The organism is Chitinilyticum aquatile DSM 21506 (genome assembly GCF_000430805.1).
In the GTDB taxonomy this organism is placed as follows: Bacteria; Pseudomonadota; Gammaproteobacteria; order Burkholderiales; family Chitinibacteraceae; genus Chitinilyticum; species Chitinilyticum aquatile.
In genome coordinates this window covers 1-115343 of sequence record NZ_KE387261.1, presented here as the reverse complement: position 1 = coordinate 115343, position 115343 = coordinate 1, and the positions used below count along the sequence as shown (strand labels likewise).

Annotated in this window: 100 protein-coding genes and 1 rRNA gene (1 of these 101 running past the window's edge); 49 read left to right on the top strand and 52 right to left on the bottom strand. The window is 60.5% G+C overall.

All coding sequences use genetic code 11. The features are described 5' to 3' along the window. The 4 genes from H559_RS0117560 to H559_RS21085 form a co-directional block, all read right to left on the bottom strand. Window positions 1-760 carry the 5' portion of an ATP-binding protein gene (locus H559_RS0117560; protein WP_028453754.1) on the bottom strand. The gene continues 572 nt to the left of window position 1, outside the view, so only the first 760 of its 1332 coding nucleotides appear in the window; the start codon lies at window positions 758-760; the stop codon falls past the left edge of the window. Beyond that, on the bottom strand, window positions 761-1435 hold the full coding sequence (locus H559_RS0117555; protein WP_028453753.1) for a response regulator transcription factor: 675 nt from the start codon (window positions 1433-1435) through the stop codon (window positions 761-763). Window positions 1436-1443: 8 nt separating this feature from the next. Beyond that, window positions 1444-1680: a PepSY domain-containing protein gene (locus H559_RS0117550; RefSeq protein WP_034642062.1), complete on the bottom strand. Its 237-nt coding sequence runs from the start codon at window positions 1678-1680 to the stop codon at window positions 1444-1446. Window positions 1681-1913: 233 nt separating this feature from the next. Beyond that, window positions 1914-2693: a ferritin-like domain-containing protein gene (locus H559_RS21085; RefSeq protein WP_034642061.1), complete on the bottom strand. Its 780-nt coding sequence runs from the start codon at window positions 2691-2693 to the stop codon at window positions 1914-1916. Window positions 2694-2920: 227 nt separating this feature from the next. Between H559_RS21085 and H559_RS0117540 the strand changes: the two genes are divergently transcribed. Next, window positions 2921-3205, top strand: coding sequence for a helix-turn-helix domain-containing protein (locus H559_RS0117540; RefSeq protein ID WP_028453751.1), 285 nt, complete (start codon window positions 2921-2923; stop codon window positions 3203-3205). Between the two features lie 8 nt (window positions 3206-3213). On the opposite strand, the gene H559_RS0117535 is transcribed toward H559_RS0117540, so the two are convergent. Both H559_RS0117535 and H559_RS0117530 read right to left on the bottom strand, forming a co-directional pair. Beyond that, window positions 3214-4077, bottom strand: a complete 864-nt coding sequence (locus H559_RS0117535) for a radical SAM protein (RefSeq protein ID WP_028453750.1) — start codon at window positions 4075-4077, stop codon at window positions 3214-3216. After that, window positions 4074-4520, bottom strand: coding sequence for a universal stress protein (locus H559_RS0117530; RefSeq protein ID WP_028453749.1), 447 nt, complete (start codon window positions 4518-4520; stop codon window positions 4074-4076). Before H559_RS0117530 ends, H559_RS0117535 begins: the two co-directional genes overlap by 4 nt. A 101-nt stretch (window positions 4521-4621) precedes the next feature. Between H559_RS0117530 and H559_RS0117525 the strand changes: the two genes are divergently transcribed. The 6 genes from H559_RS0117525 (at window position 4622) to mltA (ending at window position 11423) form a co-directional block, all read left to right on the top strand. Further along, window positions 4622-5068: an acyl-CoA thioesterase gene (locus tag H559_RS0117525; RefSeq protein ID WP_028453748.1), complete on the top strand. Its 447-nt coding sequence runs from the start codon at window positions 4622-4624 to the stop codon at window positions 5066-5068. Beyond that, window positions 5065-5475 carry a tellurite resistance TerB family protein gene (locus tag H559_RS0117520; RefSeq protein ID WP_028453747.1) on the top strand — a complete coding sequence of 137 codons (411 nt, stop codon included), beginning with the start codon at window positions 5065-5067 and terminating at the stop codon, window positions 5473-5475. Before H559_RS0117525 ends, H559_RS0117520 begins: the two co-directional genes overlap by 4 nt. Window positions 5476-5578: 103 nt before the next feature. Continuing rightward, the gene (locus H559_RS0117515) at window positions 5579-7372 is read left to right on the top strand and encodes a methyl-accepting chemotaxis protein (RefSeq protein ID WP_028453746.1); all 1794 of its coding nucleotides are present in this window, start codon (window positions 5579-5581) and stop codon (window positions 7370-7372) included. Window positions 7373-7679: 307 nt separating this feature from the next. Beyond that, a complete protein-coding gene (locus tag H559_RS0117510; protein ID WP_028453745.1) occupies window positions 7680-9950 on the top strand; it encodes an NADP-dependent malic enzyme in 2271 nt (756 codons plus the stop codon). A 1-nt stretch (window position 9951) separates the two neighbouring features. Further along, a complete protein-coding gene (locus H559_RS0117505) occupies window positions 9952-10221 on the top strand; it encodes a PhaM family polyhydroxyalkanoate granule multifunctional regulatory protein (protein ID WP_028453744.1) in 270 nt (89 codons plus the stop codon). Then, window positions 10221-11423: a murein transglycosylase A gene (gene mltA / locus H559_RS21080; protein WP_034642058.1), complete on the top strand. Its 1203-nt coding sequence runs from the start codon at window positions 10221-10223 to the stop codon at window positions 11421-11423. Before H559_RS0117505 ends, mltA begins: the two co-directional genes overlap by 1 nt. 60 nt (window positions 11424-11483) lie before the next feature. Here mltA and H559_RS0117495 read toward each other — a convergent pair whose 3' ends face one another. Next, entirely contained in the window at window positions 11484-12770 is a 1287-nt protein-coding gene (locus tag H559_RS0117495; RefSeq protein WP_081413136.1) for an HD-GYP domain-containing protein, read from the bottom strand. 79 nt (window positions 12771-12849) lie between these two features. Next, the gene (locus tag H559_RS0117490; RefSeq protein ID WP_028453742.1) at window positions 12850-14532 is read right to left on the bottom strand and encodes an ABC1 kinase family protein; all 1683 of its coding nucleotides are present in this window, start codon (window positions 14530-14532) and stop codon (window positions 12850-12852) included. Between the two features lie 201 nt (window positions 14533-14733). Between H559_RS0117490 and H559_RS21075 the strand changes: the two genes are divergently transcribed. The 3 genes from H559_RS21075 (at window position 14734) to H559_RS0117475 (ending at window position 18515) form a co-directional block, all read left to right on the top strand. Beyond that, entirely contained in the window at window positions 14734-15660 is a 927-nt protein-coding gene (locus H559_RS21075; RefSeq protein WP_155845480.1) for a C40 family peptidase, read from the top strand. Beyond that, the gene (locus H559_RS21070) at window positions 15657-16697 is read left to right on the top strand and encodes a CapA family protein (protein ID WP_051279768.1); all 1041 of its coding nucleotides are present in this window, start codon (window positions 15657-15659) and stop codon (window positions 16695-16697) included. The genes H559_RS21075 and H559_RS21070 overlap by 4 nt, the downstream gene beginning before the upstream one ends. A 162-nt stretch (window positions 16698-16859) precedes the next feature. Next, on the top strand, window positions 16860-18515 hold the full coding sequence (locus H559_RS0117475) for a phosphoethanolamine transferase (protein WP_034642056.1): 1656 nt from the start codon (window positions 16860-16862) through the stop codon (window positions 18513-18515). Between the two features lie 214 nt (window positions 18516-18729). Here H559_RS0117475 and H559_RS0117470 read toward each other — a convergent pair whose 3' ends face one another. From H559_RS0117470 to H559_RS0117450, 5 genes are all read right to left on the bottom strand, one after another. Next, window positions 18730-19467, bottom strand: coding sequence for a peptidylprolyl isomerase (locus H559_RS0117470; protein ID WP_028453740.1), 738 nt, complete (start codon window positions 19465-19467; stop codon window positions 18730-18732). A gap of 136 nt (window positions 19468-19603) precedes the next feature. After that, window positions 19604-20287, bottom strand: coding sequence for a respiratory nitrate reductase subunit gamma (gene narI, locus H559_RS0117465; protein ID WP_028453739.1), 684 nt, complete (start codon window positions 20285-20287; stop codon window positions 19604-19606). 2 nt (window positions 20288-20289) lie between these two features. Continuing rightward, window positions 20290-20967, bottom strand: coding sequence for a nitrate reductase molybdenum cofactor assembly chaperone (gene narJ, locus H559_RS0117460; RefSeq protein WP_028453738.1), 678 nt, complete (start codon window positions 20965-20967; stop codon window positions 20290-20292). Between the two features lie 12 nt (window positions 20968-20979). After that, window positions 20980-22545, bottom strand: a complete 1566-nt coding sequence (narH, locus tag H559_RS0117455; RefSeq protein WP_028453737.1) for a nitrate reductase subunit beta — start codon at window positions 22543-22545, stop codon at window positions 20980-20982. A gap of 10 nt (window positions 22546-22555) precedes the next feature. Then, the gene (locus tag H559_RS0117450; protein WP_028453736.1) at window positions 22556-26245 is read right to left on the bottom strand and encodes a nitrate reductase subunit alpha; all 3690 of its coding nucleotides are present in this window, start codon (window positions 26243-26245) and stop codon (window positions 22556-22558) included. A gap of 265 nt (window positions 26246-26510) precedes the next feature. On the opposite strand from H559_RS0117450, the gene H559_RS22440 reads away from it, so the two are divergent. After that, on the top strand, window positions 26511-27050 hold the full coding sequence (locus H559_RS22440) for an HNH endonuclease (RefSeq protein ID WP_081413135.1): 540 nt from the start codon (window positions 26511-26513) through the stop codon (window positions 27048-27050). A 121-nt stretch (window positions 27051-27171) separates the two neighbouring features. Here the strand turns inward: H559_RS22440 and H559_RS0117440 are convergent, their stop codons facing one another. Genes H559_RS0117440 through H559_RS0117430 form a run of 3 tightly spaced genes read right to left on the bottom strand, consistent with a single transcriptional unit; the run spans window position 27172 to window position 29442 of the window. Continuing rightward, entirely contained in the window at window positions 27172-28422 is a 1251-nt protein-coding gene (locus tag H559_RS0117440; RefSeq protein WP_028453735.1) for an NnrS family protein, read from the bottom strand. Between the two features lie 4 nt (window positions 28423-28426). Beyond that, on the bottom strand, window positions 28427-29149 hold the full coding sequence (gene ytfE / locus H559_RS0117435; RefSeq protein ID WP_028453734.1) for an iron-sulfur cluster repair protein YtfE: 723 nt from the start codon (window positions 29147-29149) through the stop codon (window positions 28427-28429). 23 nt (window positions 29150-29172) lie between these two features. Further along, a complete protein-coding gene (locus H559_RS0117430; protein ID WP_028453733.1) occupies window positions 29173-29442 on the bottom strand; it encodes a DUF2249 domain-containing protein in 270 nt (89 codons plus the stop codon). Between the two features lie 117 nt (window positions 29443-29559). Here H559_RS0117430 and H559_RS0117425 point away from each other — a divergent pair, with 117 nt between their 5' ends. Continuing rightward, window positions 29560-29940 carry a hemerythrin domain-containing protein gene (locus tag H559_RS0117425; RefSeq protein ID WP_028453732.1) on the top strand — a complete coding sequence of 127 codons (381 nt, stop codon included), beginning with the start codon at window positions 29560-29562 and terminating at the stop codon, window positions 29938-29940. A 103-nt stretch (window positions 29941-30043) separates the two neighbouring features. On the opposite strand, the gene H559_RS0117420 is transcribed toward H559_RS0117425, so the two are convergent. Then, window positions 30044-30496 (bottom strand): RrF2 family transcriptional regulator, encoded by a 453-nt coding sequence (locus H559_RS0117420; protein WP_028453731.1) that lies wholly within the window; start codon window positions 30494-30496, stop codon window positions 30044-30046. Window positions 30497-30997: 501 nt separating this feature from the next. On the opposite strand from H559_RS0117420, the gene H559_RS0117415 reads away from it, so the two are divergent. Next, on the top strand, window positions 30998-31465 hold the full coding sequence (locus tag H559_RS0117415) for a hypothetical protein (protein WP_028453730.1): 468 nt from the start codon (window positions 30998-31000) through the stop codon (window positions 31463-31465). 598 nt (window positions 31466-32063) lie between these two features. On the opposite strand, the gene H559_RS0117405 is transcribed toward H559_RS0117415, so the two are convergent. Continuing rightward, on the bottom strand, window positions 32064-33350 hold the full coding sequence (locus H559_RS0117405; RefSeq protein WP_245579402.1) for an anaerobic sulfatase maturase: 1287 nt from the start codon (window positions 33348-33350) through the stop codon (window positions 32064-32066). Window positions 33351-33473: 123 nt separating this feature from the next. Here H559_RS0117405 and H559_RS0117400 point away from each other — a divergent pair, with 123 nt between their 5' ends. Together H559_RS0117400 and H559_RS0117395 are read left to right on the top strand one after the other, a co-directional pair. Next, window positions 33474-35828, top strand: coding sequence for an arylsulfatase (locus tag H559_RS0117400; protein ID WP_028453727.1), 2355 nt, complete (start codon window positions 33474-33476; stop codon window positions 35826-35828). A gap of 127 nt (window positions 35829-35955) precedes the next feature. Next, the gene (locus H559_RS0117395; RefSeq protein ID WP_211230971.1) at window positions 35956-37116 is read left to right on the top strand and encodes an OmpP1/FadL family transporter; all 1161 of its coding nucleotides are present in this window, start codon (window positions 35956-35958) and stop codon (window positions 37114-37116) included. A 441-nt stretch (window positions 37117-37557) separates the two neighbouring features. Here the strand turns inward: H559_RS0117395 and H559_RS0117390 are convergent, their stop codons facing one another. The 3 genes from H559_RS0117390 to H559_RS0117380 all read right to left on the bottom strand — a co-directional run bounded on the left by H559_RS0117390 (window position 37558) and on the right by H559_RS0117380 (window position 41964). Further along, entirely contained in the window at window positions 37558-38958 is a 1401-nt protein-coding gene (locus H559_RS0117390; protein ID WP_028453725.1) for a NarK family nitrate/nitrite MFS transporter, read from the bottom strand. A gap of 16 nt (window positions 38959-38974) precedes the next feature. After that, window positions 38975-40261 carry an MFS transporter gene (locus H559_RS0117385; RefSeq protein WP_028453724.1) on the bottom strand — a complete coding sequence of 429 codons (1287 nt, stop codon included), beginning with the start codon at window positions 40259-40261 and terminating at the stop codon, window positions 38975-38977. 350 nt (window positions 40262-40611) lie between these two features. Next, the gene (locus tag H559_RS0117380; protein ID WP_028453723.1) at window positions 40612-41964 is read right to left on the bottom strand and encodes a YdgA family protein; all 1353 of its coding nucleotides are present in this window, start codon (window positions 41962-41964) and stop codon (window positions 40612-40614) included. Window positions 41965-42149: 185 nt separating this feature from the next. Between H559_RS0117380 and wecB the strand changes: the two genes are divergently transcribed. From wecB to trpC, 5 genes are all read left to right on the top strand, one after another. Then, window positions 42150-43292, top strand: coding sequence for a non-hydrolyzing UDP-N-acetylglucosamine 2-epimerase (wecB, locus tag H559_RS0117375; RefSeq protein ID WP_028453722.1), 1143 nt, complete (start codon window positions 42150-42152; stop codon window positions 43290-43292). Window positions 43293-43365: 73 nt separating this feature from the next. Continuing rightward, window positions 43366-44370 carry a DUF4434 domain-containing protein gene (locus tag H559_RS0117370; protein WP_028453721.1) on the top strand — a complete coding sequence of 335 codons (1005 nt, stop codon included), beginning with the start codon at window positions 43366-43368 and terminating at the stop codon, window positions 44368-44370. Between the two features lie 245 nt (window positions 44371-44615). After that, a complete protein-coding gene (locus H559_RS0117365) occupies window positions 44616-45059 on the top strand; it encodes a tellurite resistance TerB family protein (protein WP_028453720.1) in 444 nt (147 codons plus the stop codon). 97 nt (window positions 45060-45156) lie between these two features. Beyond that, window positions 45157-45609 carry a hypothetical protein gene (locus H559_RS0117360; protein WP_028453719.1) on the top strand — a complete coding sequence of 151 codons (453 nt, stop codon included), beginning with the start codon at window positions 45157-45159 and terminating at the stop codon, window positions 45607-45609. A gap of 139 nt (window positions 45610-45748) precedes the next feature. Beyond that, window positions 45749-46564: an indole-3-glycerol phosphate synthase TrpC gene (gene trpC, locus H559_RS0117355; RefSeq protein WP_028453718.1), complete on the top strand. Its 816-nt coding sequence runs from the start codon at window positions 45749-45751 to the stop codon at window positions 46562-46564. Window positions 46565-46626: 62 nt separating this feature from the next. Here the strand turns inward: trpC and H559_RS21060 are convergent, their stop codons facing one another. Both H559_RS21060 and H559_RS0117345 read right to left on the bottom strand, forming a co-directional pair. Then, window positions 46627-48345, bottom strand: a complete 1719-nt coding sequence (locus H559_RS21060; protein WP_034642050.1) for an NAD-binding protein — start codon at window positions 48343-48345, stop codon at window positions 46627-46629. A gap of 6 nt (window positions 48346-48351) precedes the next feature. Further along, window positions 48352-48735 (bottom strand): DUF6394 family protein, encoded by a 384-nt coding sequence (locus tag H559_RS0117345; protein ID WP_028453717.1) that lies wholly within the window; start codon window positions 48733-48735, stop codon window positions 48352-48354. 191 nt (window positions 48736-48926) lie between these two features. Here H559_RS0117345 and rarD point away from each other — a divergent pair, with 191 nt between their 5' ends. Both rarD and H559_RS0117335 read left to right on the top strand, forming a co-directional pair. After that, window positions 48927-49808 (top strand): EamA family transporter RarD, encoded by an 882-nt coding sequence (gene rarD, locus H559_RS0117340; RefSeq protein WP_028453716.1) that lies wholly within the window; start codon window positions 48927-48929, stop codon window positions 49806-49808. A gap of 47 nt (window positions 49809-49855) precedes the next feature. Continuing rightward, window positions 49856-50458 carry an arylesterase gene (locus H559_RS0117335; RefSeq protein ID WP_028453715.1) on the top strand — a complete coding sequence of 201 codons (603 nt, stop codon included), beginning with the start codon at window positions 49856-49858 and terminating at the stop codon, window positions 50456-50458. A 19-nt stretch (window positions 50459-50477) separates the two neighbouring features. Here the strand turns inward: H559_RS0117335 and H559_RS0117330 are convergent, their stop codons facing one another. Beyond that, the gene (locus H559_RS0117330; protein WP_444541997.1) at window positions 50478-54062 is read right to left on the bottom strand and encodes a DUF748 domain-containing protein; all 3585 of its coding nucleotides are present in this window, start codon (window positions 54060-54062) and stop codon (window positions 50478-50480) included. Window positions 54063-54275: 213 nt separating this feature from the next. Between H559_RS0117330 and H559_RS22030 the strand changes: the two genes are divergently transcribed. The 5 genes from H559_RS22030 (at window position 54276) to H559_RS22025 (ending at window position 58545) form a co-directional block, all read left to right on the top strand. Next, window positions 54276-55514 carry an STAS domain-containing protein gene (locus H559_RS22030; RefSeq protein WP_051279762.1) on the top strand — a complete coding sequence of 413 codons (1239 nt, stop codon included), beginning with the start codon at window positions 54276-54278 and terminating at the stop codon, window positions 55512-55514. Between the two features lie 69 nt (window positions 55515-55583). Beyond that, a complete protein-coding gene (gene hslV / locus H559_RS0117320; protein ID WP_028453713.1) occupies window positions 55584-56117 on the top strand; it encodes an ATP-dependent protease subunit HslV in 534 nt (177 codons plus the stop codon). A gap of 3 nt (window positions 56118-56120) precedes the next feature. After that, on the top strand, window positions 56121-57080 hold the full coding sequence (locus H559_RS0117315; protein ID WP_028453712.1) for a biotin--[acetyl-CoA-carboxylase] ligase: 960 nt from the start codon (window positions 56121-56123) through the stop codon (window positions 57078-57080). A 2-nt stretch (window positions 57081-57082) separates the two neighbouring features. Then, entirely contained in the window at window positions 57083-57835 is a 753-nt protein-coding gene (locus H559_RS0117310; RefSeq protein WP_028453711.1) for a type III pantothenate kinase, read from the top strand. Continuing rightward, the gene (locus H559_RS22025) at window positions 57832-58545 is read left to right on the top strand and encodes an SPOR domain-containing protein (protein ID WP_051279760.1); all 714 of its coding nucleotides are present in this window, start codon (window positions 57832-57834) and stop codon (window positions 58543-58545) included. Before H559_RS0117310 ends, H559_RS22025 begins: the two co-directional genes overlap by 4 nt. Window positions 58546-58551: 6 nt before the next feature. Here H559_RS22025 and H559_RS0117300 read toward each other — a convergent pair whose 3' ends face one another. From H559_RS0117300 to H559_RS21045, 3 genes are read right to left on the bottom strand one after another with little or no spacing between them, the layout of a single operon-like run. Continuing rightward, complete coding sequence (locus H559_RS0117300; protein ID WP_028453710.1) at window positions 58552-58896, bottom strand: hypothetical protein; 345 nt, start codon at window positions 58894-58896, stop codon at window positions 58552-58554. Then, window positions 58893-60152, bottom strand: a complete 1260-nt coding sequence (locus tag H559_RS0117295; protein WP_034642039.1) for a flagellar assembly protein T N-terminal domain-containing protein — start codon at window positions 60150-60152, stop codon at window positions 58893-58895. Before H559_RS0117295 ends, H559_RS0117300 begins: the two co-directional genes overlap by 4 nt. Next, entirely contained in the window at window positions 60152-60691 is a 540-nt protein-coding gene (locus H559_RS21045; protein ID WP_051279758.1) for an LPP20 family lipoprotein, read from the bottom strand. Before H559_RS21045 ends, H559_RS0117295 begins: the two co-directional genes overlap by 1 nt. Window positions 60692-60814: 123 nt before the next feature. On the opposite strand from H559_RS21045, the gene H559_RS0117285 reads away from it, so the two are divergent. Next, a complete protein-coding gene (locus tag H559_RS0117285) occupies window positions 60815-60967 on the top strand; it encodes a hypothetical protein (protein ID WP_155845478.1) in 153 nt (50 codons plus the stop codon). A 73-nt stretch (window positions 60968-61040) separates the two neighbouring features. Here the strand turns inward: H559_RS0117285 and trmB are convergent, their stop codons facing one another. Continuing rightward, the gene (gene trmB / locus H559_RS0117280; RefSeq protein WP_034642105.1) at window positions 61041-61748 is read right to left on the bottom strand and encodes a tRNA (guanosine(46)-N7)-methyltransferase TrmB; all 708 of its coding nucleotides are present in this window, start codon (window positions 61746-61748) and stop codon (window positions 61041-61043) included. Between the two features lie 411 nt (window positions 61749-62159). Between trmB and H559_RS0117275 the strand changes: the two genes are divergently transcribed. After that, window positions 62160-62810, top strand: coding sequence for a chemotaxis protein CheD (locus H559_RS0117275; protein ID WP_051279757.1), 651 nt, complete (start codon window positions 62160-62162; stop codon window positions 62808-62810). Between the two features lie 81 nt (window positions 62811-62891). Here H559_RS0117275 and H559_RS0117270 read toward each other — a convergent pair whose 3' ends face one another. From H559_RS0117270 to gmk, 5 genes are all read right to left on the bottom strand, one after another. Beyond that, window positions 62892-63686, bottom strand: a complete 795-nt coding sequence (locus H559_RS0117270; protein ID WP_028453705.1) for a thiazole synthase — start codon at window positions 63684-63686, stop codon at window positions 62892-62894. Between the two features lie 77 nt (window positions 63687-63763). Further along, complete coding sequence (thiS, locus tag H559_RS0117265) at window positions 63764-63964, bottom strand: sulfur carrier protein ThiS (protein ID WP_028453704.1); 201 nt, start codon at window positions 63962-63964, stop codon at window positions 63764-63766. 110 nt (window positions 63965-64074) lie between these two features. Continuing rightward, complete coding sequence (locus H559_RS0117260; protein WP_028453703.1) at window positions 64075-66258, bottom strand: RelA/SpoT family protein; 2184 nt, start codon at window positions 66256-66258, stop codon at window positions 64075-64077. Window positions 66259-66266: 8 nt separating this feature from the next. Continuing rightward, the gene (gene rpoZ, locus H559_RS0117255) at window positions 66267-66476 is read right to left on the bottom strand and encodes a DNA-directed RNA polymerase subunit omega (RefSeq protein WP_028453702.1); all 210 of its coding nucleotides are present in this window, start codon (window positions 66474-66476) and stop codon (window positions 66267-66269) included. Window positions 66477-66550: 74 nt separating this feature from the next. After that, on the bottom strand, window positions 66551-67174 hold the full coding sequence (gene gmk, locus H559_RS0117250; protein WP_444541998.1) for a guanylate kinase: 624 nt from the start codon (window positions 67172-67174) through the stop codon (window positions 66551-66553). Window positions 67175-67363: 189 nt separating this feature from the next. Here gmk and H559_RS21040 point away from each other — a divergent pair, with 189 nt between their 5' ends. Further along, complete coding sequence (locus H559_RS21040) at window positions 67364-67978, top strand: putative metalloprotease CJM1_0395 family protein (protein WP_051279755.1); 615 nt, start codon at window positions 67364-67366, stop codon at window positions 67976-67978. 76 nt (window positions 67979-68054) lie between these two features. Here the strand turns inward: H559_RS21040 and msrQ are convergent, their stop codons facing one another. From msrQ to H559_RS0117230, 3 genes are all read right to left on the bottom strand, one after another. After that, the gene (msrQ, locus tag H559_RS0117240; protein WP_028453700.1) at window positions 68055-68633 is read right to left on the bottom strand and encodes a protein-methionine-sulfoxide reductase heme-binding subunit MsrQ; all 579 of its coding nucleotides are present in this window, start codon (window positions 68631-68633) and stop codon (window positions 68055-68057) included. Between the two features lie 9 nt (window positions 68634-68642). Next, complete coding sequence (gene msrP / locus H559_RS0117235) at window positions 68643-69563, bottom strand: protein-methionine-sulfoxide reductase catalytic subunit MsrP (RefSeq protein ID WP_028453699.1); 921 nt, start codon at window positions 69561-69563, stop codon at window positions 68643-68645. Between the two features lie 167 nt (window positions 69564-69730). After that, window positions 69731-70042: a c-type cytochrome gene (locus H559_RS0117230; RefSeq protein WP_028453698.1), complete on the bottom strand. Its 312-nt coding sequence runs from the start codon at window positions 70040-70042 to the stop codon at window positions 69731-69733. A gap of 122 nt (window positions 70043-70164) precedes the next feature. On the opposite strand from H559_RS0117230, the gene cysG reads away from it, so the two are divergent. After that, window positions 70165-71550, top strand: coding sequence for a siroheme synthase CysG (gene cysG / locus H559_RS0117225; RefSeq protein ID WP_028453697.1), 1386 nt, complete (start codon window positions 70165-70167; stop codon window positions 71548-71550). A gap of 70 nt (window positions 71551-71620) precedes the next feature. Here the strand turns inward: cysG and H559_RS21035 are convergent, their stop codons facing one another. From H559_RS21035 to murI, 4 genes are all read right to left on the bottom strand, one after another. Beyond that, on the bottom strand, window positions 71621-74053 hold the full coding sequence (locus H559_RS21035; RefSeq protein ID WP_051279753.1) for a response regulator: 2433 nt from the start codon (window positions 74051-74053) through the stop codon (window positions 71621-71623). Between the two features lie 70 nt (window positions 74054-74123). Continuing rightward, window positions 74124-74858, bottom strand: a complete 735-nt coding sequence (locus H559_RS0117215; RefSeq protein ID WP_245579401.1) for an LrgB family protein — start codon at window positions 74856-74858, stop codon at window positions 74124-74126. Continuing rightward, window positions 74855-75217 carry a CidA/LrgA family protein gene (locus tag H559_RS0117210; protein ID WP_028453695.1) on the bottom strand — a complete coding sequence of 121 codons (363 nt, stop codon included), beginning with the start codon at window positions 75215-75217 and terminating at the stop codon, window positions 74855-74857. The genes H559_RS0117215 and H559_RS0117210 overlap by 4 nt, the downstream gene beginning before the upstream one ends. Window positions 75218-75300: 83 nt before the next feature. Next, the gene (gene murI / locus H559_RS0117205; protein WP_028453694.1) at window positions 75301-76110 is read right to left on the bottom strand and encodes a glutamate racemase; all 810 of its coding nucleotides are present in this window, start codon (window positions 76108-76110) and stop codon (window positions 75301-75303) included. A gap of 151 nt (window positions 76111-76261) precedes the next feature. Between murI and H559_RS0117200 the strand changes: the two genes are divergently transcribed. The 3 genes from H559_RS0117200 to H559_RS23335 all read left to right on the top strand — a co-directional run bounded on the left by H559_RS0117200 (window position 76262) and on the right by H559_RS23335 (window position 80503). Beyond that, a complete protein-coding gene (locus tag H559_RS0117200) occupies window positions 76262-77923 on the top strand; it encodes a SulP family inorganic anion transporter (protein WP_028453693.1) in 1662 nt (553 codons plus the stop codon). Between the two features lie 105 nt (window positions 77924-78028). Beyond that, complete coding sequence (gene rph / locus H559_RS0117195) at window positions 78029-78745, top strand: ribonuclease PH (protein ID WP_028453692.1); 717 nt, start codon at window positions 78029-78031, stop codon at window positions 78743-78745. A gap of 222 nt (window positions 78746-78967) precedes the next feature. Beyond that, window positions 78968-80503: a lytic polysaccharide monooxygenase gene (locus H559_RS23335; protein WP_051279751.1), complete on the top strand. Its 1536-nt coding sequence runs from the start codon at window positions 78968-78970 to the stop codon at window positions 80501-80503. An 84-nt stretch (window positions 80504-80587) separates the two neighbouring features. On the opposite strand, the gene gap is transcribed toward H559_RS23335, so the two are convergent. From gap to edd, 3 genes are all read right to left on the bottom strand, one after another. Further along, window positions 80588-81592: a type I glyceraldehyde-3-phosphate dehydrogenase gene (gene gap / locus H559_RS0117185; RefSeq protein ID WP_028453691.1), complete on the bottom strand. Its 1005-nt coding sequence runs from the start codon at window positions 81590-81592 to the stop codon at window positions 80588-80590. A 215-nt stretch (window positions 81593-81807) separates the two neighbouring features. Beyond that, a complete protein-coding gene (locus tag H559_RS0117180; protein WP_211230970.1) occupies window positions 81808-82440 on the bottom strand; it encodes a bifunctional 4-hydroxy-2-oxoglutarate aldolase/2-dehydro-3-deoxy-phosphogluconate aldolase in 633 nt (210 codons plus the stop codon). A gap of 78 nt (window positions 82441-82518) precedes the next feature. Further along, the gene (gene edd, locus H559_RS0117175; protein WP_028453689.1) at window positions 82519-84342 is read right to left on the bottom strand and encodes a phosphogluconate dehydratase; all 1824 of its coding nucleotides are present in this window, start codon (window positions 84340-84342) and stop codon (window positions 82519-82521) included. 306 nt (window positions 84343-84648) lie between these two features. Here edd and zwf point away from each other — a divergent pair, with 306 nt between their 5' ends. From zwf to lpdA, 7 genes are all read left to right on the top strand, one after another. Then, window positions 84649-86103: a glucose-6-phosphate dehydrogenase gene (zwf, locus tag H559_RS0117170; RefSeq protein WP_028453688.1), complete on the top strand. Its 1455-nt coding sequence runs from the start codon at window positions 84649-84651 to the stop codon at window positions 86101-86103. A 79-nt stretch (window positions 86104-86182) separates the two neighbouring features. Continuing rightward, window positions 86183-86881: a 6-phosphogluconolactonase gene (gene pgl, locus H559_RS0117165; RefSeq protein WP_051279750.1), complete on the top strand. Its 699-nt coding sequence runs from the start codon at window positions 86183-86185 to the stop codon at window positions 86879-86881. Window positions 86882-86972: 91 nt separating this feature from the next. Beyond that, on the top strand, window positions 86973-87818 hold the full coding sequence (gene hexR / locus H559_RS0117160; protein WP_028453686.1) for a transcriptional regulator HexR: 846 nt from the start codon (window positions 86973-86975) through the stop codon (window positions 87816-87818). A 79-nt stretch (window positions 87819-87897) separates the two neighbouring features. Then, entirely contained in the window at window positions 87898-89544 is a 1647-nt protein-coding gene (pgi, locus tag H559_RS0117155) for a glucose-6-phosphate isomerase (RefSeq protein ID WP_028453685.1), read from the top strand. A 123-nt stretch (window positions 89545-89667) separates the two neighbouring features. Then, the gene (gene aceE, locus H559_RS0117150) at window positions 89668-92328 is read left to right on the top strand and encodes a pyruvate dehydrogenase (acetyl-transferring), homodimeric type (protein WP_028453684.1); all 2661 of its coding nucleotides are present in this window, start codon (window positions 89668-89670) and stop codon (window positions 92326-92328) included. 79 nt (window positions 92329-92407) lie between these two features. Next, a complete protein-coding gene (gene aceF / locus H559_RS0117145; protein WP_028453683.1) occupies window positions 92408-94060 on the top strand; it encodes a dihydrolipoyllysine-residue acetyltransferase in 1653 nt (550 codons plus the stop codon). A gap of 78 nt (window positions 94061-94138) precedes the next feature. Next, entirely contained in the window at window positions 94139-95926 is a 1788-nt protein-coding gene (gene lpdA, locus H559_RS0117140) for a dihydrolipoyl dehydrogenase (protein ID WP_028453682.1), read from the top strand. A gap of 114 nt (window positions 95927-96040) precedes the next feature. Here lpdA and motD read toward each other — a convergent pair whose 3' ends face one another. The 5 genes from motD to H559_RS0117115 all read right to left on the bottom strand — a co-directional run bounded on the left by motD (window position 96041) and on the right by H559_RS0117115 (window position 99854). After that, entirely contained in the window at window positions 96041-96814 is a 774-nt protein-coding gene (motD, locus tag H559_RS0117135; RefSeq protein ID WP_028453681.1) for a flagellar motor protein MotD, read from the bottom strand. A 29-nt stretch (window positions 96815-96843) separates the two neighbouring features. Then, window positions 96844-97785: a S49 family peptidase gene (locus H559_RS0117130; protein ID WP_028453680.1), complete on the bottom strand. Its 942-nt coding sequence runs from the start codon at window positions 97783-97785 to the stop codon at window positions 96844-96846. After that, a complete protein-coding gene (locus H559_RS0117125; protein ID WP_028453679.1) occupies window positions 97782-98135 on the bottom strand; it encodes a Rieske (2Fe-2S) protein in 354 nt (117 codons plus the stop codon). Before H559_RS0117125 ends, H559_RS0117130 begins: the two co-directional genes overlap by 4 nt. Beyond that, window positions 98128-98784 (bottom strand): HAD-IA family hydrolase, encoded by a 657-nt coding sequence (locus H559_RS0117120; protein ID WP_028453678.1) that lies wholly within the window; start codon window positions 98782-98784, stop codon window positions 98128-98130. Before H559_RS0117120 ends, H559_RS0117125 begins: the two co-directional genes overlap by 8 nt. Window positions 98785-98879: 95 nt before the next feature. Then, window positions 98880-99854, bottom strand: coding sequence for an RluA family pseudouridine synthase (locus H559_RS0117115; protein WP_028453677.1), 975 nt, complete (start codon window positions 99852-99854; stop codon window positions 98880-98882). Between the two features lie 735 nt (window positions 99855-100589). Here H559_RS0117115 and H559_RS0117110 point away from each other — a divergent pair. The 4 genes from H559_RS0117110 to H559_RS0117095 all read left to right on the top strand — a co-directional run bounded on the left by H559_RS0117110 (window position 100590) and on the right by H559_RS0117095 (window position 106313). Further along, window positions 100590-103649, top strand: a complete 3060-nt coding sequence (locus H559_RS0117110) for an Rne/Rng family ribonuclease (protein WP_028453676.1) — start codon at window positions 100590-100592, stop codon at window positions 103647-103649. 115 nt (window positions 103650-103764) lie between these two features. After that, window positions 103765-104589 (top strand): HDOD domain-containing protein, encoded by an 825-nt coding sequence (locus H559_RS21025; protein ID WP_051279748.1) that lies wholly within the window; start codon window positions 103765-103767, stop codon window positions 104587-104589. Window positions 104590-104696: 107 nt separating this feature from the next. Then, a complete protein-coding gene (locus tag H559_RS0117100) occupies window positions 104697-105440 on the top strand; it encodes a basic amino acid ABC transporter substrate-binding protein (protein WP_028453675.1) in 744 nt (247 codons plus the stop codon). A gap of 72 nt (window positions 105441-105512) precedes the next feature. Beyond that, complete coding sequence (locus H559_RS0117095; protein ID WP_051279746.1) at window positions 105513-106313, top strand: amino acid ABC transporter permease; 801 nt, start codon at window positions 105513-105515, stop codon at window positions 106311-106313. 73 nt (window positions 106314-106386) lie between these two features. Here H559_RS0117095 and H559_RS0117090 read toward each other — a convergent pair whose 3' ends face one another. Further along, on the bottom strand, window positions 106387-106920 hold the full coding sequence (locus H559_RS0117090; protein WP_162143348.1) for a hypothetical protein: 534 nt from the start codon (window positions 106918-106920) through the stop codon (window positions 106387-106389). A gap of 97 nt (window positions 106921-107017) precedes the next feature. On the opposite strand from H559_RS0117090, the gene H559_RS22015 reads away from it, so the two are divergent. The 4 genes from H559_RS22015 (at window position 107018) to H559_RS22010 (ending at window position 113130) form a co-directional block, all read left to right on the top strand. Continuing rightward, window positions 107018-109345, top strand: a complete 2328-nt coding sequence (locus tag H559_RS22015) for a mechanosensitive ion channel domain-containing protein (RefSeq protein ID WP_051279745.1) — start codon at window positions 107018-107020, stop codon at window positions 109343-109345. A 40-nt stretch (window positions 109346-109385) separates the two neighbouring features. Beyond that, the gene (locus H559_RS0117080) at window positions 109386-110291 is read left to right on the top strand and encodes a DMT family transporter (RefSeq protein ID WP_028453672.1); all 906 of its coding nucleotides are present in this window, start codon (window positions 109386-109388) and stop codon (window positions 110289-110291) included. Between the two features lie 180 nt (window positions 110292-110471). After that, window positions 110472-110747: a hypothetical protein gene (locus H559_RS0117075; RefSeq protein ID WP_155845477.1), complete on the top strand. Its 276-nt coding sequence runs from the start codon at window positions 110472-110474 to the stop codon at window positions 110745-110747. Window positions 110748-110826: 79 nt separating this feature from the next. Beyond that, complete coding sequence (locus H559_RS22010; RefSeq protein ID WP_051279743.1) at window positions 110827-113130, top strand: GAF domain-containing sensor histidine kinase; 2304 nt, start codon at window positions 110827-110829, stop codon at window positions 113128-113130. On the opposite strand, the gene H559_RS0117065 is transcribed toward H559_RS22010, so the two are convergent. From H559_RS0117065 to rrf, 3 genes are all read right to left on the bottom strand, one after another. Beyond that, on the bottom strand, window positions 113106-113828 hold the full coding sequence (locus H559_RS0117065; protein ID WP_028453670.1) for a pyridoxine 5'-phosphate synthase: 723 nt from the start codon (window positions 113826-113828) through the stop codon (window positions 113106-113108). The two genes, H559_RS22010 and H559_RS0117065, sit on opposite strands and share 25 nt — an antisense overlap. Beyond that, window positions 113825-114886, bottom strand: a complete 1062-nt coding sequence (gene hisC / locus H559_RS0117060; protein ID WP_028453669.1) for a histidinol-phosphate transaminase — start codon at window positions 114884-114886, stop codon at window positions 113825-113827. The genes H559_RS0117065 and hisC overlap by 4 nt, the downstream gene beginning before the upstream one ends. Before the next feature lie 165 nt (window positions 114887-115051). Next, window positions 115052-115165: ribosomal RNA gene (gene rrf / locus H559_RS0117055) — 5S ribosomal RNA — on the bottom strand. Window positions 115166-115343 lie beyond the last annotated feature (178 nt).

Sequence of the window (115343 nt, the reverse complement as noted above, 5' to 3'; positions counted from 1 at the left end):
TTTTCAGGCTATGGGCCAGATCGCCCAGCGCATCGCGGTAGCGCTGCTGCCGGACACGCTCCTGCTCGACCAGACTGTTCAGCCGGCCGGTCAGCATCGCCAGCTCCGGCGGATAGTCACCCTGTATACCGTTCTGGGCACCGGATTCGATCAGCGCCAGCTCGCCCTCGACCCGCCGCAAGGGCGCCAGCCCCCAGCGCAGCAACAAGCCTTGCGCCAGCAACAGCACAACACCGGCACCACCCAGCCACCACCACAGCAAGCCACGGAAATGACCGAGCTGAACCAGAAATGGCCGCTCATCCTCATGCACGGCAAAGAGCAGTGTCTGTGCCTTGCCACCAATAGCCCATCGCACCTGATAGGCGGCGCTCTGGTAGGGCACGCCTGCGACGGTTGTGCGGGTGAATTGCCATTCGCCGGTAGCAAGCCGGGGCAATACGGGCAGCTGCCGCCCCGAAGACGATGCAGCATGCCACTGCTCGGAACCGGCCGGATTATAGATCGACGCGTACAGGCCCGAATCGGGCAAGGCAAACAGCGGCTCGGCCAGCGTGGCCGGCAATTGCAGGCGGCCGGCGGCATCCAGCTCGGTCGCGGCCATCAACAGGTAGATTTCGCTTTTCAGACGTTCCAGCCGGCTGGCGCGCAGATGTTCAGCGTAACGATCCTGCAGCGCGAAACCGGCCAGGCAGAAAAACACCAGCTGTACGATCAGCGCCCCGGCCAGCAGACGGCGTGCGATTGACCAGTTGCGCATCTAGGCCTCGCGCACGAAGCGGTAGCCGCGTCCGCGCAGTGTTTCGATCACCGGCTGCGAGCCATCCGGGTCAAGCTTGCGGCGCAGCCGCCCGATCAGCACCTCGATGACATTGCTGTCGCGGTCTTCGTCATGCGGGTAGAGGTAATCCGACAATTCCTGCTTGCTGACCACACGCTCGCGCTGCTGGATCAGCATTTCCAGCAGACGGTATTCAAAGGCGGTCAGCTCGCAGATTTCACCGGCAAGGCGCACTTCCTGCCGGGCGAACTCGATAGTGAGATTGCCGAAATGGAGCTCGGTTGATGTGGCCTTCAGTGCACGGCGCAGGAGCGCCATGACGCGCGCGGCGAGCTCGGGGAATTCAAAGGGTTTGGTCAGGTAATCATCGGCGCCGGCTTCCAGGCCGGCCACCTTGTCCTGCCAGCTGCCGCGCGCGGTCAGCACCAGCACCGGCACATCGTGGCCTCCTGCGCGCAGCTGGCGAATCAGGCTGACACCATTGAGTTTGGGCAGGCCAAGATCGACAATCAGCAGGTCAAACGGATACTCGCGCGCCTGGTACAGGCCATCCTCGCCATCGGCAGCGGTATCGACGCGATAACCTGCAGTACCGAGCTGGCGCGCCAGCCCTTCGCGCAGGGCAGGTTCATCTTCAACGAGCAGGATACGCATGCAGCTGTTTAGCGGGCTGCGCCGGTTGCTTCATCAACAAAGACGGCACGCACATCGCCCTTGCTGGTGACAATCTTCACGCGCCAGACGGGTTTGTTGCCTTCCAGTACCTTGTCAACCGACAGCACTCGCCCACCTTCAACTGCCTTGAGCGCAATATTGGCCGCATCATCGCGGCTGACAGCGGCCATGGCAGTCACCGCGATCAGGCTGGTCAGTACCAGCAGCATTTTCAGTGTTTTCATGATTCGTCTCCTTTCCTGTTTCCCCGGCAGTATGCCGCAGCTGCAGCGCCCCGCCTATGGTGCCAGTTACAGCCGCAGTGTAGCTGTTACAAGCTGAATTGCAGCTGAATGGCATAAACCAGGCCACCCACCAATACCCATCAATGTATTGCCATGTGGCCATTATCAGAAAATAGCCACCATCACATACCCGCAATTCTATCAGAACAACATGGTTGCGCCCCTTTGGGACCCTAGCGCGGCGCCTGCAGGGCGGCCAGCTCTGCCTCATCAAAACCGGCGGCACGGCGGGCGTCAAGATTGAACGGGCCGCGCAGGCGCGGCGCGCCATAGCGTTCGGCCAGTGCAGCATAACCGGCAACGGGATCAAGCCCGCGCTCGGCACACAGATGGCGATACCAGTAATTGCCCGTTGCCACATGGCCGATTTCATCGCGCAGGATGATGTCGAGAATGGCGGCGGCAGCCTGGTCGCCAGCCTGTGCAAGCTTCCTGCGCAGCGGGGGGGATGCATCCAGCCCGCGCGCCTCCAGCGTGCGCGGCACCAGCGCAAGCCGGGCCAGCAGATCGTCGCTGGTTTTTTCCGCCATTTCCCACAGCCCATTGTGCGCGACAAAGTCGCCGTAGGAATAACCCAGTGAATTCAGATGCGCATTCAGCAGGCTGAAATGATAGGCCTCTTCCTGCGCGATGCGCAGCCAGTCGCGGTAGAACGACTCGGGCATGCCCGGAAAGCGCCAGACAATATCGAGCGCCAGATCCACTGCATTGAGTTCGATGTGCGTTAACGCATGAATCAGCGCCGCTCTGCCCTCTGGGCTGTGCGTGGCACGTGCGGGCAGATCGGCAGGAGCGACCAGTTGCGGGCGGGCCTCGCGGCCGGGAATGGGCGCGGACGCCTGCAAGATGGCGGTGGTGTCTATCGCTGCAGCCAGATCCAGCGCATTGGTGGCCGCGATCTTGTCGGCAATCCGGTTCAGGCTGATCGCAGCCAGGGCAAGTTGTCTCAGCATTGCAAAATCTCTTTATCAGCCGGGCGGACTGCGGTGGGTGAGCGAGCCCGTTTGCTGCGGCTTGCCCACCGGAAGTTCAAGCCATCCCGGCGTAATTAATTACAGCTGCATGGCGGGAATATTGCCGTGAGTCATCCGGCATATCCCCCTAACATGAGCCCACACAGTTTGACACACCCAATCCGCACGCCACATCCCGGGGGATGCAAGCACCAAGGAGAAGCACCATGAACACGAATCACAACCCGCTCGACCCGCGCTCGATCCGCAAACAGCTCGGCCTGAACCAGCAGGAATTCTGGAGCCGCATCGGCGTCACCCAGAGTGGCGGCTCCCGTTACGAAAGCGGCCGCAACATGCCCAAGCCGGTGCAGGAATTGCTGCGCGTCGTGCATGTCGAAGGCATTGATCTCGCCCGGGTACAACGCCATGACATTCACCTGATCGAGCATCTGCGCAGCAACAAGCCGGATCTATACGAAAGGCTGCTCAGCGAAGCCCAGGCAAAGTAGGTGCGCAGTCAGAGGCTGAGCCTGACCGCCAGCCCCAGGGCTTCGATGCGGCGCGCCAGGCTCGCCATCCAGTCCGCCGGCGCCGCACTCAGACGCGGCGCCTCCTCCTGCAGCGAAGGGCGCGCCAGACCATACAGCAGCACCCCCTGCAGTCGCACACCTGCAGCCAGCTGCCCGGCCACAAAACCGAGATAGGCATCAACTTCGGCCTCCGCAGGCAGCTTGCCGTCCAGCGCGAACATGCAGGTCTGCAACCAAGTCGGGCAAGCCGCACAGGCAGCGGCCAGACGCTTCGCCACACCGGAGCGGCTCATTGCCACCTGGTTCACCTCGCTGAAACCATCGGCCGGCGCACGATCAAGCTTGAACCAGACCTCGCCCCCCGACTGCGCCAGCGCCTGCAAGGCCTGCCGGATTTCCTCGCGGTGCATCAGGCTGCCATTGCTGATCAGTACCAGACGGATTTTTCCAGCCAGCCCGAATTGCGCCAGCACCTCGCCCACGAGCTGCACCACTGCAGGAAACTGGTGGCTGCTGGTCGGCTCGCCATTGCCGGAAAAGGCAATATCGTTAAGCCGGCGCGCATTTTCCGGCACCCGCGTCTGCATGAAATCGCCGTTGACGATGTCATCCAGCATCGCGACCAGCTCGCCGCGCAGCTGCGCCAGATCGAGTTCGGGCGCGGCACCACGCTTCAGATCGGGTACCTGGCAGTAGATGCAACGCCAGTTGCAGGCATTGTTCGGATTCAGGTTGATACCGACCGAAACCCCGCCGGCGCGGCGCGATACCACCGGATAGACGTAAGTAAAACCGGCGCTGTCGCGCCGGTGGTCGGTGACCTGCAGCTGCAAGGGAGGCTTCGCGCTCATTCCTGCTGCCGCACCAGCAAGACCGGCACCGGAGCATGCCTTACCACGCCTTCGGCGACACTGCCCAGCAGCATGTGGGTCAAGCCGCCATAGCCGTGCGTGCCCATCACGATGAGTTCGGCAGGCCAGGCTTTTGCTTCTTCGATCAGTGCGTGCGCCAGATTGCCGCCCCAGATTTCCAGCAGCCGGGTTTCGACATCGATGCCGGCTTCCTTTACCTGCGCGGCCATGTCATCAAGCAGTTTCCTGCCACTTTCCTGCAGGCTCTCCTGCAGGCGGGGCACATCCATGAATTCGTTTGCACTCCAGGCAAACTGGGCCATGTCGATCACATGCACCAGCCGTACTCTGGCATGCTGGTCGGAAGCCAGGCGGAGGGTTTCCTGCAAGGCAATGCGACAGGTCGTACTGAGATCCACCGGCAGCAGAATTCGTTGGTACATGGCGTTTTCCTTGGGTTGATGCCTTACAAGTCTAGCAAACGCCTGCGGTTTGCGGTATCAATAGCGCCGTGTTTTTTACCCGTCCACCTGCTGGAGCCCGCATGGCCAGACTGAAACTGGAACTGCCTGAATTCACTCTTTTCCAGACTTGCGTCGAAGTTCGCGTAACGGATCTCAACTACGGCAATCACCTGGCCAACCAGGCACTGCTCGGCCTCTTGCACGAAGCACGGCTGCGCTGGCTGCGCCAGTTCGGCTTTCGCGATGAGCAGCAGGTCGGTGACTGCGGGCTGATCATGTCGGACGCGGCCGTTGTCTTTCTGCGCGAAGCATTCCTTGGCGAGGTGCTGACCATCGAATTGCGTCGCGGCGAATGCACGCGCACGGGCTTTGATCTTTACTATCTTGTTACGACAGGGCAGGATAGGCAGAGCGTTGCGCAGGCGAAGACATTCATGACGTGCTTCGATTACTCCACGCGACGCGTCAAGGCCATTCCTCCGGAATTGCACCTGGCATTACAGAACAAGACAGTGAGCGCAGCATGAAAAAATACCCTTTCAATAGCCCGGAAGCCATGGCCCGCCTGCTGGTCATGCAGATGATCTGTGACGGCAATTTCGACCCGGAAGAAATCGACCGCATCGAGCACCTGCACGTTTACGAAATGATCGGAATTTCCCGCAAGGGCTTCATCCAGGTGCTGCAGGAATACTGCAACGACCTCTCCGACGAAGCCGACGAAGACGGCCAGATCCACCTGATCGACAAGGAACGCATCGATGATCTGCTCGATACGGTCGACGAGCCCCGCAAGCGCCTGCTCATCGCCGCACTGGCACTGGATATTTCCAAGGCCGACCGCGTCATCAAGGAAGCCGAACTGCTGGTATTCCGTCGCATGCTCGAGCGCTGGCACCTGACCCTGGAAGATTTGCAGACGGCTTTCAACTGAACAATGTCATGACCACCGGGCAGCCCCCTGCAGCACGCAGGGGCTGCTTTTTTTGCAGCACGCGTCAAATATAAGAAAAAACTGAATCACCCTGGAGCCGACCATGACGTGGTTTCTGGAACTGCACGGCAAGCTTGAGCGACTGTTCTTTCCGACACTCGCCCGCAAATACGCCTTCATCGCACTGCTGGCGGCCTTCCCTGCCACGCTGTACCTGCTGCTGCGGTCTGCAGCGGACTCGATCAGGCAGTTGCTTGGCGACTCTCCCGTGGCCAGCCGAGTACTGGCGGAAGTGGATTTTGTCGCGTATTGCGCGCTGGCACTCACGGCCCTTTGTCTGGTTTTCGCGCTGATCCAGGCGTGCTATCTGCATTTCTGGATCACCCGCCCGGTGCGCCGCATTGCGCAGGTGTATCGCGAAGCGGCCAGTGGCGAAGGCGACCTGTCGCGCAATCTGCCGGTGCTGACCTGCGATGAAATCAGCCAGCTGGCCGAAGCCTGCAACCTTTTCATGGCCAAGCAGCGCGAGATCATCGCGGGCGTACAGGCCATGACGGTGGGCATTGCGCTGGATGCCGCACGCTCGACCAAGAACGTGAAAGATTCGGCGGCAGCAACCCACCAGCAGGATGAACTGGCGCAGAAAGTCGTATCTGCCAGCGAAAGCACCACGCAGGGCATCAATGAAGTCACGCAGCGCACCAGCGAAATCTCCGGCACAACCAGCAACAATCTCGCACTGGCCCGGCATTCGTATACCGAGCTGCAGGATGTCACACACCGCATCCATGCGATTTCCGAAAAGATCACCAACTTCAACCAGACCGTCGAAGGGCTGAACCTGCGCTCGGCCAGCATCAAGTCGATCGTCGACCTGATCAAGGAAATATCCGGCCAAACCAATCTGCTGGCGCTCAATGCCGCCATCGAAGCGGCCCGCGCCGGCGAACAGGGGCGTGGTTTTGCCGTTGTTGCCGACGAAGTCCGCAAGTTGGCCGAGAAGGTGCGCGTCGCCACCGACGACATTTCGCACAATATTGACGACATGCTGGAGCAGGTTGCGGAAACCCGGCAGGAAACCGAGCTGATCACGCACGATGCCAGGGTGACCCGCGACGTGGTCGAAAACGCCTCGGGGCAATTCGCCCGGATGATGGCCGACTTCGAGAGCACCAGTGCGGCCCTCAGCGGCATCGCCGGCACACTGGAAACCTTCACCCGCGCCAACCAGCTGGTGCACTCGAATGTAGCGGAAATCCACCAGCTCTCGCTCTCGGTAAACGAACTGATGCATAAGTCCGCCGCCTCGGCCAACGAGCTGTCGCTGGCCGCCGAGCGCGTGCAGGCCATGGTCGGCAAGTACAAGGTTGGCCAGGGCGAGCTGGATGCCACGCTGGGCAAGATGGCGGACTACCGTGACCGCATCCAGCAACGCATTGCCGCCATTTTTGAGCGCGGCATCAATGTGTTCGACCAGAATTACCAGCCTGTGCCGAATACGCACCCTGCCAAATACCAGACCTGCTATGCAGAGGCATTCGTGCGCGAAATCCAGCCGCTGTATGACGAGCTGGCCAAGGCCTGCAGTGGCGGCAAATTCTCGCTGGCGGTTGACAGCAACGGCTACGGCGCGACGCATAACAGCTGGTATTCGAAACCGCTAACCGGCGATGCGGCGACCGATCTGGTCAACAGCCGCGACCGGCGCCTCTTCAACGATCCGGCCGGCCTGCGTGCCGCACGCAATACTGCGGCCTTCCTGCTGCAAACCTATGTGCGCGATACCGGCGAAATCATGACCGAACTCGACATGCCCATCGAGATTGCCGGCCGCCACTGGGGCAATCTGCGGCTGGGCTTCGATGCTTCCGAATTTTTGCGGCACGCCAGCGACTGAGCAGGTCCGGCACACCGGGCTACCGCGACAGCAGGCAGGCACTCATGCATGGTATAGCCTTATAGCCCTTTTGAATCATTGGCTGCAGAATAAAACCCTCGCATGTATAACAACAGAAGCGGCAAGGAAGTAGGCGCCCTGCCATTCCGGACTTGCGCACATGTCTCTTGCGCGCTCATTCCGCATGCCTTGCCGCCTCCACCGGACCCGCGGTGACACAAGGGAGCGAATTGTTTCCCCGGCAGGCTTGTGAAATGCTGCGGCGCAAAATACTCTTAAGGGCATAGCCCAGCCGAACGGATAGACCATGGACGAACAACTTCGCGAAAAAGCCCTCGAATACCACCGTCTGCCCCGCCCGGGCAAAATCCAGGTCATGCCCACCAAGGGGCTGGCCAGCCAGCGCGATCTGGCACTGGCCTACTCGCCCGGTGTGGCCGCCGCCTGCGAAGCCATCGTGGCGGACCCGGCCGAGGCACGCAATCTCACCTCGCGCGGCAATCTCGTTGCCGTCGTCACCAATGGCACCGCGGTGCTGGGTCTGGGCGACATCGGCCCTCTGGCCGGCAAACCGGTGATGGAAGGCAAGGGAGTACTGTTCAAAAAGTTCGCCGGCATTGATGTGTTCGATATCGAACTGGAAGAAAAAGACCCGGACAAGCTGGTCGACATCATCGCCGCCATGGAGCCGACTTTCGGCGGCATCAACCTCGAAGACATCAAGGCACCGGAATGTTTCTACGTCGAGCAGAAACTGCGCGAACGCATGAAAATCCCGGTCTTCCACGATGACCAGCATGGCACGGCCATCATCGTCGGTGCGGCGGTCATCAATGCGCTGCGCCTGATTGGCAAGAATATCGCCGAAGTACAGCTGGTGGCTTCCGGCGCCGGCGCCGCCGCCATTGCCTGCCTCGACCTGCTGGTATCGCTCGGCGTTGATCGCGCCAATGTGCTGGTGTGCGATTCGAAGGGCGTGATCCACAGCGGCCGCGAGAACCTCGATGTCACCAAGCAGCGCTATGCGCGCGACACACCGCATCGTACGCTGGCGGAAGCCATTGCCGGCGCCGACATTTTCCTCGGCCTCTCGGGCAAGGGGCTCGTCGATGCCGCCATGGTGAAATCGATGGCCGAGCGCCCGCTGATCATGGCGCTGGCCAATCCCGACCCGGAAATCACCCCGCCCGAAGCCCGCGCCGCACGCCCCGACGCCATCATCTGTACCGGCCGCTCGGACTTTCCGAACCAGGTCAACAATGTGCTGTGCTTCCCCTACATGTTCCGCGGCGCGCTTGACGTGGGCGCGACGACCATCACCGAGTCGATGAAGCACGCCGCCGTGCATGCGATTGCCGAACTGGCACACGCAGAGCTCTCCGACGTGGTGGCCGATGCCTATTCCGGCGAGCAGCTCACCTTTGGCCCCGACTATCTGATTCCCAAACCCTTTGACCCGCGGCTCATCATCAAGATTGCTCCCGCCGTTGCCAGAGCGGCGATGGACGCCGGCGTGGCAAGCCGCCCGATTGCCAATTTCGCAGCTTATGCCGAAGAAATCACGCAATTCGTCTACAAGACCAACTTCTTCATGCGCCCCGTTTTCCACGCGGCGCGCAGCAACAGGAAACGGGTGGTGTTCTGCGAAGGCGAGGACGAGCGCGTGCTGCATGCTGTGCAGGAAATCGTCGATCTGGGCCTGTGCCATCCCATCCTGATCGGCCGTCCCAGCGTGATGCAGCGCCGCATCGACAAGCTGGGCCTGCGCCTCAGGCTCGATACCGATGTCGAAGTCTGCAACAACGAATCCGACCCGCGTTTTCGCGAATACTGGACGCTCTACCACGGCATCATGGCGCGGCGCGGCGTCAGCGAAGAACTCGCGCGCGCCGAAGTGCGCCGCAAGACGACGCTGATCGGCGCGCTGATGGTGCGGCTGGGCCAAGCCGACGCGATGATCTGCGGCACCTACGGCCAGTACCAGCGCCATCACTGGTATGTGCAGAACGTCATCGGCCTCAAACCCGGCGTCAAAACCTCCGCCGCGATGAACGCACTGGTGCTGCACAGCGGCAATATTTTCATCGCGGATACCTATGTGAATCAGGACCCGAGTGCCGAGGAGCTGGCCGCCATCACGCTGCTGGCCTCGGACACGGTACGCAAGTTCGGCATCCAGCCCAAGGTCGCGCTGCTGTCGCATTCCAGCTTCGGCAGCGTGGACAGCCCGTCGGCACGCAAGATGCAGCAGACACTGGCGCTGCTGCGCCAGCAGGCCCCCGAGCTGGAAGTCGATGGCGAAATGCACGGTGATGCGGCGCTCTCTGCCGCGATCCGCCAGCAGGTTTTCCCGAATTCGACGCTCAAGGGCGAGGCCAACCTGCTGGTAATGCCGAATCTGGACGCCGCGAACATTTCCTTCAACCTGCTGAAAATGACCTGCGGCGACGGCGTCACCATCGGACCGATGCTGCTGGGGCTGGCCGCACCGGCCCACATTCTCACGCCGACAGCCTCGGTACGCCGCATTGTCAACATGGCCGCGCTCGCCGCCGTCGAAGCCGCACAGGAGAAATGACATGAGTGAATTCAATCCGCAGGATCCCTTTGGCCTGCTGAACCAGTTCAGCCAGTTCATGAAGCCCGGCAGCGGGAACCCCTTCATGCCGCCCTTGTCGGAAGAAGAAATCGACCGCAAGATTCTGGAATGCCGCACCATCGAACAGTGGCTCACCATGCAGGTGGGCATGCTGCAGATGACGGTCAAGACACTGGAACTGCAGAAAGCCGGCCTCGCCGCCTTCAAACAGGGGCTGGAGCCGAAAACCGACCCGGACCCTAACCCCTGATGCCCAGCCTTCCCCATCTGAGAACCCTAGCTACGGCCGCTGTTGCGGCCTTTTTCCTTGCAGCCTGCCAGACCCCTCCGCCCGCCGGACAGGTCTCCATACCCGGCAAACCGGCAGCAAGCGCCCAGCCGGCCAGTACCCCGGCCAGCGCACCGACCGTCATCTACCACCCCACTACGGCAAACAGCCTGCCGGGCTGGCAGGATGGCGAGCTGCTGCCCGGCTTCATGGCCTGGCGCAAGGGCTGCGCGCGGCTGGTACAGCGCCAGCCCGTCTGGCAGGACGTGTGCAGCAAGGCGGCGGAACTCGCCCCTTCCGAGCAGAACGTGCGCGATTTCATCGCCCGCCACCTCGACGTCTACCAGCTGGGTGACAGCGACGGCAAGCGCAGCGGCCTGATCACCGGCTATTACGAGCCGGTCTATCCGGGCAGCGCAACGCGCAGCAGCAAGGCCATGGTTCCTGTGTACGGTGTGCCCGATGACCTGATCAGCGTTTCGCTCGACGGCCTGTATCCCGAGCTCAAGGGCAAGCGACTGCGCGGCCAGCTCAAGGGCAGACAGCTCGTTCCCTATCTGGACAGCGCCGGCATCCGCAACAAGGGCGTGAATGCGCCGGTGCTGGCCTGGCTGGAGCATCCGCTCGATCTGCAATTCCTGCAGGTACAGGGCTCGGGGCGGATCAGGCTGACTGGCGGCGGCGAAATCCGCGTCGGCTATGCCGACCAGAACGGCCACCCCTACGCGCCCGTGGGGCGCTGGCTGATCCGCAACGGCATCGTTCCGGCGAGCGAAATGAGCATGCAGCGCATCCGCTCCTGGGCCGAAGCCAACCCGCAACGCGTGGATGAGTTGTTGAACAGCAACCCGAGCTATGTGTTTTTCCGCACGCTGCCCGCCAGCCAGGACGGCCCGCCGGGCGCGCTGGGCGTGCCGCTGACTGCGGGCTACAGCATTGCCGTCGATCCCGCAGCCATTCCGCTGGGCAGCCTGGCTTATCTCGGCACCACCCGGCCCGACACCCGCGCCCCGCTGAACCGCCTGCTGGCCGCGCAGGACACCGGCGGCGCAATCCGCGGTTCTGTTCGTGCCGATTTCTTCTGGGGAACGGGTGACCAGGCCGGCGAACTGGCCGGCATCATGAAACAGGATGGCGAAGTATGGCTGTTCTGGCCCAAGGCCCAGCCACTCCCCAGCCTTTAACAAGATGTATTGCCCTGAAGCCTTTTACACGGAAGGGCTGCAGGGCAATACCCACTGCAATTAGCCTTTTCTGTCAGTCAGCAGGTCGATCAGCGGCTGCAGGAAGGCCTGCTGGTCCGCCGGCATGTCAAACGCACGAATGGCCAGGAAATGCCCAAGGTCATCCAGGCGCCAGCCGATTTCGTCCAGAATGGCAGCAAGCTCGCTCTCCAGCACGCCGGGAGCTACATCGCCCCACAGCAACTGTTCGTTTTCCACCAGATCAAGCCCGGTGCTGGAAAACGCACGCTGGATCTGCTGGAAACGCTGGCTTACGAGTCCAAGCACGCTGCGGCTGTGGCCATCAAGCGGCATTTCTTCGCTGTGATGCAGCTGCTCGACAATTTCGCCAATGCGCAGGAGCAGCGCATGCATCTGCGGCAGCAATTGCTCGCGGGCCGGCGCGCCGCCGGATTCGGTTGTCAGGCGTGACTCGCTGATGACCAGATCGACGAGCGCGGACTCATGCTCGCCGCGCATGAAGCGCAAGCCAACGGCAATCCGGCTCAGGGGCCAGTGCTGCCCGGCGGCCCTTTCCAGCAGGAGATGGCTGACCGACAGAATGCGCGCCGGCAGCGAAATCGCATCGCTCTGCAGACCGCGCGGATAGCCGGCTCCTGTGCCCCGCTCATGGTGTTCTTCAATGGCCCGGACCAGCAAAGAGGAATGAATACCCATTTCACGCACGACCCGCGCACTGACCAGCGGGTGCACCAGCACATGCCGCCATTCTTCAGGCCGCAGGGCACGCCCCGGCGCCAGCAGGGCCGGATCGATGTACAGCTCGCCGATATCGCACAGCAGCGCGGCCATCGCGGTGGTTTCCACCAGCATTTCATCCAGTTGCAGGCGTTGCGCCAGTTCGATCGCCAGTGCGGCTCCAAGCGCGACCATGCCGAGCGGTTGCCGGCAGCCTCGCCCCAGCAGCACCAGCTGCAGGCGGGCGCCCTGCTCCTGCAGCAGCGCTGTCACCCGGTCCAGCTCGGACAGCGCACCGGGGCCGATCATGGCCTGCACAGCAGGAATCGCTCGCGCGGCGTCACTGGCCACCGCGGAAAGTGCCGGCAGGGATGAGTCCGCCACGTCCAGGCAGCGTTCCAGCGGCTTGCGCAGCTTGTGCTGCAGCAGACGGTCACGCAGGCTGGCATCGACCCGGCTGCCCTTGCTGACCAGCTTGACGCCGGTGCTGCAGTAAATGTCCTCGGTCACGGCCACGGGCAGGGATTCGGCCAGGCCGATCACCTGCTGCAGCATGAAAGGATTGGTTACGTTTCCCGCGTGGCTAACCTCAGTTGCTCTGTCATTCATCGACAATCATCCGTAACGCTATCGTCACAGCATAGTCAATGAAAAGCGCGCAGACACAAAAGCAGCCGCAGCCGCCGGACTATTCGCCCTTGCCGGACAGCCAGATCGCCAGCACCAGCCAGACCGCATTGATGAAGGCCAGGATAAAGCCGAGCAGGCCAAGCACATGCATGCCAAAGAGCGTGGGCCCGCCCTTGATGGTCAGCACGATGGACGAACCGATGATCAGCGCAGCAGTCACGATGCCCATGGTCAGCCGGTTGGCGCTGCGGTTGATCTGCGCACCGAACTGGTCCAGCCGCTTCAGGTCCAGGTCAACGCGGAACTGGCCGCGCCGGGCCTGCTTGATGAGCTTGCCGACATCACCCGGCAAGCCGGCAATGATGTGGAAGGCCTCGACCAGCCCGCCCTTGCCTTTTTTCAGCAGGCTCTGCGGGCTGTAGCGCGCCAGCAGCACCTGCTTCACGAAGGGCGTGAGATGCGGCACCATCTGGAAATGCGGGTCAAGCTGGCGCCCGAGCCCTTCCAGCGTCACCAGCGCCTTGAAGAGCAACGTCAGATCCGGCGGCAGGCTCAGGCCGTGCTCGCGCGAAATCTGCGTGACTTCATTGAGCATGGTGCCGAAGCTGATGTCCTTCAGTGGCAGGTTCTCGTAGTTGAACATGAAGTCGGCAATGTCGGTCGAGAGCTTTTCTTCGTCGATGATGGCATCGCCCGACCATTCCAGCAGTACTTCGCGGATACCGTGCTCGTCGCGCTGTGCCAGCGCCGCCAGCAGGTCGACGATCTGGTCGCGGCGCGGATGCGGCAGACGGCCGACCATGCCGAAATCGAGAAAGGCAATGCGGTTGCCGGGCAGGTATTTCACATTGCCCGGATGCGGGTCAGCGTGAAAATAACCATCGAGCAGCACCATTTTCAGCACCGCATCGGCGCCGCGCTCTGCCAGTACCCGCCGGTCCAGCCCGGCCGCCTCGGCCGCCTCCAGATCGTTGCCGGCAAAGCCACCGATATAGCTCTGCACGTTCATCCGCTCGGACGTGTATTCCCAGAAAATGCGCGGAATCTCGATATCCTCGTGGCCGGCAAAATTCTGCGTGAAGCGTTCCATATTGCGCGCTTCCGACGAGAGGTTCAGTTCGCGCCGCAGCGACTTGGCGAATTCATCGACGATTCTGGCCGGCTGATAGCGGCGCACGTCGGCAAATTCGAACTCCATCAGCACAGCGATATGACGCAGTACGCGCAAGTCGGCTTCGATCTTGGCGGTAATGCCGGGGCGGCGTATTTTCAGGATGATTTCCGTGCCATCCTTCAGGCGTGCACGATGCACCTGCGCAATCGACGCCGAACCAATGGGTTGCGGGTCCAGCGCGTCGAAAACCTCGTGCGGGTCGCGTTGCAGGATGTCGGTGAGTTCGGGCAGCAGTTCTTCGAACGGCGTGCTGGGCACATTGCTCTGCAGCCGCTCGAATTCGGTAATCCATTCGGGCGGAAACACATCCGAGCGTGTCGCCAGCACCTGGCCGAACTTGATGAAGGTCGGCCCGAGTTCTTCCAGTGCACGGCGCACGCGCACGGGCGGATCCAGCGCTTCGACTTCGTGGTTGCCGGGCAGGTGCAGCAGATCACCGGCGCGCTCGATTCCCTTGTTGAGCCCGAGGCGTTGAACCAGATTGCCCAGGCCATGTCTGACCAGCACCGCAATGATCTCCCGCACGCGCGGCAGATCGCGCATGACGGTAAAGGTTTCCTTCAGCATGAGGGCAGATCCCGAATTTCAGTAAATTTACGCAGATATTGCGTCACCGATTCTAACAGCAGTGCAGCGCTTTCCCCGGCATGACAACGCGCCGATGACGAATAGCGTGTGCTTCGCGCAGCAGGTGCGTGGCAAATGCGCTGGATTTTACACATCCGGCAGGCTTTACAGCCTGCGGTCACACCCGTACAGTTCCAGCCCATGAAATGGACTCAGACTATTCTGGCAGGCTGCCTGGCGCTGCTTTGCAGCTACAGCCTTGCCGACGACACGACGCCGACCGATCATGCGGGTACCAGCTCCGGCGGCTGGTTCAACGAGCCTGCACAGGCTGCGCCGGCAAGCAGCAAGGCCAGCGAAACCGGGAGCCGCGCCAAGAAACCGACCGCGCGCCCGCAAGGCCAGGCCACTGGCGGCACCGATTATGCGCCCGCGCAGGATCTGCTGCTCTCGGCCATGAGCCTGATCGGCGTGAAATACAAATGGGGCGGCAATACGCCGGAATCCGGCCTGGATTGCAGCGGTTTCGTGCGTTACGTGTTTACCAACTCGATGAACATCACGCTGCCACGCACCGCCTTCGAGATGGCGCAACGCGGGCAAAGCATCGACAAGGAAGACCTGAAGCCCGGCGATCTGGTGTTTTTCAATACGCTGGGCCGCACCTTCTCGCACGTTGGCATCTATCTCGGTGACAACCGCTTCATCCATTCGCCACGCTCCGGGCGCTCGGTCGAAATTGTCGACATGAACCAGCGCTACTGGCAGCAGCGCTGGAACGGCGGTCGCCGCATCACCGATGCCGGTGGCGAAAACGTGAATATCAACGCCCTGCTGGCCTCCGGCAATACGTCCCGCAGCAGCAAGGCTGCGACTGAAACCACGGCGAGCAGCGGCAAACAGTGCCGCAAGGTCACCACCGGCAAGGGCAGCCGCAAGAAAACCACCACCATCTGTACGCGCGACAGCACGCCGGCCGCCAAGCCGCCCAGTACAGCGAAAAAGAGCAGCAAGGCCAGCAAGTCGACCAAGACCAGCAAATCGTCCGGCAAGGCCGCGAGCAGCAAGAAAGCGACAAGCTCCAGCAAGAAGGCCACCAGCAGCAAGACCACCAAGAAGAAACAATGATCACTCAACTCATCGCGGCACTGGCCACCGGGCTGGTGCTGCTGGCGGGCGGCAACGCACGGGCTTCCGAGCCCGCGATTACCATCAATGCGGTAGGCGACATCATGACGGGGTCGATTTACCCGACGCCGCTGCTGCCCGAGCGCTGTACCGACCTGTTTGCCGGCATGCGCGAGCCGCTCGGACGCGCCGACATCACTTTCGGCAACCTCGAAGGTGCCATCACCGACAACACGGCGGACGCCAAGCCGTGCAAGGACAACTGCTACTTTTTCGCGATGCCGTCCGACACGCCGCAATGCCTGAAGGACAGCGGCTTCGACGTGGTGTCGGTTGCCAACAATCATGCCGGCGATTTCGGTGCCGCAGGCCGGCGCGACACCGCGCTGAATCTCACGCGCGGCGGGCTGCCCTTCAGCGGGCAGGATAATTGCGTCCCCGCCATTCTGGAACGCAAGGGGCTGAAAATCGGCGTACTGGCCTTTTCACCCAGCGCCGGCACCTGCCCGATGAACGACCATGCCGGCGCCGAGCGGCTCATCCGCGAACTGGCGGGCAAGGTCGACATCACGGTGATTTCGATGCACGCCGGAGCCGAAGGCATGAAAGCCATGACACTGCCACCGGGACGGGAATTTTTCCTCGGCCAGGATCGCGGCGACGTGCGCGCCTTTGCCCGACTGGCGATCGATGCCGGCGCCGATCTGGTGCTCGGTCACGGCCCGCATGTACCGCGGGCGATGCAGGTCTACAAGGATCGCCTGATCGCCTACAGTCTCGGCAATTTTGCGACCTGGCAGCGCTTCAACCTGCGCGATGCCAATGGCTACGCAATGCTGCTCAATGTCGAGCTGGATCGCACGGGCCGGCTGCTGGGCGGCCAGATCATCAGCGGCTTCCAGACCAAGCAAAGCGGCCCGCAGCCCGACCCCGAGCAGCGCGCGGCACAGCTGGTGCAGCAGCTGAGCGAGCGCGATGTGCCCGGACACGGCCTGCGCTTCGGCCCGGACGGCAAGTTTGCCACCGTAAAACCGTAAGCCACGAACACATCAATAGGTATACGGCCAAGGCCATTTAATTTCAATGACTAAAGCCACATACCCAAACACGTATAAACACAGCAACTTCTCCTCTCCGGCTTAACTCACGGTTAAGTCTCGCCCCGTACGCTGCAGGCTGTCCTGACTTCGAGTCGATTCATGCCTGCCCTTCCCCTGCCCCTGCTGCGCCGCCCACTGCCACACTGGCTTGCCAGCCTGCTGTTTGCCCTTTTCGTGACCCTGGCCTGCAATACGGCATTTTTCAGTGCGTCCTGGCATGTCGTCAGCGGCAGCCTGTCCTTCAAGCTGGCCTTTTTCAGCGCGAGCTTCGTCCTGCTGCTGCTGTTCTACAACCTCCTTGCCACCCTGCTGCTGTGGCCGCGCATCGGCAAACCGGTGCTGATCGGCCTGCTGCTGCTGGCCGCTGTCGTCGCCTATTTCATGAACACTTATGGCGTGATGATCGACCGCAATATGGTGCGCAATGTGTTCCAGACCGACGTACGCGAGGCCGGCGAGCTACTGAGCTTGCGCATGGTGCTGTACATCGTGCTGCTGGGCGTGCTGCCGGGCTGGCTGCTCTGGCAAGCCGAGATCGCGCATCCGCGCCTGGCGCGCGCGCTGCTGCACAAGGCGCTGACGATCGTGCTGACACTGCTGCTGGGCGCGGCACTCATCATCGGCTTTTACCAGAGCTATGCGTCCTTCGTTCGCAACAACAAGGAAATCCGCTACCTGATCAACCCGGCCAACGCGATTTACGCCAGCAGCCGCTATCTGATCGGTGAAAAGGTCAAAAAGGATGTCGTTGCCGCGCCTTACGGCCGTGATGCGCACAAGGGGCCGGCACTGGCCACCGCTACCGGCGCGGGGAAGAAAGCGCTGTTTGTCATCGTCGTCGGTGAAACCGCACGCGCCGAGAGTTTCGGCCTCAATGGCTACCCGCGCGACACCACACCGGAATTGCGCAGGCTCGACGTTGTCAATTTCAGCAATGCCAGCTCCTGCGGCACGGAAACGGCGGTCTCGGTGCCCTGCATGTTCTCCGGCTATACGCGCAGCGATTTCGACGTCAGCCGTGCCGGCGAGCGCGAAAACCTGATCGACATCCTGCACACCGCCGGCATGCGCGTGATCTGGCTCGACAACAATGCCGGCAGCAAGGGCGTAGCCAAACGTGTGGGCGAAGAAAGCCTGCCACCGGGCGATGCCAAACGCGCCAACTGCCGCGCTGACGAATGCTATGACATGGCGCTGCTGGATGGGCTCGCGGAGCGGCTGGCGAAAGACCCGCAGGATACCGTGCTGGTGCTGCACCAGAAGGGCAACCACGGCCCCAGCTACTACCTGCGCGTGCCGCCGGAATTCGAAATCGACAAACCGGTCTGCCGCTCAAACCAGCTGCAGGATTGCCCGCGCGAAGAAATCATCAACGCCTACGACAATGCTATCCGCTATAACGACCACTTCCTCGCCAGCACCATCCGCCTGCTGCAACAGCAACCGGCCTACGACAGTGCGCTGTGGTACATGTCGGATCACGGTGAATCGACCGGGGAAAAAGGCCTGTTTCTTCACGCCACGCCCTACCTGATTGCGCCGAGCCAGCAGACGCACATTCCGATGGTGGCGTGGTTTTCGCAAGGCTTCAGCCAGCGCTTCGGGCTGGACGAAGGTTGCGTGAAGGCCGGCAGCAGCAAACCCGTCTCGCACGACAATCTCTTTCATTCCACGCTGGGCCTGCTCGACATCCGCAGCACTGTCTATGACGCCGGGCTGGATGCCTTCCGGGGCTGCATCAAACGCCCCGGCTAAGCGCCCATGGCCGTGGGACGGGCGGCCCGATCAGCTCATCGCCCGCCAAGCCCGGATGGATTCCCGACTGTTTTGCTCGGGCTCACTGGCGGAAAAACATGCAAAAGCGGCCAGTTTTTGCCACAAAAGGCGCTTCGGCACAGCATGAAGCAAAAAGCCCCCGCAAAGCGGGGGCCTCGGGATGGGCCGGTGTAGCAAACCTGCTGCGGGTAGCCTACTGCAGGAGCGGCGACCCGGCCCCTGCCATGCGGAAACCTTCGATGCGCGCTGCGCCGACCAGTTTCTGCAGATAGTGATTCATCGCCTGCCGCGTGGCGGCTTCACCCAGGTAATCGGCAATCTTCCCCTGCACGACCGCGAAATCCAGCCGGCGGCCAGCCACCTTGCGTTCGCAGCGCACGATGTGCAGGCCGAAGCGCGTTTCCACCAGCCGTGGCGCAATCGTGCCCTCCTCCAGCGCAAAGACCACTTTCTCGAATTCGGGCACCATCTGCCCGCGGCCGAACTGCCCGAGGCTGCCGCCAACTTCGCCGGATGGGCAATTGGAATACTGCCTGGCGTATTGCCCGAAAGCCCCTGGATTAGAAAGGGTATCAGCCAATACCTCCTCGGCCTTGGCTCGCAGCAGTTCCAGCGGCACCGATTCGGTGACCTGAAAAAGAATATGGCTGGCAGCCACCAGCTCGCCCTGCACAAAGGCCTGCGGATGCTGCTCGTACCACTGCCGGCAGGCCGCGTCGTCGGCTGCAGGGATGCAGATGGCGCTATCCAGCAGATCGGCAATGGCGTCTTCACCAGCAAAGCCCTGGCTGGCGGCTTCCTGCTGCAGCACTTCGCGCAGGATCAGCTCCTGCACGGCGGCATCCAGCGGTTTGGCCGCCTGCTGATGATGTGGCAGCTCGGCCTCGATCATTGCGTCGGTGATTTCCACACCGTTTACCAGAATGGCCATGTGGCTCTCCTTTGAATGCAGAAACGCCGAGATGCCGGTCAGGTCGCAGTGGCAATCGGCAAACTGCACGACAGCGACAGGACCGGCGCCCGGGCGTTGTTCAGCACCGGGGCAAACACCCCGGGGCCGGTTTGCGTCAGCGCGGGCGTACCAGCTGCCAGGCGCGAGTGATATAGCCGACGCTGCCGAAGCCGCTCCAGGTATGCACCATGCGGGTGAACGGGAAGATGATGAAGAAAGTGAGACCGAAGAAGATGTGCAGCTTGAATACCAGCGGCGCACCGGCGACAAAGCTGGCCGCATCGCCACGGAAGGTCACGATGCGCTGCGCCCACTCCATGAACCGCATCATCATCTGGCCATCCATATGCCCCATCGACACCGGAATGGTCGCCAGCCCCAGACCCAAGGTCACCAGCAGCCAGGACAGCAGCACCTTGTCGCGCAGCGGCGTCACGGCAGCCAGGCGCTCATTGCTGAGGCGACGATGCAGCAGGATCAGCAAGCCGAGCAGGCCGATGCCGCCCAGAATGCCACCAGCAGCTATTGCCAGAATCTGCTTGGCTTCCGGTGCCACGCCCAGCGCATGCCACACCGACAGGGGCGTCAGCAGCCCACCCAGGTGACCGAGGAACACGCCGATCACGCCGAAGTGGAACAGGCGCGAGCCGGTCACCAATGCACCACGGTGCAGCAACTGGGTGGAATCGGCCTTCCAGGTGTACTGTTCGCGCTCGAAGCGCACCAGCGAGCCGAACAGGAAAATCGCCAGCGCGATGTACGGGTAAATCCCGAACAGGAATTGGTCGAGATAGCTCATCGTTATACTCCTTGCTGCACAGCGGTATTGCTGCGCGGATGGAACTGGATGGTTTGCGTGCTGCTGCCACAAGCACTGCCGGGCTTCGACAATTGCAGCAGCGGCTCGATGCCGTCAAAACCGGCACCGAACTGCTCCATGACTTCGTCCATGTCACGGACTGGCGGTTCGGCCAGCGGCAGCGGCGCAACGTCGGTCAGACTGCGCAGCACATCGAACACACAGGCATACGGGCTACCCGATTCCTGCAGCTTCTCGCCGATGCGGGCAATCACGTGGATCGATTCGCCAAGGAATTCCTCCGCCGTGGCCGCATCGACCTGCCCCAGAAACTCCAGGAACAGCGGCAGGTAATCCGGCAGCTCGTCGGCCGCGATAAAGAAACCGCGATCGGTGTATTCCTGCATCAGGCTCACCATCGCCGGGCCCCGGTCGCGGCTTTCGCCGTACACATGCTCGAACAGGTGCAGGCTGTGACTGCGGCTGCGATCAAAGGTGTTGACGTAGCTTTCCTGCAGGCTGATCAGCGGCTGGCTGGCGAGAAAATCCACCAGCGGCTCCAGCACACCGGCCATGCCGGCCGGTGCGTCTTCGAGCTCCTGGCAGATTTCCGGCAGCGCCTCGATCAATACCTCCTCCGGGTATTGCAGCAGGGCCGACAGAATCTGGAAGTGTTTCATCGATACCCCTCCTTACTCGGTCTCAGCCGCATTTTTGCGGGGATTTTTTCTGGATTTGGGCATGTCGACAAAGATGATCGAGCCTTCCTTCTTCTTGCCGAACAGCGTGCCGCTGGACACCCCGCCCGAGCAGCCGTTGCCAAAGGTGAAGCCACAGCTCGCCTTGTCGTTGAAGCTGTCCTCGACCATCTCCTTGTGGCTGCTAGGTATCACGAAGCGGTCTTCGTAATTCGCAATCGCCATGATCTGGTACATCTCTTCGACCTGCGCCTGGGTCAATCCCACCTGCTTCAATACCTCCAGATTTTCGGTCTTGTCCACGCTCACGCCGCGCATGTAGGCACGCATGGCCAGCATCTTGTCAAGCGCCGCCAGTACCGGCTTTTCGTCGCCGGCAGTCAGCAGGTTGGCCAGGTATTTCACCGGAATGCGCATTTCGGACACGTCCGGCAGGATGCCGTTGCGGCCCAGTACGCCGCGCTCGGCCGCCGCCTGGATCGGCGACAGCGGCGGGATGTACCACACCATCGGCAGCGTGCGGTATTCCGGGTGCAGCGGGAAGGCGATCTTCCATTCCACGGCCATCTTGTACACCGGCGACTTGCGTGCGGATTCCAGCCACGATTCCGGAATGCCCTGCTTGCGGGCTTCCTCGATAACAGAAGGCAGGTTCGGGTCGAGGAAGACCTTGAGCTGCGCGTTGTACAGGTCTTCTTCATTGGCCACACTCGCCGCCGTCTCGATCTGGTCGGCGTCGTACAGCAGCACGCCCAGATAGCGGATACGGCCCACACAGGATTCGGAACACACGGTCGGCTGGCCGCCTTCGATGCGCGGGTAGCAGAAGGTGCACTTCTCGGCCTTGCCCGACTCCCAGTTGTAGTAGATCTTCTTGTACGGGCAGCCGGAGATGCACATCCGCCAGCCGCGGCACTTGTCCTGATCCACCAGCACGATGCCGTCGTCCTCGCGCTTGTAGATCGAGCCCGACGGGCACGAGGCCACACAGGCCGGATTCAGGCAGTGTTCGCACAGACGCGGCAGGTACATCATGAAGGTGTTCTCAAACGTCGAGTACATCTCCTTCTCGACATCCTTGAACAGCTGGTCCTTGCTGCGCTTGCTGAATTCGCCGCCCAGATCGTCTTCCCAGTTCGGGCCCCACTCGATCTTGTCCATCTTCTGGCCGGTAATCACCGAGACCGGACGCGCCGTCGGCGGTGTCTGCATCAGCGGGGCATTCTGCAGGTGCTCGTAGTCGTAGGTGAACGGCTCGTAATAATCGTCGATTTCCGGCAGGTTCGGGTTACCGAAGATGTTGGCCAGAATGCGCAGCTTGCCGCCCTGGCGCGGTTCGAGCTTGCCGGCACTGTTGCGCTGCCAGCCGCCCTTCCATTTTTCCTGGTTTTCCCATTCCTTCGGATAGCCGATGCCCGGCTTGGTTTCGACGTTGTTGAACCAGGCGTATTCGACGCCGTCACGGCTGGTCCAGACGTTCTTGCAGGTGATCGAACAGGTGTGGCAGCCGATGCATTTGTCGAGGTTGAGCACCATCGCCACTTGTGCACGAATTTTCATGGTTTTCTCCTCAGGCCTCGGTCTTGTTCAGCGGCTGATCCAGCCACTCGACGTTCTTCATCTTGCGCACGATGACAAACTCATCACGATTGCTGCCCACCGTGCCGTAGTAGTTGAAGCCGTAAGCCTGCTGCGCGTAACCACCGATCATGTGCGTGGGCTTGGTAACCGCACGGGTGACCGAGTTGTGGATGCCGCCACGCTTCTTGCTGGTTTCGGCGCCCGGCACGTTCACGATCTTTTCCTGGGCGTGATACATCAGCGTCATGCCGTCGGGAACGCGCTGGCTCACCACCGCACGGGCAGTCAGCGTGCCGTTGACGTTGAAGACCTCGATCCAGTCGTTGTCGACAATGCCGGCCTTCTTCGCATCCGCCTCGGAAAGCCACACGTGCGGGCCACCACGGCTGAGCGTCAACATGCGCAGGTTGTCCGAGTAGGTGGAGTGAATGCCCCACTTCTGGTGCGGTGTGATGAAGTTCAGCACCAGCTCCGGGTTGCCGTTGGGCAGCTTGTTCAGCATCGCGTCGGTGGTCTTCAGATCGACGTGCGGCTTGTAGACGGTGAAACCTTCGCCAAAATCGATCATCCAGCGGTGGTCCTGGTAGAACTGCTGGCGGCCGGTGAGCGTGCGCCAGGGAATCAGCTCGTGCACATTGGTATAACCGGCGTTGTAGCTGACCTCTTCGCTTTCCAGACCGGACCAGGTCGGGCTGGAGATGATCTTGCGCGGCTGCGCCTGCACATCCCTGAACCTGATCTTGTCGTGCTCGCGCGGAATTGCCAGATGCTTGTGATCGCGCCCGGTGATCTTCGAGAGCGCATCCCAGGCCTTCACGGCAACGTGGCCGTTGGTTTCCGGAGCCAGCGTCAGGATCATTTCCGCGGCATCGATCGCGCTTTCCAGCCTGGGCTGGCCGTTGGCCGCCTTGCCGTTCAGTCCGGCGAGTTCATGCACCTCGTGCTCGGTTTTCCACGCAATCCCCTTGCCGCCGTTGCCGGCTTTTTCCAGCAGCGGGCCAATCGAGGTGAATTTCTCAAAAATGCGGGTGTAGTCGCGCTCGACCACCACCATATTCGGCGCGGTCTTGCCCGGCAGCAGGTCGCATTCGCCCTTTTTCCAGTCCTTCGGCTCCAGCGGCTGGCCCAGTTCCCCCGGGGTGTCGTGCAGCAATGGCACCAGCACCAGATCCTTCTGCGTCCCCAGTACCGGCCCGCCGATTTCCGTGAGGCGCTTGGCAATCAGCTTGTAGATTTCCCAGTCGCTCTTGGCCTGCCACAGCGGCTGCACGGCTTCAGAGAGCGGGTGGATGAAGGGGTGCATGTCGGACGTGTTCAGGTCGTCCTTTTCGTACCAGGTCGCGGTGGGCAGCACGATGTCGGCGTAGAGACACGTGGTGCTCATGCGGAAATCCAGCACGGTCAAAAGATCGAGCTTGCCTTCCGCTGCCGGGCGCACCTTCACTTCAGTCGGCTTGATGCCGTCGGCTTCATTGTCGAACAGCGCGTTCTGCGTGCCCAGCAGGTACTTGAGGAAATACTCGTGCCCCTTGCCGGAAGAACCCAGAATATTGGAGCGCCACACGAACATATTGCGCGGGAAGTTGCGCGGATTGTCCGGATCATCACAGGACATGTTCAAGGTGCCGGCCTTCAGATTCTCGACGGCGTAGGCCACCGGATCCTTGCCGGCAGCCGCGGCCGCTCGGGTCACTTCCAGCGGGTTGGTTTCCAGCTGCGGGGCGGACGGCAGCCAGCCCATGCGTTCGGACTTGGCATTGAAATCCAGCAGCGCCATGCCCTTGAACTTGGCAGCCTGTGCGGTCGGGCTGAGAATTTCGTTCACGCCCAGCTTTTCATGGCGCCACTGGCTGGTGTGGTTGTAGAAGAAGCTGGTGGAATTCATGTGACGCGGCGGACGGTTCCAGTCGGTCGCAAAGGCCAGCGGCACCCAGCCCTGTTGCGGGCGCAGCTTTTCCTGACCGACGTAATGCGCCCAGCCGCCACCGCTCTGGCCGACACAGCCGCACATCATCAGCAGGTTGATGATGCCGCGGTAGGTCATGTCCATGTGATACCAGTGGTTCAGCGCCGCACCGACGATCACCATGCTCTTGCCGTGCGTCTTGTCGGCGTTGTCGGCAAACTCGCGCGCGACGGTTTCCACGTCGATGCCCTTCACGCCGGTGTGCTTTTCCTGCCACTTCGGGGTGTAGGGGATGTCCTGATCGTAGGACGTCGCAACATTGCCACCTCCGTGGCCATTGTCCACGCCGTAGTTGGCCAGCATCAGGTCATACACGGTCGCCACCAGCACCGATGAACCGTCTTTCAGCGTGATGCGCTTGGCCGGGACGTTCCGGAACAGAACATCATTGTGCTCGCCACCAAAGTACGGGAAGCCGACGCTGACAATCTCGTCGCTCTTGTCTTTGAGCGACAGCAGCGGATCAATCTCGCGACCATCGGCGGCCTTCAGTTCCAGATTCCACTTGCCGACATTCTCGCCCTGCTCGCCCCAGCGCAAGCCCACTGTTCCATTTGGAACAACGATGTCGCCGGTCTTCTCGTCGATCAGCAGCGTTTTCCAGTCGGGATTATTCGCATCGTCGTGACCGGACAGGTGCGAGGCGCGCAGGTAATGGTCGCCAACCAGCCCCTGGCCGTTGTCTTTCAGCATTACCAGCATCGGGAAGTCGGTGTACTGCTTGCCGTACGACTTGAAGTACTCGCTCTTGCCCGTCTTGTGGAATTCGTTGAGCACCACATGGCCCATCGCCATCGCCAGCGCGGCATCGGTACCCTGCTTCGGGGCCAGCCAGATGTCGCCGAACTTGGCCATTTCACCGAAATCGGACGATACGGCTACGGTCTTGGTGCCCTTGTAGCGCACTTCGGTGTAGAAGTGGGCATCGGGGGTGCGCGTCATCGGTACATTCGAGCCCCACACCATCAGGTAGGTCGAGTTGTACCAGTCGGCGGATTCGGGAACGTCGGTCTGCTCGCCCCAGACTTGTGGTGACGCCGGCGGCAAATCGCAATACCAGTCGTAGAACGACATGCACACGCCACCGATCAGGCTGAGGTAGCGACTACCGGCGGCGTAGGACACCATCGACATCGCCGGAATCGGCGAGAAGCCGATAATGCGGTCCGGGCCGTATTCCTTAATCGTGTAGGCATTGGCCGCCGCGATGATCTCGGTGGCGGTATCCCAGTCCGCGCGCACGAAACCGCCCTGGCCACGGATGGATTTGTAGGCCTTGGCGCGTTCCGGATTCTGGCTGATGTATTCCCAGGCGGTAAGCGGATCCATGGTCTGGCGCGCTTCGCGCCACATTTCCACCAGCTTGCCGCGGATCAGCGGATATTTCACGCGCTGGGCGGAATACACATACCAGGAATACGACGCGCCACGCGGACAGCCGCGCGGCTCATGGTTGGGCAGATCCGGGCGGGTGCGCGGGTAGTCGGTCTGCTGCAGTTCCCAGGTAATCAGGCCGTTCTTCACGAACACGCGCCAGCTACAGGACCCGGTACAGTTCACCCCGTGCGTGGAGCGGACCACTTTGTCCTGCTGCCAGCGCGCACGGTAAGCGTTTTCCCACTGGCGATCTTCCGCGACGACAGCACCATGGCCATCGGCAAAGGTATCGACCGTGCGGGAGAGGAATTTCAGACGATCAAGAAAATGACTCATGGAGCCTCCACAAGGGCCGTTCAGGCGTTTTTTGCACACCTGTCAGGCTACGCCTGTGGCCGCCAGCGCTACATTCGCCAAAGGCAGCATGGCTCCCGCGTGGACGGGCTAGAGCGGACTAGTTCTTTTGGGTGAGGGCGGAAGGGAGCGAAGAAGATGCAACCACATCAGAACCAACCGCAGTCACTTGACACATGAAAATCAGCACTTTAGCTTGCCACCATAACAAATCCTCGCCACCTCAGCATTTTTGCTAAGTAAAACAATGGCTCATACAAGCTCAGAAACATACTCAGGACAGCGACAAAAGGAAAAACAAGCCCTTTTCCAGCCATATAAATTCAGAGCCATCCAAGATTTATTCAAGCGTCGATTCTTTGAGCATTTTGGTAATCGTTGCTTCAAGTGCGGGATGTTAGAAAAATCAACTCAGGAATTGGGCTCGCCTCCCAATCTGTGCATAGACCACCATGTACCGATGGCGCGTGGAGGGCATCTAGTGCCAGGAAATCTTGTATCCCTCTGCAGACGATGCAACGAGCTAAAGCTCGATCAGGCACCATCGGAGTTCTACTCAACCGAAGAACTCACACGCCTTCAACCTTTGCTTGAAAAGCAACAAGAGCTGTTCGCCTTTTCGTTCGACTGGGACAAGTGGGAACAAGACAGAGGGGCATATCTCATCGAGCTCGGTATAGAACAAAATACTGTACAAGCCGCACTGTATGACGAAACCTTTATCGGCTACGTTGGAGTCAGCAGTGATCGCTGCGGTATCGCCTTTATAGGGACGCCTTCACGATAACGCAGCCCGTGCAGCTTCGATTTGCGCAGCGTAATCGGAGGCGGGACCCGGATAAAATACTATGTATATCGCCATATGCCATTATTTAAATAGGCTGTAGCGATATATACCACCCCGTATATCACCCCTCCTTCCCGTCCGGCCTGGGTTGCAGGTACATCGGCAGGTGGCGGGCAGACCAGAGCGCGAGCGTCAGGACGATGCCGCCGGCGGCAAGCAGCAGCAATGGCATGCGCAGCACGGGCAGCCATTCGCCCAGGAGGCGCAGCAGCGTCAGGGTCTGCAGCAGACAGAACAGCGTCCACGTCAGCCGGCCGGCGACGAGGGCGCGGCCGGAGTGGCCGAGCGTGACGCGGGTGACGAAGGCCAGCAGCATGGACAGCATGAAACCCAGCGCCAGCGCGTGCAGGCCGGCATGACCAGAGCCGCTGAGGGGCAAAACAATCGGGCCGGTTTCCAGCACCAGCAGCGCCATTCCCAGCCCGGCCCACAGAAAGGCGATGTGCTGCATCGCCAGCAGCGGCACACGGAATGATTTGCGCAACTGCCAGCGCCAGCTGGTGTACAGCAGCAGCGCGGCCAGCGCTGCATCAACAGGGTATGTCGCTACAGCCAATACACTTAAAAGGCCATGGAGCCATACCCCGCCAACCATCATGTACAGCAACCAGTCCGGCCGCCAGGACACATAGGGCTGCAGCACGTTTGCCGAGAAAAACGGCAGCATGCGGTGGCAGACCACCAGAAACACCGGCAGCAGCATGCCCCACAGCAGCAGGGTCTCAGAGTGCGCAAGCCACTGCCACTGCGCAGTGATGGCCACAAAGGCGTACAGCGCCAGCGCCGTTACCCCCAACGCGAAGGCTGCCAGAATCAGCATGGCGTGCTTGCGGTCCGGCGCGTGGCTGGCGCGGATGCGCCCGGCCCAGATCAGGCAGGCCCACAGCCAGGCCAGTGCCTGCAACACACTGGCGCCAGCCCAGAGGATGGGCAAGCGCGTTGCCAGCAGCAGCCCGACGCTACCCAGCGCATAGGGCACGATGGCGGCGAGCCAGGCCGGCGTGGCCGGCGGCGCCACACCCAGCCACTTCGGCCCGGCGGTGTAGATGAAGCCCAGCATGAACAGCGGGAAAAAACCGCCCAGCATCAGCTGCCCGTGCAGGAAACTCGGCGGCAGCTGCGAAACGCTCATGCCAAAAGTGCGCCCTGCCAGCTCCAGCAGCCACCACAGCAAGGCCAGCAGCAGCACGCCGCCGCCGAGAAAGAAGCCGGCGCGATGCGGGGCCAGCGAAAGCAGGCGCAGCGATAATCCGCCCTGTGACAGATCCGGCGGCGGCGCACTAACAGATAGCTTGTCAGGGCGGATGATCATGGCCTTACTCCCCGCTGCACGCGCAGCCACCCGAACCACAGCCGGTATCTGCCGGCGGCGCTTCGAACTGCGGGAACAGCACGTTGTTTTCCAGATGGATGTGGCTGACAAGATCATCCGCCAGCTGCCGCAGGCCCGCATAGAGCGCACGCCAGGTGGTGCACGCGTCGGCGGGTGGTGTCATGTCATGAGTCAGCGCGGCCAGTTTGTCCAGATTCGCGCCGTGTTCGACGTGCTCGCTGCGCATCATGCCGATCGGATGCACGACAAAAGGATTCCCACCCGATTTCAGCATCGGGAACAGCACCTGCTCTTCCTTCTGCATGTGCGCCAGCAGCTCGCCTTCGATCTCCGTCAGCAACGCAGCCAGCCCGGCCGGCGTTTCCGGATGGTCGCGGTGCACGGCTTCGACCCGCTTCGCCATCGCGATCAGCTCGGGCAGCTGGGCACGGTGCACGTCGTGGAAACGAACCAGAATGTGGTCGATCAGCTCGGAAGCGCTGGCGAATTGTGGCGCGGCATCGCTGCGCTGCAGCGTGGCCAGCTCGGCGAGGATGGTCTGCACATCCAGCCCCTTGTCGGCAGCGGCCTGCTTGAGGCTGATCTGGCCGCCACAGCAGTAGTCGAGCTTGAGCCGTCGGAATACGGCGGTCGATCCGGGCAGCGCCACAGCGATCTGGCCGATGGCCTGCTCGGCGTCCAGGGGAACGGTTTGCGGTGTCGTCATGGCTGCGGTCTCCTTCAGTTTCTTCAGGCCGCAGCCAGGATGCGGAAATCAATCACGATCTCGCCCGGCTCGCGCTGCACGTATTCGATGCGCACGCGCGGGCCGAAGAATTGCTCGATCTGCGCCAGTAGCGGCAGCGGGTCATGGTCGTTGCAGAAACGCATGGTTTCGCCGGGCTGCAAGGCGTTGAGCGCACCAAAAATCGCCGCGTGGCGGAAACGGCGGGCGATGCCGCGCGCGTCAAAGGTGTAGGTGCCGTCCTGGATGACGGGAATGGAACAATCGTGAGCCATGGGATTCTCCGCTTGCTAGGGTTTTAAGATGCATTTTGAAAGCACATTATGCACGGCGATTTTAAATATGTAAAATATTTGCATGTTTAAAATCGGGACAAGGACAGGAACCACACCATGAAACGCAGCCCGGCACTGATCCATTTCTCGCGCGAACACCACCCGGCGCTGGTGCTGGCCAAGCGCATCCAGCGTGCACAAGCCGACGAGCTGGCCGGCCTGCTGCCCTCAATCACCTTTCTCGGCGACTTGGAAAAGCACTTTGTTGAAGAAGAAACACAGTTCGCACCGACGCTGGCCGCGCTCCCGCAACTGGCCGAGCGCTTCGATGACGACCACGCCGCACTGCGCGCGCTGATGCACCGGCTTCAGAAGGGCGAACTGGCCGCACTGGCGGAATTCGCCCAGCGGCTGGAAGCGCATGTGCGCTTTGAAGAACGCGAGCTGTTTCCGGCGCTGGAGCTGCTCGCCAGCAGCGCCGGTACGACGGGTGGCTAAGCAGATCAACCTGGAATAAAGAAAGGGTATTACCCTGTAGCCCTTATCCTGAAATGGCTACACAGCAATACCCTTATTGCATGAAACCGGATGTGCGACGGCGTCAGTCCGCCAGCACCAGCGGGATCACCCCCAGCTGCGTGGCGAGTGCGTCGCGATTGCTGGTCAGGTCAGCCAGCGTATAGCGGTCCAGCGCGCCATACATCGCCTCGCGGGCTTCGAACAGCGCGCGCTTGAGCACGCACATTCCGTCGATGCGACAGCCTCCGCCGCCTTCCTCGAAACACTCGACAATCGGCGCGTCATCCTCGCACAGGCGCACCAGCGCACCGATGCGGATATCCGCAGGCGCGCGGGCCAGCTTCATGCCGCCACCACGGCCGCGCAAGGTCTCGATCAGACCGGCCTTGCCCAGAAAATGCACGACCTTCATCAGGTGGTTGTCCGACACCCCGTAGGCCGCCGCAATCTGCGCGCGCGTCGCCAGGCCTTCCGGTTGCACGGCCAGATAGATCAGCGTGCGCAGGCAGTAATCGGTAAAGGCATTCAGGCGCATGACGGTGCTCGTTGCGGGGAGGGATAGAAATATTGTACTTTAAATATAACTTTGCAAGATACATCGTGTTCACGGCCGGCAGAGCGGGCACCTGGCCAGTGAAAACGGAGCGAACCTGTCCCGCACCCTCGCTCCGGCCCTGCCCTGCCCCCGGAAACAGCAAGGTCACGCAGACGACCCGGGCCGGAAGGCTGGCAAGGGCGCGGTTGTGGCAGCGCAGCGCCCAAACAAGAAAAACACAGGTATTGCCATATAACCATTTAATGCAAAGAGCTGTGTGGCAATACCCTTCAATTTTCAGCAGCACGCCCTTCTTTGGATGAAGTCTTGGCGGCCTCGTTTTGCTCGGCATCCCCGCGCAAGCCGGACCCAGGACGGCAGCAACTGACATGGCATTGCCGGATGACGGCCCTGACCGCAGGGAATCCCCCGGCACGCCGGCAGGTCGTCGTAGCCGGATGTACATGTCTGAAGATCAATTGTTAATACATGGGGAAATAGATGGAATGGAATGCCTACGCACTCTGGCGCGGCCTGCATGTGCTGGCCGTGCTGCTGTGGATCGGTGGCGTGGCGTTTGTCACCACCGTGCTGTTGCCCGCGCTGCACAGACAAGGCAGCGACTACGCCACGTTTGATGCGCTGGAGCGGCGCTTTGCCACGCAGGCGCGCATCACGACCCAACTTGCACTCGTCTCCGGGCTGGCGATGCTCTGGCTCAGCGATGGCTGGGCGCGGCTGCTGGATACCTGGTGGCTGTGGGCAATGATCGCTACCTGGGCGGTGTTCACGCTGATGCTCTTCGTGCTGGAACCCATCGTCCTGCACCGCAAACTGCATGAGCGCGCCAGGCACGACCCGGCGGGGGCGATGCGGCTGTTGCAGCGCATGCACTGGCTGCTGCTGGCTCCGGGGCTTATTGCCACGGTCGGCGGAGTCATCGGCGCCCACGGCGGAGCGTGGTTCTAGCCGCCGTCGGTTGCCTGCTTGCCAGAATGTGCACCAGACCAAATACATACCGGGCCATGATCTCAAAACCCTTTACCGACAAGGCTTCCACACTTATACAGTGCAGAATTCCGACCAAAGCCCGCCCTCTCCTGCCTTACCGCGCAGACGCAGCCACTGGCATATGAACCGGTCCTGTGGAGCTTTGTCTTCCCGCTGGGCATGTACGCGGACACCAGCGCCCGCCTGGACCTCGCCGCCGAACTCCCCCGCTCACACCATCGCCCAGTGGATGATCTGGTTGCTGACGCGGTCTGGCTGGCCGGTCTGACCAGCCTTACGCTGGAGGTGGCGGGATTTGTCCGGCGGAGAGGACTGCTCATTGACCAACGCAGAAATAGATATTCAACCATTCTGTGTCAGCTTGCAATTGCAGACACGAACATTTAGTGAGCCGTTACTTGCTGGCGGACTGCTTCTTGTTTTAATTCCGCTGAGTAGCGCTTCTTTAGTTTTTGTACATTGATATCTTCGCATGACAGATTATCTTTCTACATTTAGCATCAGGAATTGATGCTCAACTTCGGCCTGCCAGGAAAATCACTTCATACCGTAATGGTTAGCCCCTAATCTTTGATTTATCCAGCAAAACTTTGCCGTAAAACTTCTTCAATCCGGCGCACAAATAATTCAGACCCGGCTCACCATCTATCGTCTTGATAAAACGATTCTTTGGGCATTCACCCCAGCAAAGGGTCAAATAACGACAGGCACGACAATAAGCCGGCAAGGTCTTATATTTGGCAAAACCAAATTCCTTCTGACGCTCAGAAAAGGCCATATCACCCTCATGGACACCCCTGATATTGCCAAGCTTGTACTCAGGATATACAAAGTGGTCACAACTATACACATCCCCGTTGTACTCAATTGCCAGTCCTTTTCCGCATATCTGTCCACTGACACATTTCTGGGGTCCGGCCCCCGTCAACTGGCTGATCACATTTTCAAACTGGTCAATAAAAACGCGCCCCATATCTCGCTTTAGCCATTCATCCCAGATTCGCGTTAGGAAATACCCCCAGTCTTCTGGGTCAACGGACCAGTCAGTAACAACAGAGTCAATATGCCCCGGCTTTGCCATGGCTGTTCCTGCTACGGGCAAATCATCAGGATTCCAGTAACCTGGCGCAACTTCAGTAAATTTCTTCGGTTCTACTGCGGGTATGAATTGGATAATGTAAGGGCGAATCTCATCACGTAGAAATCGGTACACATCAATGGGTCTGCGGGCATTTAGACGATTGACTACACATAGAGCATTAAACCGGATGCCATGCTTGTGCAAACGCGCAACGGAAGCAATAACACGATCAAAAGTCGGCCTCCCCCCCTTGCTATAGCGATAGGTATCATGCAGTGTCGCGGGGCCATCGATCGACAAACCCACTAAAAATCGGTTTTCTTTCAAAAAGGTACACCACTCGTCATCCAGTAAGACACCATTGGTTTGCAAGTCATTTTCAATGCGCTGGCCCGGCTTACTGTGGCGTGCTTGTAATTCAACTACTCGGCGGAAAAAATCCAGCCCCATCAGCGTAGGCTCACCCCCTTGCCAGGTGAACACGGCTTCCGGCCCGGTTTGGGCTGCGAGATATTGCCGGATGTGCGCTTCCAGTAAAGATTCGCTCATGCGTGGTGCCTGCCCCTGCTGCAGCAAATCTTCCTTGTGCAGGTAAAAACAATACGCACAGTCCAGATTGCACTGGGCACCGGCCGGCTTGATCATCGTATGAAAGGTATAAAAATCATCGCCTTGCAGCTCGGGCAAGCGAAGTTGAGGGTCTTGTTCGATGAGAGTAATCGGGATCATGGCGCGCCATTCAATCGGGAATAGGAGAATCATGCACTCTCTGCGACCGGCTGTCTCTTTACTGACGTTCGACTGCGGTAAATCTGCATTGACAACAGCCTAGTCCTACAATGACTACCAATATCGACACTTCCTACATACTCACTTGGAGCCGACATGATGACGCCCCGCTTTACTTCTACCCTGCTGGCAACTGTACTGACAACCGTGTTCGGCGCCAGTCATGCCGCCACCGGTTCAGCGCTTGACCGCACCGTGCTACCCATTGCCGAACCGGCTCGCCCCACCTACACGGAACTCGATGCCCGCACTGCCAAGGCACCACCACGTTTTGACATTACCGCCCCCAAAGGCGCACCAAACGTCATTGTGATCTTGCTCGATGATGTCGGCTTTGCTACCTCCGGCACCTTTGGCGGTCCTGTCGACATGCCTACGCTGGATAAATTGGCACAGCATGGTCTGAGCTTTAACCGGTTCCATACCACCGCGCTCTCGTCACCCACTCGCATGGCACTGAAAACCGGTCGTAACCATCATACTGCTGAAACTGGCTCAATTATGGAAACCGCCACTTCTTTCCCAGGCAATACTGGCCGTGTGCCAAATAGCGTTGCGCCAGTGGCCGAAATGCTGCGCTTGAACGGCTTTAGCACTGCAGCATTTGGAAAGTGGCACGAAACTGCATCGTGGGAAGGCAGCGTTTCCGGCCCCTTCGATCGTTGGCCAACTCGGCAGGGCTTTGACAAGTTTTATGGCTTTATCGGGGGCGAAACCAATCACTGGGCCCCCACGCTAGTCGATGGCACCAGTCCAGTCGAATTGCCGGCGGATCCGAACTATTACTTCACCACCGACATGACCAATCGCGCTATTACATGGATGAAGCAACAGCAGGCGCTGACACCTGACAAACCTTTCTTTATGTACTATGCACCGGGCGCTGCCCACGCTCCGCACCATGCGCCCAAAGAGTGGATTGATCGCTGGAAAGGCAAATTCGATCAGGGCTGGGATGTCTTGCGTGAAGAAACACTCAAACGCCAGATCGCCAAAGGCATTGTGCCGCCGGGTACAAAGCTGGCACCTAAACCTGCGGCAATCAAGGATTGGGACACACTGAACGACGATGAGAAACGCCTATTTACCCGTCAGGCTGAAGTCTACGCCGGTTTCCTCGAAATGACCGACCATGAAGTCGGACGCTTGGTTGATGCCGTGACAGAGATCGGTGAATTGGACAACACGATGATTGTATATATCGTCGGCGATAATGGTGCGAGTGCCGAGGGCGGCATGAACGGCATGTATAGTGAAATGACCTATTTCAATGGCGTGACAGAAAAAGTCGAGGACATGGTCAAGCTGGTCGACAAATGGGGGGGGCCGGAAACATACCCGCATATGGCGGCAGGCTGGGCTGTGGCGTTTGATACTCCGTACACCTGGACCAAACAAGTGGCTTCGAATTACGGCGGCACCCGCAATGCGATGGTGATGCACTGGCCAAACGGGATCAAGGCCAAGGGTGAAATCCGCTCGCAATTTACTCACGTAACCGACGTCGCCCCGACCATCCTGGAAGCGGCCAAGCTGCCCGAACCCAAAGTTGTCAATGGCGTGAAGCAGATCCCGATGGAAGGCAAGAGCATGATGTACTCCTTCGATAATGACAAAGCCAAAGAGCGCCACACCACCCAGTATTTTGAAATTTTTGGCAATCGCGCCATTTACCACAATGGCTGGTTGGCTGGCACGGTGCACAAAGCCCCCTGGGAAGCCAAACCCCGTGCCACCCTTGCTGCCGATCAGTGGGAACTGTACGACGAACGCTCGGATTTCAGCCTAAGCAACGATCTGGCAAAAAAGAACCCCAAAAAATTGGCCGAGCTTCAGTCACTGTTTATGAAGGAAGCCCAGAAATATCATGTGCTACCGATTGATGATCGCAGCGTGGAGCGGGTGAATCCGAAACTGGCTGGCCGTCCGGATCTGATGGGTGATCGCACTTCGATTACGCTCAGCGAAGGCATGGTCTTCATGACGGAAAACACCTTCCCGAACGTAAAAAATCGCTCGATTACCATTGATGCCGAAATCGTGGTCCCGGATGCCGGAGCTCAAGGTGCCATCATTGTGCAGGGTGGCCGTTTTGGCGGATGGGCCATGTATGCCAATCAGGGTAAGGTCGGCTATTCCTATAATTTCCTTGGCCTGGAGCAAACAGCGATTGAGTCGCCAGAGGCTCTATCGCCAGGTAAACATACCGTACGGCTAGAATTCAACTATGCGGGTGGTGGTTTAGGCAAGGGCGGCAAGGCGATCTTGTTTGTCGATGGTAGCAAGGTTGCCGAAGGTGATATCCCGCGAACCCATCCCATCATTTTCTCAGCAGAAGAAACGGCTGATGTGGGCATTGATTTGGCTACTCCAGTAGTGGAAGCTGTCGGCTCAGAAGCCAAATCACGCTTTAATGGCAAGATTCCGAAAGTTACCCTGCAATTACGTTAAGCAATTGATTGCGTGCATGGTACCCATGCACGCAATTTCCAAAGCGAATGCACTTAAATTGCTCAATTCCCGCCAAATATTCCGTTAACAGACATTTGGAATGTTCCTTACACTACACAAGGGTTTCATGATGCTGAAAGAAGTGATTGTTCTTTCTCTCTCGGTCATAGGTACGAATGCCATGGCTGGAGGACTGTATTTGTATGAAATTGGCACTGAAGATATTGGCTTGGCCGGTGCAGGTCAAGCAGCACGAGCGCAGGATGCAGGAACAATAGCATTTAATCCGGCCGGAATGACGCGGCTGGAGGGGAATCAGGTGTCGCTGGGATTACAAGCCTTGTACGGCGACGTCAACTATCATCTGGATCGTCCAAATGGCAACAACCCAGATAATCCGGTGATTGGCTGGTTTCCAGGAGCCAGCGGTTTTTACAGCCATAGCATTGATGAGCGACTGAAAGTGGGTATCGCGATGTATGGCAATTTTGGCCTGGGACTGAAGTTCGGCGACTGGTCAGGAAGCGCCCTGCTGCGGGAAAGCACACTGATTGGCATGACAATTCAACCGACATTGGCATACAAGTTGAACGACCACTGGTCGTTTGGTGTCGGGATTGGTGCGAATTACGGTATTTTTTCGCAATCTGGCGACCGATTAACGGATGAAATCAAAGATACCGACTGGGCAGTCAACGGGAAGCTCGGGGTGCTTTACGAACCGAGCCAATTAACCCGTTTCGGCCTGGCATATACCAGCAAAACAGAATTCAATTATAACGTCGAACTGAAAACATCACTGGTGACGCGAACCATGTCTGCAAAGATTAACGCGCCGCAGCAAATGATGATAAGTGCTTATCACCAGCTTGATCCGAAGCTGGCTATTCTCGGCAATGTAGGTTGGCAAGACTGGAGCTCCTTTGGAGACAGCACGATCCTTTTAACCGGTGCAGAAGCAGAACTTGCAGGCCATTTGGTGGACACCTGGCATGCCGCACTTGGTCTCCAATATCAATACACCCCTCAGCTGCGCTTGAATACTGGTTTGGCCTTCGACTCGAGTTTCTATCCTTCGCAGAATGATGGAAAACTGGCCCTGCCAGTCGGAGACACATGGCGACTAGGACTAGGTGGGCAATATGCACTGGATAATACATCCACCATTGGAGTTGCCTTCGAATATGGCCGAACCAGCGCATCCCGAGTCAGTAATCCACTCCTAGGGGGAGGCTATGATGTAGCCAATATGTACTTCATGAGCGTCAACTACTCCAGGAAATTCTGATCAAAGCAGAAATCGCCTGAACTCCAAGTCAGGCATATTATTGACACAGCTTCACTGTGAACAAGCATTACATCTTAGTTTTCCAGTTCAGCTCGATTAATTGCACGCTTTTTGCAGGACTCGGGCTTCTTTTTCTGCCAATCAATCCTTCATCGGCTGAAGTGGAATGTGTCCGGTTCTGCAAGACTAGGCTCTTATCCGAGAACACCATACTGCTCGTGCAAGCAGAGGTCGAGTGGCAACGACTGTCTGGTTTGCAGTTCGAAGCAGCCTTCGGTCTACTTGGTCTTATTGTGCTGCTTTAGCCGATTAGCAATCACACCCGCACCAGCACAGCCCCTGCGAGAGGCATGCCCCTGACTGGTCGCCCAGGCCAACGCACAAAAAACCCGCAGTTACCGGCGGGTGTGAGTGAGCGTCATGCGATAAACGGAAGCCGCCTCAGCACGGCAGCGGTGCGTTCTTGCGGGCGTAGAAATACCAGGTGATCAGCACGCAGGTCACGTAGAACGCCAGGAAGCAGTACAGCGCCACTTCCGGGCCGCCGGTATTCTTCATCGACAGGCCGAAGCTCTGCGGGATGAAGAAGCCGCCGTAGGCGCCGATCGCGCTGATAAAGCCAGCGGCAGCGGCCGATTCCTTCACGCCGCGCAGGACGGCGTTCTTTTCTTCCGCCTCCCCCTTGCCCTTCGCTTCACGCTTGCACAGCGTCGAGAAGATGTTCGGAATCATCTTGTAGGTGGAGCCGTTGCCGATGCCCGCTGCCGCGAACAGGCAGAGGAAGCTGATCAGGAAAACCGTCCAGTTGCCACCGGCCAGCTGGCCGGCCGCGTCTTTTGCCGGCAGCGCGGAAAGCACGCCGAGCACACCGGCGGCCATGCCGAAGAACACGCCCAGCGTCACTTTGGCGCCACCGAGCTTGTCGGAAATCATGCCGCCGATCGGGCGGATCAGCGCGCCGATCATCGGGCCGATAAAAGCGATCTTGGCAATCGGGATTTCCGGGAACAGCGTTTTGGTGAGCAGTGCGAACGCGCCGGCAAAACCGATGAAGCTGCCGAAGGTGCCGATATAGAGGTAACACATGATCCAGTTGTCGCGGCGCTTGAAGATCACGGCCTGCTCGGCAAACGAGGCGCGGGCGTCGGCAATGTCGTTCATGCCGAACCAGGCGGCAAGCGTAGCCACGGCAATCAGCGGCACCCACATGAAGCCGGCATTCTGCAGCCACAGGCTTTTTTCCACGCCGTCCTTCAGGTAGGTCTGCGCGTCGCCACCGAAGGCACCGAACAGCGGCAGGGTGATCATCAGCGGGATCAGCAGCTGTGCGAGCGATACGCCCAGATTGCCGAAACCGGCGTTCAGGCCGTTGGCCTTGCCCTTTTCCTTCGACGGGAAGAAGTAGGCGATATTGGCCATCGAGCTGGCAAAGTTGCCGCTACCCAGGCCGCACAAGAGCGCAATCGCCAGCATCACCGGATAGGACGTGGTCGGGTCCTGTACGGCAAAGCCTAGCCACAGCGCCGGAATCAGCAGAAGGCCGGTCGACACGGTCGTCCACTTGCGCCCGCCCACCATCGAGGGCATGAAGGAGTAGAAAATCCGCAGCGTGGCGCCCGAGAGGTGCGGCAAGGCGGTCAGCAGGAACAATTGGTCTTTGGTGAACGTGAAGCCGGCATTGGGCAGGTTCAGTGTGACCATCGACCACAGCACGGAAATCACGAAACCGAGCGTGAGGCAGGGAATCGAAATCCACAGATTGCGCCGGGCAATGCTCTTGCCCTCGTTTTGCCAGAAGGCCGCGTTTTCCGGCTCCCAGCGTTTCAGTACGGCACTCGACATGGTGGTTCTCCTTGGTTTAAAGCTTGCCGCTGGCAGTGGCCAGTTTCTGGGCCGAGGCGTGTCTGATCGCCTCCTCTTCGGCCAGCGGTCTGAAACTGAAATGCATCCACACGAGGCTCACGCAGACGGTGCCGTAGAGCAGCATGAAGCAGCTGGAGCGCACGCCAGTGAAATCGAGCAGTGCACCGAACATAATCGGCAGGATGAAACCACCCAGCCCGCCGGCGAGCCCCACCACGCCGGACACGGCGCCGATATTGCTGGTGAAGTCGTCAGAAATGAACTTGAACACGGAGGCCTTGCCGATTGCCATGGCGATGCCGACGACAAACAGCAGCACGGTAAACGGCACGACCGAAAGACCAATATCGAGCGAGAGCGGCCCCCTGGTCGTCTGGATGATCATCGCGGTTTGCGGATAGGACAGCAGAAACAGCGCCACCCACATCACCCACATCACGCCCCAGGTGACCTTGTAGGCGCCGAAGCGATCCGACAGCCAGCCGCCGAGCGCACGCAGCACCCCGCCGGGCAATGAAAAGCATGCGGCCAGCAGCGCGGCGTGCTGGATGGAAAGGCCGTACTCAGTGACGTAATACTTCACCAGCCACAGCGACAAACCAACGTATCCGCCGAAAACCACCGAGTAGTATTGGCTGTAGCGCCATACCCTCGGGTCTTTCAGCATGGTGAGCTGTCTGGCAAACGACACGCCCGCGCCGCTGTGGTGCGCAGGATCGGTGCTGCTCAGAAACCAGAACAGCACGGCGGTGATCAGCATGCCCACCGCGTACACCTGCGGCACCACTACCCAGCCATAAATGCCAATGAGTACCGGCGCAATGAATTTGTTGACCGCCGCCCCCGAATTGCCGGCGCCGAAAATCCCCATCGCCAGCCCCTGCTGGCGCTTGCCGAACCAGCGCGCGACATACGGCGTGCCCACTGAAAACGAACCACCGGCCAAGCCAACAAACAGGCCCAGCACCAGGAAATGCCAGTAGGCGGTGGCGTAGGAAATCAGCCAGATCGGGATGACGGTGGAGAGCATCAGCAGGAACAGCACGATGCGCCCGCCGTATTTGTCCGTCCACAGCCCTAGCGGCACGCGCACCAGCGAGCCGGTAAGTACCGGCGTGGCAGTCAGCAGGCCAAACTGCGTTTCGTTCAGCCCCAGCGTGGCCTTGATCGGAATGCCGATCACCGCGAACATCATCCAGATGGTGAAGCAGACGGTGAACGCCAGCGTGCTGGCGAACAGCACCGACCATTTGCGGCCCGGTTGCGATGCAGCTGCGGTCATGTCCACCTCCCGAAAAACCTTTTGCGCGATGTGGACAAGCATAGGCGCAGCGGCACGCCGCAGGCATTCATCGGAGGGAGCGGTCAGGTGCTGGCAAGAGGATTAGGCTGACGGCAGATCAGCCTAGGCAAGCCTAGTTCCTTCGGCCTACTGGACGGAGCGTGGCCGACATGCCGTGGCAGGCAGGCGTTCCCACAAAGAACCCGAACTGATGGCAGTCTTATGCCGGGTATACATCCACAGCCATTTATATAAAATGGCCACATGCAAATACAGTGCAATGTATATCAGGGGTGTGGCACAAAAAAGCCCGCATGGCGCGGGCTTTTTTGTTTGTACTGCAGGGATGATTACATGCCCATCAGCTGGCGCGGATCGAAGGGCTGGCCGTTGAGCTGCATGGCGCCGCCCTTCAGCTCGAATTTCGACTTGATCAGCTTGCCGTCGGTCTGGGCAAAGCCCTGTGCAACGACCTGATTCAGCTGTTCCTGGAACATGGCCAGCATCATGTCGGCTTCTTCAGCCGCGCTGGTTTCGCGGATCACGCGCTCGACCAGTGCCTGCGGTACCTGGATGTTCAGGCCGCCATCGAGCTTGGGCAGCAGCGTATCGATGCTGTTCAGGTCCTGATCCGACACGCCCTTGCTGGCCAGATGCATGGCCAGCTGGCTTTCGCCTTCCGCGGTCTTCAGCGCAAACTTCTGCGAGAACTTCGGATCCTTCTTCACGATGGCCAGCAGCGCCTGCTGCACGATCTCCATATCCTTCACCGGATCGGCCTTGCACTGCAGCATCCCGTTGATCGACATGTCGTTGATCTTCTTCACGGCAGCGGCATCGATGCGCTCCAGCGCATAATCGAAGCTCACGTCACCCAGCAGCTTGCCGTTGAGCGTCAGAGCCGCCACGCCGCCTTTCGCGTTGCCGTTGACGAAACCGCCTTCCACCTTGGTGTCGCTACTGAGCTCCAGCTTGCCGGTCTTGAAGTCAAACGACTTGCCGCCGAACTCGCCGCCTTCGCTTCTGGCTTCGATGCCGGCCAGCGTCATCTGGCCCTTGCCGCCATACAGACCTTCAGCCGACTTCACCTGGTTGGCGCTGTACGTCAGCTCGCCCAGCACGAATTTTTCCTTGTTCTCGGGATTGTCGACCGCGAGGCCGCCGAGTTTCAGTGTGGTATCGACAAAGCTCCAGCCCTGATTGGATTTGATGCTGGCATTGATGCCCTTCCAGTCGACCTTGGTGCCGCCTTCGCTATGCACGAAGGCCGGGCTGCTGATGTCGGTCTGGTAATCACCGTTCATCGAAATGCGGGTCACGATGGACAGCGGGTCCTGGCCCTTGAAGACCTTGGCCAGTTCAGCACGGGTGGTTTCATCGTAAACGATTTCGGTCTTGACCGACATCGCGAACGGGTTGTGGCTGATGGTATTGCGCAGCGTGACGGTGCCGGTAGCGCCATCGAGCATGCTGCCTTCCAGGCCGGTTTCACAACCGATGCGGTAGGTCACGTTTTCCACCGAAGTCAGAAAGCCCTTCTGGAAGTCGCGCTTGACGATCTTGATGATCGGATACTTGCCCAGTTCAGCCGCATTGCGCTCGAAAGCGCCGTCAATGCGTTGCCCCGCATAAAAGGTCGCGCCCGCATAGCCACCTGCGCCCAGTACGGCAACAGCGACACCACCCAGCAGAATCTTGTTCATTTCTTTACCTTGTAAACAGCCAGTGAAATTTTGGTAGCAGTTATATACCAGAAAATCTTACTATCCCGTAATGATTTGTATTGCTGCTGTGATGCAGCTAACTAAACCGCCCGGCACAAATGCCGCGCGCCGGTGTGCCGCAGCCTCCTAGAATGGCAGGCATCCACGCACGGAAGGACACTGTAATGAGCAAGGCCCGCAAAACCATACTCTGTGTATTCGGCACCCGCCCCGAGGCGATCAAGATGGCGCCGCTGGTGCTGGCCCTGCAGGCAGCCCCCGATCTGGACTGCAAGGTCTGCGTGACCGCGCAGCACCGCGAAATGCTCGACCAGGTGATGCAGCTCTTCGGCCTGGCGCCCGACTACGACCTCAACCTGATGCAGCCCGGCCAGAACCTGACCGACCTCACCGCACGCGCACTGCAGGGTGTGCGTGACGTGCTGGAAGACTGCAAACCCGATCTGGTGCTGGTGCATGGTGATACCTCGACCACGCTGGCGGCTGGTCTGGCCGCCTTTTACCAGCGCATCCCGGTAGGCCATGTCGAGGCGGGCCTGCGCACCGGCGATCTGAATGCACCGTGGCCGGAAGAACTCAACCGTTCCGTCGTCGGCCTGTTTGCCCGCCTGCATTTCGCCCCCACACCGCAAGCGGCCGACAATCTGCTGCGCGAAGGCCGCGAGCCAGCCAGCCTTTTCGTTACCGGCAACACGGTCCTTGACGCACTGCTCGACGTCAGCCGTCGCATCGACAGCGATGCGGCACTGGCGGGCCATCTCGCCGCGCAGTTTCCCTTCATTGACCCGGCGAAAAAGCTGGTGCTCGTCACCGGCCACCGCCGCGAGAATTTTGGCGGCGGCTTCCTGCAGATCTGCCAGGCACTGGCAACACTAGCTGCGCGGCCGGACACGCAGATCATCTATCCGGTGCACCTGAACCCGAATGTGCAGGGGCCGGTGAAGGCCACGCTGGATGGCATCGCCAATGTGCATCTCATTGCCCCGCAGGATTATCTGCCCTTTGTCTATCTGCTCAAGCGCGCGCATGTGGTACTCACCGACAGCGGCGGCATCCAGGAGGAAGCCCCCACACTCGGCAAGCCGGTGCTGGTGATGCGCGACACCACCGAGCGCCCCGAAGCTGTGGCCGCCGGCACGGCACGTCTGGTCGGCACCGATACGGCACGCATCGTCAGCGAAGTCAGCCGGCTGCTCGACGACGACGCGGCTTACCAGTCCATGGCGCAGGCCGGCAACCCGTATGGCGATGGCGATGCGGCAGCAAAAATCGTCACCATCATCCGCCAGTGGCAACATCCGGCTTAGCCCCGCCACACGACGCGCGTTTTCATGGGTATCTGACCACAGCCATTTCCAGCCAAAGCCTTGGAGCCAGTACATGGAGATGTATATCAGAACACCGCAGCAAGTGCTGGCCAGGGTACTGATCAGGGGCGGGCTGCTGGCTGCAGGCCTGCTGCTCACCGCGCCCCTGCTGGCAGCGCCCTGCCGGCAGGCCGCGCAGCACATCGGCATTTACCAGCCCTGGAATGCGCACAGCAGCCTGAGCAGTGACCAGATCGAAACGGTCGCCGCGAAGCTGGCAAGCGATGGCTATACCAGTGTGCTGCTGCAATGGAGCCGCCACGGCGAAACCCGCTTCTGGCCTGCCGATGGCTCGGGCTGGCTGCCAGCCCTGCTCGAGAACGCCAGGCGCCTGCAGCGGATTCACGGCCTGTATGCCGACCCGGCTTACTTCAGGATGATTGCGCAGGATGACTGCGCACTATCCGGTTATCTGGCCTCGCTGCGCCGGCTGAATCTGGAGGAAGCAGAAAACATGCACCGGCAGCAATCGGGCCAGCTGCTGGCCGGCTGGTATCTGCCGGAAGAAATCGACGACCTGAACTGGCGCACGCCGCAGCGCCAAGCGATGCTGGCCGACCACCTGCAACGCAGCGTGCGGCAATTGCAGCGCCTCACCCCCGGACGGCCGGTATATGCCTCGGCCTTTTTCGGCGGCCACGGCAAACCGCAGGACTTTGCCCGCATGCTGGCGCAACTGCACCGCCAAAGCGGCATCATCTGGCTGATCCAGGATGGCCAGGGCGTTGCCCGCACGCCCCGACCCGACACGCGACTGTATCTCCACGCAATCAGTACCACCCTGCCGGCCAAGTCCTGGCTGGGCGTCGTCGAAGTATTCAACGAACAGCCCGGTGCCACCGGCAGCCGCTTCTGCCCGGCCAGCAGCGCCGAGATCGCGCAGCGCAGGGTACTGTGGTGCCGCGCCACCGGGCAGGAAGCTGCCGTGTATTTTTCGCTGAACCAGCTCAATGCGGAACAGCTCGGCATCCAGAATGCCATCTGCAGAACGGGCGATGGCGAACCCGCAGAGCCGTAATCAACCGAAACCGACACACTAAACAAGAGCAAGGACATTGGTTCGTGTCATATCTGCCAGTACATCTTCCGAATTTCAGACCCTAGGCATGGTTTCCAGACCACGCAGCAGCCAAGCATCAGCATCGAATCACTTGCTTACTCATATATTTCATTTTCACAACATGTAATCACGATCACTTTACCAGCAACGAAAAAATAAGCGATCCTGCGGCCTCCAATCCACATCCTTTCGGAGTACGTAATATGGGTCTGCTCGATAAAGCCTTCGGTCTGGTTACCAAAACCAATGATGAAAGCGTTCAGGGCGCATTCGTCAACCTGTGTATCGCCGCTGCCGGTGCGGATGGCTGCGTATCCAATCAGGAAGGCCGCTCGATCATGACGTACATCGCACGTCTGAAAATGTTCGACGAAATCAATGATGGCAAGCTGGAAAAGCTGTTCGACAAAGCCTTCGCCACCCTGGAAAGCAAGGGTCCGCACGAACTGGTGAAGCTGGGCTCGGCCGGCATCCCGAAAGAACTGCGCCCGACTGCGTTCGCCTGCGTGGCCGACATCGTGCTGGCCGATGGCGAGCTGGAAGATGAAGAAAAGGAAGTGCTGGAGCGCATCGTGACCGCACTGGAGCTCGATCAGTCCACAGCCGTGTCGATCATCGAAGTGATGCTGATCAAGAACAAGATGTAATCCGCCCGGGCTTCATTCGGGAATACATCGGGTATTGCTCTGTAGCCATTTATTAATATTGGCCACATGGCAATACCCCTATCAACGAGAAACAGGCATGAGCATTCCTTCCACCACTCCCATCTATGCCAAACGCTTCGCCCGCATTGTTAGCCTGGTCGGCTGCCTGCTGCTGGGTACGTTCATCCTGTTCTGCGCACGCTTTGCCGAAACCGACAACCGGATCGCGCTACTGGCGGTCTACGGGCTGGGCGCACTGTGCATTCTGTATCCACTCGCCACACTGCTGCCGCAGTTGCTGCAGTCGGGCAAGCCGATGCTGACACTATCGGCCGCCGGCATCACGCTGCGTGATGGTACTTTGCTGCCGTGGGCTGACATTGCCAGCAACCAGATCCTGCCGGTGGAATCCGAGCAGGGGATTACTGTAGGCTATCGCATCGAGGTCCGTGATGCCGCCGGCACGCTGCATGCGTTCGGACTGCCCAACATCACGCCGGAACGCTACACGGCACACTGCCTGCACTACCAGCGCGCCATGCGCACCTGATCTCCACACCGGCAGCGCCCCCCCCCCGCCCGGACGCATGCCAGAACCTGTCCGAGCCGGCAATTTGCCGCTACTGCAGGAAGATCGGCCCGATTTGTGGTAAAAAGCTCCTTTCGCGAAACGCCAACCGAGCCGTGCCATGTCCGACATCCTGAAAAAAATCTGGGCCACCAAGCGCGAGGAAGTCGCTGCTGCCAAGGCCAAAATCCCGCTGGCCGAAATCCGTGCCCAGGCCGAGGCAAACGGTGCCGACCTGCGTGATTTTGTCGGCGCACTGCGCGCCAAGCATGCCGCCGGCCTGCCGGGCATCATCGCCGAAATCAAGAAGGCCAGCCCGTCCAAGGGCGTGATTCGCGCCGATTTCCGACCTTCTGACCATGCTGCCGATTACGCCGCCCATGGTGCGGCGTGTCTGTCGGTGCTGACCGACGCGCCCTACTTCCAGGGCCACGTGGATTATTTGAAGGCCGCCCGCGGCGCCTGCACGCTGCCGGCACTGCGCAAGGACTTCATGGTCGACGAATACCAGATTTTCGAAGCGCGCGCCTGGGGTGCCGACTGCATCCTGCTGATCGCCGCCGAACTCAGCCTCGCGGAAATGCGCGATTTCGAAGCCATCGCCCACAGCCTGGGCATGGCCGTGCTGGTGGAAGTTCACAACGGCGAAGAGCTGGACGCCGCGCTGCAGCTGAAGACACCGCTAACAGGCATCAACAACCGCAACCTGCGCACCTTTGAAGTAACCCTGCAGACGACACTCGATCTGCTCGCGCGCATTCCGCAAGACCGTATCGTCGTCACCGAATCCGGCATTCTGGCGCCGGACGACGTGGCACTGATGCGCGACCACAAGGTACACACCTTCCTCGTTGGTGAAGCCTTCATGAAGCAGCCGCAACCGGGCGCAACCCTGCAGGCTCTGTTCGAGCCGGCTTATCCGGGCATCGCCGACTAAACCCGGAATTGCAAGGTATAGGCCATTGGCCTTTCCAATAAAAGGCTACAGCGACATACCCATCAAGCCGTCCTATCTCGGGCGGCTTTTTTCTGGCCAATTTTCGCCGCGAGCCAGCGGAATACCGCGCCACGCGGGGCATCGATGCCGGTACGCAGGTAATCAATCAGCACCGGGCTTTCCAGAGCCCACTGCATTTCGCGCTTCGCCCGCAGCGAGCCGGCAAAGAGGATGCGCGCGCCCAGCTGCAGCTGCTGGCTGGACTGCGGCAACACGATGTCATGCCCCTGGTACTGGTAGAGCAAAGGCAGGCAGGCCAGCGAACGTTCGCGGTTGGCCGGATCACGGCACAGGTCAGCCAACCGTAGCGGTGGCAGCGGCTGCGCCAGGAAGGCGTGCACAAACCCCTTGTTTTGTGCGGTCAGCTCGATGGCCCAGCGTTCGGGAACATCGCCATCGCAAAGCAGTAGCAATTGCTCCTCCAGCTGGCTGGCCCAGCTTTCGCTATAGGTCTGTACCAGCTCCATAAACTGGGTTAGCAGTGGTGTGGTCATCGCCACCAGTGCCTGCCGGGCGACAATCTGGCTGCGGATGACGGTGAGATCCGGTTTGATGGCCACAAACAGACTGCGGTTCTGCGCCAGATTCTGTCGCGCCACCACCATCAGTTCCGGCTTGATTTCTCGCGCGGTAGCAATGGCCGACAGGTTGTTCACATCGTGGTCATGGCAGGCAATCAGGCCAACCGCCTGCCGCAGACCAGCTGCGCGCAATTCACTTTCAGTCACCCCAAGGCCGTGCACCAAGACACCTTCCGGCAGCTCGGGGTGACCTTCTTCATCGATCACTTTCACCGTCATGCCCTGCTGCAGCAAGGCCTGATAGACCGCATGCCCGAAGCGGCCAAAACCAACGACGATCCAGAGCCCCTGCTGGGGACAAAACAGCGGCGGGATCGGTCGGCCCGGCAGTGCACACAGGGTCTGCCAGAGCCGGTAGTGGCTGGGCGAGCGCAAGGCCATGCGGAATTCGACGCCCACCGTCTCGAACATGTTGATGACATGGTTGGCGCCAAATGACGACATATTGCGCCCGACATGCAGCGAACGTGAGCGGCCAATACTAAGCAGCCTGGGCCGTAGCGCATGGCAGGCCATCATGGCAGCCAGATTGACATTTTCATCACCCGTGACCGCCAGCACCCCACGGCAGCGTGGATGGAGCAAACCAGCCACCTGCAGCAGTTCAGGGTTGGCTGCATTACCGGCAATCGCAGGAACATCAGCGTGGTAGCCTGCCAGCAACACTTCATTGACGCGCTCTTCGCGTGTTTCAACCACCACAAAGCGCTCGCCGCGCTCATCCAGCGCCCGGGCCAGCAGTTGCCCGGTCTGCCCGTAGCCCAAAATAAGGTAGAAAGGTGTCGGCATGCGGCGCACTTTCAGCGTGAGGCGCGCCAGCCGCATTGCATGCTGGAAACTCTTGTCCTGAAAGAGCGCCAGCAGGCTGCCGAGCGTGTACGTCCAGCCGATGACGGAAAGATAAATGCATACCAGCACCCAGGCCCGTTGCGCCATGGAGAATGCATAGGGAATTTCGCCAAAACCGATGGTGGTGGCGGTGTAACTCATGAAATAGAAGGCGTGGAAGAAATCCAGCGCCGGCTGGCCTGCCGGTGCGGCCATCAGCACAAGGCCGAAAATCGACACCGCGTAAATCAGGATGAGCGTGATCAGCGGGACACGCATGCGCCGCAAGGCCAGGAAAAAAATATTGTACATGCGGGCTTACCTGCGCTGGGTAAGCGTCTCGCCAATCAGCAGCACGACCGAGACAATATTGGCCATCATCGCCCCGCCCGCCAGCGACACGATGGTCGCCATCAACTTCGGCGTCATGCCATCCGGGCTGCCAAACGAGGCATAACCCCACACGCAGGCTGCCACCAGCAGCTGCAGGTCAGCCACCAGGCTGGTAGACAGATGCACGGCACCGAGTTGGGTGCGATCGCCAACTTTCAGTACGGTCGCGATCAGATTGACGACGATGGCAGCAAACAGCTCGAAGGAATCATGCTGGTGAATCGCATCGATTTCCCCGACAAAAAAACCGAAGTTCAGCGTGAACGCCAGGATGATAAAAAAACCGAAAATCACTTTTTCCAGATTCATGGAAGATGCCCGCAAGAATGATCCTGGACGAAGTTTAGCTGTTCCTCGGCAGAACCGGCACGGCAGAAGTCATCGCGACCGGAAAAGTAAGCATAACCCGGCAAAAACATGGCTTTCGCAGGATTTTCCCGATGGGCAACATGCCGCAGGAATGGTAAAAGCATTCTCCGTACACCACGCAGGTATCAGCCATGAACAAAGGATATGCCTACGCTGCAGGCGCATACCTGATATGGGGGCTGCTGCCGCTGTACCTCAAGGCCCTGCACGGGCTGGCGGCGATGGAAATCCTGCTGCATCGCATGGTGTGGTCACTGGTTTTCCTTGGCGCGATCCTGCTGTTGCGCCGGCAGTGGCAGTGGCTGGCTTCCTTGCGCCAGCCACGTCTGCTGGCGGGCTTCACCCTGAGTGCTCTGCTGCTGGCACTGAACTGGTTCATTTACATCTGGGCGGTGCAATCCGGTCGGGTCGTCGATGCCAGCCTGGGCTATTTCATCAATCCACTGGTCAATGTGCTACTGGGCGTTCTGGTGCTGAAAGAACGCCTGCGGCGCACGCAGTGGCTGGCGATTTCCATTGCTGCGTGCGGTGTAGTCTGGCTGACTGTCAGCCGTGGCCAATTGCCCTGGATTGCCCTGTTGCTGGCACTGACTTTCGGCACGTATGGCCTGCTGCGCAAGACCGCGCATCTGGGAGCGCTGGAAGGGCTGGCACTGGAAACCGCCTTGCTGTTTCCTCTGGCGGGCACGGCGCTCCTGCTGATGCTGCTGCAGGGACAAAGCGGGTTTCCGGATGCCCCGGCGGGCATCAAGGCCCTGGCCCTGCTGGCCGGCCCGATCACGGCCATTCCCCTGCTGCTGTTTGCCGCCGGTGCCCGCCGCATCTCGCTCACCCAGCTCGGGTTGCTGCAATACATCGGACCGACCGTGCAATTGCTGCTGGGTGTTCTGCTCTGGCACGAACCGTTCGGAGCCGACAAATTGCTCGGGTTTGCACTGATCTGGGCGGCCTTGCTGCTGTTCACTGCGGAAGGGCTGTGGCGGCAACACAATTCGCGCCCGCTTGCCGGCTGACAAGCTGCTAAGCTGACACCATTTGCATCGTTGAACGGAGCCCGATCATGCTGCGGCGACTGCTGGCATTGCTACTCACCCTTTTGCTGCTGGCCTGCGGTGGTGCCAGGCTGCAGCCATTGCCAGCCGGTGCCAGCATTCTGGCGTTTGGCGACAGCCTGACCTATGGCACGGGAGCCAGCGCGGAGGAAGCCTATCCGGCCCGTCTGAGCGCACTGATCGGGCATCCCGTCATCAATGCCGGCATCCCCGGCGAAACCAGCGCACAGGGTCGGGCACGGCTGCAGGCGGTACTGGATGAAGTCAAACCACAACTGGTGCTGCTGTGCCTGGGCGGCAATGATTTCCTGCAGCGCCAGCCTGCCGGCGAAACGACAGCCAATCTGGCTGCGATGCTGGAGCTGCTGGCCCAGCGCCGGATCCAGGTCATGCTGATCGGCGTGCCTCGCCCGGGGCTCGGACTTGATACTGACCCCCTGTATGCGGCGCTAGCCAAACAATACCAAGTGCCACTGAACGATACCTCACTGGAAGACATTCTTTCGCAGCGAGAGCTGAAAAGCGATACCGTGCACCCGAATGCGGCCGGCTATCAGCAGCTCGCCCTTGAGCTGGCGGAACAGCTGCGCGAAACAGGGGCCATCCGCTAGCAGCGCTCTTGGGCGCAGCCTATTGCAAGGTAAACTGGGCCCGGCTCAGCCTGCCATCCTTGGCATCTGCTGCTGTAACATCGATCCGTGATTTCACGACAAACAGCCGGGCATCCTCCACCCCCGCAGCCTGCAGCGCCGCCTTGGTTTTCTGGGCCCGCTGCATGGCGAGCTCGCGCAAATCCTCGTCCCTGATCACGGTATTGGCAAGAATCAGCTTTTCCATTTCAGTCACCGGCTGGGATTTGGTCATGCCAATCAGGTTTTTGGGCTTGCTGAATTTGCCAGCCTTGTACACCTGGGCCAGCAGGCGCGCATAATCATCCGGGCTGATGATCAGTTCTGTGGTCTCCTGCGACTCGGCCTGGTCGCCCAGCTCGGCCACTTTCATGGCCCGGATTTTTTCCTGCAGATGCGCCTGTTTCAAGCCTGCGGCATCGTCTTCCTGCGATGCCCAGCCGGCAATATCCAGCTTGAGTGCCGGCCGGTCCAGCAAGACCCCAGCAAGACGCTGAATGCTTTGCTGAGCATTGGCATCGAGTTTTGACTGCCCGGGCTCGAATTCGACATGCGAGAGCTGCGGCCCGTCACCAAAGGCACTGGCCAGTGCATCAAATGGCGAAGTAATCACTTTCTCCAGCAGATTGCCGATGATCTGCCATACCAGTCCCCCGGCGCTGAACTGGGGATCATCAAGCGACCCTTCCACCGGGATATTCAGTTTGATCTGCCCGCGCCGGTCGGTCAGCAGCGACAAGGCAAACTTCACCGGCAGCTTGGTGGCATCCGGGCTATCGACCTGCTCGCCCAGTGTCAGCTGATCAAGAAACACCTGGTTGCTGGCCTTGAGTTTGCCATTCTCGATGAAATACGACACATCCATCGACAGCTTGCCTTTTTCGATGCCATAGCCGGCGTATTTGGCCGAATACGTCGAGGCAGCGGTGAGGTCATAACCTTTCACTCCCCCCTTGATATCGATAAAGATGTCCTTGGCCAGCGGATTCAGGCTGCCGGAAATGTGTACAGGCGCCACCTTGTCCATGCTTCCATTGAGTTCAAGCGAAGCGCGAATGGCGGGATCTGTCGACAGGCTGGTAATCTGTCCGTTCATGTCGGTCAGGTTTGCGGTGTAGTTCGGCTTGATGAAGAGGTCGCTGTAATTGATATTGCCGCGCTTGAACACCAGGCGTCCGATGCTGACCGGCACCTGGGCAGTGGCTTTCCCTTTCTCGGCGAGCACTACAGGAGCGGCACTTGCCCTGGCCGAAGCGGATGCGGCGTCCGGCTTCACAGGGTCTTGCGCGGCGGTGACCGAAGTCGCCTGCCCGTCACGCACCAGAATATCCTGCAGATTCATTCGCCCGTTGGGAGACAGGATCAGCCTCGAATAGAAGTCATTGATGCCCACTTCCGCCACCTTGACCGCCAGCGGTGCAAACTGCAGGTTTACGCCGCTGAGCTGAAAGCTCTTCCATTTCAGGAAATCATCGCCACTGAGCTTGTCGAGCGCGTAGAAATCGCTGACCAGCACGCTGCCGGTATAGCGCCCGGTGAACCCCGGGCTGCTTGCCACTTGCAATTCCCCCTTGGCACTGACAAAGCCGCTCGCCAGCGAGATATTAAGCCAGCGGGTGAAATACGGCTGTCCGTAAGCCAGGTCAATATTTGCCAGATCAAGCTGGAGCTTGCCGGCAAACGGGGACGGAATCATGTCACCACTGACCTTGTAACTGCCCCGCCGCGTCCCCTTGGCATTAAAACTCACTCGGGCCGGCTTGCCTGATGCCAGATCCAGCCCCTGGACTGCCAGGCTGATGTCCCTGAGAGCCAGTGGCGGCACCTTGACCAGGCGCTGGTCTTCCAGATTGGCAGTCCAACCTTGCAGATTGGCGTCGGCCAGCGCAAGGCGCCATTCCTGACCGCCCGATTGCGACTTGACGGCAGGAAGCAGCCCCAGCAGATTGAGATTGCCTTCCTTGTTGATCTGCAGCGTCATGCTGCCTTTTTCACCGGCCAGCTTGCCGAGTAGTATTTCATGCTTCTGCAGATCAATAGTGCTGTCACTCAGTGCGAGCACCCCGCTATCCAGCAAGGGTTCGCGGCCACCTGCCAGATAAAAGTGGGCCCCCGACAGCGTAGTAACCAGTTCATCAATGCGCACAGGCATACCCTGCCTGAATTCCACACGAGCACCGGCGGCAAGCGTTCCTTCCCTGATGATGGTCGGGCTGAATTGCGCCAGATAGGCATTGAAGGCGGGCAACTGCCCCCCTTCGAGAGCGAGCTTGATGGATCCGTCCTGGCTGCCCGGGCTGATCTCGCCGGCAACGGTCAATTTGTCCAGCACACTCCCTGATGCCTGCAGGGATACTTTGGCCGATTTTCCTGCTGCAGTGGATAACTGCCGCACATCCAGCTGGATATCCCGCAATTCCATCGCTGTAGCCGGTTTAACCGCGAAGTCCTGCCAGATGACCTTGCCCTTGCTCAGTGCCAGCTGGTCAAGCTCGATCAGCGGACTGACATCCTTCCCGGTGCCAGCCGCCTGTGGCTTGCTTGCCGTACTGGCATCAGGAGCACTGCCACCGGAGGCAGGCAAAGCGGCCAGCCAGGCAAACCGGCCGTCAGCATTGCGCTGCAGGGCCAGTTGCCAGTCAGCAAGGTGTACACGATCAAACATGTAGCGCTGCTGGAACGGTTCGATGTCCTTCGCGACCAAATCCAGTTTTGCAAAGTTCAGCAAAGGCTGCTTCTGCCAGTCCAGCCGGAACTGGCTCACTTCTGCCGAACCCCGAACCAGAAAGCGGGGCGGCTCGCTTTCGCGGAAAATGAACTGCACCTTGCCCGACAGCGATCCCGACACCAGCGACAAGCCTTCAGGCAGGGGCACGTATTCCAGGTAACGCGGCAAGGCCAGTGCCGCAAGATCGAGCGCGAGTTCGGTTTCGCGCCCCTCGGCAAAGGGTTTCGACTTGCCCTGCAGGGCGAAGCTGCTGCCATTGAGCTTGCCCGATATCGCAGGCGTCACATACTCGTCAATACGGTATGGCAGCGTCGAAATAAATGGCAAGCTGACGTTAAATGCAGTCAGGGCATGCGAGCAGCCTTCAACCTTATCCTCAAGCCTAATAGCAGCATCAAGCAGCCGGATATTGTTCAGCGAGAATTCCGGCAAGGCGGCATCCCGCTGCACGTTGTCAGATGACTTGCGCTCCAGCAGATCGGAAAAATTGAAACGGCCCGGAGCGGTACGAACAATCCGCAACTGCAGCTGCTCGACCGTCAGTTCGCGCACCACGGGAGCCTGGTACCAAAGACTGCTGAGCTGGACATCGACCAGCACCTTGCCTGCCGCAACGAATGCCCCGCCATCGCGATCAAGAACGCGAACATCGCGCGCCTCGACTTTCAACAGATAAGGATTGATCGAGAGCTCGGCAATACTGACCTTGCGCTGCAACTCCGCGCTCAACCTTTCTTCCAGCCAGGGGCGCAGCAACCAGGGTGCCAGAACCGCCCCCAGCAAACCGACCAGCAGCACGATAGCAAGCAATCCTAGTCCGATATTCCGGCAACGGGGGGTCTGTATTTGCTTTCGCATCGCCTGCAGCATGTTGAACATCATCTTTGAATATCATGTCGTCAGCGTCAATCTAACCCAAGCTTCCCGGCTTGTCATGACACCGCCCACCATCCGGGCAGATCAGCGTAACAAACACGCGCTAGGGTGTAATCCGAGCTGACTTAATGGGGTTCCAGCAGCTACAATAGGAATCTTGGTTGAATACGCCAGACAAGGCGGCAAGGAAGTCGCGTGGTATTTTCTTTTTTCCGCAAGAAAGATCAGGATGATGCCAGAGGACCGGCCAGCAAGATGCGGACAGACGCAGGCGCTGTCACGCCCGCAACTCCTGCCGGTACAACAGGCAAAGCAGCGGAGCAATCCGCCCCCTCCCCTGCGACCAAACCCGACAGCCAGAACGGTTATGATCTTTCAGACCTGACCATTGAAGTGGAAGTGGGCTCGGAAAGTCTGACACCAAGTGAAGAGCAGGCAGTCATGCTGCATGCCAACAACCAGCCCGATGCCGCCATCGCCGTTCTCGAAGCAGAAATTCCGCAGATCAAGGGCAAACGGCGGCTGGAATCCTGGCTGATGCTCTTCGAGCTGTATCAGCAGACGGGCAAGCGCCAGCTGTTTGATGCACTCGCACTGGACTATGTACTCGAATTCGAAACCTCGCCGCCAATCTGGGATGCCAGCAGCAATCAGCCTCCTGCCGCCGCGAGCAAAAATGCCGCGACCAGCAACTACCATGCTTTTGCGGAAAAACTGACGGCCGAGACCATCGGCGGTGAAATCAACCGTTTCATGGCGGCACTGGCCTCTACCCCGGTTCTGCGCGCTGACTTCAGCAAGGTGCAGGACATCGACACACTGGGCGCAGCCGAGCTGCTGGTTGGCTGCCAGCAGGCAAAGAAACGCAAGGTAAGCCTTCAGGTACTCGGCTCGCAGCATATTGCCCAGTTGCTGCAATCCAGGATCGAGGTTGGCCGACGCATGCCGGCCGAGGCGCCGTTCTGGCTGCTGCTGATCGAAATTTACCAGGCACTGGGACTGCAGGAAGAATTCGAAAATCTGGCGGTCGATTACGCCATTACATACGAGGTCTCCCCGCCATCCTGGGACGCCCGCCATGCGCCGCGCACCGCGAGCCAGGTCGCTGCCGATGAGGCCAAGGCCAAGGCTGAACTCGATGCCAGCCAGCCGGCACCTCAGGACGGACTGGCCCTGAGTGGCGACATTTCCGCCAAACAGGGCGATGCGCTGGACACCATCCGGGCGCATGCGCAATCGCACCCGCAAGTCATCATCAATCTGCGTCAGGTAAGGCGCATCGATTTCGAATCAGCAGGCCTGCTGCTCAATCTGTTCATGTCCATCCAGGACAAGCCCGTGCGCATCATCCAGGCCAATGAAATGGTCTATGGTCTGTTGCGCCTGATGGGCATCACTGATCTGGTCAACGTCAGCCGCCGCAAAGGGAATTAAACCCTCCGCCTTGACTTGCCGGCCTACGCCTCCATCTGAAAGCCTGACATTCCTCACGCGGAGCAAGCAATGCAGCAATTCGACGGCACCACGATCGTATCCGTTCGCCGTGGCAACCAGGTGGCGGTTGGCGGCGATGGCCAGGTGACACTCGGCAACGTGGTCATCAAGGGCACTGCACGAAAAGTGCGCAAGCTCTACAACGACAAGGTCATCGTCGGTTTTGCAGGCGGCACGGCCGATGCCTTTACCCTTTTCGAACGCTTTGAAGCCAAGCTGGAAAAACACCAGGGTCAACTCACCCGTGCCGCCGTCGAGCTCGCCAAGGACTGGCGCACCGATCGGGCACTGCGCCGGCTGGAGGCCATGCTGATCGTCGCCGACCCCACAGCCACCCTGGTCATCACCGGCAACGGCGATGTGCTGGAGCCCGAACAGGGCATCGCCGCCATCGGCTCCGGTGGTGCTTTTGCGCAGGCCGCAGCGCGCGCCCTGTTTGAAAACACCGAGCTTCCTCCCGACGTGGTGGTCAAAAAAGCCCTCGAAATTGCGGGCGATATCTGCATCTACACCAATCAGAATCACGTCATCGAAACACTGTGATGCATGGCTGACACCCTCGCAATCCTGCGTTCACTCAATGCAGACCATTACACCTCCGGTGCTGCGCTTGCCGAGCGTTTCGCATGTTCTCGCGCCTCCATATCGGGGGCGCTCGCCCAGAGTGAAACCTATGGTATACGCCTGGAGCGCAAGCATGGTGTTGGCTACAAGCTGATACACCCCATCGAATGGCTCGATGAAGCCCGGATTGCCAGCCAGCTAGCCGCAGATACACAGCTCTGCATCCGCTGCTGCAGCGAAACCGAATCGACCAATCGCCAGCTGCTGGTGCAGGCACAGCACGGACAGGCACTGGCCGCAGAATGGCAAACCGGAGGGCGCGGCCGGCGAGGACGACGCTGGCAAGGGCAAGCCGGGGCCTCGCTCCTGTTTTCACTTGCCTGGCAATTTGATGGCGGCCCTGACCGGCTTGCCGGATTGCCGCTTGCCGTTGGCCTGACCGTGGCAGAGACACTGGCGCAGGCCGGAGTTGCCCGGATTGCACTGAAATGGCCCAACGACCTCCTGCTTCCTGCCAGCGAAGACTGGGGCAAAGCCGGAGGCATCCTGATCGAAATGCAGGGCGACGCACTCGGCCCCTCACTGCTGGTCATCGGCATCGGACTGAACCTTGCCCCCCCAGGGCAGGATACTGGCCAAGTCGCCGCTGGCCTGCAGGAGCATGGCCTGCGCTGCGGGCGGAACGAACTGCTTGGCCAGCTGCTCGCCAATCTCGAAACCATGCTGCGGACCTTTTCCCGCCAGGGCTTCACATCCGCGCTGCAGGCGGGCTGGGAGCGGCGTCACGCCTGGCAAAACCAGCCAGTAACCGCCTATCTGCCTGATGGCAGCACGCAACACGGCATTGCCTGTGGAATCAGCAGCGACGGCAGCTTGCGCTTGCGCACCACCGAGGGCGAGATTTTGCTGGGCAGCGGCGACATCAGCCTGCGCCGAGGCTGACCATGGAACTACTGATTGATCTGGGCAATACCCGAACCAAATGGGCCCTGAACACGGACAAGAATACCTCCGGCGAGTGGCAAGCCTCGGGCTACGCCGCAAGTGCCGAACTGCTTTTTGCCGACTGGCAACATCTCCCCCGCCCTACCCATGTCTGCGGTTGTGCCGTGGGCAGCAATGCCCTGCAGGAAGCCATCCGGTACTGGTGTCTTGAACACTGGCAGTTGACCGTGCACTGGCTGAAACCCTCGACGTCGGCCGCCGGCCTCTACAGTGATTACGATCCGCAGCAACTGGGCAGCGACCGCTGGGCCGCCCTGATCGGAGCACGCCACGCCTGGCCTGATTGCGGGCTGATTGTCGTATCCGCCGGCACCGCGTGCGTGATTGATGCACTCAGCCGCCGCGGACATTTTCTTGGCGGTTACATCCTGCCGGGTTATTACCTGCAGCGCCTTGCGCTGCACCAGCATACCGCACGACTGCCATTGTGCGACGGGCAATACCAGACCTTCCCCCGGCAAACGGCGGACGCCATTGCCAGCGGCTGCCTGACCGCACTGACCGCAAGCGTGGAACATCTGCACGCCGACCTGGCCCGCCATGATGGCGATGAGCCATTGATCATTCTGAGCGGTGGCGATGCCGCACAACTGGCCGACAAACTTAACAAGCCGGTACAGCTGATGGATAATCTCGCGCTACACGGACTGGCCGCATTGCGGACTGCCGGCGAAGGAGTATTTCTGCCATGAAATGGCTGTTTATTGTGCTGCTGGCCGCCAATGCGGCAATTTTCGCATTCGCGCGCCTGCTACCGGCCTCCGTACCGCAGCAGAATCTCGCCCTGCGCGAGGTCAACGCCAGCGCTATCCGTATCGTCAGCCCCGACGAGGCATATACGGAAACGGCACAAGCCAGCACAGTTGCCGCAGAAGACAGCAACGACCGGATTCAGCCTACGCCCGTACCGGAAAAGGCAGCCAGCCAGCCTGTACAGAATGGCCAGCTGTGCAACATTCGCTGGCAGGGACTGACCGGTGACCAGATCGCGGCGGCGCGCAAGAATCTGGAAGACCTTGCCTTGCAGGCCAGCGAAAAAAGCAGTCCGGAAAGCAGCAAGGTCTGGGTTTACATTCCCCCACTCGACACGCTTGAACAGGCCAAAAGCAAGGCCGCGCAGCTCAAGGAACTGGGCGTCGACGATTACTTCATCGTCAACGACGGCCGGCGCTGGCAGAACGCCATTTCGCTAGGCATTTATTCAACCCGGGAAGCCGGTGAACGGGCACTGGAAGAATTTCGTGCCAAGGGTGTGAAATCCGCTGTCGTGCGCGAACGCGACGACACGGTACGCCATGCGGAATTCACCGCGCAGAATGTCACTCCGGAACAACTGACTGCGCTCAAGCGCTTCAACAGCAAATACCGCGGCGCCAGCATCCAGCAGCTGGAATGCAAATAGTACGTCTCAGGGGTAGCTGTAGAACTGCCAGCGTAACTCGGGGTTATTCACGATGTAAAAGTCGTTGCCCGGTTTTTTTGCCACAGCAGGGACTTTGCCGGCAGGCTGCGACTCACCGGTGACCGCAGTGGCAGCGGCGCGTGGAATGCTGCGGGCAGGTGGGAGAATCGCCCCGCGCGGCAGCGCAGTGATTGGCAAAACAGTCACCTGCCCCGGGCCTGTATATGCCGGAGCACGCACAGCCGCCTTTCTGGCTGGCGCATGACTGCTGCCGCTGGCCAGTACCGGCTCCGCCAGCAGCCAGCACGCCCCGGCCAATGCCACCATGTGCAACACCCGCGAGGCCATCATTGTGCAGTCTCCTTCACTTCGATACGCACATAATCACCCGGTGCCACCACGCCTTCCACGGTACCCGTGGAAAACAGCGGCTGAACGGCGGTAACCTTCAGCTTGCCTGTGCGTTTCTCGGGCATGCCTAGCGTACTGCCCTGCGGCGCGGCAACACTCTGCAGCGGCAGGGTATCGGGCTGCAGGCGGTATACCTGCAGCCGGTCGCCCGGCCGGATGCCAACTTCTGCGCCGGCATCAAAATACACCTGCCGGCCTTCCACCCTCACGACCCGCGCTGTCATAGGCAGGCAGGCCACCGCCTCATCCAGCAACTGCCCCACTTTCTGCAATTGCTCCTGCACCATCCGGCCATAATCGGTGGCAAAGAAGCGCGGCGAGCCGAACTCGGTACCTTCCCGCTGCAAGACTTCACCCGAAGCCTGTCCGGCATACATCTGCCGTGCCAGCATGGCCCCGGAAATACCGTCATAGACAAACACCTCCACATCAAAGCGGCGATCGGTCGGCGTGGTCTTGACGCCAAGCTGGGTAAAGCGGGCTCCCGGAACATTCAGAATCTGCTTGCTCTCGCCTTCGCGCACATCACTGCCCAGGCCCAGCTTCAGACGCTGCCCGCTGCTGCCTGCGTCGCGCACGATGCCACCGATGACAAACTGTGTTCCATAACGTTGCGCAAGTTCGTGCACACGCTCGGGCAACTGCTGCGGCTCGATGAAACGGGGGCTGAACTGGAACGCGGCCTGGTATGCCGCCTGCTGCGGCAGATAATGCCCGGTATCGCGCAACTGGCGCGCCAGATAGGCCTGCATGCCTTCGGGCACCCGCAGCAGGTCGGTGGTCTGGCTGGGCTGCTGCACGTAGAAATGCGTCAGCAATACCTTGCGGCGATAGCGGTCAAAACCGCAGGCGCTCGGCAAGGCGGTTCCGCTTGCGCTGGCCATTGCGGGCCTGACATCGAGGATGACATGCCAGAAACCGTCGGACTGCCATTCCTTCAGCAGCTGATAGTCGCCAACTGGCGCCCCCTGTACGGAGGTCTGTTCGCTATAGCCGCCAGTCTGGCTGTCGGATGTGCCGCGCACGGTTGCTCCGGCGGCCAGGCTGGCATTCTGCAAAGCATCGCTGATGGCCGCCGCGCGAGCCGGCTCAATGCCGCCCGATCCGATCGGCGCCATGCCGCTGAACTGCGCCGCGCCGGCGTGCAGGCACAAGGCCAGCAGGCCGGAAAAGCAGGGGATTGCCCATCTATGCATCATTCAGCCAGGTAGTAGTTGTTGCTGCCCGAGCGCGTTACCGGACGCACGGTATTTTCTGCCGCAGGCACCTCGCCGGCAGTGGCGGCATCCTGTACCCGGGCCGGCGCGGCGGCCTGCGTTGCGCCCTGCTGGAAGTCGGGCGAAAGATTCAGTTCCAGCACGGTTTCATAGCCGTTGCCGGGCAAGGGCGTAATGCTCACCAGGCGAGCGCCGCGCAGATAGGCATCGACATACACGCGGAAACTGTCATTGGTCAGCGCGACGGCATTGACTGTGCTGCTGCCGGTAATCTTCAGCCCGGCGACGGTTTCGGCCAGTGCGCGGTAGGCATCAAGTTTGGAGGCGCGGATCGCCATCATGCGGCGCTGGTCCGGCGACAAGCCCTCTGCCGTCGGCGTCGTGCCATACCCCACTGCCGTCACCTTGGCCGGCAGGCTCACTGCCGGCGCGGCGGCCTGCTGCGACGATCCCATGCCGGCACATCCTGCCAGCAGCATTGCCCACGCACCCAGTAGCACTACCTGCCATGCTTTCATGATCCGATTCCTTTTGCACCGATCAACCGGCTTCAAGTCTAGAGCAGCCGGCAGCGACAAGCCAGCAGCGCACCCGGCAAGCACAGACTATGCTGCATGCAGGCCTCACTTCTGGAGAAAACCATGACCCGCAACCAGGTACTGCAAGGCATACTCGATTTACTGGATAAGCTCAGCGATACCGAGCTCGAAGCGCTCTACAACCGCCTGCACGACGAAGATCATATTCTGGCCACCGGGCGTGGCCACTTCGAACACCAGGATATGGTCGACTGAAGCAATACCCAATCGGATATAGGCCTGTACCCCTTAGATCGCAAAGGCCACAGGCTTATACCCGCAACAGCCACTATTTCTTGCGGAAGACCAGATCCCAGACACCGTGCCCCAGCCTGATGCCGCGGTTTTCGAACTTGGTCAGCGGACGATAATCCGGGCGCGGCGCGTAGCCATCCGCCGTATTTTCCAGCTGCGGCGTGGCAGACAGCACGTCGAGCATCTGGATGGCGTAGTCTTCCCAGTCGGTCGCCAGATGGATGTAGCCCCCCGGCTTCAGGCGGCTCAGCAGCAGCTGCACGAATTCCGGCTGGATCAGGCGGCGCTTGTGATGGCGTTTCTTGTGCCACGGGTCGGGGAAGTAAATGTGCACGCCGTCGAGCGCGTCCGGTGCCAGCATGTGCTGCAGCACTTCCACCGCATCGTGCTGGATGATGCGCACATTGCCGATATTGCCTTCACCCACCAGCTTCAGCAGGCTGCCGACGCCGGGCGTGTGCACCTCGACGCCGACGAAATCGGTGTCCGGCCGGCCGGCTGCGATTTCTGCCGTAGCCTGTCCCATGCCGAAACCGATTTCCAGCACGCGCGGGGCATGGCGGCCAAAGGCCGCATCCAGATCAAGCGGCTCGGCAGCATAGGGAATGCAGAAGCGCGGACCGAAATCGTACAGCGCCTTTTCCTGCCCCTTCGACAGGTGCCCCTGCCGCAATACGAAGGATTTGATGCGACGATGCCGCGCATCCGGCTGATAATCGGCCTGTGGCCAGAGGCAGTTGATTTCCTCGGCCTGCTGCGCGGCACTGAAATGCTCCCAGATCAGACCATTGCAATCGCTCTCGCTGCTGATTCTGCTGGCGTCCGGGTCCTCCCAGCCAAGGTGGCGCAGACCCGCGGCCCCCTCGGCCTGGCGGATCGAAACATTCAGTGTTTTGGTGCGCCACAGCGCGTACTCGCCATCCACCACCACAACCGGCTTGGCACCAAGGCGACGGCTGTAATCGGCGATACTGGCTGCCAGATCGCTGACCCCAAGTGCCAGATGCAGTTTTTTTTCACTCATGACTGTTCCGCAAAAGAAAAACGCCGCGCACGGCGGCGAAAGATGGGCGGATTATAGCGGTTTCTGCCCGGTTTCGTAGCGCACGCAAATCGGCAAGGCAAGCAGCAGCGGATCACCTATGCTGCAGGGATGCCAGCCCTCCTCGCCAATCCACTGCCACCGGCAAGCGACGCCTTGCCGTCCAATGCTGTCGCCCCCGTGCATCATGGCCACTCCTACCCGCGCCATCTGGAAAAAATCGCCCTGAACCTGCATCCCGGCCAGATTGGTGTCGAGCGCGAGCGCCCGCTTGCCACCCTGCTTGGCTCCTGCGTGGCAGTTTGCCTGTATGACCAGCAGCTAAGGCTATTTGGCATGAATCACTTCCTGCTGCCGCATGTGCACAAGCGCACCAGTACTCTCGATGCAAACCTGGCCGGCATGGCGGCAATGGATAACCTGATCAACCGCATGCTCAAGCAGGGCGCAGCGTGGGAGCGCCTGCGTGCCAAGGCGTTCGGCGGCGCCAACCTGCTCAATCTGCGCCGCGGCCTGCAAGCGGGCGAGGCCAATATCCGCTTCGCGAGCGACTGGCTGGCATCGGAGCGCATTCCGTTGCTGGCCTGTGACTGGGGGGGAGAATTTGCCCGCAAGATCGTTGCCGACCCCGCCACGGGCGATGTCTACTGCCGGCGCATCACGCCGCTACCCATCCAGGAACACCAGCTCATGCGCGCCGAAGTACTGTATCAGCACCAGCTGCAAAAAGAGCTGGAAGCACGCACGATCGACTTCTTCTGAATCGAACAAAGGGTATTACCTTGTAGCCCAATAAAATAAATGGCTACAAGGCAATACCCTTTGTTTAGAATGACTAAAGCCTTATTTGGCGGCAGCGATCAGACCGGAAACCGGGCTCGATGGATCGGCCGAATACAGCTTCTTCGGCATGCGGCCGGCCAGGAAGGATTCGCGCCCGGCTTCAACCGCCAGCTTCATCGCGCGCGCCATGCGCACCGGATCTTTCGCGTGGGCAATCGCGGTATTCATCAGGATGCCGTCGCAGCCCAGCTCCAGTGCAATCGTCGCATCCGACGCCGTACCAACACCCGCATCAACCAGCACCGGCACAGACAGCTGCTCGATGATCAGGCGCAGGTTCCACGGATTCAGGATACCCATGCCGGAGCCGATCAGCGAAGCCAGCGGCATCACCGCGCAGCAACCGATCTCCTGCAGCTCCCTGGCGATGATCGGGTCATCCGAGGTGTACACCATCACGTCAAAGCCATCCTTGACCAGCACTTCTGCAGCCTTCAGCGTTTCACGCACGTTCGGGAACAGGGTGTGCTGGTCACCCAGCACTTCGAGCTTGACCAGCTTGTGACCATCCAGCAGTTCGCGCGCCAGGCGCAGCGTGCGGATGGCATCCTCGGCGGTATAACACCCTGCGGTGTTGGGCAGGTAGGTGAACTCGGATGGCGGCAGGTAATCGAGCAGGCTGGCTTCGCCGGCATTCTGGCCGATGTTCACGCGGCGGATCGCCACAGTCACGATCTCGGCGCCGGATGCCTTTACCGCCTCGCGGGTCTGCGCGAAATCCTGGTATTTGCCGGTCCCCACGATCAGGCGCGAGTTATAGGTTTTGCCGGCAATCTGGAAAATATCGTCACTCATGGATTAACCCCTTGTTGTTGAACCTGCTGGCGCCCGGTGTACGGGTCGATTGAACGTGGATGAATGCGGGATGGCGCCTAGCCACCGCCAACGGCGACAACCATTTCCAGCACATCGCCATCGGCGAGTGCGGTCTCGGCATGCAGGCTGCGCGGCACGATTTCGCCATTGCGCTCGATCGCAACGCGTTTGCCGGTCAGCGCCAGCACCTCGATCATGCCGGCAACGGTAATGCCGTCGGGAAATTCGCGGCGTTCGCCGTTCAGAGAAAGCTGCATGGATACGCCCCTGTCATGCGTGGATGAGTCGGGAGCGATTCTAGCATGCGCAAAGAAAGCCGCCTTGATGCGACTCAGGGTTTGACACTACTTCCGTGTGGATCGACGACCTAACCCCGTACCCGCTGCAGACGGGAAACACTGGAAAGCCCGCGCAGGCTCTTGAACACCTGCGCCAGATGCACGCGGTTGTGCACCTGCAGGGTGAACTGCACCTGGATGAAGCGCTCGTCCGTATCGGACTGATCGGTCATGGTCACGGCGACGATATTGGCATCGGCATCGGCGATTGCCGCCGCCAGGCTCGCGAGCGTACTGCGATCATTGACCGCCAGCACACGCACCGGCACATCGAAGAGGCGCGCCACATCCGGGTCCCACTCGACATAAACCAGCTTGTCCGAGTCGATGCGCCCGCGTGATACCAGCGGACAATCATGCGCATGAATCAGCAGCCCCTGGTCTTTCTTGACCATGCCGAGGATCGGATCGCCCGGAATCGGGTTGCAGCAATGGGCGAACTGGATGGCCATGCCCTCGGTGCCGCGCACCGTCACCGCCTGCGGCTTGCGTCCGGACACGGACTCCTCCTCCCAGGCGCCGGAAAGTTGCAGCAGCCGCTTGGCAACCACGACCCCCAGGCGCTTGCCCAGCCCCAGCTCGGCCAGGACTTCATCGCGGGCCTTGTCGCCGTGCTCGCGCAGGTAGCGCTCCCATACCTCGTCGCTGATGACTCTGGGCTGGTTGAGTGCTGCCAGCGATTGCTGCAGCAGGCGCTCGCCCAGATGCACGGACTCCTCGAAACGCATTGTCTTGAGGAAATGCCGGATATGGCTGCGCGCCTTGCCGGTGGTGACAAAAGTCAGCCACGAAGGATTCGGATGCGCGTGCGCGGCCATGACAATCTCGACCGAATCGCCATTTTTCAGGCGGGTACGCAGCGGCACCAGCTCGTGGTTTACCTTGGCGGCGATGCAGCGGTTGCCGACATCGGTGTGCACCGCATAGGCGAAATCGACACAGGTTGCACTGCTGGGCAGCGAAAGAATCTTGCCCTTGGGCGTGAATACATACACCTGGTCGGGAAAGAGGTCGACCTTGATGTGTTCCAGAAACTCGACCGCGTCGCCGGAATCGGCCTGCATTTCCAGCAGGGATTGCAGCCACTGGTGCGTTTTTTTCTGGACGTCGGAAAAGCCTTCGTCCCCCGACTTGTACATCCAGTGGCTGGCCACACCGGCATCGGCCACGCGATGCATGTCGTTGGTGCGGATCTGGATTTCGATCGGCGTGCCATACGGGCCGAACAGCGTCGTATGCAGTGACTGGTAGCCATTCTGCTTCGGGATCGCGATGTAATCCTTGAACTTGCCTGGAATCGGCTTGTAGAGCGCATGCAGCGCACCCAGTGCCAGATAGCAGCAGCCGACATCCTTCACCTGCACGCGAAAGCCGTAGATATCCAGTACTTCGGAAAAGCTCAGGTGCTTTTCCTGCATCTTGCAGTAGATGCTGAAGAGGTTCTTCTCGCGCCCGCTCACTGTCGCCTCGAGGCCGGCACTGGCCAGCTTGGCACGGATGCCTTCCAGAATCTTGCTGACCACTTCGCGGCGGTTGCCACGCGCAGCTTTCAGCGCCTTGGACAGCACGTCGTAGCGGTGCGGATGCAGGTATTTGAAGGCCAGATCATCCAGCTCGAGATAAACGGCATTGAGCCCGATGCGGTTGGCAATCGGCGCGTAGATCTCCAGAGTCTCCCGCGCGATGCGCTTCTGCTTGTCGGCACGCATCGCATCCATCGTGCGCATATTGTGCAGGCGGTCAGCAAGCTTGATCAGGATGACGCGCAGATCGTGCGCCATCGCCAGCAGCATCTTGCGGAAATTCTCGGCCTGGGCCTCTTCCTTGCTCTGGAATTCCAGCTTGTCGATTTTCGACATGCCGTCGACCAGCTCGGCCACCGTCTTGCCGAATTTGTCGGTCAGCTCGATCTTTGTGACGCCGCTGTCTTCCATCACGTCGTGCAGCAGCGCGCCGGCCAGCGCCTGCGCATCAAGCTTCCATTGCGTGAGGATGGTGGCGACAGCCAGCGGATGGGAAATGTACGGTTCGCCGGATTTGCGCTGCTGTTCGCGGTGCGCGGCTTCGGCGAAGAGGAAGGCCCGCCGCAGATAGTCGCGGTCTTCACTCTTCAGGTAGGCGGTGTGCTCAGAAAGGAAGCGGTTGGCATTGTCGATGACGTCGGGTGCCTCTTGCAGGGCTGGAACGTCTTCGGGGCTGATCTCCGCTTCCATGGCCACCCTTAGCCGCGGTTGCGGGTCAGGATGTCCGTGCTGACCAGGCCGGCGGCCATTTCACGCAGCGCAAGTACGGTCGGTTTGTCACGGCCATGGTTTTCCACTTGCGGGGAAGAGCCGTTTTCGATCTGGCGGGCGCGGTAGGCTGCAGCGAGTGTCAGGTCGAAACGGTTGGGAAAACGGGACAGACATTCATCAACGGTAATGCGAGCCATGCGGCAATCTCCGGTCAAACTTGTGAAATCGGGGGCGAGAACAGCCCCTGGAACCCTGCATTATACCAAAGCGATCAGCCTTTCAGTGCACTGATCAGCGCCGTATGGCGCTCGGATTGCTGTGCCAGGCCCAGGCGGCCGGCACGCACGACGGCAATGATGTCGCGCACGGCATCGTCGACATGCTCGTTGACGATCACGTAATCAGCTTCATCGACATGGCTGATCTCTTCGCGGGCCACCTTCATGCGGCGGGCAATAACCTCGTCGCTGTCCTTGCCGCGACCGCGCAGGCGCTGCTCCAGCACGTCCAGCGACGGCGGCAGCACGAAAATGCCGATCGCGTCCGGGAACAGGCGGCGCACCTGCTGCGCGCCCTGCCAGTCGATTTCGAGCAGGATGTCGCGACCGCTTTCGATCACACTGTTGATCCAGGTCTGCGACGTGCCGTAATAGTTGCCGTACACCTCGGCGTATTCCAGAAATTCGCAGTTGTTGATCATCCGCTCGAACTCGGCGCGCTCGACAAAATGGTAATCGCGACCATTGACCTCACCCTCGCGCGGCGCGCGGGTCGTAAATGACACGGACAGCTGGATGTGCGGATCGGCCGCCAGCAGCGCCTTGACCAGAGTGGTTTTGCCGGCCCCCGACGGGGCGGTCACGATATAGAGATTGCCTTTTGCCATTGCGGTAATCAGATTCGATTGCAGAATCCGCCAAGATTAGCACAAAGCCGCCGCAGTTATGGCAAGTGCGTGACAGCCCGGCCCAGTCACCCGCCCGCAAGGCAGGGTAAAAGACCTTTCGTCGCCACACCCTTGCCTCCGCGCGATAACAGCAAAAACAAATCATTAAAATCAGAGTGTTAGACAAGGAGTCATGCCATGAGCCCGCTAGTGGGCAGTGCAGTGACTGCCCTCATCGCAGCAATCCCGCCCCTGCCGCGCGCATCTCCGAGCACGGCAAGCCGCAGTGCGGCCAGCAACACCCCGGAAACGGAAACAGAAACCGGGACCGGCACAGAAACAGCCTCATCCTCCACCACCCGCGATCCGACCCGCCCGCGCGGGCTTGACGGCCAGCCGCTCAGCGACGAGCAACTGGCGCAAGTGCGCGAGATGCAGGCAACAGACCGCAAGGTGCGCCAGCACGAACAGGCCCATCTGGCGGCAGCCGGCGGCCTTGCTACCAGCGGCACCAACTACACGATGGAGACCGGGCCGGATGGCATGCGTTACGCCGTCGCCGGCGATGTCCAGATTGATGTTTCACCGGGACGTACACCGGAAGAAACACTGCGCCGCGCCCGAGCCATTCAGGCCGCCGCGCTGGCACCCGCTGATCCATCCAGCGTCGACCGCGCCATTGCCGCGCGGGCGGCCAGTATGGAACAGGAAGCACTGATGGAAATCGCCAGCCGCTCCGCCGAATCAGCTCGCGTGGCACGTGCTTATGCGACAAACGACACATTCAGCGGAAGCTTCGCCACCACCGCGTAAGCAGCCACAAAACCACAGGTATACGCCCACAGCAATTGCAATAAAATGGCTACAGACACATACCCAAAACCCTATTTCAGGATCGTGCGCGACAAAACCAGTAGATGCGCACACCAAGCAGCACAGCCAGCACCGCAGCGTACAACAGGGGCTCGGTCAGATCACGCTTCACCAGCCACAGATAATGCAGCACTGCCAGCACCGCAGCCGGGTAGACCAGCCGGTGCAAGCGCCCCCAGTTGCGGCGCAGCCGGCGTATCCAGCCATCGGTAGACGTCACGGCCAGCGGCAGCAAAAGCAGAAACGCCGCAAAGCCGAGCGTGACAAATGGTCGCTTGAGCACATCACGCAGGATGGCAGCCCAGTCAAAGAACTGGTCCAGCCACAGATAGGTCAGCAGGTGCAGCGCGGCATAGAAAAACGCAAACAGCCCGACCATGCGTCTTACGCGCAGCAGCGCGCCGTAGCCGGTGATGCGCCGCAGGGGGCTGATGGCCAGCGAGAGGCATAGCCCGACCAGCGCCCAGGTGCCGGTGGAGCGGGTGATGAATTCGACCGGATTGACCGGCACCGCCTGCAGCACCAGCCAGACCATGCGCGCCAGCGGCAGCAGGCACAGGACAAACAGCAGCGGTTTTACCCAACGAGGCAACATCGGCTTCTCTCAGTAGAACTTGCGCAGGTCCATGCCCTTGTAGAGCGCGGCCACCTGGTCGGCGTAGCCGTTGAAGGGCAGCGTCTTGCGTTTGAAAAGCTCGCCAATGCGCCGCTCGGTCGCCTGGCTCCAGCGCGGGTGATCGACCGCCGGATTCACATTCGAATAAAAACCGTACTCGGAAGGATTGGCCGTGCTCCAGCTGGTGCTCGGCTGGGTTTCCTGCAAACGGATACGGACGATGGATTTGATGCTCTTGAATCCATACTTCCACGGCACCACCAGCCGGACAGGGGCGCCATTCTGTTTCGGCAGCACCTCGCCATACAGGCCAACCGCCAGAATGGTCAGCGGATGCATGGCCTCATCGATGCGCAGCCCTTCGCGATAGGGCCAGTCGAGCACACGGCTTTTCACACCTGGCATCTGCTGCGGATCGGCCAGCGATTCGAAGGCGACAAATTTGGCTTTGGAGGTCGGCTCGACCAGCTTGAGCAGGCTTGCCAGCGGAAAACCGACCCAGGGAATGACCATCGACCAGCCTTCCACACAGCGCAGGCGATAGATGCGCTCTTCCAGCGGGGCGATTTTCAGCAGTTCTTCCATGCCGAAACGGCGTGGCTTGCCCGCCTCGCCTTCGACCACGATGCTCCACGGGCTGGTTTTCAATGTATGGGCGTTCGCAGCCGGGTCGCTCTTGTCGGTACCAAATTCGTAGAAATTGTTGTACGTGGTGATTTCTTTCAGGCTGTTCTTGTCCTCTGTTGTAGAAAACGGCGAAGACCGTGACAACAGGCTGGCAGCAGCATCGGCACCCAGCAGTGCCAGCGTCATCCCCGCGCCGGCAGCCATGAACTGGCGGCGATTGAGGTAGACCTCGCGCGGAGTGATTGCGCTGGCGGGAATATCAGAGGCAGAACGAATCAGCATGGGGCAACTCCTGAGCAGTATCTGCAAGTTGGTCGGCCGCCGCCGCCTGATCTGACAAGCTGCGGCGGCAATTTGTCCAGTGTAGACAGCTCGCCTTCAGTGCAGTTGCTGCGCAAGCAAAAAAACAGCGCCCATCGGGCGCTGTTTTTTGAACGGGTACAGGCCGCTTACTTCTGCGCCATGACCCATTCGGCCAGCAGCTTGGCCTCGGCATCGCTGACCGCATTGGGCGGCATGGCCATCGAGCCCCACACGCCACTGCCACCCTTCTGGATCTTGGTCGCCAGCTTGGCTACCGCGCCCTTGTCATTCTTGTACTTGGCGGCGACATCCTTGTAGGCCGGGCCGACCACTTTCTTGTCCACGGTGTGGCAGGCCATACAGGCCTTGCTCTTGGCCAGATCGGCCCCGCTGACGGCGTGGGCGCCGGCACTGGCAAGAAGACCGGCAACGGCCAGTACGATCATGATTTTCTGCATTATTTTCTCCTGGGTAAATCAGTATTATCGGTTTTAAATCCGAGGCTCATTGGCCAAAGGCACAGCCCTTGCGGGCAAGTCATGCCAAAATAGCGGCATTTCCCGCTGAGCTCGTATCCTGCATGGACTATTTCCCGCTTTTCCTTGATCTGCAACAAGAAAACTGCCTGATTGTCGGTGGCGGCGAAATCGCGCTGCGCAAGGCACGCCTGCTGCTGGCTGCCGGCGCCCACATCACGGTTCTCAGCCCGACCCTCGACGAGGGGCTGCAGGAGCTCGCCAGCACCGGGCAGATCGTGTGGCAGGAAGGCATGTTCGACCCGGCATGGATCCGCCAACCGCTGCGCCTCGTCATTGCCGCCACTGACGAGCCGGCCATCAATGCCGCGGTATTTGCCAGCTGCGAGGCTGCCGGGATTCTGGTCAACGCGGTGGATGATCCGGCACACAGCCGCTTCATCACGCCAGCCATCATCGACCGCTCGCCGCTCGTGATTGCGCTGTCCACTGGCGGCGGCGTACCGGTACTGGCGCGGCAGCTGCGCGCACAGCTCGAAGCGCTGGTGCCGCATGGCTATGGCGATCTGGCGCGACTGGGCCGCGAACTGCGGGCACTCTCGAAGGAAAAACTGCCCGATCCGGCCGCACGCCGGCATTTCTGGGAGCAGATACTCAGCGGTCCGCTGCCCGATCGCGTGTTTGCCGGTGATACGGCGGCGGTGCGTGCGGAAATCATCGCCGCGCTGAACGTGGCGGACGCAGGTCAGCTCAAGCGCGGCGCGGTCTATCTCGTCGGCAGCGGGCCGGGCAACCCCGACCTGCTGACCTTCCGCGCGCTGCGGCTGATGCAGCAGGCCGATGTGGTGCTGTATGACAATCTCGTCAGCCACGACATCATGGAACTGGTGCGCCGCGACGCCGAGCGCGTCTACGTGGGCAAGAAAGCGAACAATCACGCGCTGCCACAGGAAGACATCAACCGGCTGCTGGTCAAGCTGGCACAGGAAGGCAGGAAAGTGCTGCGACTCAAGGGCGGCGACCCCTTCATCTTCGGTCGCGGCGGCGAAGAAATCGCCGAGCTGGCGGCAGCCGGCATCGACTTTGAAGTGGTGCCGGGAATTACCTCGGCGGCGGGTGCATCCTGCTACGCCGGCATTCCGCTCACCCACCGCGATTATGCGCAGTCGGTCACCTTCGTGACCGGCCACCGCCGCGATGGTGAAGTCGAGCTCGACTGGCCCCGCCTCGTCAATCCTTCGGAAACGGTCGTCGTTTACATGGGTGTTGCCCAGGCACCCAAAATCAGCGCGCAGCTGATTGCGCACGGCCGGGCGGCAGACACTCCGGTCGCCATCGTTGCCAATGCCACGCGCGCAAACCAGCAGGTCGTCATCACCACACTGGCAGGAGTGGCCGAAGCGCTCACCAGCGCCAGCATCAAGCCACCGGCACTGATCATCATCGGGGATGTGGTCAGACTGCATGCGCAGCTGAACTGGCGCCATTAATCCCCATGGGTATACAGCCAAAGCCATTCAGGGAAAATGGCCCCATTGCAATACCCTGCAATGTATAAAATCAGTCCGCCGCCAGGTACTGCGCCAGCACCGCTGCCAGCCGGTCAAACTGCACCGGCTTGCTGATATAGGCATTCATGCCGGCGGCAAGGCAATCCCCCTCGTCGCCCATCATGGCATTGGCCGTCATGGCTATGACGGGAATGTCATGCTGGCGCACGCGACTGTGCGGATCACGGATCCGCCGGGTTGCAGTCAGCCCGTCCATTTCCGGCATCTGGATATCCATCAGCACCAGCTGGTAATCCCTTGTCATCAGCAGCTGCAGCGCTTCGGCACCATTCTCGGCCACCTCGGTGACCAGGCCTAGGCGCGCCAGCATCGCCTGCGCCACCTTGCGGTTGACGGCGTTGTCTTCCACCAGCAGCACGGGCCGGCGGCTGCTCAGGACCGGCTGCGGCGCCGACTGTACCGGCCGTGCAACCTCGCCGTGCAGCAGCCGGGCGAGACTGCTGGCCAGCACACTTTGCCGGACCGGTTTTTCAAGGCTGGCACTCACACCGGCTTCCTGCCATCTTTTCTGCTCCAGCGCCTGCATGCGTGTCTGCATCAGGACTACCTGCGCTCCCGATTGCTGGATGCGCAGCCAGCGCGCCAGCTCGATGCCGTCACCATCGGGCAGGTCACGCGCCACCAGCACGATGCGGAACGGGCGAGCTGCACTTGCCGCACGCACCAATTCGGCCATGGCCTCCTGCAGCGTACTGGCCAGTGCCGGCGCTCCGCCACTGCGCCCGATCTGCAAGGCGAGCAAGGCGCGGCAATAGGGATTACCGTCCACAACCAGCACCGCAGTGCCCCGCGGCAAGCGCCACGCCACCTCAGACGGAACGGCCTCGGGCAGAAGATCAAAAGCCAGTGTGCAGCTGAACCAGGATCCCACGCCTTCGGCGCTGCTGGCAGTCAGCTCCCCTCCCATCAGCGCGACAAGACGGCGAGAAATGGATAGGCCCAGCCCGGTACCACCGAAATGCCGCGCCACCGATGCGTCCCCCTGCCGGAAGGCTTCGAAAATCGAGTCTACCTGGTCGGCGGCAATACCGACGCCGGAATCCCGCACGCTGATTTCCAGCTGCACCTGCCGCTCGGTGCGCGCAAGCTGGCGCACCAGCAGCGTCACTTCGCCGCCATGGGTGAACTTGATGCCGTTGCCCAGAAGGTTCATCAGTACCTGCCGCAGCCGGGTTGGATCGCCCTGCACCCGCAACGGCAGGGCCGGATCGATGTCACACAGCAACTCAAGGCCCTTTTCATGCGCGCGCAATGCCAGGAGGTCGCACACATCCTCCAGCAGCAGCGGCAACTCGAAGGCAATGTGCTCGATGTCGAGCTTGCCGGCCTCGATCTTGGAGTAATCCAGAATGTCGTTCAGAACCACCAGCAGCGCCTCGGCACTGCGGCGCATGGTCTGCGCATACTCGCGCTGCTGTGGCGTAAGCACCGTATCGAGCAGCAGCTGGCTCATGCCGATCACGCCATTCATCGGCGTGCGGATTTCGTGACTCATGTTGGCGAGAAAAATACTCTTCGCCCGACTGGCTGCTTCGGCCGCCTCCTTGGCCTCAGAAAGCGCCAGCAGGCGTTGCCTGTCCCGCTGAACAGACAAGGCCAGCAAGAGCAAGGCCCCCAGCAGCACAGTCGTAATCGTGCCACTGATCAGCAGCAGAACCAGCTGCCGCTGCCCCAGATCAGCGGGTTCAAGCACCGCCAGCGTCAGCTGCCAGCTGCCTCCGGGAACACGGATCTGCTGCACGACTACTGGCTGATCCGGCGGCAGTGGATCGCCCCAGACCGGCTCACCGGCGGGGCCGGCAGCATCCTTGCCGACGATATGGAGTCGCGAGGACAAGCCCTGTGCAACGCCGACCCGGCCCCAGAATTGCTCAAGGTTGATGACCGAACTGATCATTCCCCAGTAATGACCATCGTTGGCAAATACCGGAACACGATAGATCAGTCCCTCGCCCCCCTGCACCAGTCTGACCGGCCCGGCCAGAAAAGGCCGGCGCGATTCGATGACCTGTTTGACGGCCGGCCATTGCTCGGGTCTGTCCTCGTAGGAAAGACCGATGGCCTGCTCATTGCCGGCCAGGGGAAAAACCCAGCGGATGCGGTTATCAGGAGCAATGCCGATATTGCGCAGGTTGCGCGCCTGGCCAAACAGGAGCGACATCATGGCAGGCAACTGACGGTCAAGCTGCCCCGGCTCAGCGGTGCGGATGAAGGCATTCAGGCCGCCACCGACAAAGAGGGTCGAATTCAGCTCAGCTTCAATGGCAACGCGCAACTGGGCCGCCTCGTTGAGCGCGTTTTGTTCCGAGCGCAGCCAAGCCTGCCGGCGCTCCTGGTCCAGCAGGTGGCTCGTCAGCACCCCCGCCCCGGCCAGTAACAGCAAGGCGGGCAAAAGGAGCTCCATCAGATTGCGCCAGTTCATGCATCATCCTGCACGGGATTACGTTTGCACTATAGGAGCAAGCGTGCCGCGATGCTGGCAGCCAGACCGTTCAGGCAGGCCAGAGCGACAGCACCAGCGCCAGTGTCAGCGATGTCAGCACGCCGTTGAGACCCATCGCCAGCCCGGCAAACGCCCCTGCGGTGGGGGATATCTGGATGGCCCGGGCGGTTCCGACCCCGTGTGCGGCAATCCCCAGCGCAAAGCCCTGCGCAATTTCGCCACGCACGCCGGCCAGCGCCAGCAGGGGCACGGCAATCATCGCACCAAGAATTCCGGTCAGGATCACCACATTGGCCGTCAGTGCCGGCAGCCCGCCGGCGTGCTGCGACAAGGCCATGGCAATCGGTGTGGTGACGGATTTAGGAACAAAGGAAATCAGCACATCGGGCGTGAGTCCGAATAGCTTGCCCAGCGCCAGTGCACTCAGCATGCCGGCAAGACCACCGACAATCAGCGCCACCACAAGAGGCAGCAGCAGCGCGCGCACGCGCTGCAGGTTGTCGAACAGCGGCACGGCCAGTGCCACCGTCGCAGTACCCAGTAACCAGTGATAAAGCTGCGCACCATTGAAATACGTCTGGTAAGGCACCTGCCCCAGTCGCAGGATGACAATGATCAGCACGATGCTGACGAGCACCGGGTGCAGCAGCGGGAAGTGCCGGCTCACTGTATAGAGTCGCTCGGCCAGCAGGTAGCAACCGGCGGTGACCGCCAGCCACAGGAAGGGGGCGGTCTGCAGCGCCAGCAGCATGGCCTGCGAATCCAGCGGATTGGGAAGGCTCATTGCCCGTCCTCCCCGCGCCCGGGAAAGCGCTTGAGCATCCAGTGCAATGCCAGGCCGGCCACCAGCAGCGTCACCACGGTCGAGAACACCAGCACCGCGAGCATCGCCCAGCCCTGCTCGCGCAGAACCGGCCCCAGCAGCATCAGCCCGACGCCAGCCGGAACAAAAAGCAGCGCCATGTAGCGCAATAGGCCGAGGGCTACACGCCCGACCCGGTCATCGACTCCCCGCCGGACGGTGCACCACACGGCCAGCAACAGCATGCCCAGTACCGGCCCGGGTACTGGCAGATGCAGCCCGCGGCTGAGCATTTCGCCGACCAGCTGGAACAGCACCAGAAAGGTAAAGCCGTACAGCATTCAAAGGCCCTTCTTCAGGTGAAACGGAACCACAGCGGCCCGCGGCGGCACGCCGGCACTGACAGAACCGGCATACTACGAGCTCAAAGGCTGACGAGATCCAGCCGGTTCAGGCTGCGACCGAGAAAGCGCTCGCCGATGGTCTGGAATTTCACCGGCAGATCGGTCACGTAATACTGGTAATCGGGCAACTCGTGCTGCGGATTGGCGAGCCCGCTTTCCTGCAGCAACTGAGCGGCCTGCTCGGCGATTGACAGGGCTGAGTCGACCAGTTGCAAACGCTGGCCGGTAATGTCGGTCAGTAGTGGTTTGATCAGCGGATAGTGCGTGCAGCCAAGCACCAGCGTATCGATGCTCTCGACAAACACCGGCTTCAGGTATTCCTGCGCGGTCATCCTGGTCACCGGATGGTCGAGCCAGCCTTCTTCAACCAGCGGAACAAACAACGGGCACGCCTGCGAATACACGCGGCTGTCGGGGTTCAGGCGGTGGATGGCACGGGCGTAGGCGTTGGAATTGATCGTGGTCGGGGTACCGATCACGCCGATGCCGCCGGATTGCGAACGCGCCACGGCATTGCGGGCGCCGGCTTCAATGACATCGAGCACCGGCACCGGCGACGCTGCACGCACCTTGTCGGCGGCAACTGCGGCCATGGTATTGCAGGCAATGATCAGCACCTTCACCGGCTGCCGGATCAGGAAATCGGCAATCTGCTGTGTGTAGTGCTCGATCGTCGCGACCGACTTCACGCCATAGGGCACGCGCGCGGTATCGCCAAAATAGATGATATTTTCAAAAGGCAGGCGGTCCATCAATGCGCGCACGACCGTCAGGCCGCCGACACCGGAATCAAATACGCCAATCGGATGCTGGGGAAGCGATGTTTGCATGACATCCTCGTCGAAAACGCGATTCTACCCCTGCCCTCTGCCGCTATGCGAGCCACATGCGATGCAACAAATTACGTTACGCGCAGAGAGTTACCCCGTAAGCCTGCGCGTCCTACACTGCAAGCATACTGATCGCTCATCAGGAGCCCGCATGATAGCGCTACGCGAGGCATACCAGGCTGGCCTCCTCGGCCGGCCAAACTGGCTTCCCAACCTGATTGCTGGCGTAATTGTCGGCGTGGTGGCGCTACCGCTGGCGATGGCATTTGCCATTGCCAGCGGCGCCAAACCGGAGCAGGGCCTTTACACTGCCATCATTGCGGGATTGGCGGTGGCCATCTGTGGCGGCAGCCGCCTGCAGATCGCCGGTCCGACTGGCGCCTTCGTCGTCATTCTGGCCGACATTACGGCACGCTACGGCATTGCGGGTCTGGAAACCGCCACGCTGCTGGCGGGCGGCATGCTGCTGCTGCTGGGCATTGCCCGCATGGGCAACGTCATCCGCTTCATTCCCGCCCCCGTTATTCTGGGTTTCACCAGCGGAATTGGCATGGTGATCTGGGTGGGGCAATGGCCCGAGTTCTTCGGAATTGCCAGCCCGGCCTCACGCCACTTCCACGAGAAGGCATGGGAACTGCTGCACACACTGCCGGATCTGCACCTGCCCACCCTGTTGCTGGCCGGCACAGGCCTGCTGCTGACGATCAAAGGCAACCGTTTGCCCGGCCTCAAGCGAGTCCCCGGGCCGCTGATTGCCCTGCTCGCCGTCACGCTCATCCAGTATTTCGCACAATTCGACGGTGTCCGCACCATCCAGAGCGCGTTTGGCGGCATACCGCAAGCACTGCCGGCCTTCATCGCGCCCGATCTGTCACTGTCCCGGATACTGGAGCTGATCGGCCCGGCCTTTACCATTGCCATGCTTGGTGCCATCGAATCCCTGCTGTCAGCGGTGGTGGCCGACGGTATGGCCGGTACCCGGCATGACGCCAATCAGGAACTGATCGGCCAGGGCGTGGCCAACCTGCTCTGCCCGCTGTTTGGCGGTTTTGCCGCCACCGGGGCGATTGCCCGCACGGCGACCAATGTCCGCAATGGCGGCACCAGCCCGCTCGCCGGCATCGTCCATTCGGTGACGCTGCTGATCATCCTGCTGCTCGGCGCCCCGCTGGCCGGGCACATTCCACTGCCCGTACTGGCCGCCATCCTGTTTGTCGTGGCGTGGAACATGAGCGAGGCGCACCGCTTTGTCTACACGCTGTTTCATGCGCCGCGCGCCGATATTGCCATCCTGCTGATCACCTTTGTCCTGACGGTCTTCACCGATCTGGTGGTTGCCGTGCAGATCGGCGTGATTCTGGCCATCCTGCAATTCATGCGCCGCATGGCCGGTGCCGTCACGGTCAGCGCGCAGAGCGAGCCTGACCTGCAGCATGAACTGGCGGCCATGGGGCGCGACAGCCTGCCTCCTGGCGTCATGGTGTTCAGCATCGAGGGCCCGTTCTTCTTTGCTGCGGTCGAGCAATGCGAACGTGCACTGATTGCGACCCACACCGAGCCACGCCAGCAGATCATCCGGCTGCGCAATGTCCCCTTCATCGATATGACCGGGCTGCAGACACTGGAAAAAATCATCCGGCAACTGCAGGCACGACATATTCCGGTGACCGTCTGCGAAGCCAATCCGGTCGTACTTGGCAAGATGGCCAAGGCCGATCTGCTGGAACTGCTGGGCGAAGACGGCTACCGCACGACACTGCAGGCCGCACTCAGCATTCAATACCCAGTAACCCATGGCAACAAAACCCAATAAATAAAAGACAATTAGGCACATACCCACAATAATTCGCACAAGACCTGCCGCGTGAGCACCAAACGCTATAATGGCGATCATTTCTTCTGAACAGTGAGCCCCTCCATGCGCCCCTCCGGCCGTTCTGCCAACCAGCTGCGCGCTGTCCGCATCACCCGCAATTACACCTGCCACGCCGAAGGCAGCGTACTGGTCGAATTTGGTAATACCAAGGTACTGTGCACCGCCAGCGTGGAAGAAAACGTCCCCGGCTTTCTGAAGGGCAAGGGTCAGGGCTGGGTCACGGCCGAGTACGGCATGTTGCCACGCTCGACCGGCAGCCGCATGAAGCGCGAAGCAGCACAGGGCAAGCAATCCGGCCGCACCCAGGAAATCCAGCGGCTGATCGGCCGCAGCCTGCGCGCAGTCGTTGATCTGGAAAAACTGGGCGAGCGCCAGATCATCATCGACTGTGACGTCATCCAGGCCGACGGTGGCACCCGCACCGCCAGCATCACCGGCGCCTTTGTCGCACTGACCGATGCCATCAACAGCCTGATTGCCAGTGGCAAGCTGGCCAGCTCGCCCGTTCGAGAACATGTTGCTGCAATTTCGGTGGGTGTTTTCGAAGGCGTACCTGTTCTTGATCTGGATTATCCGGAAGACTCGGCCTGCGAGACCGACATGAATGTGGTGATGACCGCCAGCGGTGGCCTCGTCGAAGTGCAGGGCACCGCCGAAGGGATGCCATTCTCGCGCGGCGAACTCAACGCACTGCTGAATCTGGCAGATGCCGGCATCCGCGAGCTGATCGCATTGCAGCAAGCAGCACTGCAGTCCTGACATTGCAACAATGAGCGCGCAGGCCGTTCCAACCCAGCGGTGCGCCCTGTAACTCTTTCATCAGAAAAGAAAAAGAATCATTGAGCCAGCCGCGGCACAATGCTAGATTCGCTCCCGCAGCGTAAGACTGCTCATGCTGGCGCAACAGCGCCCGCATGAATAGTGCCACACCGGCAAAGACCGGACAGGCACCTGACCCTCCCAAACTTCTGGAGCGAAGTGATGAAAACGTATCGCCTTGGCCTTGCCCTGCTGGGCAGCGCCACCGTACTGCTGCACCCCGCAACCGCACTGGCCCACGGCACCATGGCTGACCCGATCAGCCGCGTGCTGCAATGTTTCAACGAAGGGCCGGAAGCCCCCAAATCCGCAGCCTGCCAGGCTGCCGTCGCCCAGTCCGGCCCGCAGATGCTGTATGACTGGTCCGGCGTCAACCAGCTTCCCAACGGCAACCACAAGGCCTTCGTTCCGGACGGGCAACTATGCGGTGGCGGCAAGTCGAACTATGCCGGCCTCAACCTCGCTCGTACCGACTGGCCCACTACCCCCATCGCAGCCAATGCCAATGGCCAGTACGATTTCATTTTCAAGGCACCAGCCCCGCACCAGACCAGTGAATGGGCACTGTACGTCACCCGTGACAGCTGGGATCCAACCCAGCCACTCAAATGGTCCGACCTCGAGCGCTTCTGTACGCTCGGCAACATTCCCGTCAATGCCGACAAGACCTACAAGCTGACCTGCCCGCTGCCGAAGAAAACCGGCAAGCACGTCATCTACGCGACCTGGCAGCGCAGCGACAGCGCGGAAGCATTCTATTCCTGCTCGGATGTGAGCTTTTCCGGTGGCGTATCCACCTTCAAGGATCTGGGGCAGGTACGCGCCTATCAGGATCTGGCAGAGAACAGCAAGATCAGCTTCCGCCTGTTTGATGCCCAGGGACTCGATCTGGAAAAGACCGAACTGATCGTCGGCATAGACAACCAGAGTGGCCAGAATACCGGTCTTGCCAGCAACTGGCCGTATTTCCTCGCCCAGAAAGTCAACGCCTCATCACGCCATGTCAGCATTGGCGTGCTGCAAGGCAACGGCAGCGTTACCGCAATCCAGAATGCGCAGGACAACCACGTCTACAGCCGCAACGGCGCCAGCTACACCTTCCGCATCGACATCGAAGGTGCCAGCAGCCCCACCCCCACTGCGGCGCCGACAGTTACCCCGACAGGCACACCAAGCACTACTCCGACCATCACACCAACAGCGGCTCCCACGACGACACCAACACCAGCCGGCTCCTGCGCTGCGGCTTGGGATGCAGGCAAGGATTACGTCGGCGGCAGCCGGGTAAGCTACAACGGCAAGCAGTGGGAAGCGAGCTGGTGGGTGCGCGGCGAAGAACCAGGCAGCCAGCAATGGGGGGCATGGAAGGAAGTGGGCAAGTGCACAAGCAGCCCGACCATCACACCGGTACCTAGCGCAGCACCCACCATCATACCAAGCGCCACTCCGACGGCAACACCGACAAGCAAGCCCACGGCAACCGTCACGCCGGTCATCACTCCAACCTTGACTCCCACCAGCACGCCCGGCACTGCAACGTGTGCGGTGGCATGGGATGCAAAAACCGCCTACACCAATCCGGGCACAACCGTGTCCTACCAGGGCCGCAACTACCAGAACAAATGGTGGATTCAGGGCGACGTGCCAGCGGTTTCTGGCCAATGGGGTCCATGGAAGGACCTAGGCACCTGCAAATAAGGTTCGCCGCCCCTGCTTGCGGCCGTGCGACCGCAAGCCAGCAAAAAACCCGCCGAAGCGGGTTTTTTGCTGGGTGGAACCTGATTACTTGGACGCCATAACGCGAACCATTTCCAGAACCTTGCTGGAATAGCCCCACTCGTTGTCGTACCAGGCCACCAGCTTCACGAAGGTCTTGTCCAGCGCGATACCGGCATCGGCATCGAAGGTGGAAGTGCAGGCTTCGCCACGGAAATCGGTCGAAACGACCTTCTCGGTGGTGTAACCCAGCACGCCCTTCATGTCGCCCTCGGAAGCGGCCTTCATGGCGGCGCAGATGTCAGCGTAGGAGGCTTCCTTTTCCAGCTCGACAGTCAGGTCGACCACGGATACGTCGGAAGTCGGAACACGGAAGGCCATGCCGGTCAGCTTGCCCTTCACTTCCGGAATCACCACGCCAACGGCCTTGGCGGCGCCAGTGGAGGACGGGATGATGTTTTCCAGAATGCCGCGACCACCGCGCCAGTCCTTGTTCGACGGGCCGTCAACAGTCTTTTGCGTTGCGGTTGCAGCGTGCACGGTGGTCATCAGGCCGCGCTTGATGCCGAAGTTGTCGTTGATGACCTTGGCAATCGGCGCCAGGCAGTTGGTGGTGCAGGAAGCGTTGGAGATAATGGCCTGACCGGCGTAGGTCTTGTCGTTCACGCCGTAGACGAACATCGGGGTGTCATCCTTGGACGGTGCGGACATGATGACCTTCTTGGCGCCGGCAGCGATGTGCTTCTCGCAGGTTTCCTTGGTCAGGAACAGGCCGGTGGACTCAACCACGATGTCGGCACCGATGTCGCCCCACTTCAGTTCAGCCGGATCTTTCACGGCGGTCAGACGGATGGTCTTGCCGTTCACGACCAGATTGCCGTTTTCAACCTTCACGTCACCCTTGAACTTGCCGTGCACGGAGTCGTGCTTGAGCATGTAGGCGAGGTAGTCCGGCTCGAGCAGGTCGTTGATACCAACGATTTCGATGTCATCGGCGAAGTTGTAGACAGCAGCGCGGAAAACCATGCGGCCGATACGGCCAAAACCATTGATACCTACTTTGATAGCCATGGATCATCTCCAGAATTAGAGGATGGAACGATATACGAGACGGTTAAGCATGCAGCAGGCCGGGCAGCCTGCCTTTGTGCCATGACAAAAAACCGCCAGATTCTTGCATGCGGGTCAGGAACAGTCGGCCGGATGGTGCAGCGCGACACGACAAGCCCTGATTCTAGCAGGATGCCGGCACATGCCAAGCGCATGCACCGGCCGGATGCGGAGAATTACGGACGCAGCGCAGCCGCTTCGCTGGCGAGCCTGGTGATAGTTGCCCAGTCGCCAGCCTTGACGGCATCTTTCGGGCACAACCAGGAGCCACCGACACAGCCGACATTCGGCAGAGCCAGCAGCTTCGGCGCCGATTCCAGCGATACGCCACCGGTCGGGCAGAACAGCACTTGCGGCAGCGGGCCGCCCAGCGCCTTCAGCATACCCAGACCACCTGCCTGCTCGGCCGGGAACAGCTTCATGGCGTCAAAGCCTTCTTCCATTGCGGCAATCACTTCGGAAGCGGTATGCACGCCCGGCAGCAGCGGCATGCCGGCTTCACGCGCCGCCGCAGCCAGCTTCGGGGTCAGACCCGGGGTCACGGCAAACTTGGCGCCAGCGGCCTTTGCCTCGACAAACTGTTCGGGGCGAACCACGGTACCGACACCGACAATCGCATCCGGCACGGCATCGGCAATCGCCTTGACCGCAGCCAGCGCAACGGGCGTACGCAGGGTCACTTCCAGTACCTTGATGCCACCGGCCACCAGGGCTTTTGCCAGCGGTACAGCGGTATCCAGGTCTTCAATCACGATGACCGGCATGACCGGGCAGGAACGCATGATCTGTTTGATATCCATAAAGCTCATCTCTTTGGTTGGATTTTCTCGATCAGGCCGCCGCCGGCAGCCTGCCTTCATGTGCTACTTGATTGACGGGTATTGAAATCAGTGTGCCAGCCCGAGCGAAATTGCACCTTCCTCGGCACCGGTAGCCGACAGGCGGAAAGAGGCAAACAACTCACGGCCCATGCCATGTCCATTGCGGGCCAGATCAGCAGTAGCCACCTCGCGAGCATTCCACTCGGCCGCGTCAACCTTGGCGATCAGATCACCGGTTTCGGCGTCAAGACGGATCACATCACCGGTACGAACCTTGCCGAGCGGACCGCCCGACACGACTTCCGGAGTGATATGGATCGCCGCCGGCACCTTGCCGGAAGCGCCAGACATGCGGCCATCCGTGACCAGAGCAACCTTGAAGCCGCGATCCTGCAGCACACCCAGCGCAGGAGTCAGCTTGTGCAACTCCGGCATGCCGTTGGCGCGCGGCCCCTGGAAGCGCAGCACGACGATCACATCCTTTTCCAGTTCGCCACGCTTGAATGCAGCCAGCACGTCATCCTGGTCGTCAAACACGATGGCGGGAGCCTCTACCACGCGGTGCTCCGGAGCAACGGCAGAGACCTTGATCACAGCACGACCGAGGTTGCCAGCCAGCAGCTTGGTACCGCCGTCCGCCGAGAACGGATTGCTTGCCGGACGCAGAACCGCGTCGTCACCACTTTGGGTCGGAGCGGCACGCCACACGGCCTTCCCATTTTCAAGGAATGGTTCATCAGCATAACGACGCAGGCCATGGCCGGCGACAGTCCACACGTCTTCGTGCAGCAGACCGGCATCCAGCAGTTCGCGGATCAGATAGCCCATGCCACCTGCGGCATGGAAATGATTCACGTCGGCCGAACCGTTCGGATACACCTTGGCCAGCAGCGGAATGATCGCGGACAGGTCATTGAAGTCGGACCAGTCAATGATGATGCCGGCAGCACGGGCAATGGCAATCAGATGGATCGTATGGTTGGTCGAACCGCCGGTCGCCAGCAGGCCGATGATGCCGTTGACGACGGCCTTTTCATCGATGACCTTGCCAACCGGAATGAATTCATTGCCCAGAGCAGTAATCGCAGCAGCACGCTTGGCTGCGGCCCGGGTCAGTGCATCACGCAGCTCGGTGCCCGGATTGGTAAATGCCGCACCCGGCAGATGCAGGCCCATGATTTCCATCAGCATCTGGTTGGAGTTGGCCGTGCCGTAGAAAGTACAGGTGCCGGCACCGTGGTAGCTGCCCTCTTCCGAGGCCAGCAGCGCTTCGCGGCCGACCTTGCCCTCGGCAAACAACTGACGGGTTTTGGCTTTTTCCTTGTTGGAAATTCCGGATGTCATCGGACCAGCCGGAACGAAAATCGTCGGCAGATGGCTGAACTGCAACGCACCGATCAGCAGACCCGGAACGATCTTGTCGCACACACCCAGACACAGCGTGGCGTCGAACATATTGTGTGACAGCGCCACAGCCGTCGACATGGCGATCACGTCACGACTGAACAGCGACAATTCCATGCCCGGCTGACCCTGGGTTACGCCATCACACATGGCCGGCACGCCGCCGGCAAACTGGGCCGTGGCGCCGGCTTCGTGCGCGGCAGCCTTGATGATGGCGGGAAAGGTTTCGAAGGGCTGGTGCGCGGACAGCATCTCGTTGTAGGCCGAGACGATGGCGATATTGGGCTGGCGCATTTCGCGCAGCATGATCTTGTCATTTTCCGGCATCGCAGCCCAGGCGTGCGCCTGATTGGTACAGGCCAGACCCTTGCGCACCGGCTCCTTGCTGGCCGCTGCTTCAAGTCGCTCGAGATACCGGGAGCGGGATGGCTTGCTGCGGGCAATAATGCGATCTGTGACTTCGACCAGGCGAGGATGCAGGGGCATGAGGGACTCCGGTTCAGTAGGGTGGACGCCTAAGTTGTGGCATCTCGGTGATTGAGCGTAGTTTTACTACAATCGAATGCCTGCAGCAACCGGAAAACACCGTATATTTAACATTTTGCACTGCAGCAAAACCCTGATTCCACATGGGCTTTCCCCTTCGAAACAGGACCCACCCTGCATGAAGATGGCAGTATTTTTTCGTTTGCGCCGATGTTCGCCAATGTAGTAGGATTACAACGACTTACAGCCTCAATACGGCTAACCCGGACCTGACGCCAAGCCGGTAAAATAAGGAAGGATTTGACGATGACTGCAATAGAAGCTTTCGACATGGTGCTGTTCGGCGGCACCGGTGATCTGGTGATGCGCAAACTGCTGCCCGCGCTCTACCACCAGCACCAGGACGGCAACCTGCCGGCAGACGGACGGATCATCTGTCTTGGCCGCAGCGCCTCCGACACCAAAGCCTATCTGGAGAAAGCGCAAGGCTTGGCCAAAGGCTATCTGGGCAAGGCCTACAACGACAGCGACTGGGATTCCTTCGCTGCCCGCGTCGAATTCCACAAGGTTGATGCCGGCACACCGGAAGACTTCGTTGCCCTGGCCGAGTCGCTGAACAAATACACCAACCGCACCCGTGTCTATTACCTCTCGACCGCCTCCAGCCTGTTTGCCGCCATCTGCAAGAATCTGGCCGATGCTGGACTCAATACTGACAATTCGCGCGTCGTACTCGAAAAACCGCTCGGCTACGACCTCGAATCGGCCAACAAGATCAACGACGACGTCGGCCTGTATTTCAAGGAACACCAGATCTACCGGATCGACCATTATCTGGGCAAGGAACCGGTACTCAACCTGATCGCACTGCGTTTTGCCAACACCCTGCTCGAACCGCTGTGGCGCCGCGAATGGATCCGTGACGTACAGATCACCGTGACCGAGCAGGTTGGTGTTGAAACGCGAGCCGACTTCTACGACAAGGCCGGTGCCCTGCGCGACATGATCCAGAACCACCTGATCCAGCTGATGACCATCGTGGCCATGGAGCCGCCGGCATCAATCGACGCTGACGCCGTCCGTGATGAAAAACTGAAAGTGCTGCGCGCGCTGAAGCCGCTGAGCGCAGAAACCCTGCACACCAACGTCGTGCGCGGCCAGTACCGCGCCGGCGCGGTTGGTGGCAAGCCGGTTCCTGGCTATCTGGAAGAACCGGGGGTGCCTCCGACTTCCCGCACGGAGACCTTCGTGGCACTCAAGGCCGAAATCCAGACCTGGCGCTGGGCCGGCGTACCCTTCTTCCTGCGCACTGGCAAGCGTCTGCAGGATCGCATCGCCGAAATCGTCATCAACTTCCGCGAAGCGCCAACCTCGATCTTCGGCAAGGTCGCCGCAGGTGCCAACAAACTGGTGATCCGCCTGCAACCGGACGAGTACGTCCGCATGTACCTGCTGGCCAAGGAACCGGGCAACCGCCCGCGCCTGCGCCAGGTGCACCTGGATCTCGACTTCAAGGAAACCTTCACCACCCGCTCGCCGGAAGCTTACGAGCGCCTGCTGATGGATGTGATCCGTGGCGACCTGTCGCTGTTCGTGCGCCGTGACGAACAGCGCGCAGCCTGGAAGTGGGTCGAGCCGATTATCGAGAACTGGGAAAACAGTGGCGAACCGCCCAAGCCCTACACTGCCGGGACCTGGGGCCCTGCAGCCTCCTCGGCACTGCTGTCGCGCGATGGCCTGTGCTGGCACGAAGAGGCCTGACATCCGGCCAGACCCGTACGCCACGGCGTACGGGTTTTCCCCTATCTCGTGCTAGACTGCACCCCGGAGGTATTTTTTCATGTCACTGACATGGCATCAATTTTCAGAGAAAGCCGAGCTGGATACGCAGCTGGCCAGCTTCATTGCCGACAAGCTCCGTATCGCGCTGGCGCAGCATGGCCGCGCCAGCCTGGCCGTGTCCGGCGGGCGAACGCCAGCCGGCATGTTCCGCGCACTGCGGGATATCGACCTTGACTGGGCCAGGGTTGATATCACGCTGGTCGACGAGCGCTGGGTTCCGGCGAATCATGCCGACAGCAACGAGCGCCTGACCCGCGAAAACCTGCTGGCAGGCCGCGCAGCCAGTGCCAACTTCTATTCACTGGTGAGCGATGCGGCCAGCCCGCACGAAGGGCTGGCATGTCTTGAGTCACGACTCTCTGTCTTCAAAACCCCCATCGATATACTCATCCTGGGTATGGGCGATGATGGCCACACAGCGTCCCTGTTTCCGCAAGCACCGGAGCTGGAAGCTGCCTGTGCCTCTGAAGCCATGCTGGCGGCAATCACGCCGGTCACGGCACCGCACCAGCGCATCACGCTCACGCTCCCCGCCATTGCTGCCGCGGCCAGCGTCGTGGTTCACATCACTGGCGAGAGCAAGAGAGCATTGCTGGAAACGGCACTGTCGGAAGACAAGCCCGTGAGCGCACAATATCCGATCCGCCGTGTCCTCGACCGTGTCGGCCGCAAGGGGCATGTATTCTGGGCAGCCTGACGCTGAACAATGTTCACCATGCACGAACTCCCCTTTTCATCCGCCATGGCAGCCGCTATGGCGGCGATCTCGTTTCTGTGAGCGAGTAACCATGCTAGAACGCATCAAAAGCATGCTGGACAGCCTGTCCAAGTCCGAACGCAAAGTGGCCGAGTTTGTCATCGCCCAGCCCAATCTGGTTGCCAATGCCCCCATCGCCCAGATCGCCGAACTCTCCGGCGTATCGCAACCCACCGTAATCCGTTTCTGTCGCTCGCTGAACTGTTCAGGCCTGCAGGATTTCAAGCTGCGCCTGACCCGCAGCCTTGTTTCCGGCGTGCCCTATGTACATTCGATGGTCTCGGCCGACGATTCGGCCCATGACTTGGCCAAGAAGCTGTTTGACAACAATATTTCGCACCTGCTGCGCTGCCGCAACGAACTCGACACCGAAGCACTGGAGCGCGCGATCAAGGTACTCTCCAGCACACACAAGATCGAAGTCTGGGGCCAGGGCCAATCGGGCGCGGTAGCCATCGATGCGCAGAACAAGTTTTTCCGCCTTGGCGTACCGACCGTTGCCTATACTGACCCGCACATGCATGGCATGAGCGCCTCCATGCTGAAACCCGGTGATGCGGTTGTCGCCATTTCGAATTCGGGCAGAACGCTGGATCTGATGCGCTCGGTAGAAATTGCCCGCGATGCCGGCGCCGACGTCATCGGCATCACGCACTCCAAGTCGCCGCTCGCCAAGCGCTGCAATATCTGCCTGTATGCCGACACAATGGAAGACCCGGACCTCTACACCCCGATGATCACCCGCATCGTGCATCTGGTGATTATCGACGTACTGGCCGTTGGCGTAGCCCTCAAGCGCGGGCCGGAACTGATCGACCAGCTGGAAAAGATGAAGCGCAACCTCAAGGAAAAACGGGTCCGCGGCCATGACCACTGAACAGAAAAACAAAAAAGGCGGCACACGCCGCAGCACCACCACGACGCAAAAAGATACCGAAAAGAAAGGAAGGCAGTCGATGTCTACGCTCACCGAATCTCCGGCATGGAAAGCGCTGGAAGCCCATTACGAATCAATCAAGCATCAGCACATGCGTGAGCTGTTCAAGCTCGACCCGCACCGCTTCGAAAAATTCTCCTTCGAATCCGGCGGCCTCTTCTTCGATTACTCGAAAAATCGCGTCACCGAAGAAACAATGCAGCTGCTGTTTGATCTTGCCCGCCAGTCCGGCCTCAAGGCACGGATCGACAAGATGTTCTCGGGCGAGAAAATCAACATCACCGAAAAGCGCGCCGTACTGCACACCGCGCTGCGCAACCTCGACAACAACCCCATCATTGTCGATGGCGAAGATGTCATGCCCAAGGTGCGTGCCGTCAAGGAAAAAATCGGCGAATTCTCCGACAAGATCCGCTCGGGCGAGTGGCTGGGCTACACCGGCAAGGCCATTACCGACATCGTGAACATTGGCATCGGCGGCTCCGACCTCGGTCCACTGATGGTCTGTCAGGCGCTCAAGCAGTACGGCCATGCCCGTATCACGATGCACTTCGTATCGACTGTTGATGGTGACCAGGTCGTCTCCACGCTGAAAACGCTGAATCCGGAAACGACGCTGTTCATCGTGGCGTCCAAAACCTTCACCACGCAGGAAACGATCACCAATGCCAAGACTGCGCGCAAGTGGTTTGTCGCGCACTCTGGTGACGAGAAGGCGATTGCCAAGCATTTTGTTGCCGTATCGACCAACGCCAAGGCGGTGGCCGAATTCGGCATCGACACCGAAAACATGTTCGAATTCTGGGACTGGGTCGGTGGCCGCTATTCGCTGTGGTCGGCCATCGGCCTTCCCATCGCCATCTATCTGGGCAAGCACAACTACCAGGATCTGCTGCATGGCGCCTACACCATGGATCAGCACTTCCAGGGCAAACCGCTGGAACAGAACCTGCCGGTGATCATGGGCCTGCTCGGCGTCTGGTACATCAATTTCTTTGGCGCCAAAACTCACCTTGTTTCGCCCTACAACCAGTGTCTGTACCGCTTCCCCGCCTATCTTCAGCAACTCGACATGGAGTCGAACGGCAAGACGGTCGATCTGGATGGCAAGCGCGTTGACTATGCTACCGGCCCGGTCGTCTGGGGCGATACCGGCATCAACGGCCAGCACGCCTACTACCAGCTATTGCATCAAGGCTCGCAACTGGTGCCGATCGATTTCATCGCCACCATCGAGCACCCTGAAATCCCCGAGCCACACAACACCATCCTGATGGCCAATTTCTTCGCACAGACCGAAGCCTTCATGCGTGGCAAGAACGAAGCCGAGGTGCGTGGCGAACTGGACAAGATGGGCATTACCGGCGATGCGCAGGAAGCACTGGTGCCGCACAAGATCTTCGAAGGCAACCGTCCGACCAACACCATCCTGATGCAGCGCCTCACGCCGCGTCGGCTGGGTGCGCTGATCGCGCTGTACGAGCACAAGGTTTTCGTGCAGGGCACGGTCTGGAACATCAACTCCTATGACCAGTGGGGTGTTGAGCTGGGCAAGCAGCTTGCACGCGCCATCGAAGGCGATCTGACGACTCCGGGCCTGACCACCGGCCACGATGCGTCGACCAACGGACTGATTAATTATTACAAGCGGAACGCACCGCGATAAACGCCGGCCTGACCGATCGTCATCCGGCACCCCACTGACCGCCAGGCCAAACACCTGGCGGTTTGCTGCGGCAAACACCCGCAGCAGATACCCCATAACCACTCAAAAGGTAGAGAGCACATCATGGCAGAACAGCTTCATGATCTGGACCCCCAGGAAACACAGGAATGGCTGGAGGCGCTGGACGGCGTCCTGAGCGCAGAAGGCGCCGAACGCGCGCATTTTCTGGTTGAAAAGCTGGTGGATCGTGCCCGGCAGGACGGGGTAAACATTCCCTATACCGCCACCACCGCCTACATCAACACCGTGCCGGCTCACCTGCAGGCCAAGCACCCGGGCAAGCCGGATCTGGAAGAACGCATCCTGTCGTACACCCGCTGGAATGCCGCAGCCATGGTCGCCAAGGCCAACCGTGACCCGGCCGAACCCGGTGGTCACATTTCGTCGTTCGCGTCTGCTGCCACGCTGTATGACGTGGGCTGGAACCACTTCTGGCATGCAGCCAACGAAAACCACGGTGGCGACCTCGTGTACTTCCAGGGCCACAGCGCTCCGGGCATGTACGCGCGCGCCTTCCTTGAAGGCCGCATTTCCGAAGATCAGCTGAACAAGTTCCGTCGCGAAGTCGACGGTGACGGCCTGTCCTCCTACCCGCACCCGTGGCTGATGCCGGATTTCTGGCAATTCCCCACCGTATCGATGGGCCTGGGCCCCTTGATGGCCATCTACCAGGCCCGTTTCATGAAGTATCTCGATGATCGCGGCTTCAAGCAGAAGGGTGATCGCCATGTCTGGTGTTTCTGCGGCGACGGCGAAATGGACGAACCGGAATCGCTGGGCGCGATTTCGCTGGCCGGCCGTGAAAAACTCGACAACCTGATTTTCGTCATCAACTGCAATCTGCAGCGTCTGGACGGCCCGGTACGCGGCAACGGCAAGATCATCCAGGAACTGGAAGGCGACTTCCGCGGTTCGGGCTGGAACGTCATCAAGGTGATCTGGGGCTCGGGCTGGGATGCCCTGCTGGCGCAGGACAAGAAAGGCCTGCTGCAAAAGCGCATGATGGAAGTCGTCGACGGCGAATACCAGACCTACAAGTCGAAAAATGGCGCCTATGTGCGCGAGCACTTCTTCGGCAAATACCCGGAATTGCTCGATCTCGTTGCCGGCATGACCGACAACGACATCTGGAAGCTGACTCGCGGCGGCAACGACCTGTTCAAGGTCTATGCCGGCTACAAGGCTGCCGTCGAACACAAGGGCCAGCCGACACTGCTGCTGGTCAAGACCGTCAAGGGCTTCGGCGTCGGCGCTGCGGGTGAATCGCAGAATACCGCGCACAACACCAAGAAGTTGGGCGACGACGACCTGCTGCATCTGCGTGACCGCTTCAACGTACCGCTGACTGACGAAGAAGCCAAGGCGTGCAAGTTCTACCGCCCAAGCGAAGACAGCCAGGAATACAAGTACATGATGGAACGCCGCGCGGCGCTGGGCGGCTTCATTCCGTCGCGCAAGCCGGTCAACGAACCGCTGGAAGTGCCGGGCCTGGACGCCTTCAAGGCCATGCTGGAAAGCTCCGGCGAGCGCGAAATGTCCACCACCATGGCCTTCGTGCGCATCCTGAACACCCTGGTGAAGGACAAGCAGATCGGCAAGCGCGTCGTTCCGATCGTGCCGGATGAATCCCGCACCTTCGGTATGGAAGGCATGTTCCGCCAGCTGGGGATCTGGTCGCACGTCGGCCAGCTGTACGAACCGCAAGATGCCGACCAGCTGATGTTCTACAAGGAATCCAAGACCGGCCAGATCCTGCAGGAAGGCATCAACGAAGCGGGCGCAATGAGCGACTGGATCGCCGCGGCCACGTCGTATGCCAACCACGGCCACACGATGATTCCGTTCTACATCTACTACTCGATGTTCGGCTTCCAGCGCATCGGCGATCTGGCCTGGGCAGCGGGTGATCTGCGCGCGCGCGGTTTCCTGATCGGCGGCACCGCCGGTCGCACCACGCTGAACGGCGAAGGTCTGCAGCACCAGGACGGCCACGGCCACCTGTTTGCCGAATTCATCCCGTCGTGCGTTTCCTATGATCCGACCTTCGCCTACGAGCTGGCCGTGATCGTTCAGGACGGCATGCGCCGTATGTACCAGAACCAGGAGAACATCTACTACTACCTGTCGGTGATGAACGAAAACTACACCCACCCGGCCATGCCGGAAGGTGCAGAGGCCGGCATCCTGAAGGGGATGTACCTGTTCAGGGAAGGCGACAAGAAGGCCAAGCTGAAGGTGCAGCTGATGGGCTCCGGCACCATCTTCCGCGAAGTGATCGCCGCGGCCGATCTGCTGAAGGCCGATTTCGGCGTCGACGCCGACATCTGGTCGTGCACCAGCTTCAACGAACTGCGCCGCGATGGCCAGGCTGCCGTTCGTGCCAACCTGCTTAACCCGACCGGCGAGCAGCAAGTGCCCTACGTCACCCAGCTGCTGAAGGACCGCAGCGGTCCCTTCATTGCTTCGACCGACTACAAGCGCACCTTCGCCGACCAGATCCGCGAATACGTGCCGGGCAAGTATGTGGTACTGGGCTGCGACGGTTTCGGCCGTTCCGATTCGCGCGGGGCGCTGCGCCGCTTCTTCGAAGTTGATCGCTACTACGTCACGGTTGCCGCACTGAAGGCGCTGGCTGACGAGGGCAAGATCGGCGCGGACAAGGTTGCCGAAGCGATCAGCAAGTACGGCATCAATGCCGCCAAGCCGGCCCCGTGGACGGTATAAGCCCGGACGCCTTTAACTAAAAAGCCTCTGGAAACATACCCAAGGGGGAGGCCATCCCCTCCCCCCACAAGGATCTGACATGAGCAACATCATTGAACTGAAAGTACCGGATATCGGCGGGCACGAAAACGTGGACGTCATCGAGGTGATGGTCAACGTCGGCGACACCATCGAAGTCGAACAATCGCTGATCACGCTGGAAACCGACAAGGCCACCATGGAAGTCCCGGCCAGCCACGCCGGCGTGGTGAAGGAAGTCCGCATCAAGGTGGGTGACAAGGTGTCTGAGGGCAGCGTCGTCGTGGTCATCGAGGCCTCCGCCAGCGCCGCGGCACCTGCGCCGGCTGCTGCTGCACCGGCAGCCGCTCCGGCCCCTGCCGCCGCCCCTGTTGCACAGCCTGTCGCCGCACCGGCAGTCGCTCCGGCCGCTGCAGGCAGCATCGAAGTGAAAGTGCCGGATATCGGCAACTTCGACGCGGTGGAAGTCATCGAGGTCAACGTCAAGGTTGGCGACACCATCGCCATTGACGACAGTCTGATCACGCTGGAATCCGACAAGGCCAGCATGGAAGTGCCGTCCACCGCCGCCGGCGTCGTGGAAAGCATCGCCGTCAAGGTTGGCGACAAGGTCTCCGAGGGCTCGCTGATTCTGGTCGTCAAGGGCAGCGCCGCCGCCAGTGCGGCTGCGCAATCCGCCGCAGCTCCTGCCGCCGCCCCGGCTCCGGCAGCCGCACCTGCTGCAGCCGCAGCGCCCGTCGCAGCAGCAGTCAGCGCACCAGCCAAAATTGACGAAGCCGCCTTCCTGAAAGCCCACGCCTCGCCGTCGGTGCGCCGCTTCGCACGTGAACTCGGCGTTGATCTGGCCCGCATCAGCGGCAAGGGTCCGAAGGGCCGCATCATGCACGAAGACGTGCAAGCCTACGTGAAGGGCGTGATGACCGGCACGGCCGCCGCTCCGGTCGTCGCGGCTGCGGCAGCCGTTGGCGTATCGGCCGGCGGTCTCGATCTGCTGCCGTGGCCGAAGGTCGATTTCGCCAAGTTCGGCGAAATCGAAGTCAAGCCGCTGAGCCGCATCAAGAAGATCTCCGGCGCGAACCTGCACCGCAACTGGGTGATGATCCCGCATGTCACGTTCAACGACGAATGCGACATCACCGAGCTGGAAGACTTCCGCAAGACCATCGGCCGCGAATGGGAAAAGTCCGGCCTGAAGCTGTCGCCGCTGGCCTTCATCATCAAGGCCGCCGCCGAAGCACTGAAATCCTTCCCGGAATTCAACGCCTCGCTGGATGGCGACAACCTGGTGCTGAAGAAGTACTACCACATCGGCTTTGCCGCTGATACGCCAAACGGCCTGGTGGTTCCGGTGATCAAGGATGTCGACCAGAAGGGTCTGAAGCAGATCTCCAAGGAGCTGACCGAGCTGTCCGGCCTGGCGCGCGAAGGCAAGCTGAAGCCGACCGACATGCAGGGCGCCACCTTCACCATCTCCTCGCTGGGTGGCATCGGTGGTACCAGCTTCACCCCGATCGTGAATGCGCCGGAAGTGGCCATCCTCGGCGTATGCAAGAGCCAGATCAAGCCGGTCTGGAACGGCAAGGATTTCGAGCCGCGCCTGATGTGCCCGCTGTCGCTGTCGTTTGATCACCGCGTGATCGACGGCGCTGCCGCCGGCCGCTTCACGGTGTATCTGGGCAAGCTGCTGTCCGACGTTCGCCGTCTGGTTCTGTGAGGATGACACTGCAGGGTATCGGCCCATAGCCCTTACCCTGCAATGGTTCTCACGACATACCCTTCACAGGATGCAAACATGAGCAATCTGATTGAACTGAAAGTGCCGGACATCGGCGGCCACGACAATGTGGACATCATCGAAGTTTTCGTGAAAGTCGGTGACTCCGTCGCCGTGGAAGACAGCCTGATCACGCTGGAAACCGACAAGGCCAGCATGGAAGTACCGGCCACTCACGCTGGCGTCATCAAGGAAATGCTGGTCAAGGTGGGCGACAAAATCTCTGAGGGCGGCGTCATCGCCCGCGTAGAAGTTGCTGCCAGCGCCGCTGCGGCACAGCCCGCCGCGGCAGCGCCCGCGCCAGCAGCGGCAGCCGCTCCGGCTGCGGCTCCGGTCGCTGCACCGGTAGCAGGCAGCTACGCCGGCCCGGTTGATATCGAATGCGATATGATGGTGCTGGGCGCCGGTCCCGGCGGTTATTCCGCCGCCTTCCGTGCAGCCGATCTGGGCATGAAGACCGTCCTGGTCGAGCGCTATGGCTCGCTGGGTGGCGTCTGCCTGAACGTCGGCTGCATTCCGTCCAAGGCACTGCTGCACAATGCGGCGGTGATTGACGAAGTGGCTCACCTGGAAAAGAACGGCATCAAGTTCGGCAAGCCGGAAATCGACATCGACGCACTGCGCGGCTACAAGGAAAAGGTCATCAACAAGCTCACCGGCGGCCTGGCCGGCATGGCCAAGATGCGCAAGGTCGAGCACGTGCGCGGCCTGGGCCGTTTCCTCGACGCCTATCACATTGAAGTGTCGCTGACCGGTGGCAAGGGGCAGGAAGTAACCGGCGAGAAGAAAGTCATCCGCTTCAAGCAGGCGATCATCGCCGCGGGTTCCGAGGCGGTGAAGCTGCCGTTCATCCCGAACGACCCGCGCGTGATCGATTCGACCGGTGCGCTGGAACTCAAGAGCGTACCGAAGCGCATGCTGATCATCGGCGGCGGCATCATCGGTCTGGAAATGGGTTCGGTGTACTCCACACTGGGCGCACGCCTCGATGTGGTCGAGCTGTCCAACGGCCTGATGCAGGGCGCCGACCGCGATTTGGTCAAGGTCTGGCAGGACTGGAACAAGCACCGCTTCGACAACATCATGCTGGAATCGAAAACCACGTCGATCGAGCCGAAGGAAGACGGCATCTGGGTGACCTTCGAAGGCCCGAAAGTGCCGGAAGGTCCGCAGCGCTACGATCTGGTGCTCTACTCCACCGGCCGCGCGCCGAACGGCAAGAAGATTGGTGCCGAAAATGCCGGCGTGATTGTCGACGAACGCGGCTTCATTCCGGTCGACAAGCAGATGCGCACCAATGTGCCGCACATTTTCGCCATTGGCGATCTGGTCGGTCAGCCGATGCTCGCGCACAAGGCGGTGCATGAAGCACACGTGGCCGCCGAGAACGCCGCCGACCACAAGGCCTTCTTCGACGCGCGCGTGATTCCAGGCGTGGCCTATACCGATCCGGAAGTGGCATGGGTCGGTTTGACCGAAGATCAGGCCAAGAAGGAAGGCATCAAGATCACCAAGGGCGTGTTCCCGTGGGCTGCTTCCGGCCGTGCGATCGCCAACGGCCGCGACGAAGGCTTCACCAAGCTGATCTTCGACGCCGACAACGGCCAGATTCTCGGCGGGGCGCTGGTTGGTCCGCATGCCGGTGACATGATCGGTGAAATCTGCCTGGCAATTGAAATGGGCGCCGATGCGGTGGATATTGGCAAGACCATCCACCCGCACCCGACCATGGGCGAATCGATCGGCATGGCCGCCGAAGTGGCCAAGGGCGTGTGTACCGATCTGCCGCCACAGCGCAAGCGCTAAGCAGCAGGGCAAAACAAAAGCCGCACCTTCGGGTGCGGCTTTTTTAATGCAATCCTTGCGCATATTGTGGCGCCAATCAGGCAAGCATCATGCGATACACGCAACTTACAAGGCTCAGTCCAACGGCAAGACCGCCACTTCATCCTTGTTGTCGGCCAGGATGTTCAAGGTGACGCGGCGGTTTTTGGCACGGCCGTCCGGGTTGTCATTGCTATCCATCGGCCGGAATTCGCCATAGCCAATCGCCACCATGCGCTGCGGGGCGACGCCTGCCTCGGCAAACACCCGCACCACGCTGGCGGCACGCGCGGCGGACAGTTCCCAGTTGGATGGAAACTGCGCCGAATTGATCGGCGCATTATCGGTGTGGCCTTCGATCTGGATCAGGTTGTCGGTGGCCTTCACCATCTCTGCCACCGCACGCAAACCCTGCAGTGATTGTGGCTGCAGATCGGCGCGCCCGGTATCGAACAGCACCGAATCGCTGATTTCCACCGCAATGCCGCGCTTGGACTGCGTGACCTTCACCTTGCCCTGATCGATCAGCGTATCGAGCGAACTTTTCAGCTGGTTCGCCATTTCCTGCATTTTCTTGGCCTGCTCGGCCGTCGTTTTGTTGGGCACAGGCGGCGCGGGTAGCGCAATCGGCTTGGCCGGCGCACCCATCACGGTCTGGTTTCCCACCTGCACGATTTTCGACGAGGTTGGCGGCTGCTTGAACGCCTGTACCAGCGAATCGGACAACACGCGATACTTGCCTTCATTGACCGAGGATATCGCGTACATCACCACAAAGAAGGCGAACAGCAGCGTAATGAAATCGGCGTACGACACCAGCCAGCGTTCATGGTTGTCATGATCGTCGTGTCTGAGCTTATGCCGTGCCATGCGTCCTCCCTGCCCTGCCCGCCGCCCGTTCAGCGCAACTGGAACTGCAGCTGCGATGACAGGTGCGTAGCGGCGCTCACGCCGATCTGGCGGGCGATACGATCAGCAAAGCTCGCCTGCGGGGTAAAGTCCACCAGTTTTTCAACTTTCACCACGTCGCGCGCGACGCTGTCGACCGATCCCAGCCCGTCAACAAGGCCCAGCTCCTTGCCGGCAGCACCACTCCAGACCATGCCCGAAAAGAGATCCGGATTATCCGTTACCAAGCGCTTGCCACGCCCTTCCTTGACGGCGGTGATGAACTGCTGGTGAATTTCATCCAGCATCACCTGCGCCTTGGCCTTCTGGTTTTCATCCAGTGGCGAGAAGGGATCGAGGAAACCCTTGTTGCTGCCCGCAGTCAGCAGGCGGCGCTGCACGCCGAGCTTTTCCATTGTGCCGGTAAAGCCGAAGCCGTCCATCAGCACACCGATCGAGCCGACGATCGAGGCCTTGTCGGCATAGATCTTGTCACCCGCCGCCGCGATGTAATAGCAGCCCGACGCACACACGTCCTCGATCACTACATAGAGGGGGATTTTCGGATACAGCTTGCGCAGGCGCAGCATCTCGTCATACACGATGCCGGACTGCACCGGGCTGCCGCCGGGGCTATTGGCCTGGATCAGCACGGCTTTCGTATTCTTGTCTTCAAAGGCGGCCTTCAGCCCGTCGATGAGCATGACACTGTCCGCCCCTTCGCTGCCGGGGGCGATCACGCCTTCCAGCCGTACCACGGCCGTATGCGGCTCGGTGGAAATCGCTTCGCTGCGGCTGGCACTGATGGCACCAAAGACCAGCAGTACGCTGACGGTCAGATAACCGAAAGTCAGCAATTTGAAGAAAATACCCCAGCGCCGCGCGCGGCGCTGCTCTTTCAGCGAGGCAGTCAGCAGATCCTGCAGGGCATCGCGTTCCCAGGAATCACTCATCGGTACAATCCTTCCTGCAGCCAGAGCTGCTCATCATGTTCGGATACCGGCAGCGGCTCGAGGCGGCGCCCCGGGCAGGGCCCGCCCACGCACAAACCGGTCTGCGGCAAATAGTATGCGCCGTGGGTGGAACACACAAGGTATTCGCGGCTGAGGTCGAGCACATCGCCGGGGTTGAAATCCAGCTCGATCGGAATGTGCGCACATTCATTGATGTAGGCATAGACCCGGCCGCCAAAGCGCAGCGCGAAGGCCTTGCGCTCGTTACCTTTCGAATCGGTCACGGTAAAGCGCAGCGCCAGTCCGCGCTCGACTAGCTGCGTGGCATCACCCAGGCAGCGCTCAGCCATGAGCGATGATCCAGTCGGCCAGCGCCGGAAAATCATCGAAAATGCCCAGCGGATCCAGTGCCTCCAGCGCGGCAACATCGTGTGCACCATAGGTCAGCGCTGCACTGGCCGTACCGGCATTGAGCGCCAGTTGCAGGTCGTGTGTGGTGTCCCCGATCATCAGTGCACGCTCCGGCGCGACATCGGCAAAATCGAGCAGGTATTCCAGCATCGCGGGGTGTGGTTTGGAAAACGATTCGTCAGCCGTGCGTGTTGCCAGGAAAAACGGGCCGAGGCCGGTAGCCTCCAGCACGCGGGCAAGCCCTGCGCGCGATTTGCCCGTCGCCACGCAAAGCGTGAAGCCGGCATCGGCAAAACGCTGCAGGCCTTCGCGCACGCCGTCGAACAGCACCAGCTGCTGGTCGCGCGCCAGATAGTAATGACGATAGGCATCGACCACGCGACGGATCTGTCCATCGTCCGCTGCGGGAGCCAGATGCTGCATGGCTTCGGTCAACCCATAGCCGATCACATAGCGCGCATCGCGCTCGGAAGGCACCGGCAGGCCGACATCATGGAAAGCCTGCCTGATCGCGTAGGTGATGGTCGCGGTGGAATCCATCAGTGTGCCGTCCCAGTCGAAGACCAGCAGATCAAAACGTTTACTCATCGGTGCTTTTCCAATCTTGGAATGCCCGGCCCGCATGAATACCCATCACCCCATGCAACCCAGAGCATTGATCATAAATGGCTACAGGGTAATACCTATACACTCACCTTTCCGGAAGGCTGCGCATCGCCCAGTGAATCAATATAACCCTGCAACTCGTCCGGCAGAGGGGCTTCAATTGCCAGCGGCTCGTCGGTGAGCGGGTGCTTGAACGACAACTTCCACGCATGCAGAAACATGCGCTTGAGCCCCTGCCGCTGCAGCGCCTTGTTCAGCGCAAAGTCGCCATATTTCTCATCCCCCAGAATGGCGTGCCCGCTGGCCGACAGATGCACGCGGATCTGGTGCGTGCGACCGGTTTTCAGCTCGCATTCCAGCAGCGAACAATCGTCCCATTTGCGCAGGCGGTTCACGACCGTATGCGCATCGGTGCCATCCGCTGTGACCCGCACGCGGCGTTCGCCATCGGGGGTAGTGTATTTGAAGAGTTTCAGTCGCACATGGCTGCGCGGCTCGGGCCAAACATCCTGCACCAGCGCCAGATAGCGCTTGTCGAGCCGGTGGTGGTCGCGGAACATTTCATGCAGTTTGACCAGCGCGCTGCGCTTTTTGGCGATCAGCAGGATGCCAGAGGTTTCACGGTCGAGCCGGTGCACAAGCTCAAGGTATTTGGCCTGCGGGCGCTGCGCACGCAGCAGTTCGATCACGCCGAAGGACACTCCCGAGCCGCCATGCACGGCGATGCCGGCCGGCTTGTTGATGATGAGCAGCGCGTCATCTTCGAACAGCACTTCGAGTTCCACGCGCTGGCTGGCCGCCTGCGCCGGCGCAGTGCTCGGGACCGCCGCCACCCGCACCGGCGGCACGCGCACCACATCACCCGCTTCAAGACGGCGCGTGACATCCGCCCTGCCCTTGTTCACGCGCACTTCGCCCGCGCGCACGATGCGGTAGACGTGACTCTTGGGTACGCCTTTCAAGCGCTTCAACAAGAAGTTATCGAGCCGCTGACCAGCCTCTTCTTCGCCAATCGTCACCCATTCAACGGATGCTTTGCTTGTTTGTGACATCTTGACATATACTCGCTGTTGCACTGCAGCCAAGATGCTGCAGTCTAAGGTTTTCGGCCCGTTGTACAGGGCCCTAGCGGACCAGATGCTGCATACCGGACAAGAGGTACACCGCAGCGGTTCGCCACCGCAGGCAATCCGCCTGCAGGTATTCCCGCTCTTTGTCTGCATGCCGCCCTTTCGGTGATGAACAGCCTGCCGTGACTCCGGTCACCGCCTGCGCAATTGCGCGGGCTTGTTAGCGCGGGACTCACCAGGCAGGCGGGATGCGACAATGGCGCCGGGAAGCGGTTATAACGCTCACCGCACAAAAGCAGCGATGGTAATTGATTTACATCGTTAGCGCACTTACCAGGATTTCCGCGCCAGCCTTGAACGAGCACCGAATGCCGCAAGGATGGCTTGAATACAGCAAACCCGATACCCTGACAGGTCGTTGTGCCGTCAGCCAGAAGCCCGAGGCCGGCAGGCCGCAGCAGCAGCCCCGCACATCACTGTGCACACGGCACCGCAAGCTCTGCCTCATGCCAGCCCCGCGCTTACTGACCGTAAACGACGCCCTGCAACCCCGAGACACTGGAGACTTATTCCGCCAAGCCGGACCGATATCGCCTGAATTGACCCATCGCTGCCCACACGCGCTGTGACAGCCATGCCCAGAACCGATCTCCGGAACTAGCGGAACCCCAGTGGTTTGCCGCGGACATCCTGCAGTGCGTTTGCAGGAGCCCTTACATGAAACGCATGTTGTTCAATGCAACGCAGGCCGAAGAGCTGCGCGTTGCCATCGTGGACGGCCAGAAGCTCATTGACCTCGACATCGAAACCGTCGGCAAGGAGCAGCGCAAATCCAACATCTACAAAGGCATCATCACCCGGATCGAACCGTCGCTGGAAGCCTGCTTCGTCGATTACGGCTGTGACCGCCACGGCTTTCTCCCCTTCAAGGAGATTTCCCGTGCCTATCTGGGCGATGGCGACGGCAATGGCCGTGGCCGTGTACTGGATTCGCTGAAGGAAGGCCAGGAGCTCATCGTCCAGGTCGAAAAGGACGAGCGCGGCAACAAGGGCGCCGCGCTGACCACCTACATCAGCCTTGCCGGCCGCTATCTGGTGCTGATGCCGAACAACCCGCGTGGCGGTGGCGTTTCACGCCGTATCGAAGGCGAAGAGCGCAATGAACTGCGCGCCGCCATGGACCAGCTCGACACCCCGTCCGGCATGAGCCTGATCGCCCGCACTGCCGCCATCGGTCGTGCCGTCGAAGAGCTGCAATGGGATTTCCAGTACCTGCTGCAACTGTGGCGCGCCATCGAAGGTGCCGCCACTTCGCAGACCGGTGCCTTTCTGATCTATCAGGAATCCAGCCTCGTCATCCGCGCCATCCGCGATTACTTCCAGCCCGAAATCGGCGAAATCCTGATCGACAAGATCGACATCTTCGAGCAGGCCCGCCAGTTCATGAGTCACGTGATGCCGGGCAACGTCAACCGCGTGAAGCTCTACCAGGATGACGTACCGCTGTTCTCGCGCTTCCAGATCGAACACCAGATCGAAACCGCCTTTGCGCGTGATGTAACCCTGCCGTCAGGCGGCGCCATCGTGATCGACAAGACCGAAGCGCTCTACTCGATCGACGTCAACTCCGCACGCGCCACCAAGGGCAGCGACATCGAGGAAACGGCGCTGCGCACCAACCTGGAAGCCGCCGACGAAATCGCCCGCCAGATGCGCCTGCGCGACATCGGCGGCCTGATCGTCATCGACTTCATCGACATGGAAAACCCAAAGAGCCAGCGCGACGTCGAAAACCGCCTGCGCGAAGCGCTGCACCATGACCGCGCCCGCGTGCAGACCGGCAAGATCAGCCGCTTCGGCCTGATGGAACTCTCGCGCCAGCGCCTGCAGCCGTCACTGGAAGAAACCACACACATCGCCTGCCCGCGTTGTCATGGCACCGGCTTCATCCGTGGCATCGAATCGTCCGCTCTGCACATCCTGCGCATCATCCAGGAAGATGCAATGAAGGAAAACACCGGCGCCGTACATGCGCAGGTTCCGGTCGACGTCGCCACCTTCCTGCTGAACGAAAAGCGCAACGAGCTGTTCGCCTTGGAAGCACGCCTGAAGGTCAGCGTCGTGCTGATTCCGAACATGCACATGGAAACACCGCATTACAGCGTGACCCGTCTGCGCCATGACGAAGTCAGCCAGTTCGAAGAGGTTCGCCCGTCTTACCGCATGGTCGAAACTCCGCCGGATGAAGGCTATCAGCCGCAGAAGGCCAAGGATGACCAGGCCAAGCGCCAGGAAGCTGCCGTCAAGGGCATCACCCCGGCCCAACCGGCACCGGTTTCCGAGCCTCGCCCGGCCAAAAAACCGGCTGCCGCAGAAACCGCAACTGCCAGTGTTTCGCTGTGGAGCCGCATTGTCAGCTGGTTCAAGGGCGCGCCGGAAGTCGAAGAAACCAAACCCGCAGCCCGCAGCAATGGCAACGGCCGTAACCGCAACGATCAGCGTCGCCGTGGCGAACGCAGTGAACGTGGCGAGCGCACCGAACGCAACAGCGAGCGTGGCAACCGTAACAATGGCGAGGACAATCGCCGCAGCGGCAAGCCGCGCATCGAAGAAGACCAAAAGCCGGCCCGTGAAAACCGTGGCGAACGCAGCGAGCGCAACCGCGACCGCGGCGAGGCACGCGAGCAAGCCGGCACCGTCGTGACCGCAGCAGAAGCGCCGGCCAAGCAGGAAGGCCGCCGCGAACGCCAGCCGCGTGGCGAACGCCAGCCGCGCGGTGAACGTGCCGCACAGCAGCAAGCACGTCAGGAAGAACTGCTGCCGCTGAACACGGCACCGATTGCAAGCGAAGAAACGACGAACGACAATGCGCGTGAACTGCCGGAAACCACTGCCGGCACGGAAACCGGCGAAGGCCGCAGCCGCCGCCGCCGCGGTCGCCGTGGCGGTGAACGTCGTGGCGAGCGCAACAGCGCGACAAGCGAAGGAACGGAACTGAGTGCTGCTGACGAAGGCAACACTGGTGCCAGTGCCACCGCATCTGACTTGCCTGCTGCCGAAATCATCGAGGCACCGGTAGCCGTGGCAGCTGCACCAGCGGCCGCAGCTGAAACCGTGCAGGCCGCACCCGAAGCCCCTGTTGCCGAAGTTCCTGTTGCTATTGTCGCGGCAAGTACAGCTGCAGAAGCCGCAGAGGTTGTCACAGCCGAGCCGGCAATCATTGCTCCGGCAGCAGACATTCCCGCAAGTACGGATAACGTAGTCAGCGAAGCTGCAGCAGTCGCTCCGGCCAGCGTAGAAGATGCAAGCGAGGAACCTGCTCCGGTGGCAGCCGAGGCCGCAAGCACCGCGCCGGCCCAGGCCAGCCTGTCCCTGCAATTCACGCCTGAAGCTCCTGCCGAAGTCGCGACTCCGAACTCCGCGCCGGCAGCGGTCGAGCTCGCCGCACAGGCTGGACTGGTACTGGTCAGCACCAGCACTACGACGACAGCCGTTCCGGCTCCGGAAACTGTCGAGCCAGTGGTCAGCGCCGCAACACGCCGCCGCCGCAGCGATGCGCGCCAGCAGGGCAGTGGACACGTTCAGCAGGAAGAGGCTCCGCTGCAGCTGGTACAAACTCAAGCCAGCGCCGTCGCCACTGCGGTTGAAGACATTGTCGTCAATACCCCGAAGCGCCGCCGCCGCAGCGACGTCAAAGCCGACACCGGCAGTGTTGTAGTGCAACAGCCGCTGGCCCAGGTCGAAACCGATGGCCAGCAAGCGGCGCAGCAACAGTAAGTAGCACCTGCGCAAAGAACTCCGCTTCGGCGGAGTTCTTTTTGTGTGTCAGAGTTGGTGACATCGCGCACCTGCTCTAAGATGGAACAGCAATTCAAGATTAATGGAGTGCGTCATGAAACTGGAAGATGTGTTCGAGCAGACACACCGCCTGCCAACCATCCCGAAAATTGTCCAGGAGCTGATCGACAGCTTTAATGACGAAGGCATTGAAATCGGCCGCATCGCTCAGAAGATAGCGCTCGACCAGGTCATTACAGCCAAAGTGCTGCGCTTGGCCAATTCCGTGCATTTTGGCGCCACCCGCCGTATCGGCACAGTTAACGAAGCCATGGTTGTGCTTGGCTTCAACACCGTTCGCACGCTCGTCATCGCCTCCGGCATCACCGGCGCCTTCATCACCACGCCAGGTTTTGATCGCAAGCAGTTCTGGCACAAGAGCCTGACCGTCGCCTCGGATGCCCGCTGGCTAGCCAGCAAGGCCAAACTGCCACCGGAAATGGCCTTTACCTGCGGCATTCTGCACAGCATCGGTGAAATGCTGGTGCATGTGGTCGCCCCCGATGTCGCAGCAAAAATTGAACAGCACCTGTCTGAAGGCGGCACAGGTGCATCCCTGACGGAAAATGGCATCGATTTTGATTTTGTCACTGCCGGGGTAGAGCTCGTCAGACGATGGAACTTCCCCAACACCATTGTCGAAGCCCTGCGCCACCAGAATGACCCGGCTGGCCAGACCCCGCCGGATTGCCTTAGCGCCATTCTCAATCTGGCCATCCGCCTGCAGCGTGAAGGGAAAACGGCCGATGAACTGCAGGCAGTCCTGGCCGACACAAGCGATGCACTGCTGCAGCAGGCACGGCTGGATCGCGGGCAACTGGTCGAACATCTGCCCGAGCTGCTCGAACTGCGCGGAGCCCTCGACGAACTGGTCGGCTGAGGCATACACTGCAAGCTTACGGGTAAATCCCAATTATCAAACCAGCCTTGCCGGCGCTAGCATCCCTGCGCAGGGGATATTTTCGCCAGACAACAGGAGATGCATGAATGAAAGCAGCATGGATTGCAGCAGCACTTATGAGTGGCATGATGTTCTCGGCCAGCAGCCAGGCCGCCAAGGTCTACCAGGTTGGCACTGACGCGGCTTACGCCCCGTTCGAATCGGTCAACGAGAAAAAAGAAGTAGTCGGTTTCGACATCGAAGTCATGAGCGCCATCGCTGCAAAAGCCGGCCTGCAAGTAAAATTCATCAATACGCCGTGGGAAGGCATTTTTGCCACACTCGGCAACGGTGAACGCGACATTGTCATCTCGGCGGTGACGATCACCCCCGAACGCAAACAGACCATGGATTTCTCCGACCCCTACTTCGAAGCCAAGCAGCTCATCGCGATCGGCCCGAACAGCAAGGTTGCCAAGTTTGCCGACCTGAAGACGCTGAAAATCGGTGTACAGACCGGCACCACCGGCGATGAAGTCGTGCAGAAGCTGCAAGGCAAAACCAGTGCCAACATCAAGCGTTTCGAGTCGACCCCGCTCGCGCTGAAAGAACTGCTGAACGGCGGTGTTGATGCCGTCGTTGCCGATAACGGCGTCGTGGTCAACTTCATTGCCAACAACAAGGGCAGCAAGCTGAAAACGATCGACGACAGCTCCTTTGCCAAGGAGTATTACGGCATTGCCGTCAAGAAAGGCAACAAGGAACTGCTTGCCAAGCTGAACAAGGGTCTGGCCGACATCAAGGCAGACGGCAGCTACGCCAAGATCCACAAGAAATATTTCGGCCAGTAAGCACAGGCCAGCCAATCAAGCGCAAACGGCCAGCCGTTTGCGCTTCTTTTTGAACTTCCCGGTCCGCCCCCCATGGATTTCAATTCTTTCTGGCTCGAAGCCCAGAACGCCCTCCCCATCCTGCAAAATTTCCAGCTGCAAATCGTCTGGGAATATCGTGACCTGTTTATCGATGGCACGAAAATGACCATCGGCATCACGCTGATCGCGGTCGTTATCGGCACGCTAATCGGACTGTTCGGCGGCATGGCGCGGCTGGCCGAAATCAAGCATGGCCCGTGGAAGTACCCGATCATGCTGCTGATACGCTGGCCGGCTACCGCTTATGTCACCTTCTTTCGCGGCACACCGCTGTTCGTGCAGATCCTGCTGACCCATTTTGCCGTAATGCCGCTGCTGGTACACCCCGAAGGCGGTCTGCTGATCAGCGGCGATTACGCGGGTGAACTGCGCTCCGAATATGGTGCCTTCATGTCAGGCCTCGTGGCGCTCACGCTCAATGCCGGCGCCTACATCACCGAAATTTTTCGCGCCGGCATCCAGTCGATCCACAAGGGGCAATTCGAAGCATCCCGCTCACTGGGCATGAGTTACGGGCAAACCATGCGCTTCGTGATCATCCCGCAAGCCTTCCGCCGCATGCTGCCGCCACTGGGCAACGAAGCCATCATGCTGGTAAAGGACAGCTCACTGGTTTCTGCCATTGGCCTGGCCGAAATCGCCTATGCCGCGCGCACGGTGGCCGGCGCGTATTCGCGCTACTGGGAACCCTACCTGACCATTTCGCTGATCTATCTGGTGCTGACCCTGGTACTGGCAGCCGGGGTCAATCATCTGGAAAAACGCTTCAAGGCCAGCGGCGGCATTCACTGATACATCACAATCCATATGCCTGCAGCCTTTTATAATAAATGGCTGCAGGCATATACCCATCGCAAAAACACCACTACAGCACGAACGCCCAGTAGCCATCGAACCACAGCAGGACAAAATCCCGCCCCGCGCCATCCTCCGGCACCAGCCGCACCCGCAACACCGCCGGTACATGCCGCGCCCTGTCCTTGGCGCGCGCCGTAATATCCATCACATAAGCCTTGCTGCCAGGCAAATCGAAGGTGACCAGTTCGGGTGCCGGTCGGTAGCCGACGAGAAAATCGAGCGGAAACTGCGCATGAAAGGTTTCCTGCAGGGCGATATGGCAATAGCTCATCAGCTTCTGATCATAATGTGCCTTGTAATCACAGAGCTGCTGATACAGTGCCTTGCCGCGCAGCGGGTTTTCGCCCTCGGGAGTAGAGACATAGCGCCAGATGCTCTCGATTTGTCGCTCTGAAGCCAGCACACTGCGTTTGCGCAGTGCCGCCTTGAAGCTCACCTCATCGGACTCCTGGCCCGCCTGTAGCGCTTCGGCAGCAACAACGCCGCCTTGCAGCATCACAAGACCACACAGTGCCGCCAGACATCCAGCCCTTATCCTCATGTTTCCTTATCCTGTCCGGCTAATCCGCGCTCTTTTGCTTGCCAGCCCGTCTGGCGTCACCAACAATAGCAGATCATCATCGATTTGCCCGCCCAGCATGCGCCGTCTTCTGCTTTCCCTTGTGCTGCTTACCGCCTTGCAGGCGGCGGCCGCCCCCTTTGACCAGCTGCTGCCGGGCACAGCCAAAGCCAAGGCCGCCAGCGCCCCTGCGGACGCCCCGCTCAGCGCAGAGCCCGAAGCCGCTCGCATCGCACAGAAGCTCTTGCAGGCTCAAACCCAGCTGCAGCAGTTGCCGGACAGCAACAAGGAACTGGACGAGCGGCGCATCTGGCTGCAACTGCAGGTCTATGCCTACCAGCAGCACCTGGCAGCGCTGGCGGGGCTGGCCAGTCAGGCAGATTCAGCCTACAAGGCAGCACTCCCGGCCGCCAGTCAGCCTGCCAGCATTGTGGTCATCGATACAGAGCGCAATCAGCTGCAGATCAGCAACACCGCAATCGACATGCTCAATGCCAGCCTGGTATCGCAGGACAAGCAGATCGCCCAGACCAGCGCGAATCTGGCAAAAAGCGAAGTTGAACTGCGCCAGAGCAATGAAGTGCTGGAAAAGAACAGCGCGGATAGCCCGGCCAGAACTGCCGCACTGCAGGCTTACCAGCTCGCGCGCCTGAAGCACGAGGCGCTGGCTGCGACCCTGGCGGCACAGGATGCCCGCAAGCGCTTTACCCGTGCGCAGCTGCAAAACCAGCGCGAGCAGCACGACCAGATCCAGACCAGCCTGCAGGGCGCTCCAGCCAAACCCGCCTTTTCCAGCGCCGATCTCGCCGGAATACTGGAAACCATCGGGCGCCGGCAGGACGAATTGCGCCGCATGCAGGGCGACATCAGCCGGGAAGCGGGCACACTGCAGAGCGCGCTCATGGCCAATCAGGGCCGACAGCAACAGGTGCGCGACAAGCTGGCAAAACTTGGCAGCGATCCGCAGAGCGCCGCCGACAAGGCCGGCCCGCTGCAAACCGAGCTGAACAACCTCACCCGCGAGGAGACCCTGCTGCAGATGCAGCAGGAAAGCAACGCCATCAAGGCCGGGCTGGTGTCGGACCTGGTACTGGCCGTTTCACTGGAGTCGGCTTTCTGGAAAAAGCGCTACGCCATCAGCAATGACAGCGATCCACAGGTGCTTGAGCAATTGCAGCAGCAGATTCCGGAATGGCTGGGCTCGCTCAAGGAAATGGACCAGAACCTGCAATCCGCCATTCTGGTGGCCCAAAACCAGAGCAGCCGGCTGCTGCAGGAAGACGATGCCTACAACCAGCGCCTGGCCCAGATCTGGCAGGAACGCGAAGACAGTTACAGCAACGCCCGTACCGAACTATCACGCAGCCGGCTGCTGCTCAGCCGCTGGGTCGCCGAATTTGGAGCCCCGCGCAGCGAAACAACCCTGGCAATGCGCACCGAGGCATGGCTGGAGCGCCTGCACACTCTGGGCTCGACATTCTGGTACTTCGAGCTGTTCAGTGTCACCGATACCGTCAGCATCGACGGGCAAAGCGTCTCGATTGACCGCAGCGTCACGGTCGGCAAGCTCATCATTGCCATCCTGCTGATTACCGCCGGCTTCGGCCTGTGCCTGCTGACCGGCAATGTGATCGAAACGCAACTGGTACGCCGCTCGCGCTGGTCACCGGAAGTCATCCGCATCGCCAAGCGCTGGCTGCTGGCACTGGCCTTTGTGATTCTGCTGATCAACAGCCTTCTGCTGGTCCGCATTCCGCTGGCTGCATTTACATTCATGGGCGGCGCCATCGCGATTGGCCTGGGCTTTGGCACCCAGACGCTGCTGAAAAACCTCATCAGCGGGCTGATGATGCTGCTGGAACGCCCCTTCAAGCCCGGCGATACGGTCGAAGTCAACGGCCTGCGCGGCACAGTCGTCGACATGAGCGTGCGGGCCGCCGTGCTGCGCGACATCAACGGCATCGACACGCTGGTTCCCAACAGCACCTTCCTGGAACAGAACGTGACGAACTGGACCTACTCCAGCAGCAATGTCCGCCAGGGTGTCAGTGTCGGCGTGGCCTATGGCAGCGACATCCGCCTCGTCGCGCGCCTGCTGGAAGAAGACGTCCTGCGTCACGGCCAGATCAGGCAGACGCCGAAACCGGAAATCCTGCTGGAAGACTTCGGCCCCGATGCCCTGATGTTCGGCGTGTATTACTGGGTCGACCTTGGCGGGACAACGCCGGGCCGGCAGATCGCCAGCGACCTGCGCTTCATGATCGAGGCCAGCCTGCGCAAACACGGCATCACCATTGCCTACCCGCAGCGCGATGTGCATATCGACCTCGCCAATGGCCCGCTGCACGTCGCCATCGACAGGACACCCCGTCCTCACGCACCGCAAAACGCAGGCACGGACAAATGAAACACCCCGCCGGCAGGTACAATGCCGGCTGGAGGTTTTTATGTCCCCGACGCTTCGTGGCCATCTGCTGGCCCTGTTCGCCGTGTCCGTCTGGGGCACGACCTTTGTTTCCACCAAATTGCTGCTACTGCATCTCGGCCCCGTCCAGATCCTCTTCGATCGCTTCCTGCTGGCCTGGCTGGTACTGTGGCTGCTGCACCCGGTCTGGCACCGGCCGGAAGGCTGGCGCCGTGAACTCCTCTATGCCGCACTGGGAGCCAGCGGCGTCACGCTCTACTTCCTGACCGAAAACTACGCACTGAATCTCACCCAGGCCAGTAATGTCGGCCTGCTGGTCGCATCGGCGCCACTACTGACCGCGCTTTTTGCCCACTTTTTCACGCCGGGCGAAGGGCTGTCGCGTGCGCTGCTGGCCGGCAGCGGCATCGCCTTTGCCGGTGTGGCGCTGGTGATGTTCAATGGCAGTGTGGTGCTGGAACTCAATCCGCTGGGCGACATTCTGGCGCTCAGTGCCGGCGGCATGTGGGCGATCTACTCCAACCTGCTCAAGCGCATTGAAAGTCCGCACGGCATGCTGCACCTGACACGCAAGATTTTCTTCTACGGCCTGGTCACCATGTTGCCGGCACTGTGGCTGACCGGCTACCGGATTGAGCCAGACATGCTCGCCAGCAACGGCGTCTGGCCGCATCTGCTGTTTCTCGGCCTGATCGCCTCGGCGCTGTGCTATGTGGTGTGGAACAAATCGGTGCAGCTGATCGGCGCGGTACGCGCCAGCAACTACATTTACCTGATTCCGGCCATCACGCTGCTGACGGCCGTCATCGTGCTCGACGAGCGCGTCACCCCCATTGCCCTGGCTGGCGCGGTACTGATTGTCGGTGGCGTCTACATAGCCGAGCACGGCCTGCCATTTCCAGCGCGCCGCCGCACCGAAAAGCAGTAGTCCGCCATGAGACCAACTACGATCATCTTTAATGGGTATATTGCCATACCCCTTTCAAATCAGTGTTTGTGAACATATACATAACACAGTATTTGACATGCGGCGCACATTCTCCGGCAGCATGGCCTGGATTTGACCTGCGTCCATCCCTGCCGGATGTGCCTGTGCAATAGTGCCGGCATGATGCCCTCCACCCCGTTCAGCCATCTCAACCTGAGCTGCCATGCCAGCAAATGCTGTGCGCCCTGCGATTGCTCGGATGCCGAAATCGCCATCCGCCATTACGCCAGCCCGAGGCAGAAGCTACCCGCCATGAGCCCGAAACAGCGCAACTGGTGTGTGGCCGAGATCCTGCGCTTCCAGCCGGAACAGTCCGCTGCGGAGCTCATGATTCAGGCGGACGATCAGCTTGCCCGCAGTGTGATCAAGGCCTGGAACAGATCGGTACGCTTCTGACATGACCGTCCGGCCCGATTCCTGACAGCCCCACGATAGCCGCTGCTATGCTGTAAAAAAATATCCTCCGGGTCGCGCCATGCCAGACACGCCCTTCCCCGCCAACGGACTTGCCGATCTGATCGACCGGGTCAGGGGAAGTGCACACCAGCGTCGTGATCAGGCCTACCTGGATTGCCTGGCCGCACTGGAGCAGGCAAGGCAAACCAGTGACGATGGCGCCTTTATCGCTCTCGCCCTGCAATATGCCCAGCTAATCGACCAACAGGGCTTTCCGGACAGCGGCATCGATGTGCTGTACGAAGGCCTGCAGCTGGCCCAGCAAAGGCAGCAATACGCCGAACAGGCCGCCCTGCTGCACGTGATTGGCCGCGCCTATTACACCCGCGCCGAATACCGCAATGCCCTGCAGGCCTGGGTGCTGGCGAGGGATTGCGCCAGTCTTGCCGATGATGTGATCAGCTGGACCCATATCGAAGCAGGCATCGCGCAGATCTACGACGGACTCGGTGATTACCGGACCGCCTGCACGTTGCATCAGGCCGCAGTGAGGCAGGCCACATCGCTGGCAGATCCGGTACTGCAGCTGAATACACAGCTCAATCTGGCATACAGCCTGTATCGCCTGGGAGAACTGGGCGCGGCAGAAAAAGCATGCATCGCCGCCCTCGCCCACGCCCGGGCCCTTGCCCACAAGGATGACGAAGGTGAAATCCTGTTCCGGCTGGCACAAATCCGCATTGCCGAAGGCGACAAGGCCTGTGCAGCTCCCCTGCTTGAACAGGCCGCCACCCTCTGCGCCGAAACATCCCACTGGTGGGGGCTGGCCAGCACGCGCCTCGAACAGGCCGGGCTACTTGAACAGGAAGGCAGCACCAGCGCTGCGCTGGGCATGGCCGATGCAGCCTGCGCCCTGGCGCAGAGGGCCGGTGCCCGCCAGATCAAACTGGATGCCCTGCGCTCCTACAGCAGGCTGGCAGAAAAGGCTGGCAATCTGCAGGACGCACTGCAGGCCGAACGGGAGGCGGCCAGCCTGGCACTGGCGCTGCGCGAGGTGGCCGGCTCGCAGCGCGAACTACGCATGCTGGAAGATCTGGCCGGCATCAATCCGACTCCCGAACGCCAGCTGCTGCAACTGGCAGCCGATCCCCTGCTCCATTCGGGCATGCTTGATGAGATGAGCAATCTCATTAGCCTGCGCGGCAAGCAGATCCTTGTTGCCTCGTCCTGCTCGCTCTGGCTGCTGAATGCCGGCGCCCTTGAGTGCGAAGCCAGGGCTCCCGCCGAGCCGGACAGCAGCCGCAGCTGGGATATGCAACACTACAGCGATTTTCACGCCGCGCTCGCCAAGGGGAAACCGGTCATTGCGCATACGGCGGCGCACCACCAACAGCTTGGCCGTCTTTATACCGAACAGCTGGCTCCACGTGGCGTACGCTCGCTACTTGCCATCCCCTTGCGACAAGGAGAAACATGCAGTGGCGCACTATGCTTCGAACACCATGAGAAACAGCACAACTGGCAGCTGGAAGAAGTCCAGTATGCCAATCAGCTGGCCATCATTACCACACGGGCCCTTGGCAACCTGGAGCAACGGCGCCTGCGGCTGGTGCTCGCTGCGCAAGCACAGGCACTGCAGGAGGCCAAGGAAAAAGCCGAGCAGGCCAATAGTGCAAAAACGCTGTTCATCTCCAACATTTCGCACGAACTGCGCACCCCGATGCATGCCATCCTCAGCTTTGCGCGGCTGGGTGCGGACAAAATCGACCGCGCCGGCAGGGAACGCCTGCTGCATTACTTCCATAACATCATCGAATCCGGCGAGCGCATGCTGGAGCAGGTCAATGATTTGCTCGACCTCACCAAGATCGAATCTGGCAAGATGAGCTACCAGATCGTGTCGCATGACCTGGTCGTACTGTGCCAGGTTGTATGCGAAGAGGTACGCGGCATTGCCGGTACCCGCGGCATCGAGATACTGCTGGAGAACCGCAGTGCAAACGGCGAACTGGAATGTGACGGCACTCGCATTGAACAGGTCATCCGCAACCTACTCTCGAATGCCATCAAGTTCTGCCTGCGCGAGGCCACGATCAGGATCGTGATCAGCGACACGCCTGGCGAGTTGCTGCTGGAGGTCGAGGATGCGGGCCCCGGCATTCAGGAAGCAGATCTGCCATACATATTTGACCAGTTTTATCAGTCGGATCACCACCACCAGTCCGGTACCGGGCTGGGGCTATCCATCAGCCGCGAGATTGCCCTCGCCCATCATGGCCGGCTGACTGCCCGCAATCTGGCGCAAGGCGGCGCCTGTTTCACACTTGCGCTTCCCCGCACACAGCCCAGAGTGGCAGATCAGTCCGCCAGCGCCGCGCGATAGCGGCGCACCGTTTCTTCCAGACCCAGATACAGCGCATCGGCAATCAGTGCGTGACCGATCGACACTTCCTTCAGCCCTGGCACTTGTTGCGCGAAATAGGCAAGGTTTTCCAGGCTCAGGTCATGGCCGGCGTTGAGCGCCAACCCCACTTCCTGCGCAGCGCGCGCGGCGGCAACAAAGGGCGCGATGGCCGCGACGCGATCTTCCGCGTAATGCGCGGCATACGGCTCGGTGTATAGCTCGATACGATCCGTGCCTGTTTGGCTGGCTGCGTATACCTGCTCTACCTCTGCATTCAGAAAGATCGAGGTGCGAATGCCGGCCGCCTTGAAGCGCGCAATCACCTGCTGCAGATAGGCCTGATGCGTCACGCAATCCCAGCCGGTATTGCTGGTCAGCGCCTCGGGCGGATCGGGCACCAGCGTCACCTGCTCCGGCCGCACCTCCAGCACCAGCGCGATGAATTCCTCGTTCGGATAACCCTCGATATTGAACTCGGTATTCACCACCGGGCGCAGTTCGCGCACATCGGCGTACCTGATGTGGCGCTCGTCCGGGCGCGGGTGCACGGTGATGCCCTGCGCGCCGAATTGCTGAATGCGGATCGCCGCCTCGACCACGTTCGGATTGTCCCCACCGCGCGCATTGCGCAGCGTGGCGATCTTGTTGATGTTTACTGAGAGCTTGCAGCCGCTCATGCCAGGATCTCCTTCAGCGCAGTCACCAGTGCAGCGCACTCTTCCGGCGTGCCGATGCTGATGCGCAGGAATTGCGCGATACGCTCGGGGCGCTTGAAATGGCGCACGATGATGCTGCGCTCGCGTAACAGAGCAGCCAGTTCGGCGGCGTCGCGCTGCGGGTGACGGGTAAACACGAAATTGGCCTGCGACGGCAAGGTCTCGAAGCCCAGTTGCGCCAGCTCAGCGGTAAACCACTCGCGCGTGGCGATCACCTTGCTACGGGTGTCGTCAAAGTAAGCCACGTCCTCAAACGCAGCCACCGCGCCAGCTTGCGCCACGCGATCCAGCGGATAGGAATTGAAGCTGTCCTTTACGCGCACCAGCGCCTCGATGAGGTGCGGCTGGCCGATGGCCAGACCGACACGCAGGCCGGCCAGCGAGCGCGACTTGGACAGCGTCTGCACCACCAGCAGGTTCGGGTACTGCGCCACCAGGCTGACAGCCGTCTCGCCACCGAAGTCGATATAGGCCTCGTCGACCACCACCACGCAATCGGTGTGGCGCTTGAGGAATTCCTCGATGGTGGCCAGCGGCAGGCCAACGCCGGTTGGTGCGTTCGGATTCGGGAAGATGATGCCACCGCAGGGCCGGTCATAATCGGCCACATCAATTTCGAAGCGTGCATTCAGCGGCACGGTCTGGTAATTGATTTCGTACAAGCCGCAATACACCGGGTAAAAGCTGTAGGTGATATCGGGGAACAGCAGCGGTGAATCGTGTTTCAACAGCGCCGGGAACAGCAAGGCCAGCACTTCATCCGAGCCATTGCCCACGAACACATGATCCACCGGCACCCCGTAATGCTGCGCAATGGTCTGCAGCAGCGGCGTGCTAGCGGCATCCGGATACAATTTGAGTGTGTCCGCAATCTGCGCCTGCATGGCGGCCAGCGCTTTCGGCGACGGGCCGTAGGGGTTTTCGTTGGTGTTCAGCTTGATCAGATTGGTCAGCTTGGGCTGTTCGCCAGGCACATACGGTGTCAGCGTGTGTACGATCTTGCTCCAGAACTGGCTCATGGGCGGCTCTCGCGGCTTGGGGTTGGAATCGCGCCTATCTTACCAAGAAAGCCTGCCACACCGGCACAACTGCACATACGCTTACATTCATCCCCTTAAGCTGTGCGCTGCCAAGCGCCAAAGCAAAAAGCCCCGACCATTGCTGATCGGGGCTTTCCATGGGGAGTCTGGCGATGTCCTACTTTCACACGGGCATTCCGCACTATCATCGGCGCTGAGGCGTTTCACCGTCCTGTTCGGGATGGGAAGGGGTGGGACCACCTCGCTAAGGTCACCAGACTATAACTGTTTGCATGTCGCACTCCTGCTTGATGTACGCCACGCTGAATTCAATAGAAGAAGTTAAACTTTCTTATCCCGTCGTATCGACTTTCTTTCTCGGGTCAATTGCCTCGTTTCACACCTAAGCCAATCACGCGTCTCAGGTTATAGGATCAAGCCTCACGGGCTATTAGTA

Coding starts and splice junctions, on each gene's coding strand:
- H559_RS0117555 (WP_028453753.1), bottom strand. CDS start 1,435: ATGCGTATCCTGCTCGTTGAAGATGAACCTGCCCTGCGCGAAGGGCTG.
- H559_RS0117550 (WP_034642062.1), bottom strand. CDS start 1,680: ATGAAAACACTGAAAATGCTGCTGGTACTGACCAGCCTGATCGCGGTG.
- H559_RS21085 (WP_034642061.1), bottom strand. CDS start 2,693: ATGCTGAGACAACTTGCCCTGGCTGCGATCAGCCTGAACCGGATTGCC.
- H559_RS0117540 (WP_028453751.1), top strand. CDS start 2,921: ATGAACACGAATCACAACCCGCTCGACCCGCGCTCGATCCGCAAACAG.
- H559_RS0117535 (WP_028453750.1), bottom strand. CDS start 4,077: ATGAGCGCGAAGCCTCCCTTGCAGCTGCAGGTCACCGACCACCGGCGC.
- H559_RS0117530 (WP_028453749.1), bottom strand. CDS start 4,520: ATGTACCAACGAATTCTGCTGCCGGTGGATCTCAGTACGACCTGTCGC.
- H559_RS0117525 (WP_028453748.1), top strand. CDS start 4,622: ATGGCCAGACTGAAACTGGAACTGCCTGAATTCACTCTTTTCCAGACT.
- H559_RS0117520 (WP_028453747.1), top strand. CDS start 5,065: ATGAAAAAATACCCTTTCAATAGCCCGGAAGCCATGGCCCGCCTGCTG.
- H559_RS0117515 (WP_028453746.1), top strand. CDS start 5,579: ATGACGTGGTTTCTGGAACTGCACGGCAAGCTTGAGCGACTGTTCTTT.
- H559_RS0117510 (WP_028453745.1), top strand. CDS start 7,680: ATGGACGAACAACTTCGCGAAAAAGCCCTCGAATACCACCGTCTGCCC.
- H559_RS0117505 (WP_028453744.1), top strand. CDS start 9,952: ATGAGTGAATTCAATCCGCAGGATCCCTTTGGCCTGCTGAACCAGTTC.
- mltA (WP_034642058.1), top strand. CDS start 10,221: ATGCCCAGCCTTCCCCATCTGAGAACCCTAGCTACGGCCGCTGTTGCG.
- H559_RS0117495 (WP_081413136.1), bottom strand. CDS start 12,770: ATGAATGACAGAGCAACTGAGGTTAGCCACGCGGGAAACGTAACCAAT.
- H559_RS0117490 (WP_028453742.1), bottom strand. CDS start 14,532: ATGCTGAAGGAAACCTTTACCGTCATGCGCGATCTGCCGCGCGTGCGG.
- H559_RS21075 (WP_155845480.1), top strand. CDS start 14,734: ATGAAATGGACTCAGACTATTCTGGCAGGCTGCCTGGCGCTGCTTTGC.
- H559_RS21070 (WP_051279768.1), top strand. CDS start 15,657: ATGATCACTCAACTCATCGCGGCACTGGCCACCGGGCTGGTGCTGCTG.
- H559_RS0117475 (WP_034642056.1), top strand. CDS start 16,860: ATGCCTGCCCTTCCCCTGCCCCTGCTGCGCCGCCCACTGCCACACTGG.
- H559_RS0117470 (WP_028453740.1), bottom strand. CDS start 19,467: ATGGCCATTCTGGTAAACGGTGTGGAAATCACCGACGCAATGATCGAG.
- narI (WP_028453739.1), bottom strand. CDS start 20,287: ATGAGCTATCTCGACCAATTCCTGTTCGGGATTTACCCGTACATCGCG.
- narJ (WP_028453738.1), bottom strand. CDS start 20,967: ATGAAACACTTCCAGATTCTGTCGGCCCTGCTGCAATACCCGGAGGAG.
- narH (WP_028453737.1), bottom strand. CDS start 22,545: ATGAAAATTCGTGCACAAGTGGCGATGGTGCTCAACCTCGACAAATGC.
- H559_RS0117450 (WP_028453736.1), bottom strand. CDS start 26,245: ATGAGTCATTTTCTTGATCGTCTGAAATTCCTCTCCCGCACGGTCGAT.
- H559_RS22440 (WP_081413135.1), top strand. CDS start 26,511: ATGGCTCATACAAGCTCAGAAACATACTCAGGACAGCGACAAAAGGAA.
- H559_RS0117440 (WP_028453735.1), bottom strand. CDS start 28,422: ATGATCATCCGCCCTGACAAGCTATCTGTTAGTGCGCCGCCGCCGGAT.
- ytfE (WP_028453734.1), bottom strand. CDS start 29,149: ATGACGACACCGCAAACCGTTCCCCTGGACGCCGAGCAGGCCATCGGC.
- H559_RS0117430 (WP_028453733.1), bottom strand. CDS start 29,442: ATGGCTCACGATTGTTCCATTCCCGTCATCCAGGACGGCACCTACACC.
- H559_RS0117425 (WP_028453732.1), top strand. CDS start 29,560: ATGAAACGCAGCCCGGCACTGATCCATTTCTCGCGCGAACACCACCCG.
- H559_RS0117420 (WP_028453731.1), bottom strand. CDS start 30,496: ATGCGCCTGAATGCCTTTACCGATTACTGCCTGCGCACGCTGATCTAT.
- H559_RS0117415 (WP_028453730.1), top strand. CDS start 30,998: ATGGAATGGAATGCCTACGCACTCTGGCGCGGCCTGCATGTGCTGGCC.
- H559_RS0117405 (WP_245579402.1), bottom strand. CDS start 33,350: ATGATTCTCCTATTCCCGATTGAATGGCGCGCCATGATCCCGATTACT.
- H559_RS0117400 (WP_028453727.1), top strand. CDS start 33,474: ATGATGACGCCCCGCTTTACTTCTACCCTGCTGGCAACTGTACTGACA.
- H559_RS0117395 (WP_211230971.1), top strand. CDS start 35,956: ATGATGCTGAAAGAAGTGATTGTTCTTTCTCTCTCGGTCATAGGTACG.
- H559_RS0117390 (WP_028453725.1), bottom strand. CDS start 38,958: ATGTCGAGTGCCGTACTGAAACGCTGGGAGCCGGAAAACGCGGCCTTC.
- H559_RS0117385 (WP_028453724.1), bottom strand. CDS start 40,261: ATGACCGCAGCTGCATCGCAACCGGGCCGCAAATGGTCGGTGCTGTTC.
- H559_RS0117380 (WP_028453723.1), bottom strand. CDS start 41,964: ATGAACAAGATTCTGCTGGGTGGTGTCGCTGTTGCCGTACTGGGCGCA.
- wecB (WP_028453722.1), top strand. CDS start 42,150: ATGAGCAAGGCCCGCAAAACCATACTCTGTGTATTCGGCACCCGCCCC.
- H559_RS0117370 (WP_028453721.1), top strand. CDS start 43,366: ATGGAGATGTATATCAGAACACCGCAGCAAGTGCTGGCCAGGGTACTG.
- H559_RS0117365 (WP_028453720.1), top strand. CDS start 44,616: ATGGGTCTGCTCGATAAAGCCTTCGGTCTGGTTACCAAAACCAATGAT.
- H559_RS0117360 (WP_028453719.1), top strand. CDS start 45,157: ATGAGCATTCCTTCCACCACTCCCATCTATGCCAAACGCTTCGCCCGC.
- trpC (WP_028453718.1), top strand. CDS start 45,749: ATGTCCGACATCCTGAAAAAAATCTGGGCCACCAAGCGCGAGGAAGTC.
- H559_RS21060 (WP_034642050.1), bottom strand. CDS start 48,345: ATGTACAATATTTTTTTCCTGGCCTTGCGGCGCATGCGTGTCCCGCTG.
- H559_RS0117345 (WP_028453717.1), bottom strand. CDS start 48,735: ATGAATCTGGAAAAAGTGATTTTCGGTTTTTTTATCATCCTGGCGTTC.
- rarD (WP_028453716.1), top strand. CDS start 48,927: ATGAACAAAGGATATGCCTACGCTGCAGGCGCATACCTGATATGGGGG.
- H559_RS0117335 (WP_028453715.1), top strand. CDS start 49,856: ATGCTGCGGCGACTGCTGGCATTGCTACTCACCCTTTTGCTGCTGGCC.
- H559_RS0117330 (WP_444541997.1), bottom strand. CDS start 54,062: ATGCGAAAGCAAATACAGACCCCCCGTTGCCGGAATATCGGACTAGGA.
- hslV (WP_028453713.1), top strand. CDS start 55,584: ATGCAGCAATTCGACGGCACCACGATCGTATCCGTTCGCCGTGGCAAC.
- H559_RS0117315 (WP_028453712.1), top strand. CDS start 56,121: ATGGCTGACACCCTCGCAATCCTGCGTTCACTCAATGCAGACCATTAC.
- H559_RS0117310 (WP_028453711.1), top strand. CDS start 57,083: ATGGAACTACTGATTGATCTGGGCAATACCCGAACCAAATGGGCCCTG.
- H559_RS22025 (WP_051279760.1), top strand. CDS start 57,832: ATGAAATGGCTGTTTATTGTGCTGCTGGCCGCCAATGCGGCAATTTTC.
- H559_RS0117300 (WP_028453710.1), bottom strand. CDS start 58,896: ATGATGGCCTCGCGGGTGTTGCACATGGTGGCATTGGCCGGGGCGTGC.
- H559_RS0117295 (WP_034642039.1), bottom strand. CDS start 60,152: ATGCATAGATGGGCAATCCCCTGCTTTTCCGGCCTGCTGGCCTTGTGC.
- H559_RS21045 (WP_051279758.1), bottom strand. CDS start 60,691: ATGAAAGCATGGCAGGTAGTGCTACTGGGTGCGTGGGCAATGCTGCTG.
- H559_RS0117285 (WP_155845478.1), top strand. CDS start 60,815: ATGACCCGCAACCAGGTACTGCAAGGCATACTCGATTTACTGGATAAG.
- H559_RS0117275 (WP_051279757.1), top strand. CDS start 62,160: ATGCCAGCCCTCCTCGCCAATCCACTGCCACCGGCAAGCGACGCCTTG.
- H559_RS0117270 (WP_028453705.1), bottom strand. CDS start 63,686: ATGAGTGACGATATTTTCCAGATTGCCGGCAAAACCTATAACTCGCGC.
- thiS (WP_028453704.1), bottom strand. CDS start 63,964: ATGCAGCTTTCTCTGAACGGCGAACGCCGCGAATTTCCCGACGGCATT.
- H559_RS0117260 (WP_028453703.1), bottom strand. CDS start 66,258: ATGGAAGCGGAGATCAGCCCCGAAGACGTTCCAGCCCTGCAAGAGGCA.
- rpoZ (WP_028453702.1), bottom strand. CDS start 66,476: ATGGCTCGCATTACCGTTGATGAATGTCTGTCCCGTTTTCCCAACCGT.
- H559_RS21040 (WP_051279755.1), top strand. CDS start 67,364: ATGAGCCCGCTAGTGGGCAGTGCAGTGACTGCCCTCATCGCAGCAATC.
- msrQ (WP_028453700.1), bottom strand. CDS start 68,633: ATGTTGCCTCGTTGGGTAAAACCGCTGCTGTTTGTCCTGTGCCTGCTG.
- msrP (WP_028453699.1), bottom strand. CDS start 69,563: ATGCTGATTCGTTCTGCCTCTGATATTCCCGCCAGCGCAATCACTCCG.
- H559_RS0117230 (WP_028453698.1), bottom strand. CDS start 70,042: ATGCAGAAAATCATGATCGTACTGGCCGTTGCCGGTCTTCTTGCCAGT.
- cysG (WP_028453697.1), top strand. CDS start 70,165: ATGGACTATTTCCCGCTTTTCCTTGATCTGCAACAAGAAAACTGCCTG.
- H559_RS21035 (WP_051279753.1), bottom strand. CDS start 74,053: ATGAACTGGCGCAATCTGATGGAGCTCCTTTTGCCCGCCTTGCTGTTA.
- H559_RS0117215 (WP_245579401.1), bottom strand. CDS start 74,858: ATGAGCCTTCCCAATCCGCTGGATTCGCAGGCCATGCTGCTGGCGCTG.
- H559_RS0117210 (WP_028453695.1), bottom strand. CDS start 75,217: ATGCTGTACGGCTTTACCTTTCTGGTGCTGTTCCAGCTGGTCGGCGAA.
- murI (WP_028453694.1), bottom strand. CDS start 76,110: ATGCAAACATCGCTTCCCCAGCATCCGATTGGCGTATTTGATTCCGGT.
- H559_RS0117200 (WP_028453693.1), top strand. CDS start 76,262: ATGATAGCGCTACGCGAGGCATACCAGGCTGGCCTCCTCGGCCGGCCA.
- rph (WP_028453692.1), top strand. CDS start 78,029: ATGCGCCCCTCCGGCCGTTCTGCCAACCAGCTGCGCGCTGTCCGCATC.
- H559_RS23335 (WP_051279751.1), top strand. CDS start 78,968: ATGAAAACGTATCGCCTTGGCCTTGCCCTGCTGGGCAGCGCCACCGTA.
- gap (WP_028453691.1), bottom strand. CDS start 81,592: ATGGCTATCAAAGTAGGTATCAATGGTTTTGGCCGTATCGGCCGCATG.
- H559_RS0117180 (WP_211230970.1), bottom strand. CDS start 82,440: ATGAGCTTTATGGATATCAAACAGATCATGCGTTCCTGCCCGGTCATG.
- edd (WP_028453689.1), bottom strand. CDS start 84,342: ATGCCCCTGCATCCTCGCCTGGTCGAAGTCACAGATCGCATTATTGCC.
- zwf (WP_028453688.1), top strand. CDS start 84,649: ATGACTGCAATAGAAGCTTTCGACATGGTGCTGTTCGGCGGCACCGGT.
- pgl (WP_051279750.1), top strand. CDS start 86,183: ATGTCACTGACATGGCATCAATTTTCAGAGAAAGCCGAGCTGGATACG.
- hexR (WP_028453686.1), top strand. CDS start 86,973: ATGCTAGAACGCATCAAAAGCATGCTGGACAGCCTGTCCAAGTCCGAA.
- pgi (WP_028453685.1), top strand. CDS start 87,898: ATGTCTACGCTCACCGAATCTCCGGCATGGAAAGCGCTGGAAGCCCAT.
- aceE (WP_028453684.1), top strand. CDS start 89,668: ATGGCAGAACAGCTTCATGATCTGGACCCCCAGGAAACACAGGAATGG.
- aceF (WP_028453683.1), top strand. CDS start 92,408: ATGAGCAACATCATTGAACTGAAAGTACCGGATATCGGCGGGCACGAA.
- lpdA (WP_028453682.1), top strand. CDS start 94,139: ATGAGCAATCTGATTGAACTGAAAGTGCCGGACATCGGCGGCCACGAC.
- motD (WP_028453681.1), bottom strand. CDS start 96,814: ATGGCACGGCATAAGCTCAGACACGACGATCATGACAACCATGAACGC.
- H559_RS0117130 (WP_028453680.1), bottom strand. CDS start 97,785: ATGAGTGATTCCTGGGAACGCGATGCCCTGCAGGATCTGCTGACTGCC.
- H559_RS0117125 (WP_028453679.1), bottom strand. CDS start 98,135: ATGGCTGAGCGCTGCCTGGGTGATGCCACGCAGCTAGTCGAGCGCGGA.
- H559_RS0117120 (WP_028453678.1), bottom strand. CDS start 98,784: ATGAGTAAACGTTTTGATCTGCTGGTCTTCGACTGGGACGGCACACTG.
- H559_RS0117115 (WP_028453677.1), bottom strand. CDS start 99,854: ATGTCACAAACAAGCAAAGCATCCGTTGAATGGGTGACGATTGGCGAA.
- H559_RS0117110 (WP_028453676.1), top strand. CDS start 100,590: ATGAAACGCATGTTGTTCAATGCAACGCAGGCCGAAGAGCTGCGCGTT.
- H559_RS21025 (WP_051279748.1), top strand. CDS start 103,765: ATGAAACTGGAAGATGTGTTCGAGCAGACACACCGCCTGCCAACCATC.
- H559_RS0117100 (WP_028453675.1), top strand. CDS start 104,697: ATGAAAGCAGCATGGATTGCAGCAGCACTTATGAGTGGCATGATGTTC.
- H559_RS0117095 (WP_051279746.1), top strand. CDS start 105,513: ATGGATTTCAATTCTTTCTGGCTCGAAGCCCAGAACGCCCTCCCCATC.
- H559_RS0117090 (WP_162143348.1), bottom strand. CDS start 106,920: ATGAGGATAAGGGCTGGATGTCTGGCGGCACTGTGTGGTCTTGTGATG.
- H559_RS22015 (WP_051279745.1), top strand. CDS start 107,018: ATGCGCCGTCTTCTGCTTTCCCTTGTGCTGCTTACCGCCTTGCAGGCG.
- H559_RS0117080 (WP_028453672.1), top strand. CDS start 109,386: ATGTCCCCGACGCTTCGTGGCCATCTGCTGGCCCTGTTCGCCGTGTCC.
- H559_RS0117075 (WP_155845477.1), top strand. CDS start 110,472: ATGATGCCCTCCACCCCGTTCAGCCATCTCAACCTGAGCTGCCATGCC.
- H559_RS22010 (WP_051279743.1), top strand. CDS start 110,827: ATGCCAGACACGCCCTTCCCCGCCAACGGACTTGCCGATCTGATCGAC.
- H559_RS0117065 (WP_028453670.1), bottom strand. CDS start 113,828: ATGAGCGGCTGCAAGCTCTCAGTAAACATCAACAAGATCGCCACGCTG.
- hisC (WP_028453669.1), bottom strand. CDS start 114,886: ATGAGCCAGTTCTGGAGCAAGATCGTACACACGCTGACACCGTATGTG.